This is a genomic window from Dyadobacter sp. HNCC25DJ187, from assembly GCF_056895255.1.
The window spans coordinates 519,043-634,385 of sequence record NZ_JBXHAT010000002.1; the positions used below are offsets into that span (position 1 = coordinate 519,043).

Consider the following 115,343-nt stretch of genomic DNA (forward strand, 5'->3'; position numbering starts at 1 on the left):
AAGCGCACCTTTTTTTAAAAGTTTTTCTCGCACATGCAGATCATGCTGCGCCATTCTTATCAATTCCTGCGCAATATGTGATTTCATATTCCGATGATTATCATCATTTAACTACCTTGGGCAACTGAAGAATCTGGATTGATCCTCCTGCGCTGTATCCTGATAACTGCACAAATAGATGATCTCCATCTTTCCTACGGATTGCGTAAACTTTCACCACATTGTTGTTATAATCAATCGAGCCCTCTTCGCCAAAATAGGTTGCTTCGTCTTTGATACGGTCAAGCTCTTTCTGGGGTACTTTCCCCTGAAAAATCAGCACCCCGCCAGCCTCTGTGATCAGGTCTTTATAACTCTTTTCAAAATACGGTAAAGACCATTCTTTACCAGTGACACTTGTTATAAATGCTTTGTAAACCTTTCCTTCGATGGGAATCATTCCTTCCCGTATGGGAAAAAATATCCGGTCGAAGTCGCGGGTAAGTGGCTTATTCAGAGGGACTAAATCTACCGGAGGATTAAAAACGGGAAACGCACCCAACTCCTTTTCACTGAAAGGGACTTTGCTCAGATCGATAGAATCCGGAAGGATTGCATTGCTAGCCTCAGCCGGGGTAAGGATGGTATCCTTGGCAAGTCCGGACTTTTCTTCCAGAGTACCGGCCTTGCCGGATTTATTGCAGGCAAAAAATAAACCGGTCAAAATTACGGACATTAAAACTGTTTTACTTTTCATTTCATGGGCCATGTTATGGTGGGTAATAGATTATTTATATGATTTAAAGAAATTTCAGACCAATGACCTTTCAAAGAAAAGCATATGTTCATTTTCTTCATGAACTGACACTAACCTTAGCTTGTTGGTTGCCTCTGCCCTTCATTTTAGGATATCACTCTTTCCTCTATCCAATTAGTGATTTGACATTTCCAGGATAAAAAACTGAACGTTTCATCCAAAAGTAAAAGCAGGTATAGCGGAACCTGAAAACAACAACATGCAACTTCAAAATGTCAGAATGTTGGGAGTTGCTGGTGACCTAGCTAATGATAATTTTGAGATATCAAAACGACTTCAAGCAGAAGAATAGAAGTAATTGAACATGGTTCAGTTATTTACCTGATAAAGTACTCTGAGATAAACACCCTGTTCCTGGATGTACTTTAACAGATTTCTGAGCTTGAAACGTTGTACATAAACGCAACCGTCGAAGACAAAAGGAGAATTAAATTCGATATTTCCCAAAAAATCGTTTTTGACGGCAAGAAACATCGAACTCCAAAAGGTCAACTCCGGCTTACTCTTATCAACCAGAAAAAGAGCGAGTTAGAGCCAATAAAAAACGAGACAAATCGTAAAAAAAACGACTTGTCTCGTATGGTGCACCCGAAGGGATTCGAACCCCTATCGATGGTACCGGAAACCACAATTCTATCCATTGAACTACGGGTGCAGGTATGTTAACGGGGTGCAAATATAGCCGCTATTTTGTTTTTTTGATAGTTTTCATAAAAAATTGTTTGCCAGGGTATTGATCTCCATCACCGTAATTTATAATCTCTTAAGTAACTCCCAATCCCCCACCGACTTAAGATACATATAATCCAGAAGAATACCGTTCACATTGGTGATTAACTTATGCCCCTCAGCAAAGGGAACTACAAACGTTTCTATGTATTCGTGATCTGATATCAGCCCCTGACTCTGATTGTGATAGCTATGTATCTGCTCATGGGTTAATTCCAGTTCACAATAAAACAGATACATGGCCTCGTCACTCGTTCCTGTCGATGGATAATAAGGTTCACTGTGCAAAGCAACAAGCTGTTCTTTACTTACCTTAATCCCCGTTTCTTCCCAAACCTCTCTGGCCGCAACCTCCGCAGCATCACTTTCGCTGTCAAGCATGCCCGCCGGATGCTCATATGTAAGAGACCCATCGCATATACGTCGTTGACGAACAAGCAATAAGTATTTTTCGCGTGTAGCTGCATCTATAAAACTGACCAGAACACATACGACTTCACCCTTCAAAAAGCATATAGGCGGAATTTTGTTCCCCTCCGGGGTAGTAGCATTTGTATATAAAAGGGAGAAAAGTATTTCACCTTTACCGTTTCTTCTGGAATACAGTTCATCCACTCTGTGTACATCCATTCCATTTTTTTCCAGTCTGCTCTTCCAAAGATTGAATTTATGTGAATCTGTCAGCTGCTCTGCCATCTGCGTATAGTAACAAATCTAGTTATAGAGTGGGAATGCGATGGCAACGTAAGGAATGCCGTAATTGGTTGAAAAACGACTCTGATCGTTGTATAATTTTTCAGAAGTTGAATAGGCTATTTTGCCATGAACATAACCTAATTTTAAACCAATCTGCTCTGTAATCCAGTAGCGGACATAAATTTCGGATTGGCCATTTTGATTATTAAGAATCAACGGCACAGCATTTATTGTTACGGGAGAACTCGAAACATAATCATTATAACGCGGATCTTCATCATCAGGCTGCAGACTGGGTACACTATATAATCCTCTACGTCTCAAGCCAAAAGTAAGTCCAAACAGATCTGTATTAGCACCGATATCAAACTTCCATACACGCACATTGGCTCCAATCAGAAAACTTAGATTGGTTGTAGTAACCTTACCAAATCTGAGCGTATCTCCTGACAGCGCCGTATTTTTGGGAGCCAGATTTGTGTGACCTGCAAAAACACTTGTACCGCGAAGCCCCCACCCTATCCGAAACCATGGGAAGTTATTCAGACTCAGTTCCTGATGATAGGTAATGGAGGGTACCCAAAGATCATTTTTGTTACCTACACCAACGTCGAGACCGGAACTTACCCGACCAAGTTGCTGCGCCATACTGTCAAAAGAAAAAATCAGAAAGAATAGAACTACTAGTCGTGTCAATTTCATTATGTCAAAAATAGTTGAACGGCAAAGTTAGAAAAATGTTGAAAAAATAAGGCAGAGATATCTCTCCGCCTCATAAAACTTACTACAATTTTGTACTCTTCCTGGTAGTACTCCTATTTAATACTAATCGTTTTGCCTTTATTAACGCTGCTCTTTTTCAATACGACTGCTCCCATTGGCGGTAGATCAATGATAACCGAATTCGCCCTTCCATGCCATTGATCCGAACTGGCTTCCAATAAGCCCGTATTCACCACACCACTTCCATAAAACTGTTCGGCATCAGAATTAAAGATTTCCTGCCAGTTTCCTTCGGATAGCACGCCCACCTTATAACCCGACCGGGTTGCAGGGGTCAAATTCAGAATGATAACCAGATTCAGATCAGGATCGATTGATTTTCTGGCATATATAAGAACAGAATTTTCTCTGTCCTGCGTATCAATCCATTCAAATCCTTCCTGTGAAAAGGAGTGTTCGAACATGGCTGGTTCCGTCTTATAAAGATGGTTAAGTGCCTTTACACATTCTTTTATCCCCTTGTGAGAATCCAACTCAAGTAAATGCCAATCCAGACTCTGCTGAAAATTCCACTCCGAGGTTTGCCCGAATTCCCCTCCCATAAAGATAAGCTTGGTTCCCGGGTGTGTGAACATATAAGTGAACATCACACGTAGATTAGCAAAACGCTGCCATTCGTCACCGGGCATTTTGTTGATCAGTGATTTCTTGCCGTACACCACCTCATCGTGAGAAAAAGGTAGCATAAAGTTTTCCGAGAAGGCATAGACAAGACTAAACGTAAGCTGATCCTGATGCCACTTTCTGAACGCAGAATCTTTCTCAAAATACTTAAGTGTGTCGTTCATCCAGCCCATCATCCATTTCATTCCAAAACCGAGGCCTCCTACAAATACAGGGCGTGACACACCTGGAAATGCAGTGGACTCTTCTGCAATTGTTTGAATATCAGGAAACTCCGCATAGGCAGCAATGTTCATTTCTCTAAGCAATGAAATGGCTTCCAGATTTTCGCGACCACCAAATTCATTCGGTATCCATTCTCCGTGATTGCGTGAATAATCCAGATATAACATGGATGCTACAGCGTCAACCCTCAATCCGTCCGTATGGTAGCGATCCAGCCAAAAGATAGCATTACTGATCAGAAAAGACCTTACTTCATTACGACCATAGTTAAATATGTAGCTTTTCCAGTCGGGATGGTAACCTTTTCTCGGATCTTCATGCTCATATAGCGACGTGCCATCAAACCTGAAAAGTCCGTGCGCGTCGCCGGGGAAATGGGATGGTACCCAATCCATATAAACACCAATCCCTTCCTGATGCAGCGCGTCAATCAGATACATCAGTTCCTGTGGGGTCCCCATACGTGACGCCACAGAAAAATAACCTGTGATCTGATATCCCCATGATGGCGGATAGGGATGCTCCATAATCGGCATGAGTTCCACATGCGTGAAACCCATTTCCTTCACGTAAGGAACAAGGCTGACTGCTATTTCTTTAAACGTAAGGAATCGCTCCGGATCAGATGGATCACGCTGCCATGAACCCAGATGTACTTCATATACAGAAATAGGAGCATTCAGCTTATTTTTCTCCTTTCTGCTTCTCATCCAGTCCTCGTCCTTCCACTCATACCACGTGTCCCATACGATAGAAGCTGTTCTTGGCGCTACTTCACACCACAACGCAAACGGATCCGCCTTCTCCATATGCTGGTCATCATTGGATATGATATAGTATTTGTAAACCTCTCCAACTCCTACATTCGGAATCCACCCCTCCCAAATTCCCGAACTGTCCCAGCGCGATGAAAGATGATGTGCATCGCAACTCCAACCGTTAAAGTTTCCGGTCACCACAATAGATTTGGCATTGGGGGCCCAAACAGCAAAGTAGGTTCCCACCACACCTTCATGTTCCATGACGTGTGAACCCAGCTTTTCATAAAGTTTATAATGCTTCCCCTGACGAAAGAGGTGAATATCAAAATCCGTAAAGCGGCTAACTGCTTCCACCGGCTTAAATTGTTTCACTTGCAGGTCAGCGCCGCTGCTCGCGGCAGGTTCGGTTGTTGAGACAGCTTTATTTTTACCAGTCGACTTAGCCATTAGATTCTGTGCTTTTAAAAAATCAAATATTGGTACGTAAGGTTTATAATTTTATTAAACTATTTCTCAAAATCAATATATTTTTTTGATTCGGACAGGTGAAACAGTTGACAAACAAGCTTGTCGGTTGTGCAAACTTGTTCAAAGATCATAACTCTTGGCAAAATATAAATCCGGTTACTAAAATTAATCATGCCAACATCGCTATTCTGTAAGGTATATCGGTATTACTTCTGCCTTTTACTGGCTGGTATATCCTATTGATTCGGTGAAAAAGTGGCAAAAACATTCCGACGAGGACCTCGTGCAACTGATCTGCACGCAGGATAATGAGCTGGCATTTGCCGAGCTCTACCAACGTCATGTACGCTTCCTTATCTACACTGCAATTCGTAAAACCGGCTCCAAATCTGTGGCTGAAGATATTGTCCAGGACACTTTCGTTAAATTCTGGTTGAAACGCCAAACCTTTGATATTGAAAAAAATGTTCAGGCATACCTGAGCGGAATACTTAAAAATAATATCATTGATCATTATCACAGAGAACAGAAAAAAGCACTTCTGCCACTTGATGATATAGAGGTTCCGGGGGTAAATAACACGCAGGAGTACCTGAACCTGAATGTACTGAGCAATCTGTACGAGCAGTCTCTCACTAAACTTCCACCTAAATGCAGAACTGCATTTGAACTCAGCAGGAAAGGCTTCAGTATGAAGGAAATTGCTCAATCCATGAATATTTCAGAAAAGACCGTGGAAGCCCACATTTCCAAAGCATTACGTCTGCTACGTATTGAAATGAAGGACTATATTGCCTTCGCACTGTTAGGTATATCCTGCTTTTAGACAAAAAAATTATCCTGTTTCCTGCAAAAAAATTCATATTCAAGTAAGGGATATCTTCCTCACCGCCCGACTGTATAGGTATATGTTACATTTTAACATAGAATACTTATACAACAATGAACAATCAAATCCCATCGTCCGAAGTTCTCAGAAGATTCCTCTCCAACCAATGCACCGAGGCTGAGAAAGCGTTGGTAGACTCCTGGTATCAATCTCTTGATCTGAAATCCGGAGAGACATTCACAGAATGGGATGAAGAATTGCTTTTCCGAAAAATTCAGCAACAAGCTCTCGTCGAGACCGATATCACCTTGGGCAAACAAAACGCACTGTCTGGATTGTGGACCTATGTCAGTGGCATTGCTGCCGTACTGTTGCTCTCTCTGGGTTATATATTCTACACTACACAAACAGAAAATATCAATTACACCTCGGGTGCCAGTGAAGTTATTCGTTTCAGCAATACTCAAAAGAAGACCGTACGTTACCAGCTACCGGACGGCAGTATTGCATGGCTGCAGCCTAATTCTTCTATAGCGCATCCCAGGGAATTTGCTTCAAGCTCCCGCGATGTTAATTTCACTGGTGAGGCATTTTTTGACGTTACCAAAAATCCAGACCAACCCTTTATCATTCTCACCGACAAGCTTAAAACCAAGGTACTAGGCACCAGTTTTAATATCCAGGCAAGAAAGAATGATCAAACCTACTTGGTATCGGTCGTAACGGGTAGCGTTGCAGTAAGCGCATCAAACAATACAAGAGAAGGTGAATCCGTACTTCTGCAACCTCAGCAGCAGGCTATCTTTAGCACGAGTACAAGCGGAATTACTTTAAATCATATCGAAGAGAAGAAAACAGATGCCGAACCATGGCAGCCTGTTTCACTTACATTCGACGATGCCAATCTGGCAGAGATCGTCAACCGATTGCAAAAAACTTTTCGTGTAAAGATTTCGCTCTCTAATCCGGTAATGAAGCATTGTGTACTGAAAGTAGACTTTGACCATCAAAACCTGCCCGAAATTCTTGAAATGCTCAACACCCTTTTGGGATCTACTTATGTGATGGAAGGCAATCATATCATCCTATCCGGTAGCGGGTGCGGCGAGAGCTAGACTATTCCTAAACCCCTGACAAAAACCTCTCAATCGCCGTATGCCTATGAATTAAACCAGCCAAATGAGCATCAAAAAAATCAGGAGTGGTTGCAACACCCCTGATATAAAACTGACTACACCGCTAAAAGCGGCCGATTTTTCCGATCAATAACCAGTCATTCGTAAAATTATGAAGAAACACCTGTATTCCAAGCATGGAGCACTACTGACAATTATGCGCGTAACTTTTTACCAACTGATGTGTATTTTCTTTTTGTCGGCCATGGCTTATGCCCACCACACGCCGGCGCAGGAACTACTCAACCGTGGAGTAAGTTTAAAACTATCTTCCGTAAGCCTTCAGCAAGCGCTCAGCTCTTTAGAAAATAATGCAAAGGTACGCTTTGCGTATAGCAAGGAGCTATTAAAAACCACCCAACCCATTTCCCTGGTTGCGAAAAACGAAACGCTGTCATCCGTTCTGGACCGGATGCTTACTCCCTATAACATTACCTATAAGGTCGTCAATAGCCAGATTCTGCTCTCACGAGACAAGAAAGAAAGTGCTGTACAGCAGCCGGAAGAACTACCACGGCTTTCTGCTCCTGTGATCATGGATCGCGTCATTAAAGGAACTGTCACCGGTAACGATGGTAAAGAGCCACTTCCTGGGGTGAGTGTTATCGTCAAAGGCTCAAACATCGGAACGACCACTGATATGGAAGGCCAATATGAGCTATCCGTTCCTGAAACTGCCGCTGTCTTGGTTTTCAGCTTTGTGGGTTATATATCCCGGGAGGCGGCCGTGAGCAATCTCAGTCAGATCAACGTTGTTTTACAGGCTGATATCAAGGCACTGAATGAGGTGGTCGTTGTTGGTTATGGCACTCAGAAAAGAGGAGATATCACCGGAGCAGTGGCATCAGTAAGTGCCAAAGACATTCAGGGACTACCCACACCCAGTCTGGATGGTGCTTTGACAGCTAAAATGCCTGGGGTGTATGTCGCGCAGTCAACAGGAACGCCTGGTGGAGGGCTTAGTGTACGCGTCAGAGGTACCGGATCCATAGGAGCCGGTAACGAACCTTTGTATGTGATTGACGGATTCCCGGTTACTGCCGATTACAGTCAAATGAGTAACCCTTTGAAGGCACTCAACCCAAACGATATCGAATCTATTGAAATCCTTAAAGATGCATCATCTACTGCGATCTACGGATCACGCGGATCAAACGGGGTAGTATTGGTCACTACCAAAGGGGGTAAAGCCGGAAAAATGCGTGTGGATATTGATACTTACACCGGCGTTCAGCGTGTGACAAAACACATGGACATGATGAATGCCAGTGAATTTGCCCAGTATATCAAAGACAGCCGCAACAATGCCTGGGTAGATGCAGGTGGTAACCCCAATGATCCGAATTCAGCCCGTTCAGCGATTTATCAGATATTACCGGCCCTTCAGAATCCTGAAGCACTGGGAGCAGGAACTGATTGGCAACGCGAAATTTTCCGGTCAGCAGCTACGCACAATATGCAGCTGACCCTGAGCGGTGGAAACGAAAACATCCGCTACATGACCTCCGCCGGATATTACAAGCAGGAAGGTATTATTCTGAATTCAGGTTTTGAACGCTACTCGTTTCGTGTGAATCTGGAAGCAAATGCTTCGAAGAAATTTAAAATAGGTCTCAACCTGACACCTGCCTACACCATCAGCAATCCGACAAATTCTGAAGGCCACTGGGCCGACGGAGGAATCGTTCTTTCCGCGCTGACCATGGCTCCTCACCTGCCAGTATATAAAGAAGACGGGACTTATTCTACCGGACTGGATCTTGGTAACGGTTTCAGTGCTATAGAAAATCCTGTTAAACTTGCCAAAGAGCGTGTAAACCGCATGAATGAGCTCAGATTGCTTGGTACGGTGTATGGCGAATACAAAATCCTTAACAATCTTACTTATAAACTTCTGCTGGGAACAGACCTGCAAAATTCTGCCACAAAAACTTTCAGACCTTCCACAGTCGGTGTAGGCGGAGCATTGCCGCCGGTCATTCCATCGGGAAGCAACGAAAATAGAAACTCATACAACTGGCTGATAGAGCATACGCTTGCCTATTCAAAAAATTGGAACAAGCATGATTTCAACGTACTTGGCGGATTTACAGCGCAAAAAGCATATTCAGATTATGCGCTGATCAACTCAACCAATTTCCCTAATGACCTGGTTGAAACTTTGAATGCAGGAATCGTGTCATCTGCTACTACCACCGCAACAGAATGGTCGCTACTATCCTTTCTTGCTCGGGCCAATTACAGCTATGCCAGCAAGTACCTGCTGACTGCAACGATTCGCCGTGATGGTTCGTCCCGTTTTGGAGAAAATAACAAATGGGGTACGTTCCCTTCTGTATCTGCAGGATGGAGACTGTCAGAGGAAGCCTTTATGAAAGACCTTCCTGTGGTCAATGAACTGAAACTCCGCGCGAGTTACGGACATACCGGTAACAATTTCATTGGCAACTATGATCATGTTGGATTGATAGGCAAAAGAAATTATGTTTTTGGAACCGGCAGCCAGACCGTGGTAAACGGACTCGGTCCTAACAGAATCAGCAACCCGAACCTGAGCTGGGAAAAGAACAAGCAAATGGATATAGGACTTGAACTCGGTTTGTTTCAAAACCGGATTTTTCTGGTCGCAGACTACTATAGAAAAATCACGTCTGATCTGCTGCTGAACGTACCTACACCGTCAATAACCGGCTATACCAGTGCAAGACAAAACATCGGTAAGATCGAAAACAAGGGTTGGGAACTCGGACTCACTACCCGTAACGTTGACAAGGCGGTAAAATGGACTACCGATTTTAATATTTCATTCAATAGAAATAAAGTCTTGTCGCTGGGGCCGAGCGGTGAACCGCTATATGGAAACTACCAGCTTACCAGCAGCCATATTACACAGATCGGCAAACCGATGGGCAATTTCTATGGATATCAGGCCATAGGTATTTTCATGAATCAGGAAGAGGTGGATAACAACCCCAAATTTGCAGATTCCAAGCCAGGTCAGCTTCGCTTTGCTGATGTCAATAACGATGGTCGGCTCAGTTCTGACGACCGTACCATACTGGGTAATCCTCAGCCGGATTTCATTTACGGTATGACCAATACTGTGTCTTATAAAGGATTTGATCTCAACGTACTTCTACAGGGAGTGCAAGGCAACGAAATTCTGCATTTGGGAAGACGTTTTTATGCCAATTACGCCGGAACTGCAAACGGCCTCAGGGAAATGACCAACAGCTGGAAATCAGAACAGGACCCCGGAGATGGCAGGACACCGCGTGCAAACCGCGACCTGAACCGCTATACCAATAGTAACGCCAGTGCCAACATATCGTCCATTTTTGTGGAAGACGGCTCATTCCTTCGTATCCGGAACATTGCACTGGGCTATGCAATTCCTGCGAACGTACTTGAAAAGGTAAAAATCAGGACCTTACGCGTTTATGTCAACCTGCAAAACCCCGTGACATGGAGCAAATACACGGGTTACAACCCTGAAGTGAGTGTACAAGGAGCGCAACCTCTGGAGCCGGGTGTTGACTACGGCGGCTACCCTATTGCCAAAGTATACACAGTGGGACTCAACATTGGTTTTTAATCTTTAAAATGATCAACATGAAATCATATCGTTATTTACTTTTCACAAGTCTGATTTTGCTGGGCTCATGCAAAGATGGTTTCCTGAACCTGGCACCAATTTCAGAAACAAATAATGTTAACTTTTATCGCAATGAAGCAGACATGCTTAATGCGGTGAATGCTGCCTATGCCAGTCTTCAATTTGCGGGCGTATACAACCAGGGTATGTACGCCATAGGTGAAGGCATGTCGGATAACACAGAAATTCTTGATGCTCAAAGCGGCATTGATATCTCACAGCTGGATGCTTTCACAACCCTGAGCAACAATGGTATTGTAAGCGAAACGTGGAATGACCATTACCGCGGAATTCTTGCTTCCAATACGGTTTTAGATCGTATAGGTACTGTTCCGATGAACGAGGCCACAAAGGCCCGGATTGCGGCAGAAGCTAAATTCCTGAGAGGTCTTTTGTACTTCAATCTGGTAAGAATGTACGGAGATGTGCCTCTGCTTTTAAAAGAAACGGCCGATGTTACAGAAGGATATACCTATACAAGAAATCCGTCTGCTGAGGTATATGCTCAAATTGAAAAAGATCTGACAGAAGCCGGGCAGGAACTACCAGCCTTGTACTCAGGTGCTAACGTGGGCCGCGCTACATCGGGTGCTGCGAAAGGATTACTGGCCAAAGTTTACCTCACTCAGAAAAAATGGCAGCAGTCGGCTGATAAGACAAAAGAGATTATAGATGCAGGAACTTACGACCTGCTGCCCTCCTACGCAGACATTTTCAGGATTAACAATAAAAATCATAAAGAATCACTGTTTGAAGTTCAGTACAAAAAGGGTGGATTTGGGCTGGGGAGTCCTTTTAATAATCGGTTTGCACCCCGTTTGGCAGGCGTAGCTGTTACCACAATCGGTGCCGGCACAGGTCACAACTTGCCTACAGCTGATATGAACAAAGCTTACGAGGCACAAGACCTGCGAAAAGACATATCCATTTCCCAGGGCTATATGAGCGGCGGAAATTTTGTCCAATCTCCTTATGTTAAAAAATACATAGATCCTGCCCCCTTTGCCGCCAGTGACGCTGACAACAACTGGCCTGTTCTTAGGTATGCCGATATTCTGTTAATGCGTGCAGAGGCGCTCAATGAACTCAGTTTTTCATCATCAGGTGAAGCTTTACAGATCCTGAACAGAATCCGCAAAAGAGCCGGGCTGCCGGAAAAAACAGGTCAGCAACTCAATAGCCAGGAAAACTTCCGGCTTGCTGTTGAACAGGAAAGACGAGTTGAACTGGCATTTGAGAATCACCGCTGGTTTGATCTGGTCCGTACCGGCAGAGCTGTTACGGTGATGAACAGCAAAGGTTTCAGTATCCAGCCCTATCAGCTGCTACTTCCTATTCCATTGACACAGATTGAAATCAATCCGTCAAAAATCAAACAGAATCCCGGCTATGACTGATAGCTGCAGGCTTTCAAATGAATTGCAACTATTCCTGATACCTTTTATTTACAATAATGAAATATCTGAAAACCACATTGCTATTCCTTGCGCTTTCTACAGCGCAGGCACAACAGGTACACCCGGATGCACAATATGCCAAGGCAGAATTAATCCAGCAAAAGGCCAATGGCTTTAAAGGGATTTGGTACATGAATCAACCCAGCAATGACGAGTATGTATACAAATACAGCGGAGGTCTGGCCGTGTATCCTGCAAATCACCGTCCGTTCGCCATCTACGCTAAAAAGGTAAACAAAACTTTTTTTTGTTTTGGAGGCACAGACGATCAGAACTCTACCCTGCTGCACAATGTATCTTACTACGATCATAAAACCGGTAAACTTGCAAACCCTGTTATACTGCTGGATAAGAAAACAACAGACGCACATGATAATCCTGTGATTTCTATTGACGACAAGGGATACATCTGGATATTCTCCACATCACATGGAGTAGCCCGTCCTTCGTACATTCATAAGAGCAAAAAACCCTATGATATTGAAGCGTTTGATACTATCAATGCCACAGAGATCGTAGACGGAAAGGAACAGCCATTTAACAACTTCTCCTATTTTCAGGTCTACCCCATCAAAGGAAAAGGTTTTATCGCGCTATTTACAAAGTACGACAAATCAAGTCATCGTGTGATAGGATTTAACACCAGCAGGGATGGTCAGCATTGGAACGAATGGAAAATATTAGCGCATATCGAAGATGGTCATTACCAGGTAAGCGCTGAGGCTGATGGTAAAGTCGGTGTAGCATTCGATTATCATCCGAAAGGTAAAGGACTCAATTACAGAACCAACCTTCACTATCTGGAAACCAGTGATTTTGGGGAAACATGGAAAACAATTGCAGGAGAAACCGTGCAGCTTCCTTTGACCGAAAGTAAAAACCCAGCTGTGGTACATGACTATGCAAGTGAAAAACTGAATTGTTATCTGCTGGATATGACGTTTGACAAAAACAAAAAGCCCGCTATTCTGGTCATATCAAGTAAAGGATTTCAGGCCGGACCGGGTAACAACCCAAGAAACTGGACACTATACCGCGGACTAGACAAAAAATGGCAGTCCGGTATTGTAACCACCTCCGACAGTAATTATGATATGGGATCGGTTTATGTAGAATCTGATCAAAAAATTAAAGTGATCGGCCCCACCGTCGACGGACCGCAGGCTTACAATCCGGGCGGAGAAGTAGCCATGTGGATCTCCGAAGACGGTGGCATAAACTGGAAAAAAGAAAGGCAGATGACAGAGAACAGTGAAATGAATCATTCGTATGTAAGGCGCCCTTCTCATGCAAAACCCGATTTTTACAGTATCTGGGCGGATGGACACGGGCGGAAACCTTCTGAATCCTTCCTGTATTTCTCCAATGACAAAGGGGATGTATTCAAACTTCCGAGACATGCTAAAGATGACATGATCAAACCTGAAAAGATAAACTAGTCAAGATTATCACATTTTGATGTATAAAAACGGGATGTCACCCTGAGCGGAATCAAAGAGCACGATCTACACGTCAGCTCTGCTCACTACGGCACATCAATCACGTCTCACATCGTGGTATTTGATCTGAAAGGATTTTTGTAAGTTTGAATTCCGGCACAGTATTCACCGGGATTCAAACTTATTTTTATTTACAATGACCGATATTCAGATAATCGCCTTTGATGCCGATGACACTCTCTGGGTAAACGAACCATTCTTCCTTGAAACTGAAAATGCGTTTTGTGATATGCTCGAAGACTTCCTTCCTCACCACAGTCTTTCCAGAGAACTTCTGACGATCGAAATAAAGAATTTAAAACACTATGGTTATGGTGTGAAGGGTTACATACTTTCTATGATCGAAGCCGCTATCACAATCACTGACCGTCGCATCGGTGTGGACACCATTGAAAGAATACTTGCACTTGGCAAGGAAATGCTCGACAAAGACATAGAACTGATTGAAGGCGTGGAAGATGTACTGCAGGCCTTGCATGGCAAGTATCGTCTGGTGATGGCAACAAAGGGTGATTTGCTGGATCAGGAACGGAAACTAAACAAATCCGGTCTGGCCAACTATTTCCATCACATCGAAATCGTGTCCGAAAAACAGGAGCCGGAATACCGGAAATTAGTCAAACACCTTGATATTCAGCCTGAGCAATTTCTGATGATCGGAAACTCCCTGAAATCTGACGTGCTTCCTGTTCTGAATATAGGCGGGCACGGTTTTCATGTCCCCTTTCACACAACATGGGAACACGAAAAAGTGGAAGCCCACATTGAACATAACAACTTCCGGCAACTTACCACTATCCGGGAGGTACTCGATTATATTAGTTAACATATGAAATTACTTGATTTAGACAACTGGCCGAGAAAGGAACATTATCACTTTTTCAGTCAGTTTGATGAGCCGTTTTTTGGTGTATGTGTTGACATAGATTGCAGCATGGCATACCAGATTGCAAAACAGCAAAACCACTCATTTTTCCTGCACTACCTCCATAAATCTTTGACGGCAGTCAACCTGACTGAACCGTTTCGTTATCGGATCAATACGGAAAAGCAGGTAGTTGTGCATGATGTAGTATCTGCTTCTGCCACCATCAACCGAGAGAACGGCACCTTTGCATTCAGTTACATGCCCTATGATTCTGATTTCAGTATTTTTCGACAAGCCTGCAATGATGAGATAGCCAGAATACAAAGCGCTCCGTCGATTTTTCCGGATCATATTGCGGATGATGTGATACATTATTCATCTCTGCCGTGGCTGAAATTCACATCGATGTCCCATGCCCGTAACTTTACATTTCCTGATAGTGTTCCCAAAATTTCATTTGGAAAAATGACGACTCTCGGTGATACCAGAACGATGCCGGTTTCCATACATGTGCATCACGCCCTGATGGATGGCGTTCATGTAGGGCAATACGTGGATACTTTTCAAAGACTGATGAATGAACAATAAAATTTAAATCCTAAGCTGTGAACCAGGATATCGATCTCAGGATGTTATACCGGCCGCTTCAACCTTTACTGCTGCCAGCGGCCCAGGTTTCATATCAGGAATTTATACCTGGCCCACAGGCTGACCGGTTTATCTATTGCTACTGGCGGTTGAGAACCGATAGCCCTTTGACACACGATTTCCAATATAGGGTCATTGCAGACGGGTGTATCGATATCTTTTTTGAAATGAGCAATCCATCAAAAAACTTCGTGATGGGCCTTTGCAATAAATATACAGAATTCAGCATCGGTCATACATTTGACTATGTAGGCATTCGTTTCTTTCCGTCAGCATTCCCTGCACTTTTCCGTACCGACGCATCCGCTCTTACCGGCCGTTTTGAAAATCTGGCAGATGTTATACCCGGTATATCACAATTCATCGCAGATCAGTTTTGCCCTGAAACTACAGCGTCTCAGATCTGCGAAAAACTGGACAACTATTTTACCAGACTTATATCCAATTCTGTTTTTAGCCAGGACCCTCGTTTCTATGCCGCGTTGGAAATGATCATGAAACGGAATGGAATGATTCATGTGGAAACGGATCTTGACACGGGTCTGAGCAGCAGACAACTTCGCCGGTTGTTTGATCGATACGTTGGGGATTCTCCTAAAACTTTCAGCAAAATTATCCGTTTTCAAAATGTACTTTCCCGTAAGCTTGATCCGCTAAGCGAGTTTAGTATTGACGAAGACTATTACGATCAGGCTCACTATATCAAAGAATTTAGACATTTCTCCGGCCTGACTCCATCAGTCATCCCGTATTAAAATGTCCGATTTTTACAATCATCGCCGGATTGTTCTTTTCAACTTTGCAAAGTCATCAATCAGTGATATTGCAAAATGAAGTACATACTTTCCATTTGTCTGCTGGCAGGCTTAGCTGCCACATCTCTTTGTCAATCATTGGATCAAAACAAAAACAGAATGAAACTAAACGCAGGAATTGTTACCCGGAAAATAGCCGAAACAAAGGCATTTTACACCTCTGTCCTTCACTTCGGTATCACCTTCGAAAACGACTTTTATCTTCTGATGCATACGCCAGATAAAAGCGCGGAGATCAGTTTTCTTTTGCCAGAGCATGAATCCCAACAACCCCTTTTCCATACGCCATTCAATGGTCGGGGTATGTATCTGACGATCGAAGTTGACGACGTAGACAGACTTTACAATGAGCTGAAAAATAAACAGGTAGAAATCAAAATTGAATTACGGGATGAGCCCTGGGGTGACAGGCATTTTGCAATCTCTGATCCCAACGGAATCGCGATTGATATTGTCAAATACGCCCCAAGCCCAAAATAGGATATAAGCTGATACAAAATACCTGGTGTTTTTAAAATTGATAATTTTTACGAGCTTTAAGGGAGATATGTTGTAAGCCTTTAATACAGACCTACACTAAATTCAAATTTTGTCCTGAGCTAAAAATGCCATTTACATACAATCCCGAATTACCTTACGCAAATCTTCCCTTCGAATGGGCAGGAACACCAATCGATGAAAAAGGCCGTTTTCGGAATGTAGAATTTCCCTTCAATGGTTCACTAAGTCTTTTGTTTAAATGGCAACTTCAAAGAAACCCTCAGAAGTTAGAAAAGCAAAATGATAAATGGAGACTCAATGTACCGGAACACTGCGATTTTCTGACGACTGATAAAGATGTTGTGGTCTGGCTTGGACATGCATCATTTTTCATACGGTTAGCCGGCATCACCATATTGATTGATCCTCTGTTCTTTGACAGCCGTTTCCTTCGCAGATTGAGTCCGTTGCCTGCCCCGCCTGATCAATTCCGGAAACTGGATTATATTCTGATTTCTCACGACCATCGTGATCACTGTGACGAAAAAACGATAAGATATCTGGCAGAACTCAATCCGGATGCGACCTGGCTTTCAGGACTGAATATGGAACAATTGCTAATGTCATTCACAAAATCGGCCAATATACAAACCGCAGGCTGGTATCAGCAATACCAGACAGAAACTGCACTTAAGATTACCTACATGCCTTCCAGACACTGGGGAAGACGCTTATTTGCAGATACCAATTTACGTCTTTGGGGTGGATTCGTTGTTCAGTGTGCGGGTCAAACCATATACTTTTGCGGTGATTCAGGTTATGGCAATCACTTCAAAACTGCAGGAGATATCTTTCCGGAGATTGATTACTGCCTTGTAGGAATTGGTGCTTATAAGCCTGAGTTCATTATGGCGCAAAGTCACACCTCTCCTTCCGATGCCTTCCGGGCTTTCCAGGATACGCGTGCCAAATATATGGTACCTATGCACTACGGCACTTTTGATCTGGCGGATGAGCCCATCGGCGATCCGCTCAGAGTTCTGAAAAATCTGGACCGAACAAAAGGCAAAATCAAATATCCTGATGTAGGTGTTTCTTTTCTATAATCCGTATTCGTCAGTTTTTTATTACTTTGAAGGATTATCATTCGATTCGATCCCAATTTCCTTTTTATTCCAATCTATGAAGAAATTATATGTTTTTTTTCTGTTAAGCGCACTGAGCTTATCTGCTTTAGCGCAGTCCAGGGATAAAATAAAAGCAAGTGATCTCACCAAAGTAAAGCAAGTAGGCAATGTGTTGATGGCGCCTGGAGAAAAAAGAGCAGTTTACACCTTGCTGACTACCGAACCACTGGCAGACGCCCAGTTTGAATACGAATATCGGACAAATCTTTATCTGGTGGATTTAGAAAGTAAAAACGAACCAGTTGCCCTGACCCGTGGAAGCGAAAGCGCGTCGCAACCGGATTGGTCTCCAGATGGCACTAAGATTGTTTTCGTCAGAAAGGTGAAAGAAAAAAACCAGCTTTTCGTCCTTCCTGTTCATGGAGGCGAAGCCTGGCAACTTACAAGCCTTGCTTACGGGGCGGGTAATCCGAAATGGTCTCCCGATGGCAACAGCATTCTCTTTTCAGCAGGCTTGTCCTTGCAGGAAATCATGAAAGACTCCATTTTAAATCCTGCAGGCAAAGTTCCGGCCTGGTCTTTGGAAAAACCAGGGTTTGCAGACAATACTTTTATCAGGCCGTCCAAAGATGTGAAGGCCAATCCTGATGGCTCACTGGCAGAAATAAGGGCCTATCTGAATAAGGATACAGAAGACAAGAAGGCCAAGGTAATCAACAGACTTAACTTTCAGGGTGAATCCAATACCCAGCCCGAGCTGACTTTTTCTCACTTGTATACCATTGAGCCTAAGGAAGGAGCCAAACCAAAGGCGGTTACACGGGGCTTCTACAGTTTCACACAGGCAAGCTGGACACCTGACGGAAAAATAATTATGGTAACCCAGGGCGACAGCCTTCAGCACCCAGATCGCAGCAGAGCCAGCCGAATTGTACGTGCCAGCGTGGACGGAAGCGCTGTGGTAACATTGCTGAGCGATCAGAACTTCAACTTCAGTCAACCAACGGTGTCGAAAGACAACCGATATCTCGCTTATATATCCTCAGCTGCTGCCCTTCGGCCGGGTACGCTTGATCAAGGTCATATCGGCATTCTCACTATGGGCTCAGAGGCACGTCCTTATGTTTCTGCTTTCGACCGTAGTGCAGGTAATCTGACCTGGTCGCCCGACAGCAGATCACTGTACTTTACGGCTGCCTCCAATGGCGGATTTCCTGTATACCGTATGAACGTAGTGAGCAAAAGAATTAATCAACTTACTGGCTACAACATCGGCATCAATAGCTTTGATGTGGCGTCCAATATGGTGATTTACGCTAAGACGGAAGTCGCTAATCCAAGCGAAATATACACGGCTGACCCTGCTTTTCAAACCGAAACAAAAAGGAGTAACCACAATACAGAATGGCTGAAAGGCAAACTGCTCAGCTATCCTGAAAAGAGGACTTTAACCAACAGCAAAGGGCAGACGATTGAGTATTGGGTGATGAAACCTGCACAAACGGAAGCTGGCAAAAAATATCCGTTACTGCTACAAATGCATGGCGGGCCTACAGCCATGTGGGGTCCCGGAGAAGTTTCTATGTGGCATGAATTCCAATTTTTCTGCTCACAGGGATATGGTGTGGTTTATGCCAACCCTCGTGGCTCCGGTGGTTACGGACTTGATTTTATGAAAGCCAATTTCCAGGATTGGGGAACCGGTCCGGCTACGGATGTACTTGCTGCTGCCTCAGACGCAGCCAAGGAATCCTGGGCCGATACCGCCCGTCAGGTGATTACCGGAGGATCCTATGCAGGCTATTTGACAGCATGGATCGTAGGCCACGACAACCGCTTTAAAGCAGCACATGCCCAGCGTGGCGTTTATGAGCTGACCACATTTATGGGAGAAGGAAATGCCTGGAATCTGGTTCCGAATTATTTCGGAGGCTATCCGTGGCAGAGTGAAATTAAAAAAATCATGGATGCCAATTCACCTCAGTCTTTTGTCGAAAATATCCACACCCCGCTGCTGATCAAACATGGGGAAAATGATTTAAGAACCGGAGTAATACAGAGCGAATTGTTATACAAGAGTCTTAAAATATTAGGCAGAGACGTAGAGTATGTAAGAATGCCTGGCGGGACACATGAGCTGAGCAGAACAGGGAATGCCCGTCAACGTATCGATAGGATACTTCGTATTTATGAGTTTTTTGAGCGGTATGTTGGGGAGAAATAGGTAAGCTTTGACAGACAGACGAGGCCGGCGATCACAACCGGCCTTGTCTGTTTCAAGACCAAAAACCCTGAACCCGCACACTAGCAGGTCCATCTTTACGCTTTTTTAACTCTTTTCTAAGTCGAATTCCTGTTGATATATGTCCGGCAACATATACTTCGGCACCGGTCAGATCCACTCCTTCTGTCCATTCCAGCAGAGATGCAAATCCCCCTTCATCACTTTGTTTTACTGGCTGCACATTCCATTTGAAGTTGTTGAAAAAATCTGCCATGTGGCCATCCTCAGCGATAGAGATAGCCCCTATGATACGCCTTCCTGCTGCCAGCTGCTGTAGAGCAAGATAATGACCAAGCGCACTCATATCACCCAGTACGACCAGTTTCCCGGGTAAAGCACGGTGAAACGTATTACCCACACCTACATAGGTGATGCTGTCGCCCTCAACGAGCGAACTGACCCAGCGGCTACCCGGCCCGTCATGCATGGCATCGACATACAACGTACACGTATGTGTTTCTGCATCCCAGCCCGCCGGGGTGTAATCGCGGTAGACGCCATCGGCTACTCTTATCTTAATATGTTGGACTTTCTCCCAGCCCGACATATCCATATCAGGAAAGTAAACATCCACTTCGTAAAAAGTTGCAGGTTCCCAGACTCGTATGGCCAGTACGGTACCAGTTTTGCCAAAGGCATTCTCAATAAGGCTCAGCGCTTTTTGTTTTATAAAGTTCATTCTCAAATTGTTTATCCAAATCACTCTGAATCAGCATACTTCACAAACAACAATCATCCGATTCCGGCCGGAAATGGCTTAACGATGCTGCTGATTCAATGATGGTACAAAACAAGGCCTGAAGCAGCGATTTGAAAATAGAGAAAGACAGGTAATCATTGGACTATTTACGGTATTCATTTTTAAACTGGCCCGGCGACAAGCCGATCACCTTTTTAAATAGTCTTGAAAAGTAAGCATGATCTTCGTAGCCAAGTGAAAAAGCAATTTCTTTTACGCTAAGGTCTGTGTAGTATAGAAGTCGTTTTGCTTCCAGTATAACTTCCTGATGTATCCAATATCCTGCCGGCAAACCTGTTTCAGTTGTTATTGCCTCGGTCAGATACGACGGTGTAATATTTAGTAAACGCGCATAAGCAGCAGGACTTTTAATGGATTTATATTCTTTTCGTAAGAGCTTCCTGAACTCCCGAGCGATCATCGACGGGCGTGAGTGGTTTGTATGACGATGCTTGTTGCTGCCTAGAATAATCGTAGCGAAAAGACCTATACAAACCTGAATCATATCAGCTATTATTTGCTGACGGAAGCCCGATTCATCCAGATTTGTTTTTAAGTGATCAAGCATAGTCAAACTACTGGTCAATTGGTCTGACTGATTAGCATTGATCTTAATCGGATCTCCATCCGTTACATATTCTTCGAATACTTCTCTGTAAACATTACCGACAAGCATCATATCGACTGCCAGCAGCCAGCCGCTTGCATTTGAAATGGAAACAGGCCAGTGAACCTGTCCGGGAAAAATGCAGAACACGCCACTACCATCCAGACTGAATTGACGGAAATCCACCATAAACGAACTTTGGCCCTGTACCTGAAAGAAAAAGTTACAATGGTCGTCGCGATGCGCTTCCATACCCACTAACTGGTCAGGCGCCGTCACCCCAATCTTGTGCAGATGAATACCATCGCGACTATCATCCGTTAGAAAATGCAGCGGTATCGACTGTTTCGGTTCCATTTGTCAGCTTTACCTTTTCAGTTTCACAGCTCTGTCAAGCATATCTGTAGCCTGCAGAATTTTGTTTCTCAGATAATAAGGATAATCCGGATTTTCCGCCAGAAAGGATTGGGCAATTTTTTGAGCTTCTATTCCCGAATGGCCTGAAAAAGTGGTGTTGGTCCAGCGGGTCGGGAAAAAGATATCACCCGTGAGCTGGATTTCCTGTAACATATCAAGCGAAGGACGCAGGTATTTTAAAGCGCTTTGCTGGCGTAATGGATGATGCAGGTAAGTGAGTCCTTCCAAAACCCAGGCCTCCTTCTCCCGGTTTTCCTCCCTTTTCAGCGATTCGAAAAACGCATCTCTTTCTGTTTCCTCATGGCTCACAGCAGGTATTATAAATTGTAATTTTGCCTTTCTGTCCGGATTTTTGGTATCTCTGATTTGCTGCTGCAATAAGTTGTCATGTCTATCACCACCCTTCAACACCAATTCGCATGCAAGACTAATTTTATCATCCTCTGACAGCACCAGATCTTTCACCTTCAGCTTACCGCTCCACAGTTTTTCCAGTTTGCCAAGGCCATCTGCTGTGATGGCTACATTTCTGAAGGATTTAAAATAAGATGTTTTTATGCCCTTGTCCGGTATCGTTGTCAGCCCGGTCCAAAGCAATTTTTCCATATATTCCTGCTGTCCCTGGCGGTTGGTATCCGAAATAAAAGACCACCAAAGAGCATGAAGATTGGCCAGCAGGTAGTCAGTTAGCAATGGATTATCTTCTTTTACGAGCATATCCGAAATACCAGCCATCATGACGCTCGGCTCAGGACCATCTCCACGCACAAATGCCTCCCATATATTGACAAGCATTGCGCCCCGGAATACAGGATCATCCATGCCCGCCTCCATTTTATCATAATAATGTTTTATAAAATAATTCCTACTCACAGTATCCATTCTGAAATAACCATAGCCCACGCCGCTTGAATTCGGAAACACCATGGTCTTCGCTTCACTTATGAGCAATGGTTTGTCATTGACAAGATTCAGACTGCTTTCACTGTACGTTTCCCCCCTCTTCCATTTGGCATGCAAAGACTGCTGCCATATGCGTGCGGATACCGAATCTGTAACCTGCTGAAGGGTCATCGAACCGCTTTCAGACAGCAGATTGTATTCCGGCATACCCGATGTTTTCACCCACACATTACTCCATTCTGAGATATTGAGTGGTGTTTTGCTATCGATAATAGTAATCAGATCATCCCAACGTGCATTGCCAAAGAAGAACTTCTTTAAATATTCGGAAAGACTCTCGCGCATCAGCTTTTCTCCTATTTTGCGTTCCAACTGACGCATGACAATGGGTGCTTTCTGGTAAATGATAGCGCCATACAGCGTCCCTGCATTACGCATATTGCCAAGATCCTGTAAGACAGGATTGGTTCCGGCGGTGCGGTCTACCTCATATGCAGCGGGATAGTGCGCCAGTAAAAAACGTAAATCATGATTGATTTCGGGAAAACTGGGATGCACAATCTTGGCGGCCATAAAATTGGCAAATACTTCTTTAAGCCATACATCATTAAACCAATCCATCGTCACCAGATCGCCGAACCACATATGTGCCGACTCATGAGCGATTACGCTTGCTCTGGCCATTTTTTTATTGACAGAAGCATTCTCGTCGAGCAACAACCCTGATTCATTATAAAATACCGCCCCGGGATGTTCCATACCGCCATATTGGAAGGACGGAAGCAGTACAAAATCAAATTTTCCAAAGGGGTATTTGATCGAGGTATACTCTTCAAGCCATGCCAGGGACTCTGCATGCAACCTGAATACTTCACTTCTGTTTCGTGCTACCTTTTCCGCATCTGTTTCACGGTAATACATCGTCATTTCCCTTCCTTTCAGAGTTTCGGTAGTTTTGAAAAACTTGCCCGCCGCAAATGCGAAGAGATACGAACTGATAGGTTGTGTTGCAGCAAATTGGTAAACGTTTGTTTTGCCTTTGGTAATTTTCTTAGATAAAGTGCCATTGGCAACCGCTTCCCATTCGGCAGGCGTTTTTAACGACAGCGTATAAACTGCTTTTAAATTAGGCTGATCAAAAAGCGGGAAACAGCTCGAAGCACGGTCGGGCACAAAAAGTGTATACAGATAATCATCGCTACGATTCAGAGACATATCACCGGCTACAAAGTTGATCTCAATCTCATTGCGTCCTCTCTGCAAATTGCTTGAGGCAATGACGATATGTCCGTTTTCAAAAAGATAGTCAGTATCTTCTCCCTTTATTTTCACTGATAACAGATGTGATGAATCTGCCGTGAAATCCAGGACAAGCGGATTGTACTCATCTTTGAGGGCAAAAGAGATAATCTCTTTCCCTTTAATAGCTTCGCTTCTTATCTTCGGTATCTCCAGCTCTAATGTATATTCAATTCCGGAGATGGTTTTTTGTCGCTGTTCATTTAGTTGGAACGATACCCCTTCTTCAGGAAGTTGTTCTTTTTTTGTATTACAACCCCAAAAAACGAAAACGAATAAAATGATAAATAGTAAAGAAGAAAAAAGAAGACGCATGGATAAAAAACTATTTAATTACTGCAATTCATTCGATCAGGGCAACCCAGGACCCGATGAATAGCAAGTTAAATCTTTTTTCCCTTAGAAAGGTCTGTAACCCGATTTTTGAATCATTCAAACCGGTTAAGGCCAGGTAGATGTTTTGATTTCTGATACGGTATAATCAGAATAATGTCGATTACATGTCTGACGGCATTTGAAAATATTGCTATTCTGTACCGTAGCCAATCGCGTAGCGATATAATATTGGTAGTGGTAACAAATGACCAAATCCAAACCTTAATCCCGTAGGGATGTAACGGTGACAAAAAAAGAGGTAGAGGCGATTAAAATCAATAACAGCATTTTTTACAAGCGTGTTGAAAGCTTATGGCTCTATATGAACCTATTTTTCCTGTAAAAGAATAAACTGTGTACGCTGATCATTCTTCAGGCCCGGATTGTCATCACTTACCAGAATCAGCTTTCGCTTCCCGCTCTCTGTAGGCCACCAGGACATCCCTTCCAGATTATCAGGAACAAAAGGCAAGCCTTTATTGAAATCAAACGCCGGTTCTTTATCTTTTAACAAATGACTGCCTTGGATTGTCACGTTCCAAAGTTTTGCTTTAACAATTTTGCTACCTCCCTGACCATTATCATAACACCGCTCCAACACCAGTAACTGATCTTCGTTTACTGATAAAATCTCAGATATTCCTCCCAAATATTCTGTTGGGCTATTGGGGCAACTTTTTCTGTCTATCACGTAACTGAATGGCTTAGGTTGCTGGTAACCGTTTGCTTCTTTATCAAATCGTAAAAAATGAACAGTATCCTTTTCAGCATTTGTCTCCCCTTCCCAGCCAGACTCCGGAGCCACCCAAACCGTCCCCTTTTCGGTTACTGCCATACTTTCAATGCCTTTATTGTCAGCAGGAAGACGCATAGGTGCAATCAGAAACTGAGGTTTACCCTTCGGAGGAAATTGATCAAAGTAAGCTACATACGTGGTCGTATCCAGATTTTCCCACGCCTGATCATATTCGTTTTCTACTGCGTAAAAAAAGCGTCCGGTATTGTTATCAAACCGGACAGATTCAAACCAGTTGTGTGTCGATTTGGCAAAAGTCAAATTAGCCCTGCTATCGAAATCCCTGATGTCCTTAATCTGATCCAGTACGAAGTAGGATCCACGATCAGCTGCAAGATGCCATTGTTTCGTAGCGGGTACATATTCAATAGCCGAAATGCCGTGCAACTGGCCTGCCGGTTTCATGGTGGTGAATGTACTATCCTGAAAGATAAACTGCAGAGGTTGTCCGTTTGCTATGATACCAAAAACAGATAACACAGCACTCAAAAGCATTTTTTTCATCAGATTTTATGTCACCATTGGTATTGTGACCTGGTAAAAATAACACTGAATTCTGTACATTTATGAAACAAATCATAAAAGACAGTAACAAGCCTAATGAACTATTCCACAAATCCATGAAATACTTCTATAAATCCATTTTAGTACTTTTTCTTCTGCATGCAGCCACTTCACAAGCACAAAAACTTGGCAAACTTACCGTAGAGAAAATTATGCGTGATCCGAAAATGTGGATGGGAACATCTCCATCCAATATTTCCTGGTCTGAAGATTCCCGAAATATTTATTTTGATTGGAATCCTGATAAGAATTTGTCGGATTCACTTTATTCTTACAATCTGTCTGATAAGAAAATCAGTAAATTAAGCACTGCGGAAAGAAAACAAATATCTGGTTCAGAAGGAACGTATAACAGGGCACGAACACTGAAAGTATTCGCTAAAAACGGAGATATTTTTCTCATTGATTGTAAGAATTTCACCACCCGGCCACTGACCAAAACCATAGACAGAGAAAGCAACCCTACCTTCAGCGGAGATGAGCAGAGCATTGTATTTGAAAAGAACAATAACCTTTACAGCGTAAATCTGCAAAGCGGTCTGCTAACTCAGCATACCGACTTTAAAACCGGAAATAAGAAGTCGGATACAAAACTGAGCGACGAAGAGAAATTTTTGAAAAGCGATCAGATCTCTATGTTCCAGGTCTTGAAAGAACGCAAAGAGAAAAAAGATGCAGGTAAAAAGATTGAGGAAGCTGAGAAAGCAGACTCGCCCAAAGAAATCTATATAGGTGAAAAAAGAGCCAGTTACGTAAAGTTAAGCCCCGACGGACGGTTTGTTACATACCGTTTATCCCAACCAGACAAGGCTGCCAAATCCACTATTGTCCCGAATTATGTTACAGAATCGGGTTTCACCGAAGATCTGCCGTCCAGAGCCAAAGTGGGCGCACCCGCTACCAGTCACGAGTTCTGGGTATATGACATGAAGAAGGATACGGCAAGAAAAGTGACTACTAAATCCATCCCCGGCATCCATGACAAACCAGACTATCTGAAGGATTATCCCAAACAAGATAGTGCATGGAAGAAAAAAGAACGAGAAGTATCCTTTGCCGGCCCTTTTTGGTCTGAGAACGGGGAACACGGCGTGTTAGTGGTTACTTCACAGGATAACAAGGATCGCTGGATTATGGCACTGAATCCCGATTCTCTTTCTCTAAGATTGCTGGACCGCCAACGTGATGAGGCATGGATCGGCGGACCCGGCATAGGAGGTTTTTCCGGTGGAAAGCTTGGATGGATAGACAACAATACACTCTATTTTCAAAGTGAGGCGACCGGCTATTCTCACCTGTATACTTTGAATGTCGCAACAGGAAAAAAATCACAATTAACGAGTGGCAATTTTGAAATTCAGGATGTTGAGCTTTCAAATGACAAGAAAACTTTTTATCTGATCACCAACGAGATTCATCCGGGTGAAAAGCACTTTTACAGTATGCCGGTAAATGGCGGCGCACGCACGCGTATCACCCATCTGACCGGAGCTTACGAAGTGAAAATATCGCCGGATGAAACTAAACTCGCGGTAAGATATTCCAACAGTACCAATCCATGGGAACTGTTTGTGATGGATAACAAACCAGCGGCAAAAGCAGAGCAAATTACTAAATCCGTTTCAGATGAATTCCTCTCTTACAAATGGAGAGAAGCAAAGGTGGTAACCATCAAAGCCACTGACGGAAAAAATATTTATGCAAGAGTTTATGAGCCAAAAAAATCAAATGGTAAGGCCGTCATATTTGTACACGGTGCAGGCTATCTGCAAAATGCGCATAAGTGGTGGAGCCAATATTTCCGGGAATATATGTTCCATAACCTGCTGACCGACCTTGGCTATACTGTACTGGATATGGACTACCGTGCAAGTGCAGGTTATGGCCGTGACTGGCGTACGGGGATCTACCGTTTCATGGGAGGAAAAGATTTAACTGACAATACCGACGGTGCTAAATGGCTGGTCAAACAGTACGGCATCGATTCTAAAAAAATTGGTATTTATGGTGGATCTTATGGCGGATTCATTACGCTGATGGGTCTGTTCACAACACCGGATGTATTTAAGGCCGGAGCAGCACTCCGTCCGGTTACCGACTGGGCAGCCTATAACCATGGTTACACGGCCAACATTCTGAACGAACCACAGGCCGACAGTTTAGCGTATCGCAAGAGTTCACCGATTTACCACGCTGCCGGATTAAAAAATCATCTGTTGATATGCCACGGTATGGTAGATGTAAATGTGCATTATCAGGATGTTATCCGCTTATCGCAACGACTGATCGAACTGGGAAAAGACAATTGGGAACTGGCCTCCTACCCAATGGAAGACCATGGTTTTGTGGAAGCATCTTCATGGACGGATGAGTACAAACGCATTTTGAAGTTATTTGAGGAGAAGCTTAAGTAAGAATTCAAGGTTAAAGGGAGAAAAGAGTAGCGGTCTTTTCTCCCTTTTTCGCTTTATTGGCATTTCTACTTTCTTTCCTTTTAACTTTGAAACATGGAAAATATTAAAGAGCTCAAGCTTGCAGTACTCATTGACGCAGACAATGTGCCATATTCCAATATTAAAGGAATGCTGGAAGAGGTAGCAATATACGGAACCCCAACTTTTAAGCGTATCTACGGTGACTGGACAAAACCTACCCTTTCAGGCTGGAAAACGGTATTGCTTGAAAATGCAATTACACCTGTTCAGCAGTATAGCTATACCTCAGGCAAGAATTCTTCTGATTCCGCTTTGATCATCGATGCGATGGATATCCTGTACACAGGCCGTGTCGATGGCTTTTGTATCGTTTCCAGTGACAGCGATTTTACAAGGCTGGCAACACGGCTTCGTGAGGCAGGGATGCTGGTCTTCGGCATTGGTGAAAAGAAAACTCCGGCGGCTTTCATTGCTGCATGCAACAAGTTCATTTATATTGAAATCCTTAAAAAAGAGGCAAAACCGGAAACCCAAATTCCGGAAGCGACGAAAACAGTAGCAAAGGAAGAAGCCAATCCTGTCGCCAAGGTAGACAAAGGACTGATCCGGCTCATTTCGGAAAGCATCAATGATATCGCCGACGAAGATGGATGGCTTTTCCTTGGGGTATTAGGGAATATGATTCTCAAAAAGAGACCCGATTTTGACCCTAGAAATTATGGACATAAAAAACTGTTAGATCTGATACGATCGATTAAGGTTTTGCAGGTTGAAGAGAGGCCCACCGGTAAAAACAACACATCTCATTTTTATGTGAAATCTAGATAATCAGCAGTTTTCAACGATCAGTCTATGAGAATCTCCCAAAAATCTATTCAGCTTCGGGCCAGAAAACGAGGCTTTCATCTGATTACCGATGACATCCTGAGAGAAGTTTCTGACATCAGTTTATTCAAAATGGGTATCTGTCAGGTTTTCATCCAACATACATCGGCTTCACTAACAATCAACGAAAACGCGGATCCGACTGTCCGCATGGATTTTGAGATGTATTTCAGCAAATCTGTGCCGGAAAACGATCCGGATTATCAGCACGATTATGAAGGTTCTGATGACATGCCTGCCCATCTTAAGTCATCTATACTGGGAAGTTCGGTAATGATCCCTATCAGAAATGGGAGACTGGCACTGGGAACATGGCAGGGCATTTATCTGTGTGAGCACAGGGATTATGGCGGTGCGCGAAACTTATTGGTGACGATTTGGGGTGAATAACTGAATATTTACCGCCTTAATGTAAAGACAGGAGCATAATCATTAAAAATTATACTGAACCCGGCAAGTGAAAACATCGTCTGGCACATCCGAAGTGAAACCCTCCAATCCCGACCTCTCGTTACGTACAACATCATAAAAGAAAAGAAACTTCAGGGACGGATTGGCATAATAAACGTATCCCATTGTAAATGTCTTATACAGCAAATCTGCTTTACTAAAGCCTGCTTCAGCCGTAATATCTTTACCTCCTACCTTTTTATTGGGATCGTACCAGTCATATTTCAGGACCATCTGGTGCTCTTCGCTTCCCAAATGTTGTAGAAAATAGAAATAGGCCCCATCAAAATTACGGATATACAGCGGGTCTTTTATGCCGTTGGTTGCGGGATAGGTTCCTGGTGTTTCACTGGTGCCAAATGTAGCGGTTTGCTTACCAAACATATATTCGGCTCTGAATTCTGTTTCTCCTTTTTTGTTTGGAAATACAAGCTGAAAATCAGCACCCGCATATTTACGGGGCGCAATCTTCCGGTTATTCGAATCAGACGAATCCCGTTGCATCGCAAACTTACTACCTGATCCGCGCGTTTCATACAGGACGCTGGACTGACTTGTAATTCCTCCTGTGTAGCCTGAAACGCCCGCCGATAATAAAGCTCCGGACAAAAATCTCATTTTGGTGGGTTTAAGACTCAACCTTCCGATCACATCCTTATGACTGTCATAATCCACAGGCCCTGCCATACCCTGCCCATTGAAAACACCAACATCCAGCTTCCATTTGGCCCACTTACTATCCGCATTTCTGTCATTTACCGTTAACATGGCGCCTATATCCCGCTCTGTTTTCATGAGCAACTGCGACATCCGTCCCCGTTCGGGAGTCTCTCTATTGGCAGACGACAGGTTTACTTCATATCCGAATGGCCTTGCAAACATCCCGGTGGTCACGGCTAATACCTTGAATTTATTCTCATAAAACCTACCCCAGAAATCCCTGATCACCACACCGCGCTCTGTGCCATCAAACTGAAACACAAAATAGGACGTTGCATTTCCTTGTTTATTAAGATGCGCATAGTCAACCCTCAGACGTCCCCTTCTTAACATGAACCGATTATTGGCAGCCGGAGAAAAATTCCCTCCATTGAATGATTCAGCTCCTTCACGGCTGATCACCTGAAATTGCGGCTGAATATATCCGCTCATTCTCACTCTGTCATAGCGCTCATAAATAGACAACATCCCCTTCCCCATCTGGTTGGTGGTATCCACCAAATCCATCAGAAACCGTTGCGCCCGTATTTGTCCGGAATTAAATAAAGAAATTGTAAAAAGGATTCCGAAGATCCAGTTCTTCATAGTTAGATGTATCAGTGTCAGTAATGACCTGCAAATGTCGCCATTTTTTTATATTTATCACTTTAACACAGGAATAATGAAAAGAGTGTTTCAAACTTTCATGATCGCTACAACACGAATTCATGTCCTGAATTCCCCCTTACATTGTCCTGAATTACATCACAGATTATGCTCATGTTCTATTTAGTTTGCATAGCCAAACAAATGCTACCTCACGACAAGCTGCTATTAGCCAACGCTCTGAAAATCTGGCAACCATGTGGCAGTAAAAGCGATATATTTCGAAAATTCTAAACCGGATAAACAATGGAGCAATACATATGGAAAAAGAACATTGAGCTCATATGCTTTCAGGCGAAAAACTTCCCCGAAGGCATCCAGCAAACCTTTGATACTTTGCAACAAAATGTAAAGGATTACGATCAAAGGGACTGGTACGGCATATCCTACCAGGATGCCAGTGGAGCAATCATTTATAAAGCCGCCATTAACAAACTTGATCCCGGCGAAGAGCATCAATTTGAAGACTTTACGGTAACCAAAGGCACATACTTATGCATAGAGATTCGGGAGTGGATGAAAAATCCGGCACAAATCGGCGAAGCGTTCATGAAGATGCTTGCCGAACCCGGATTAGACATCGGTTTCCCTTGTGTAGAATGGTACTATGACGACAACGTACTTTGCCTGGTTCGCCTGAAAGAAGATGCATCCCTACAACCGGATCAGACTCTTGACAAATAATAATATCTTATCTTTAAACTGAACATCTCGTGAAAATTGCCGTAATCATTATCCGCAGTCTTCTGGGCTTTATTTTTGTGGCCTCAGCCATTGCTGTTCTTTTCAATCTTGTACAGGCTCCTCCACTGAGTGGAGATGTCAAGAAGTTCAATGATGGTCTGATGGCGACCGGCTACTTCATTCCTCTGCTTAAAGTGGTAGAGCTGATCTGTGGATTGGCACTGCTTTCAGGCTTATTTGTTCCGCTGGCACTTGTCGTATTGTTCCCTGTAACAATACATATTTTTGCTTATCATCTGGCCATGATGCCTGACGGACTTCCTGTTGCCATTTTCCTGCTTGCAGCCAACCTTTTTCTTGCCTATTATTATCGTCAGAGTTATACACCATTACTGAAAGCAAAATAATGCAGAGCGAGGCTGCTTTGATTTGACAATTAAATTATTTCAAATGATCGAAGTATTTAAAACCGATATATCGGACTCACATGTGGCTGGCATTGTAATGGAAGTGATCTGCCTGCATTTCCACATGTTACGAGCCAGCTTTGATCTGGAAGATTGTGATAAAATTCTTCGCGTGCAGTCTGAATCCGGTATAATCCCAGCAGTCAACATCATTGGTCTACTGCATGCAATGGGCTGCCAGGCCGAAGTACTGCTGGATGAAAAACCCACAGCAGTAAAGATGATGCTGTACGAAACCAAATATTATCCCGTGTGCTAAGCATACGGGCTTCTGCATTTTTCTTTGTTCGAACAATATTGGCACCGCTCTACCCGCAAGAGTTACCAATAAATCTCCTCTTGTATTCCGGATGTTAATTTCGTTAATAAAGATTCGGTTCACCAATAACTTCTGTAAATTGGATCGTTTTTCGCAAATCACTTAAAATGGTTTAATCCTTTTATTTCTTGGTTTGTTGAAACGATAAAAATTTAAATGTATCTATCCCTTTGGAAACCTATTCTAACCATAAAATAACACGATGAACCGCAGAGAAGCGATTGAAAGAATAACCCTCATGATGGGCGGAGTGCTGGCAGCCCCATTGATGGCAGGTGCCATGGGTGAAAAACTGAATTATGGTCCGTCTCTGAATATATCAGCTGATCAGGAAGTATTACTTTCTGAAATTGCAGATGTGATCATTCCTACCACAGCCACTCCCGGCGCAAAAGCTGCGGGTGTAGAGAAATTCATAGTACGCGTTGTAAGAGACTGCTATCAGCTCGATGAGCAAAAGAAATTCTATGATGGCGTGGAAAGACTCAATAAAGATAGTCAGGAAGTATATCAAAAAGCGTTCGTGAATCTGGATGCTGGTCAGAAAAAAGAAATCGTAACCAGAGCTACAAAATCAGATAAGCCATTTTTCCTCCAAATGAAAGGACTCACCGTTACAGGCTATTTTACATCTGAAATCGGTGCTACTCAGGCATTGGATTATTTACCGATACCTGGTAGGTTCGATGGCTCCTGGCCGATGCCTAAAGGCCAAAAAAGCTGGGCAATCTGATTAGACAGGGTTGTGTCACAAACGACCTTATGATTTACATTTCTCAAATCCATCAAGCATTACAAGAAAATGGCGAATTTAAATATTGATGCAATTAAAGATATCACCTATGATGCCATCGTCATAGGATCAGGGGTATCGGGCGGGTGGGCAGCAAAAGAGCTCACAGCTAAAGGAATTTATGTTCCCCGTTATCGTAATGTAGGAAACGACAAACGGGATTATCTGCGTGGGTTCGGCTATCAGGGCGGTGGTGGTCGTCAGGGATGGCAACGCAACATCGCCGAACTCTCCTTCGGAGCAGATTTCAAAGAAGAATTAACGACTCCCGGCAACTGGTCTATGGGCTTCGGAGGTTTCGGTGAGACACTTCCCTACCATGAAAACCGTATGTACCTGAACAGGGAGAAAAAGGATAAATTCGGAATGCCAACGGTTGTTTTCGATGCAGATTTAAGAGAAAATGAAAAGAAAATGCGGGTTGACATGGCCAATGATGCGGCAGAGATGCTGGAAAAATCCGGCGTTAAAAATGTAAGAACTTACGACAACGGCTCCTACCTCGGAATGGCGATCCACGAAATGGGAACCGCCAGAATGGGCAGGGATCCAAAGACTTCGGTTCTTAACGGAAACAATCAGCTACACGCCGTAAAGAACGTTTTTGTAACAGATGGATCCGCAATGACTTCGGCCTCCTGTGTGAACCCGTCGTTAACTTATATGGCCTTTACAGCCAGAGCAGTGGATTTTGCAGTGAAGGAGTCCAAAAAGAAAAATCTCTGATTGCTGCTGATTATCAATTCACAGCGATTTACATGAATCGGTATTTTCCCCGATTAATATCAAACAATAAGCCGGTTGCAACGATGTGACCGGCTTACTGTTTTGTTAGGGTGCATTAAAACCTTATTTTGCAACAAACATGAAAGGAATGGATCAGTATACTCAGCACACGATTTCAGCCAGAAAGGCTTGCTTACTTATATTTTTGGTTTGTGGTATTGGTCTTTCAAGCTGGGCTCCGATGGTCCCGGTAGCCAAAATTAATCTCGGGCTCGATGACGCTGCCCTGGGTCTGGTCCTATTATCATTGGGAGCCGGCGCAATTATCACAATGCCTTTTACAGGGATGTTTATCAATAACTATGGAAGCCGGAAAGTGATGATGGCTGCCGCAACTGTCATCGCGATCATTCTGCCTGTACTCCTACTGACTACTACTGCCTGGCAACTGGCTGTAGCACTCTTCATATTTGGCTCGGCCATTGGCTCAATAGATGTATCCATGAACAGCCATGCTGTGGTAGTACAAAACCGTGCAGGAAAACATATTATGTCGTCCTTCCACGGAATGTTTAGTGTAGGGGGATTATTTGGATCTATTGGTCTGGGTTTTCTGATCAGGTTCGGGTTATCACCTATTATTGCCGCGGTATGTATTTCTGCACTATTATTTCTTATCGCCGCCAGCCAGTATAAAAATCTGCTACCCCATTCTCAGGAAGACAAAGTGGATTCATTCGCGTTTACTTTGCCACGCGGACCGGTTCTTATTTTAGGTTTAATGTGTTTCGTGTTTTTTCTTGCAGAAGGCTCTTTGCTCGATTGGAGTGCTGTATTTCTTCAATTTAACAGAGGATTTGAGCCTTCCATGGCAGGGCTGGGTTTCGCAGCATTTTCAGTGGCTATGGCAGTAATGCGACTGACAGGAGATAAGATCGTCCACAAAATCGGAGCAGCAAAAGTAGTATTGTACGGCGCGCTCATTTCATCCGCAGGTTTTCTGATTGCCTCATTTATTCCCACGCAGGAAGCTGCATTATTTGGTTTTGTACTAGTCGGACTGGGTGCTGCAAACGTGGTTCCTGTATTTTTCACTGCTGCCGGAAACATCCCCAATATACCACCATCTGTTTCGCTACCCGCAGTTACCACGTTAGGCTATGCCGGACAGCTGGCCGGTCCTGCATTGATCGGCTTTATCGCTGAAGGTTTTTCATTACCTATTGCATTGGCCTTTGTTGGCGTGCTACTGCTGATTGTGGCGGTTACGTACAGGCATAGAGAATAAGTAATCATGAGATCCTGCGTTAATTTAATACGATATCATTCTTGTAAAATCTCATAATGTTAAATGAATATAACCGCAGGACTAAAAACACTTTCAAGGCATCGTACAATTTAGAGATTCATATCAAAATGCCTCACCGGTAAACAAATAGAAACCCGGCCCTTCTTTGGTAAAACCTACATCCAGCCGCAAATAGATATCCTTTTTTGCAAATAATAGATAGCGTAAACCTACTCCACCGGAAGGGCGTATATGTTTCCATGAGAACTCGTTGACCTTCGGTGCAACCACAGCAGCTCCTCCAAAAACGGCTCCACCAAATCGCCGGCTGAACTTGAAAGGCAGCCATCGATGTTCGGCCTGGGCGGCGATCATGTTTTTATCTCTATACCTTCCCGTATAGAAGCCGCGCATAATCATTTCACCTCCCATCAGCGCCAGCTGGTTGAAAGGTACATCTCCGGACATGAAATTACCATACACCTGCCACGCAAAGACATTTCGGGCATTGGTCGGATGTGAAGATCTGAAATCCAGATTCACACCAACAAAATTGTGATCACTTGCCAACGATTTGCTATAGGACAGAAACGATAGTTCAGCAAACAATCCCTTGCGGACATTGAGCACATTATGTCGGTTATCGTAAACCATCGCGACACCAAGCCCAAGGTTTTTTCCACCACCGCTTCCTAACGGTAGCTCGTATGCATCATGCCCATCAGGTTGCTTAAAGTCCGTATTATATAATTGCTGATAGTCAAATTCAGGACCAATAAAAGCATTGCGAACCACCTTTCTTAAAATCCGCTGCCTGAGAAGTATGTAGTTGGCATCAATGAGTGCAGGTTCTTTCCCCGGCGTTTCCGGACCAATGCCGTAATACAATAGTGGAAAGCGCTGAAATTTGGTTTTTCCCAGAAAAAACCATGCATCCTTGTCTCCGTAAATGGCATTGTCCAGCCATATTCCATACTGCCCCTCTAGGGTGATAAACGTAAAAGCGTTTATTTCACTCAGCCTGTTCACGGTATCATTCTTAGCCTGAAACAGAAGTAATGATGAAAATCCAAATTCGAAACTGGTTTCAGGAGAATAGGCCAGGGTCGGGTAAATCCTGAAACTGGGCTTACCGGGAGCAGTGGTGTCGGAAATAGTTTTACTGACAAACCGTTTCAGCCAGTTTTTTCTCTCTTGCCCGAATACATCCCATTCAGGTGTGACAGCTAAAATAAACAGCAAAAAGTACTTATACTTCAAGTTGATAGAGATTAAGAAATCTGCGATGCACAGACCTTTATGTCCGATTACAAAAATCAAGCCATGCCTTATATCCTCTTTAACATGAATATAGACGAGTCAAAGATAGCTTAACCACCACTTTTTCTTACGTTTTGTCTTGTAGGTTCCAAACCATCGACACGGCATATAGAGCAATATAACGATTCCAATCCAGATCAGGTATACATATTCCAGCTGATAACCAAAATCGAATGGCCGGAACTGGAAAAACAGCTTCGAATCTGTGACCTGGCGCCATGTGTAACCGGACGCCAACACTGCCAGTGCACTCAATGCATGAATCAAATAAAAATGAAGTATATAATAGAAAAATGGTACTTTCCCGTACACTGTAAAAAACCTGCTAATGCGGTTATTGGTGTGTTCTGTAATGGCAAGTAACATCAGGACAGGTCCCTGAGTCATCAGCATATACATCAGCGACGGCGGATACTTGGACACATTCAGGAAAGATAAAAATGTACGCCATGAGTCTGCCTGGCTGGCCCACGGCGACGGATCTCCATACCAGTTAAGTCCCCGCAGCACCAGGAACAAAACGGTAGATACTGCCCCTAATGTCAGCAAAACCTTTTTCCGTCTAGCCGCGTCAGCATCTTTGTCATACAAGCTTCCAAGACCATAGCCTACCATCATTAACCCTGCCCAAGGTAGAATCACATAAAATACCCCAAGTGTGTGCCCTTCGCTCAAAGTATAGAACTTCCCGGTTGCAGTGAAAAATACATTCATTAATATGTCCTGCACAGAATTCTCGGGAAACTTAATGAAGGAAGTTAGGTTATGGGCAAATAGTAACAAGAGCCCGATAAACAAAATTACTCTTGACGATGTGAAGCGTACAAAAAGCGACAAAACAATCATGCTTGTTGCCAGAGACCAGATCACCTGTAAAAAAATGACTTTGTAGGTAACGTCAAATGATAATGCAAAAGTGATTAACGTAACCTCTACCAATACAAGCCATATACCTCTTTTCAACAAAAAGCTACTTGCCTGCTCAATACTTTTTTTTCTTCCCGATAAATAAGCGGAAATCCCTGAGAGCATCACAAATGAGGGTGCGCAAAAATGCGTGATCCATCTGGTAAAGAAAAGGATCGAGGTAGTTGTAGCTGGATCCGTAGGGTTTGCTGTGAATGCTGTGATATGGAAGTACTCACGTACATGATCAAGCGCCATGATTACCATGATCGCACCTCTCATAAAGTCAATAGAATTAACACGGGATGTGGATACCCTTTCTGGCATAATTACAATAGAATATTGATGGTTGAGTTTCTAAAATAGAAAAGCAGGCTGATCAAATTCTATAATGCAGTAAAATTTATTTTATGCATAAAAAAATGAGAGACTTGCATCAGCCTCTCATTTAAGAATTCATAATACTATACACTTACGACTCTGACCGCATCGGTTTTAGCGTTTTGCTCCATTTTAAAAGCTCGTCTAGCATACCTGTTGCCGCTTTTTTTGATTTGTCGTTGACAACCAACTCATTTTGTTCATTGATGCTTTCAGTAAAAAATGGCAAATTCACTCCTTCCGACAGAACCACCGTTTTGAAAACAGCCAGATCTGCTCTCAGGTTGGTCGCTGCCCGTGTTCCCGCGGAAATCCCGCCGTAGCTCACCACGCTTGCCGGTTTGTGTCCCCACTCCAGCACCAGGTATTCCAGTGCATTACGTAATGGAGCAGGATAGTTAGAATTGTATTCAGCAGTTACAAATATAAATGCATCTGCTTCGTCAATCACTGCACTCCATTTTTTGGTGTGTTCATGTTCGTACTGGCGCAATGCCGGATGCTTGGGCTCATTCATCAACGGCAAATCAATTTCCGCCAGATCCAATAATTCCACGTCGAAGTACCCATACTGACGGGCTACATCCAGAATCCACGCCGCTACAACCGGACCTTTTCTTCCAGGACGCACGGTCGAAGTAATTACTTTTAATTTATACATATTTCCGATTTTTGGTGGTGACAGGTTTGAGATATATTCCTGTTCTCGTCTTTGCAAATACAAATTGTGTGCCTTCCCCAGGATTTAATGCATTCAACCATTTTGATCAGACAAAGAGCCGCCCGAACAAATTGATATGCTCCTGGCAGCTCTTACCGGTATTTGATGCTCAGTAATTACTGTTTTACAAATCTGAATGTGCGACTGTCGGTATCACTGGAAATTTTGATCAGATACAAACCCGTTTTCAGATCAGGAAGGAAACTATTTGCCTGTTCACTGATTTTTTCCGGCGATCCTTTACCTGAAAACAAACCAACTCCTTCTTTGTTGTAAATGGTATAATTCAGATCGCGGTGACTGGCTCCCTCACCGGTAAATGTTAAATTGATTTGATCATACACAGGATTAGGATGGATCATGAGCTGCATCCCCGATTCCTCACCGAATTTCACCGTAATAATTCTGGAGTTGGTGAAGGTTCCATCCAAATCTGTTTGCTTTAATCTGTAATAAGACATGCCCTGCAATGGTGCTGTATCGATGGCGGAATAAGTTGCCAGACTCGTATTCCCTTTTGCATCCACCACGGAGATATCTTCAAACGAAACACCATCCGCAGAACGCTGAACTGTATAATGACTGTTATTTACTTCATCTGTTGTTTTCCACTCCAATTGTACCCCCGCCTTTACTGCCTTTGCCTGGAAGGATATCAATCTTACAGGCAGCGCACCGGAGAAGTCCAGGCTGATCAGAATAGGGTCGTGATCCGATGATCTGAACGGACTGTCTGCATCAGTGCGGGATGCGTTCGTGTATTGTAGAAAGGCCGGTTCTGTAGAGTTGATGTTCCATTTCTTCACACTTGTAAACGGAGCCATCGATGAGGACACCACTGCATGATCAAGAGAACCCAGTGCACCATCAAAATGGTAGGAGTAATCAGTAGCTGCACTAGGAACTTTCATTCCGCCTGCTCTCAAGATATCCATCGGATCTTCCTCGTAATAGGCATTGTAATCACCAACACTTATAGTCCGATTTGTACCGCCAGCTGTTTCCAATGCGTTGATAAAGCTCAAAAGTGCCACAGCCTGCGTTTTTCTTGTTGCATTAAATGGACTCTGACCGTCACCCTGATCCGCATCCGCCCCGGTTCCTGTTCCGCTTTTTGATTTAAAATGATTCACCACAAAGTTGAAGCGTTCCGCCGCAAATGCTCTGGCAACCGGAGTAGTCACAACAGTCTCAAAGGTTTGTCCCAGGAAAGGCCGCTGGCCTGACACAGCACTCAATGAGGCTGCGCCAGCAGGGGCTACCACTGCGGACTTGTAAATGATTGCACACTTAATTGCATCTGTATTGCCTGTTTGAATGTTTGTACCATCGTTGACAATTGCATAGGCATTAGGAGTTCCTAGTTCAGCATTCAACCCATTTACAAGATCCTGGACTGCCGAGAACTCGCCTACCCCATCGTTCTCAATTTCAATTAATCCTACCACATCCGCATTCATCTCAGCAAGTGCTTTGATAATTTTGCTTCTTTGGATAGCAAAGGCCGCAGCACTTGTAGCACCCCGTGATGTAGGAAAACCGCCTCCCTGGCCATTTCCATTGAAATAGTTTAACACGTTAAAACTGGCCAGTTTCACATCTGTTTTCGTAAACTTGGGCACAGTAGGACGCGTCACTGAAATCACCGGAGCATCAGCACCTTCAAGGGGTTGGATACGATATGCGTTGAATCCATAACCCATAATTCCTTTCAAAGAAGCAATTGTACTATTAACACGAACAGTTCCTAACGCCGGGTCCAGGTAGGGCGTCGTTGGAGGATTAGAAAGACCTGATCCATCATCCAAAAGAATTACTTTTGAAGCATTCGATGCAGCATAAGCAGTCACAGCAGCAGCATTGGATGTTCCGCTTGAACTGGTACCGGAAGCAGGATCATCATTCGGATCAATAATCTGTGTAGGAACATAAACGCTTCCGTTAGTTGAAAGACTGATCTCTCCGAATTGAGCCAGGCTCCTTACGTCGGAAACAATAAGTGGCGAAGCGAACTGTACACGCATACCTTCATATTTTTCTGCTCCTGCCGTTGAATAATCCGTATTATTAATGATTGCAAAAGAAGGCAATGGGTTATTTTGTGTCAGTACCGAGATATCCGGTGAAGTAATTACAGCCTGATTGAATGAAGGAGCTGCAGCGTTTTCCTGCACTTCGCCAATCACACGCACCTGATCTCCTACCTGAACAGTGGCATTCGTAGCCACCACAAATATTCCTTCAGAAGTATTGATATCATTATCTGCATCTGCATCTTCCTCCTGTATGTAGAAACCTGCCGGACTAAGGGTATTGTACACTCCGGTTACAATTGCTTCAACCATATATGCTCCCGGAGTCGCCTGTTGGCCTGATCCCTGGATCTGGCTGATTTTGGTAACAGTTGTTGGTGGTACAATTCCATTTACTGAAAGCGAAACATTTGCTGATGAAGCAAGATTCGCATGTGCCAGAGTAAGCGCACCCGATACGATACCTGCCGTGACTGGTTGTGCGATAACATAAATGGTAACGCCGGCAACGGCACGCTCCGATTCTGCTATTATAACAGAAGTAGTGTAGGGCCCACCTGCTGTTTTTGATATCTGAAAAGGTCCGTCGGCTGAAATTGTTGCATCGCTAGCATCCAGATTTGCAAATCTTATCAGAATTGTTTTTTCAGCTGAACTGGTATTTGCATTTACTCTTTCAAAATCCAAAGTAGCGGGTGTCGACGTAATCTTTGGCGCTGTGCTGGGTGCTGCGGGTTCTACCGGAGATGCTGAGTTTTGAGGAGATGGCAAACCTGCCTTGAAGTCCAGATTATTCCGGTCACTATCCCAACCGTTTCCTTCATGATCCACCCATAGCCCATCACCGGAAGCACGCTCGACAGAATTAATATTACTTGGCGCAGGCGTAGGACCAGAGCCTTCAAAAAAACTGGCTGTTGTTCCGAAGCCCACAAAATCAATCAGGGCAGGTGAACTTGGAGTGGTTGTGGACAAAGCAGTAGTGCTACTGCACAATGCTATCTTACCTGCAGCTCCTGCCATATTAGCAGAGCCGCTTGCATCATGAGCTGGTAACGCTGTTCCTACAGCAGCATTGTTTGTTGCGAGGCGAATCAGATAGTAACCCCTTGCCTTGATAGAACCGGATAGTGCAGTGACATTCCAATTTTCTCCGGTTGCCGAAGCATACTGAACGGAATGGTTAGCCAAGCTTATATCACCGTCTGTAGGATTATATAACTCAACAAAATCATAATTATAACTTGCATTGGCATTTCCCCCACCACCATATACTTCACTGATCACCACGTGATTTGCAATCTGCGCTTTGATCTGGAAGAAGCCGGTAAAGAGGATACTTAGGAGTAGAAGTTTTAGTCTCATTAGCGTTGATATATTTGAATTTATTCTAGATAAAAAATCAAATATATACTATACAAAACGCCCACATGTGACGGTTTTATTAAGATTTCAAAAGCACGGGAAAGTTGTTTGTATTGTCCAAGAAGTTAATCAAATCATATTAAAAACAGTAAGGGGAGGTAATGCCTGAACACCCTCCCCTGACCAATGACTTAGATAGCCTGTATTCTATTCCTTGGGGCCAAACTCGCCATCAGCAACAATGGTCACTTCTTCACTTAACATCGGTGGAGCAAACTTGCCACCCAAATCAAAATCAGCGCGTTTGATCTTTCCCGTGGCCCTGAAGCCGGCAACTGGTTTTTTAGACATCGGATTATCGATCGTTCCTCTGTACCAAAGCTCCAGCGTAACAGGTTTGGTCACTCCGTGCATGGTCAGATTACCAATTAAGGTGTATTTGTCTTTGCCAGCACTTTTCAGTGAAGTACTTTTAAAAGTAAGTTCAGGATTTTTCTCCGCATCGAAAAAATCTGCAGATCTGAGGTGATCGTCGCGCTTATCAATACCGGTATTGATTGATTTCGTTTTGGCAGTAAGCTGGAAAACAGCATCACTGAAATCAGCTTTGGAACCAGTAACCGTTGCGTCAAAATCACTGAATGCACCGCTGACAGTCGACACGCCAAGGTGCGTAATGTCAAACTTAAGCTGGGAATGTGCCTTATCATTTTGCCATACCGATTGGGCAAATGCACCTGCAGATATTAATGCCAGTTGCAAGATCATAAAAAGCTTTTTCATCATTTTTGTGTTTATTGATTCAATTAATAAAACTACTACAACGACAAGTTAGGCATTTTCTCAGCACAGAACCATATACGCATAGGCGGTATTGGAAATACTAATCATTTCATAACAGAAATGCCGGAAAACCCTTCGGCATTTCCGGCATTTCTATAGCACTTTCAATCAACAGGTTACAGTAAGGCGGCACCAAATACACCGGCACTGTCACCCAGACGAGGTTTTAAAATTGGCGTAGTGATCACACCTTTATTAAAAATGTATTTCTTAATACGTTCATAGCCTTCGGTATAAAGCAGGTCAATATTTCCTACTCCTCCACCGATCACGATCAAACCCGGATCAAGTACATTAACGAGTGTAGAAATAGCTCTTCCGTAATACTCCAGTAACCGTTCAATTGTAGCATTGGCAAACTCATTGTTTCCGCTCTGATATTCTTCCAAAATCGTTTTCAGTGATTTTTTCTCGCCGCTGATTCTCTCGTAGTGACGTTCCAGCGCCGGTCCTGCAATAACCTGCTCTACGCAGCCTTGCTTTCCACAGTAACAGGCCTCGCCATTTTCTTCCAGTATATTGTGTCCCCACTCTCCTCCGATACCGTGATGTCCGCCAATGATTTTATTATTTACGACCAATCCGCCTCCTACACCTGTGCCCATAATGACCCCGAATACAACTTCAGCTTTCGGGTAGTCCTTACCTGCTCCCATCAGCGCTTCGGCAAGTGCAAAACAGTTGGCATCATTAGCAAGCTGGCATGGAATCCCAAGTAATGATTCCAGATCCTTACCCATCGCTTTTCCGTTCAGGCAGGTTGTATTGGAATTTTTCATCAATTGCGTGTCAGGCTCTAATACACCCGGTGTGGCAAATCCAAGTCTGGAAGGACGCTCACCCACTTCATCGGCTACAAGATCAATCAGTTTTTTAATCTGAGATAAAATATGGTCATATCCATTTACTGACTCTGTAGGCAATCGCTTGCGTGTAATTACTTCCAGGTTATTATCTGAATCCAAAACGGCACATTCAATCTTCGTACCTCCTAAATCTATTCCCCAAAGTTTCATATTTGTTGGCTGTCGGCTATCAGCTGTCGGCTGTGGGCCATTTTATTAATTACTAAATAACTTTTAAGCTTTACTGCACCATTCTAGCGCACCTTATAAAATTTATATCCGAAAAAGAAAATGACTGTATAGCAAATGATAGGCAGATAGTATGCCATAGCAACATCATGCTCTGCAACCGCACCCATCGCAAACGGGAAAAATGCTCCTCCTACAACCCCCATCGAAATGAATGAAGATGCCTGTTGTGTATGTGCTCCCAGGTTTTTTAAACCCAAACTAAAAATCGTAGGGAACATGATACTAAAGAAGAAATTCAGCATCAGCAGCGCAATAAACGACGGCCAACCCCAACTTTGCGCAATCATCAAACACATCACAATGTTACAGGCCGCAAAAATAGCCAGCAGCGAATGAGGAGCGATATACTTCATCAGAAACGTTCCTACGAAACGTCCCGTGAGCATTAAAACAAAGAACAGGATCATGTAGTTACCTGCTACCTCATCGGTAAAACCCATTTTTTCATGGCCGTAATTGATGAAAAATGCCCAGGTACCGGCTTGCGCTGCTGTATTGAAAAACTGCGCTACTACAGCCCAAACAAAATGTTTATGTTCAAAAAGTGATTTCCCCGGAGCAGCATCTGTGTTTACTGCATCCAAATCGACAGCGACATGCGGATCGGTAAGGGTAGGAACTTTAACAAAAGAGAATAATACTGCAATTGTTGCGATAATGCTACCGATGACAATGTAAAGGGTTTTGACCGAAGTAAGATCACTGCTGCCTTCCACATTGTTTCTAAGCAGGAAATAAGAACCTACCGCAGGACCAATAATGGTGCCGAGGGCATTAAATGCCTGAGCAAAATTGATCCGCAAATCGCTCGTGCGCTGATCACCCAAAGATGCGACAAACGGATGAGCAACCGTCTCCAGGGTTGCCAGCCCGCAACCCAAAACAAACAAAGCCCCTCCAAAGAAGGGAAAGGAAGCCGCCGCAGCCGCCGGAACAAACAGGAATGCACCAACAGCAAAAAGCGTCAGGCCGAACAACACACCATTTTTATATCCGAACCGCTTCATAAACAATCCCGCCGGAATCCCCATGATACCATAGGCACCAAAAATCGCAAACTGTACGAAGGCAGACTGCGTTTTAGAAAGGCTTAATGTATGCTGAAAATGTTTGTTCAATACATCTCCCATGGTAATCGCAATTCCCCAGAACATGAACAGGGACGTGACGAAGATGAGTGTGACAAGGTATTTCTGATCTGTGAATTTGGCTGGCGCTGCGGAATCGACAGGCGATGTAAGGTTACTCATTTAGCTGAATAGTAAAAATAAATGTAAGGTAGGTTCTATTTCTGCAAATGTAATTGACAGAAACGTAAAAACTGCTTTGCGGCAAAAGTTTTGGATTGGTCCCAGTCTGAGGTCTGTCAGCAGTAGCAAATTACTCAGCCCTGAAACAAAAAATGCTGCAGGTTAGCAAACCCACAGCATCATACCATAAACAATTCTCCGACTGCTTAAAAGCGTGCCTTAAACTGCAACTCCCATTCCTATCAGCTGCCCTTCAATCGCGCTTAACTGTGCAAACATTTCATCCCTGTAAGCCTTGGTCTGATTGCCTAGCTGAGGCACTAGCTCCTTATAATATTCAATACCCACCAGCAGCTGATCTTTAAACTTCTGAAGGTATTTCTTCTTTTTATCATTCAGAGCAGCAGCATGCATCTCCAAATCTCTACGGTAATGCTCCACATATAGATTCAGCTCGTTGATGAACATATTTGGGCGACTCACATGGGTGAGCAGATCAACCTTCCCATAAATGTGTTTCACCATCTCGTCCAGTGAATATACCCTCGAAAACCAGGCAAGGTTCGGTCCCGGACAGATAGATACCGCGTGATTTTCTCTTGGGGATAACAGTTTATTTTTAAGCAAAGTGGATGTACTCAGCCCTTCACACAAACACAGTTTCTCCGTAATGGCATCAAACTGCTGTTGAAAATCTGCGGGCCGTGGCTCCAGGGCTTCGAGCTGTTTAATTTTCAACCTTTGATATTCTCTTGACGCCGTGCAGATCGGTTCTTGTGTAAATTCGGTATTGGATACGAGGTATTTCTTTTTGCATGGACTTCCCGGGCGCCCTTTGGCAATTCTTTCCAGACGCTGTTTTTCAGCACTGCTCTTTTTGAAATTATTAAAAAGTACACCCAGCGGAGAAGAATTACTGACGTAATAATCATCTTGATTGGCAGCAGTGAGATCCGATAAGGTTTGCTCGTCCACACTGGTAACTTCAGGGACAAGCAAAAACGGACTACCCCATCCTGTGGCATCTACCTGATAATGATCCAGCAGGAAGCTGTTTTCATCAGCGGTTCCGATTCCACCCTGAACAGTGATGCGTAGATCCGGAATTTTGCTGAGTTCAATTTCTTTGCTTTCCAGTGCAGTTTGATAAAGCTGAAAAAGATCTGTAAGCATTTCCTGGCGTTTTGCCTTAAATTCTTCCAAAATAGGTCCTAATAAATACCCTTCCGTAGCAAAAGCATGACCACCACAGTTCAGGCCGGATTCAATCCGAAATTCTGAAACCCAGATACCTTTTTTGGCAAGATACTTAGCCTGAATGAAGGCCGAACGAAAATCACTTACCTTCAGAATAATCTTCTTAGCCAGATTTCCCTGTGCATCAGGAAAAAACACATCAAACTGATCCAGGTAGTTGTACAGTCTTGGATTCATTCCGGCAGACAAAACCAGCGAGGATTGAAGTGTACTTTTTGCGAATCCGAGTAATGCCGCAGAAGCATCTGAAAAACGGTCATCAAGCTGCTGACCGAATACATCTTTGTTCAGCTTATCGACCTTTGACATAATGTTTACGTCAATGGCTCCTTTTGATATTTTCTTTCTCAATTGATTCTGAGCTGTATCCCGCTGCTCACCCTCCGGCATTCGCATCACCAGGTTGTATTCCGCTTTGAGCAGCGAACTTTCCGGTAGCAAATCAAAATAGCGGGTGATGTCGGTTCCGGGCTCAAAAGGTTCTTTGCGTAAGTTCTGGAATTTCCTGTCAATAATCCTGTCGATCAGATCCAGATAGCCGGTTATCCGTTTACTTCTGAAATCATCCTCTGATTTCGGTATATGAACATATTCTTCACCTGCCTGGAGTGCATGGTGCTTTCTCATACGTTCTATCATTTCGTCGTCAACGATAGAAGCAACGGATGAAATACCGAAGGGAGATACTTTAACAGGGGTATCAACAGAATATCCCAAGCCTAGAACGGGGATATGAAATGTATGCGTTTGGTTTGTCTGGATCATGATTTGCCGGAAGCAATAAATTTGAAGATCCAAAAATAAAGCAACTAAACGCGGTAAAAATTGACTTCTGTTAGCAGTTGTACTGATATAAGTCAGTCCTGAAATAGGGCTAAATACCCAGTTCCGGTCCCACATGCTCCAGCCATAGCCTTGCCATCAATTCGTGTCCGGCGGGCATGGGATGTATTCCATCCCATATCCAGTAATCCGCAGGCGCTTTATCCAATGCCTTTGTGAAAGCAGACTGATACGGTATCAGTATTGCTCCGAATTCATCGGCCAGTTTCCTGACAATTTCCTGTCTTTGACTCAATTCGTATTCGTACAATGATAAGCGTTCCCTAACCCTTCCAACAGGCAGAATAAAAGGCTCTCCGAGTACTAATTTTGTTTCGGGCAATTTCTCTCTTGTCTTTTGAAGCAGACTCCTGTAATTGGTTTCAAAGCTGTGGGTAGTCAACGTCTGATTCCCTTTTATATAAGCTTCCGCATCATTAATTCCGACCAGAATACTCAGCCACGCCGGATCAATATCTACGGTATCACTTTGCCAGCGGTTGGCCAGATCTGTCACCTGATTACCGCTAATACCCCGATTATAGAAGTAAAAGCCTTTTTCAGGGAAATCATACCAGAGCTTGCTTGCAATGGTGTAGGCATAACCATGGCCCATTACGTGGTTCCAGTCGTTGTTCCGGCTACGATTCCCATCTGTAACAGAATCGCCCTGAAATAAAATTTTCAAACGGGCAGGTATCTCAGGCTGGCTAACCGCTCCTATAGCCTTATCGGCATAAGCGGAAGCAAGTCCACAAGCAACGATACCTTTGATAAATTTCCTCCTACTCATGGCAAACTACTTGGTCTTATTAAAATAATTACTCATAAACAGCATTTGGTATTGCACTGCATTTTTCCAGTACGGCCAGTTATGTCCACCAGGACGGGTGATATAGTCATGAGGAATATTTCTGTAAATGAGTTCCTGATGCAGGTTTTCATTCACTTTGTAGAAGAAATCATCTGTACCGCAGTCAATGATCAGCGCAAGAGAATTAGGTGTGAGTAAGTGAAGCAAATTGATCACCGTATTTTTTTCCCATGCTTCGGGCTGATCCGCATATTTACCCAATCGCTTTGCCATATCCCAATTGTTTGGGAAAGGACGAATGTCCACTCCCCCACTCATACTACCTGCCGCCCCAAACACATCCTGATGCCTGATCCCCAGATATAGCCCACCATGACCACCCATGCTTAAACCCGTAATACCGCGTCCGCTCCTGTCTTTTATTGTTTTGTATTTGCTATCGATAAAATTAACCAGCTCCTTGGATACATAGGTTTCGTATTTAAACTTTTCATCAACCGGACTATCCCAGTACCAGCTGCTATATCCGCCATCCGGGCAAACGATCATGATGTTGTACAAGTCCGCGGCTTTCTGAAAACCGTCACCTTTCTTCAGCCATCCATCGTAGCCATCGCTATATCCATGAAGAAGGTATACTACCGGCATCTCTTTAAGGGTTTCGTATTGGTCTGGTCTTACAACCACAGCCTTAATTTTTTTCTTCATCACATCGCTGTAGGTTTCAACGGTATCAATGATGGATGCATTTGCTGAGAACATCGTAATAGTCAGCAGCACGGCAAGCAGGTATTTCTTTATCATGGAAATATGAAGGTAAATGGATTTAAAAGATCAAATATAGATAACGACGTGCTACTGTGAATACCTGGTTTGCTTCCAGGCGCAAACAATATTGGATGTCATGAGATAATTTCTCTACAACTTTCCGCTCTTTTTGTGCCCGGATTCCCTGTGAATGTAGAAATCAGCATAAAAAGCGGCACTTTTTATGCTGGCACTTAAATTGGAATAAGCTCACCAACATACACAACGTATAAAACTAAACATCACTACAATGGGAAATCTTCTGTATACAATAGCCGTGATTCTGGTTATTCTTTGGCTTATTGGCTATTTCGGTTTTGCTAGCTTCGGCATGGGCAACATTATTCACATTTTATTGGTTATTGCTGTAGTGGCGGTGATACTTCGTGTGATCAGAGGCGACAGGGTCGTTTAACGATATTGATAAAAAAACTCCGGGAATTTCTATTTCCGGAGTTTTTTTGGCTTCTGATGATAATACCATGACACACGAAAAAATTTTGAGAAGGAAAGACGGTAGCCAGGTTAAGATATCTGTATGGCTTTACGTTCATGAGAACAAGTCGAATTGGGGCTATCTTATATTTCTGCAAGAACCCAATTCGGACCGCTGGCTTGATCCATTCTCCGACAGAGGTTATATATCCAGAGTGATCAAACCGAAGTTTCCTGCCGGTCCATATTCTGACACCTTCGATAATTATGTGACAAGAGAGGAAATTCTGAAAGCGAAACTGGAGCTTTGGCAGAAAATAAAGCCATCCTGAATTTTTATTTGCTATCCAGTATATCTTTTATAACCACCCAAACATTCTCTGCCAGAATTCTGTGTCCTTCCGCAGTTGGATGAATCCCATCCGCCTGATTCAGCTTTGCTTCTCCTCCTACACCTTCCAGTAAAAACGGAATAAGGACAATATTGTTCTTATCTGCTATTTCCTTATATACCGCCTTGAACTCGTTGGCGTATGTTTTCCCCATATTGGGCGGGATTTGCATGCCTGCCAAAACAAGTTTAGCATCGGGATACTTTGCTTTTACCTTATCAAGTATTTCCTGAAGATTCTTTTTCGTCTCTGATACCGGAATACCCCGCAGTCCGTCATTTCCTCCCAATTCAAGTACAAACACATCAAGTGGCTGTTTCAAAAGCCATTCGATACGGCTATTACCTCCGGCGGTGGTTTCTCCGCTCACGCCCGCATTGACCACCTTGTAAGCTAGTCCAAGTGAATCAATTCTTTTTTGAATCAATCCGGTAAAGGCTTCAGCAGGATCTTCCAGTCCGTAGCCGGCTGTAAGACTATTACCAAAAAACACAATCGTCTTCCTGGTTGCAGCCGGAGCAGCAGCCTGCTTGCGGGCTTCCCCTTTTTCTTCGGATTGCTTTTCGTTGTTACAGGAAGATAAAAAGATAATCGCTGTAAACAGCCAGCAAATTGTTTGTACATGTTTTAATAAAATGCGCTTAAAAGCCATATCGGGCATATTAATTTGAGAACCTTATCTATTGATTGATATAAAAGTAAAAAAACAATCTTTACCGCAGCAACAACCGCTCATTTACCTTTTCAAACCACTTACAACATAAATCGGCGAAAGTATATGAACTTAAGAACCAAAACACAGTAAATGAAGTTGCCAAAACTTAGCGTCACCTTTAATCTTAAATACGTAATCAATTGATGAATACCATACTTCGCCTTCACAATGTTGGCAAAATATATCAAAGCGGCAGCAATTCTCTTACTGTGTTGCAGGATGTTAACTTTTCTATTGAAGCGGGCTCAACCGTTTCCATTGTAGGTCCTTCAGGAAGTGGTAAGACAACCTTGCTGGGCTTATGCGCAGGATTAGATCGTGCCAGCAATGGCATTGTAGAGCTGTACGGTACAGAGCTGAACCAGTTATCCGAAGACCAGCTGGCAGCAGTAAGGAATGAACACATAGGATTTATATTCCAGAATTTTCAGCTGTTGCCAACACTTACAGCGCTGGAAAATGTGATGGTCCCTCTGGAACTGAGAGGGGAAAAAAATATCAAACCCCGAGCGCTGGACTTACTGGATAAAGTGGGATTAGCTGAAAGAAGTCATCACTACCCTACCCAGCTGAGCGGAGGTGAACAGCAACGTGTCTCGTTAGCACGTGCATTTTCGAATAAACCTAAGATACTCTTTGCTGACGAACCAACAGGGAATCTGGATGCTGAAACAAGCGAGAAGGTGGTCAAATTGCTTTTTGATCTGAACAAGGAAGCCGGCACAACTCTGATCGTGGTGACGCACGATCTGGAACTGGCAGCAAAAACCCAGCGGATTATTCGTGTAAAAGGCGGACAGATCATTCAGGATGAACCATCTGGAATTCGCTTTAACTAACCCTCACTTCTTGCATCAGAATTAATGAAACAATATGATTTAAATTTCCCGTGGCTGCTGAAAATGGCATGGCGCGACAGCCGTAAGAATAAATCCCGGCTTTTGCTGTTCATTTCTTCAATTATTCTGGGCATTGCTGCACTTGTAGCTATCTATTCTTTGGGAGATAACCTCAGAGATAATATTGACAGCCAGGCCGCTACGCTTATCGGCGCAGACCTGGCACTTTACAGCGGAAAGCCACTTGAAGAAAAGACAGCAAAACTTGTCAATCAACTCGGTAAGGAACGCTCCGAAGAAAGAAGCTTTGCATCTATGGTGGTTTTCCCAAAAAATGGTGGTAACCGTCTGGCTCAGGTAAAGGCGCTGAAAGGCGACTATCCTTATTATGGCGAATTTGAAACAGTTCCTGCCGAAGCCGGAAAAAACTTCAGAGCGGAACGTCAGGCACTGGTTGATCAGACGCTGATGCTACAATACCATGTGCAGGTAGGCGACTCTATTAAAATCGGTGAGGTAACCTTTGCCATTGCCGGCATTTTGCAAAAAGCACCCGGACAAACAGGCATTACCAGTACTGTAGCGCCGAGCGTTTATATTCCTATGCAGTTTCTGGATCAAACCGGGCTGATGCAAAAGGGCAGCCGGGTTGCATACAGACATTATATCAAGTATGCGCCGGGCACGGACGTGGAAGCACTGGTAGAAAAATTAAAGCCCGATTTTGAAAAAGCAGACCTGGATTACAGAACCGTTGAAAGTCAGAAGGAAGATACCGGAAGATCTTTCCGCGACCTGACCCGCTTTCTGACATTGGTCGGATTTGTTGCGTTGCTTCTGGGGTGCATAGGTGTAGCCAGCTCTGTTTATATCTACATCCGTGAAAAATTAAAGTCAATTGCAGTACTGCGTTGTTTAGGTGTGAAGGCCTATCAGGCAGTGATCATCTTTATGATTCAGATTGTTGGAATAGGACTTCTCGGATCAGTCATAGGTGCGGTATTGGGAACCATTATCCAGCAATTCTTACCAATGGTAATTAAGGATTTTCTGCCATTTGAATTAACTACAGATATATCCTGGCTTTCTATCGCACAAGGTGTGCTGATTGGAACACTGATTTCTATACTCTTTTCCCTTCCGCCTCTTTTGTCGATTAGAAAAGTTTCACCTTTGAATGTGCTCCGATCTAACGCAGATGACGCAAAAACTGAAAAAGATCCCGTTACATGGCTATTGTACGCACTCATTGTGCTTTTCGTTTTTGGCTTTGCCTGGCTTCAGATGCAATCATGGAAGCAGGCGCTTATTTTCACAGGCAGTATTCTGGCAGCGTTTGCTGTTTTGTATTTGACAGCGTTACTGTTAATTAATCTGACCAGACGCTTTTTTCCTACCTCCTGGAGCTATCTGTGGCGGCAGGGGTTAGCCAATTTATTCCGTCCCAACAACCAAACCGCAATTCTGATTGTATCCATAGGTCTTGGCACATCACTGATATGCACATTGCTGTTCACACAGGACATACTCCTAACAAGAGTCAATCTATCCACTAGCGGCAATCAGCCTAATATTGTCTTGTTTGACATTCAACCGGGACAAAAGGAGGAAGTGCTGAAAATAGCAAAGTTGTATAAAGTGCCCGTTAACCAGAGTGTTCCGATCGTCAATATGAGACTGGATGAAGTAAACGGCAAAACGGCATCAGACTTCCAGAAAGATACTACGGACAAGCAGTCGGCAAGAATTTTTGGCAGGGAATACCGTGTTACATTCAGGGATTCGATTACTAAAGCTGAAAAAATTACGGAAGGAAAATGGCAGGGTACATATAAGAATGATGGCTCACCAGTGCCTATATCTGTGGAACAGAGCTTTGCAACACGGAGCAGAATAAAGTTAGGTGATACGCTTACTTTCAATGTTCAGGGGACGATGATGCAGACAGCAGTTGCCAGTCTTCGCGATGTGAACTGGGGAGAAGTGCAAACAAACTTCTTAGTTGTATTTCCCAAGGGTGTTTTAGAAGAAGCGCCGCAATTTCATGTGATGCTCACTCATGTGCCGGATGCAGTGTCCTCGGCCCGTTTCCAACAGGCAATAGTGCAGGCCTTCCCTAATATCTCTATCATCGATCTTGCTTTGGTACTGCGCGTGCTGGATGAGATCTTTAACAAAATTGGTTTTGTGATCCGGTTTATGGCAGGATTCAGTATCCTTACAGGTATTATCGTACTGATTGCTTCCGTATTGATCAGCAAATACCAGCGTCTTCAGGAAAGCGTTTTACTGCGCACGCTGGGAGCAAGCCGCAAACAGATTTTTGCCATTACGGCACTGGAATACTTTTTCTTAGGAGCTCTGGCGGCGCTGACAGGTATACTATTATCCCTGGGTGGAAGCTGGGCACTTGCCAAATACAGTTTTGAAGCTGAGTTTACACCCGATTTTCTTCCTGTAGTCGCACTGTTCTTTGCTGTATCTGCACTCACTGTGTTGATTGGGCTGATCAATAGTCGCGGCATCCTCTCTCAACCACCATTACAGATTCTGCGGCAGGAATCCTGATGTTGAAATAAGTATGATAAAAAGCTATCTGACTATAACAGCAGTCGGATAGCTTTTTTGCTGTTTACCTTTTGGTATATGAACAGAATGACATATGTAAATACCTCCCTTCCTGCAAACGTTTGCACTAATACGTTATATTTATTATTTGTTTTTTCATGATAAATAAAAAAGCTTAGAAAGTACAAATACATCAGAACTTACCCCTGCGTAACAAAATCATAAATATGGGTTAACATTCAGGTAACATGGAAAGAGTTACTTCGCTGCCCTAATCAACAAAGACATCTGCACACGCATGAAGCATTAATAATCATATAATGTGACTTCATTGTCCTAAAACGACTAAAATCTGGCTACGCAGTTAATACTTGTATCCGCTTTTCCATTTTTTTACACATTTGAAAAAATTACAAACGTTTGCATCCGCTGTTCGGTATTTTACATTATTTATTTACATAATACAATTTGTAAATTGTCGAACATTTGATCAGAATCTCAGTCTGACAGACTGAATTATCCACTTTAATGTATTTACTAATCAAAATCAGTTTATGAAAAAAACCTCGACCTTTTCTATCAAAAGGCGATTGCTTCGAAACGGCTTGTGCCAGATTACCGCAGTATGTGGACTCTACACAACCGCTTTTGCAGGCGTAATGCCTTTTGGAAATCCTTCAGGTGTGGTCATGCTTCAGGAAATAACACTTTCAGGAAAAGTGGTTACGAATGGCACCAGCGAAGGCCTTCCAGGTGTGACAGTTCTACTAAGCAATACGGATGGCTCAGGCCAGCAAGGTGCAACGACAGATGAAAATGGCAGGTTCTCCTTCCCACGGCTTCAGACCGGCACACGATATAATCTGCAGTTCAGCTACATTGGCTATGAAAAGCAATCTGTAAATGATTTACTGGTGACAGAATCCAACGCAGGTTCATTGGTGGTGAATTTGAAAGAGTCTGCATCCAATCTGGGTGAGGTTGTAGTTGTAGGTTACGGTAGCACCGCTAAAAAAGATATAACCGGATCGGTAAAATCGCTGAAAGCGGCAGAATTTAACCAGGGTATTATCAACTCTCCCGAGCAGTTGTTGCAAGGAAAAGTATCAGGCGTTAATATCACCTCTGCCACCGGTGAGCCCGGAGCCAAAACAAGCATTACCGTACGTGGACCAGGCGGTGTACGTACCGGCAGTACACCACTTTTTGTTGTGGATGGAATGGCATTGGATAACGGAGGTACAGGCGGAGACGCTAACCCACTCAACTTTCTGAACCCTCAGGATATTGAGTCCATGGACGTATTGAAAGATGCTTCGGCTACTGCGATTTACGGAGCACGTGGTGCGAACGGGGTTATTCTGATTACAACAAAAAAAGGAAAATCAGGCCAGGCGACTATCAACTACTCAGGAAGCCTTGGAATATCTAAAATGGCCCGTCCTTTGGATGTATTCTCAGGACCTGAATTCCTTGCTGAAGCGGCAAAGCTGGGTGCAACGGTAATCAACGGAGGTGCAGATACCGACTGGCAGAAAGAAATTTCACGCACAGCTTACACCCATAACCACAATATATCATTGGGTGGAGGTAACGACAAGTTGACTTACTATGCATCTTTCGGTGCTCAGAAACAGCAGGGTATTATCAAAAACAGTCAGCAGGATCGTTATACAGGAAGAATCAACATATCTCAGAAGATGCTTGAAGACCGGGTAACGCTCGATCTGAATCTGAATGCCAATAATACGCAAAACAACCGTCCAAACATTCCAAGTGTGATTGGTTCGGCGATCTCGGCAAATCCGACCTACGCTCCTTATAAAGAAGACGGGACCCCTTTTCAGTACGAAGATGGAACCAATCCGTTGGTAACGATGAACCTGTATAAGGAAAAACTGATCAATAACAGGATATTGGCGAATATATCTCCATCTGTAAACATCATCAAAGGACTGGTTTACAAGTTAAATTTTGGTATTGACTACTCCACTTCCAGTCAGAATAAACAAACGAAACCAAACACGGTTCCTTATGAAATCGGTAGACTTGAGGATTTCCGCCTTACCAACAGCAATCGTTTGATTGAAAACTACCTGACTTATACATTCAATAATAAGAATCATAGCTTCTCTGCATTGGCAGGCCATTCTTATCAGCGGATCTTCATTCAGGGCAGCAATTACAGCATCAACAAATTCCCGATCTCGGACATTGAACCTATCTACAACCCGGGCCTTGGCCAGGATTTGAGCCTGGTTTTGAACAAGCCTGGTGGCTATGCTACGATCAATGAACTCCAATCATTCTTCGGAAGGGTTACTTATGGTTTCAAAGATAAATACCTGGCAACAGCTACTATGCGCGTGGATGGTTCATCCAAATTCGGTGCTAACAACAAGTACGGATCTTTTCCGTCGTTTTCTTTGGGATGGAGATTATCGGAAGAAGAATTCCTGAAGTCTGGTCCGTTTTCGGATCTGAAACTGCGAGCGGGCTGGGGAAGAACGGGTAACCAGGAAATTCCTGCCAAAATTACCCAGGCACGTTTCACATCAAGTGTGTCTCCAACAACGAGCTATCCGCTTGACAACACCAGCAACTATCCTGGTGGAACCACCTATTCGCGTCTGGCCAATCCCAACATACAGTGGGAAGTTTCTTCTCAGACAGATATCGGTTTAGATTTTGGGTTCTTCAAAGGCGCTTTGACGGGGGAAATTGATTATTTCTCAAAAACATCAGAAAAGATTTTGCTTGAAGTAATTCCGGCAGATCCAGTTCAGCCGGCAGGTACTTTCTGGACCAACGTTCCCGACATGCGTATTGTCAATAAGGGTCTGGAGTTTGATCTGAATTTCAAAAAATCATTGGATAACGGGCTTAGATATAGTATTGGCGGTAACATGACCTTTATCAAAAACAGAGTAGAAAACTCTCCTTATTCGGTAATCGTATCAGGTTCGGCGCAAGGCTCAGGGCTTACCTCTGCTACCATCAACGGATATCTGAACAACTCATCGATCGGATCATTCTACCTGAAAGAGTTTACAGGATATGACGAAAACGGTATCAGCACTTTCAGAGACGTGGACGGAGACGGAATTGTGACTGATAAAGACAGAGTAGTTGCCGGATCTGCATTACCTACCAGAATGTATAACTTCAGTGGTAACATCAGCTACAAAGGTTTTGATCTTACCGCTAATTTTAACGGCGTAGCAGGAAACAAAATTTATGACAATACAGCCAACTCCAACTTCTATAAACTACGTTTATCAAAAGGATTGAACGTTACGCCCGAAGCTGTCGCCAACGAGCGCGAGTCAGTAAATAACTCTGCCCCTGTTTCGACCCAGTTCCTGAAAGACGCTGCTTTTCTCAGACTGAATAACCTTTCATTGGGATACAGTCTGAATACGAACAACCTGGGAATCCGCAGATGGATACAGACAGCACGTATTTCGGTAACCGGACAAAATCTGTTTGTATGGACCAAATACAATGGCTACGATCCTGAAGTGAACAACGACAGAGAAATCAATGGCATCACCTCTTATGGCGTTGATTACCTGAGTTATCCGAAGGCAAGAACTGTGATTATCGGGATAAACCTTGGTTTCTAAAAAATTAAAAAATGAAAAAGAATATAACAACCATAATGATTGCGGCAGGTATGTTACTCCTGTCGAATGCCTGTACAGATTTAAAAGAGCAGGTACTTGATGAAACACTGAGTGCAAACCTGACAGATCAGGAAGCTGCCAACGGGCTTATTGCACCGGTATATGCACTACTGCCGGACATGTTCCTGCATACGAGATACTTTGCATTACAGGAGATCTCCACGGATGAAGCGATTCTTCCATATCGTGGTGGAACCGACTGGGGTGATAATGGAATTTACCTGGCTCTGCACCGTCACAATACTACCAGTACGGATCCAAACGTAAATGCAACCTGGAATAACATCGTGCAATCCCTTTCAAGGAGTATTACAGCCATTACCAGTTTCAAAAATTCAACCTATCCCGCAGCAGCGCAATATTTAGCAGAAGCGCGTGGAATGCGTGCTTACTACAACATGGTGATGCTGGACCTGTTTGGAATTGCATTCATCAAAGAAGATCCCGGAACGACCTCAAAAATTGTGAGAGGTGAGGAAGCGATCAAATACATCGAAAGTGAATTGCTGGCTGTTGAGCCTCTCCTTCAACCTAAATCGTCAGTGGGGCCGGGGAGGATGAATCAGGCTGCTGTGTGGGGATTGCTATCGCGACTTTACCTGAATTCGGCTGTTTACCGTAATATTTACGGTACTTCTTTTACATTTGCTTCTGCAGATATGGACAAGGTGATTCAATATACGGATAAGATCATCGCCTCAGGGCAGGCCAAGTTGTCTGCTGATTACTTCTCTATTTTCAATGATAATAATCACGGTAATGATGAGCTCATTTTTGCTGTTGATCAGCGGGCAGATCTGAACGGACACAACCGTATGGCCTATTTCTCGATCTCAGGCGACCAGTTCCCTTTGCCGGAATTCCCGGCTGCCAACGGAACGGATGGTCCTGGTATCACCAGCGACTTTTACAAGACCTGGACAGACGCTTACGGGACCACAGATCCTAAAAGAGATCCGAGATTCTATCAGGAGAACATGTCCATTTACTCCAATAAAGCGGATACTTGTGTGAACGATGCAGATTACAAGATCAACCGTGGTATCCTTCGCGACCAGCAATATGGAGCAATCCGCGTGAACGGAGCGTTTTTAAGATGCCCTGACGGAAAATTGAAAGTAGGACGACTTACTTATCTGACCCGCAACAGGGCTGATCTGCCTGTAAGTTTCTCGCAGAACATTGATTTCACGACAGCCGGAAGTAACTATAACAGCGGTTATAGGGTTTCAAAATATGAATTTGGTAAAAAATCGAATACCGGTAGAAACAGAGGCGATGCGGATATTGTAATTCTGCGTCTGGCGGATGTGTACCTGATGCGTGCAGAAGCCAAACTTCGCAAAAGTAATGATGCTGCCGGAGCACTTGCTGATGTGAACACGGTACGTGCATCCCGCACAAAAACTACTCCCCCGCCTGCATTGACGAGCATGACGCTTGACCTGCTTTACCGCGAGCGTGGTTTTGAACTATACTGGGAAATGGTACGACGTACGGACATGATCCGTTTTGGAAAATATGAAGGGACCTGGACGGAAAAAACCAACAGTGACGTAAAGAAAAGAATCTTCCCGATCCCTCAAAATGCCATCGACGGAGCTTCGAACCTGCCAGGTTATATGCAACAAAATGACGGATATTGATTTTAACCTAAACTGAAAGAATGCAAATGGAGTCGGCTCGCAAGGGGCGACTCCTTTTTGTTAGGGTTCAGATGTTGGCCTGGGTGTTTTTATGAGATTCAGTCAATATTTTGTTCTAACTGCGATTCAACCCCTACAGGGTTGTCTGGAACTTCTGATGTATTCTTTCAACCACGGATTGGCATCCGTGGCTACTCATATTTAATCCCTACGGGATTTTGACGAAAAACAATTATTATATAATAATGACATGATTTAAACTATTAGGCATAAAAAAGCAGTTCTCAACCGAGAATCCCGGAGGGATTCAATATAAATAACTCCGGGTGAAACCCGGGCGGCAAATCAATCTGACATTCCGTAATAGCCACCCCTGATAAGGGTTGAATAGCTAATGAAGTATAACCCGAAATCCCGGAGGGATTCAACATGAATAACTCCGGGTGAAACCCTGTGGCAAATCAATTCCACATTCCGAATTGCCAACCCTGATAAGGGTTGAATCTTAATATACTCAACTCTCCTTTATCCTATCGTATTGACCGTGACTGAAGCTATCTAAATCCAACTAATAAATTTGCCCATCCACGTGACACTCAGACTGGCACCGTCAAAGCACAAAACATTGTGTATATAAAATTAAATTATACATTTACAACATCTTGAGAATCTAAACTTAGGTGTATGAAATTAACAGAAAGTGTAGTAGGTGTGATACTAATCCTACTTACGTGTATAACCCAGTGCCCGGCGCAACATAAGCCCCTGCGCATACCTGACACCGACCAATTCCCGAAACCGGGAACAGAACGAGCGCCTCTACCTACTTCGGGAAATCAGGAAAAAACAGCTTCTGAGGATTCGGCAGTCAACTGGGCTTTGGAGAGAGCTAAAGTGGCTGGTAAAATCAATTTATCAATATTACCGGGCTTGGAATCTATGCCTGTTAAACATTTCCGATCTGACACTGCTAATTTTAAACCCGAATACTTCCGATTTCCAGACATTGACAAAAAAAACTTATCAGATAGGCTTGAAAATGGTGTTCCTTTACAGACTGCCAGTTGCAAACCCTCGTGGGGAATTTTTGCTTTTCGTGTAAATACCAGTAAAAAAGTAGACAGTACTACCTACCGGGGAAATCTGCCCTTTGATGTTCAAACAAAAATCCTCGACAATATTTACTGTACAGACGGATTCTGGATTGTGAATCCTGCAGCCAAACCCACAAATGTTGCTTGGTATATCTATCTTTATTTCGACCTCCGGGATACACCTTTTCGTGAATCACGATGTACAGATGAAGAAAAAGAATTGTACTCGGCTGTATCACAATTAAGTAATCTATTTTACTTTTTATACTACAGAATTAACAAAAACGACGAACGAGCCACTTTTTTAATACCTTCAGTAATTGACGGGACAATCAAATTATAGAAACATCTCTTCTCTGCTAACAATATTCTCTATAATCTCACTTACATTCTATCACTCTTCCTTTTCATCATAGTCTCCTTACCGCAAAGGCATTCCATTTTCGTCATAACGGATGTAGTGCCCGGAACTCTCGTCATTTTTATTGTACGAAATTTCTGATATAAAACCATTTTCATGGTAATGTATGTTTGTTCTGGAATATTTCACCAGATCAATCAAGCTTTCACTTCGCAGACTTCCGCTGGAATTAAAAACTCTGGAGATGATGGGATTGCCAAGTGAATTAAAAACAGTTTCAAAATGTACCTGCGGGTTTCTTGCGGATCCGGACTTTTTCGAGTCATAATAAAACCGGGATACCTGTGCATACTTGCCGTTTAGATAAAAGTCATCTTTCTGAATTTGACCCGATGGATAAAACCATGATGACCTTCCATGCAGACTGTCCATGCTATAATGCTGTATTCCAAACAGGACGCCATCAGGATACCAGATTTTACGTACTCCATCCAGTTTCCCATCTACATAATTCTCCTCAATTTCGATCTGTTCGTTTGTGTAATATTCGATTCTTTTTTCAGTGCGATACTCTTTAACCGGATGCTTGTAAATTTTACGGAGCGCATGCAAGTCGGTATAGCCGTGGCTCCTCCATTCCCGAAACCCATTCAAATCTTTATACTTTGCATTTCTATCGCACGGAATTACAGTGAGCTTACCGTCAATCTTCTTTCCAAAAAACATCCACTCCTGCCCTTTCTCAATACCCATATCGCAGGAAGTTTGTATATCTCCTTCAAATATTTTATCAACAGACGCTCCCTTAAACAGTTCTATTATTTTAATCCCTAAAAGACCAATAGACCTGTAATCCGCTGTCGTTGACTCCTTATATAGCTTGTCATCCGTGACTTTTACTAATGCGACAAATTCATACGGATCCAGCTGAGAGGTACTCTGTAAATCCTTAATATTATTTACACAACTACAGGCACTTGAATGGTTTCCCAAAAGCGCTGTGAACGCCGCAATGAAGATTCCTTTGGCAAAATTCATAATTGAATCAGATTAAGAAATACTCAACGCTTCACCGCCACAATAATTCCTGTTGCCCAAACCTGCTTGGTCAGAAACAAGTCATCCCTCGAATCAAGGTAATCGATCAGACGAGCAGCCTTCTGCTCATGTCCTTCCGGCCAGTTGGGCTGAGGGAGCATATCATCAATGATGTACAGGCCACCGGGATTCAGCATATCCAACACCTCATCCAGCAACAGGTATTTTCCATGCCAAGTATCAGCAAATATGTAATCGTATTTCCTGTTCTTATTAGCTTCGACCCAATCTGCTCCGTCGGTTTCAATTAACGTTAAACGTTCATCCTCGCCCAAAAACCGTTCGGCTATTTCAATAAACTGACCTTCATTGTCAATAGACTCAAGTGTTGAACCTGCGTCCATCCCATCAAGAATCCATGAGGTGGAAAGTCCGGTACCGGTTCCCAATTCCAGAAATTTCCCGCCAGGCTTACTTACAGCCAGAGTCCGTAAAAGCGAGCATGTTAATGCGTCGGAAGCCATCGTAAAACCGGAGGCTTTTGTCGCCTCATCAATCGCGACATACTGTGCAGGGGCAGGCTGATTAATTTCCCAATTCATTGTGATAAATATTCATTAGAGATACATTGAAAACTTTTAGAACCGCAGCGACGATTCTCTGATGATCAACTCAGACGGTAAGACGATTCCTTCATGTGTAAAATCGTCAGAAGCATTGAGCTGACTCAAAAACAAACGCGACGCCTCCATACCGATTTTCCTGCCCGGACGGTTTACCGTGGTAAGCGACGGAAATGTGTAGGCCGATATGGGGGAGTTATCAAAACCCACCAGCCCTATATCCTGAGGAATACGCAGTCCCTTATCTTTGGCAACCCGCATCGCTCCGATCGCAACCTGGTCATTCACACCAAAAATAGCGTCCGGCGGACTGTCCATTTCAAGCAAACGTCTGGCTGGCAGAATTGCGCTTTCCACTTTAAAATTAGTATTGATGATCAGTTCCTCACGAACAGGCAACCCATATTTAAGCAGACAATCCCTGTAGCCCTTGAAACGCTGCTCGGAAACGGTAAGTCCGTTAGGCCCTTTCAGATGCGCTATCTGTTTGTAACCCATATTGACCAAATGCTCCACGGCTGCAAATGCTCCGTGATAGTCGTCAACGGTCGCACGGCTGGTCTCAAAATCCTCGAACTCACGGTCAATGAAAATCAAAGGTGTTTTACGCTGTATGACCTGTTCAAGATGTTCATAATAACCCGAATCATACGTTTCCTGTGAAACAGATAGAAAAATTCCTTCTGTCCTGTTTGATAGCAGTTTGGACAAATATTCCTTTTCCAGCAAATAACTTTCGTTCGTAACACAGATATTGAGCGTATAACCCATCGGTTGCAGAACGTTGTGAAGCCCTTCGATGACAGCCGTCTCGTAATAATTGCTGATCGTCGGCACTACCACACCCAGTGTGGCTGTCTTTTTATTCAGCAAACTGAGTGATACTTCATTACGCTGATATCCTACTGTACGAGCATATTCCTGTATGTTTTTTCGGGTGTCCTCATTGATAGCCGGGTGGTCGTTAAGAGCCCTGGAAACAGTCGATGGTGAGCAGCGGAAACGTTTGGCAATGTCCTTAATTGTTACCGGACGAGACGAATTCATGAGTAGGATTTTGACAATTAAAAATTATAAATTTTTTCAAACGTTTGCATTCAATATCGACATATTTACATTTTGTACTTCATTAATACAAAGCTAATATTGTGCAAATGTAATCGAAATATCTCAATGAGTGATTTACTGATCAAGCCATCTGCGGACATTAAAAACTATCATTCTCTTACGAGTGAACAGGCTGGCTGGACTTACCTGAACTTCGAAGCGAAAGTACTGGATACAGGCGAACAAATTAGCAGACACACCGGTGAATATGAATATTGCATTGTATTGCTGGGCGGAAATTTTAAAGTGGAGGCCGACGGGCAAGTTTGGGAAACAGGCAATGGGAGAAAAGACGTTTTCAGCGGTATTGGCCATGCAATGTATCTCTCCCGCAATACTGACTTTATACTGACAGCTCAATCACCTGATACCGACATTGCCATTTGTTGGGTAAAGAGCGATGAAGACCATCCTCCACATATGAAACGCCCGGAAGAAGCGGCGATAGAGTATCGTGGTGGAGACAACGCAAACCGGCAAATTAACAGCTTACTCGAACCGGGTTTTGACTGTCACAAAATTGTCTGTGTTGAAGTTTATACGCCTTCCGGCAATTGGAGTTCGTTCCCCGCCCACAAGCACGACGAACGGAAAGTAGCCGAAGACGGTACATTACTGGAAGCGAATCTGGAAGAGATTTATTTTTATAAAATTGACAAACCTCAGGGCTATGCCATACAGCAGGTCTATACCGACGACCGCTCTTTGGACGAAATCGTGAGGGTAAAGCACAATGAAGCTGTTCTAATCCCAAAAGGATATCATCCTGTGGTAGCAGGACATGGTTATAACGTATATTACCTGAATTTCCTGGCAGGAAGTGACCAGTCTCTGGCTAATACCTCTGATCCGGATCATGACTGGATCTACGGGTCATGGAAAGGGCGTGATCCAAGGTTGCCGATTGTAACTGCGGAGATGAATGGCCCCGCAGTCTGAACACCGACAGGTGGTCTGAATGTAAAGAGCACAATTGCTACGTTACGTTCAGCCCGATAAAAATCGTGCAGACCGTAACACAGTCTGAATGCTAAGTAACAGATAATTTTATAAACGTTCAGCCCGCTAAAGAAGCGTGCAGACCGTAAAATGCCTTAATATGTCCAACAAAAAACTTGACCTTCTTACCTTAGGGCGCTCGTCTATCGACTTGTATTCCGCTAACGTCGGAAGTCCTTTTGAACAGATATCATCCTTTAACGCCTTTGTTGGCGGTTGTCCTCTCAACATTGCAACCGGAGCAAAACGGTTGGGTTTGAACACGGCGATACTAACAGGTATAGGCCCTGATCAGGTCGGCAATTTTATCAAACATTTTCTCGACAAGGAAGGCGTAATTACTGAGTATGTACCCACTATCGATGGGACCAGAAGTTCTGCGGTAGTGCTGGGCATTGAGCCCCCCGATCGTTTTCCTCTGGTTTACTACCGTGAAAACTGCGCAGATATCAACCTGAATATTGATCACGTTGATGCCATTCCGTTCGCAGACTTCAAGGCTGCCGCCTTCTCGGGAACTGCATTCAGCAAAGACCCTAGCCGCACTGCCATGTTTTATGCATTGGAACTGGCAAAGAAAAACAATGTACAAACGCTTCTGGATATTGACTTCCGTGCCGATCAGTGGGATGATCCCCGTTCATTCGGAATTACGCTGCGTGCTGCTTTGAGCAAGTTCAACATCGTGGTTGGCACGGAAGAAGAAATTCTGGCTACCTATCTGACAGACAAAGAGCAACTTATGATCAAACATCAACAAATCTCCGCCCCGGAAATCAGAGGAAATATTGACAGTGCTATTCAAGAAATTATGAGCTCGGGTGTAGAAACTCTGGTGGTGAAAAGAGGTAAAGAGGGAGCTTCGATCTTCCAGCCCGACAAGGAAGAAATACGTGTTCCCGGTTTCCCTGTTGAAGTGTTAAACGTACTTGGAGCCGGTGATGCATTCTGTGCAGGTTTTTCTTACGGTCTGCTAAACGACTGGGATTTGTATCAATCGGTACGCATGGGTAATGCTTGCGGAGCCATTATTGTAACCCGCGAAGGTTGCGCTAATTTCATGCCTACAAACGAGGAAGTAATGGCATTTGTGGAGAACAGAGGAGGATTCTGAAGTCAGAAGTTAAGAAGGTAAAGTAGTTACTCTATCGACAATATAAACGCGGAGTTAACAGAGTTCGGCGTGGAGTTTAGCTGGGTTCTATCAAACAGTAAGAATTTATAAAATACGGCGCAACGCTGCGGATAACTTCCTGAACAGAGCGTTTCAAAACAAAACAAGAATGGAAAAATTAAAGAATTATATCAATGGGCAATGGGTGGATAGCCGCTCTGAACAATTCCTGAACGTAGTCAATCCTGCCAGCCAGGAAGTGCTCGCTCAGGTTCCTTCGGGCAATGCCCAGGATGTGGCAGATGCCGCGCAAGCAGCCCACGAAGGTTTCCAGGAATGGAGAAATACACCTGTTTCGAAACGTGTTCAGTATCTTTTCAAACTAAAAACATTGCTTGAAGATAACCTGGATGATATAGCGAAAACCATCGTTCTGGAATCAGGAAAGACTTTCCTTGAAGCCAAGGCGGAAATGGTGCGTGCGATTGAAAACGTAGAGAACGCCTGCGGAATGCCTGCCATGATGCAGGGTGAATTCTCGGAAGACATTGCCAAGGGAATTGATGAGTACATGATACGTCAGCCTTTGGGGGTATGTGCATGTATAGCACCCTTCAACTTCCCGGGTATGATTACATTCTGGTTTCTGCCCTATGCTCTGGCCTGCGGAAACAGCTATATCATTAAACCGTCTGAAAAGGTACCGCTTACCATGACCAAAATCGTTGGTCTTATGGACCAGCTGGATCTACCGAAAGGAGTACTCGGACTGGTACAGGGAGCTCGTGAAGTGGTGGATGCGATTCTGGAACATCCTGTCATTAAGGGTATTAGTTTCGTGGGTTCTTCAAATGTTGCAAAGTATGTATATTCCAAAGGTGCGGCGCATGGAAAACGCGTACAGGCACAGGGAGGCGCGAAAAATCCGGTAATTGTCTTACCGGACGCAGATATTGATATGACCACACAGATTGTAATTGACAGCGTATATGGCTGTGCTGGTCAGCGTTGCCTTGCAGCTTCAACAATCATTACCGTAGGTGAGCATAAAGACATTACAGAAAGCCTGGTCGAGTCAGCGAAAACCCGTAAAACCGGATTTGGTCTGGACAGTGAAGTTCAAATGGGTCCGGTCATTACGGCGGAAAGCAAAAACCGTGTGAACAACCTACTTGATAAAGGAATTAAGGAAGGCGGCCGTGTTATCGTTGACGGAAGAAACCCAAACATTCCTGGTTTTGAGAATGGTAACTTCATCGCCCCTACGATCATTGAAGACATCCCGTTGGACGGCGAACTGGCAGCTACCGAAATCTTCGGTCCGGTTTTGAGTCTCGTCCATATCAATACAATCGATGAAGCAATCCGGTTTATCAATTCCGGACGTTACGGCAACATGGCCTGTGTGTTTACGAGCAGTGGTCTGAACGCGCGTAAATTCCGTCATGAAGCCGAGGCCGGAAATATAGGAATCAATATAGGTGTTGCAGCTCCTGTTGCACAATTCCCGTTCTCAGGCTGGAAAGACAGCTTTTACGGTGACCTGCATGGACAAGGCAAACATGCCGTAGAGTTTTTCACACAAACAAAAGTCGTTATAGAACGCTGGCTGAAAGAATGGAACCGCAAGTTTTAGGGCACAGGGTTTCGGGCATGGGGAATAGGGTGAAAACACCCGCCCCATCTAACCCCATACCCTTTGCCCTTTCCCCCAAGCTCTTTGCCTCAATCCCTAAACTAACTTACCCCAATGTCACGAAAACTTAAAACCGGTGTGATTGGTCTGGGCCGTATTGGCCAGATACACCTGAGTAACCTGCTTCACCACATGCCTGATGCCGAGGTAATCATTGCATCGGATGTATCGGAAGCATCACACGAATTCGCCAAACGTCTTGGCGTAAAACAAGTAACAACAGACGCCTACGAGGTGATCAACCATCCGGATGTAGAAGCTGTAATCATCTGCTCTCCTACTCCGTACCATGTTCCTTATACCGTGGCAGCAGCAAAACAGGGGAAACATGTATTTTGCGAAAAACCGCTCGATGTTACCATTGAAGCCATTCTGGCAGCAGAAAAAGCCGTTGCTGAAAACGGCGTAAAACTGATGCTGGGTTTCAACCGCCGCTTCGACGCCAATTTTAGCAACGTGCGTAATCTGGTTGAGCATAATAAAATCGGAGATCCGCATATTCTGCGAATCACCAGTCGCGACCCGGCACCACCACCTGTTGAATACCTGAAAATTTCAGGAGGCATATTTCTGGATATGTCCATTCACGACTTCGACATGGCGCGCTATATCGTAGGTAGTGAAGTCAAGGATGTCTTTGTAAAAGGTGATGCGCTGATTCATCCTGAGATTAAAGCGTTCGGCGATATTGACACGGCTGTAATCGTATTGACTTTCGAAAATGGCGCTATCGGCGTGATCGACAACAGCAGAAAAGCAGTTTACGGTTACGACCAGCGTCTGGAGATCTTCGGATCAAAAGGAATGGCAAAAGCGGAAAACAATACCACTGATTCTCTGGTTCACTTCGACAGTACAGGCGGACACAGTGCTTTGCCGCTTCATTTCTTCCTTGAAAGGTACGAAATCGCTTATCGCGTGTGTCTGAAATCATTTATTGATTGTGTGTTGCACGATAAGCCTTCCCCGGTGGATGCTCATGACGGACTGATGGCAACTGCAATTGGTATCGCCGCGATGAAATCGCTGACGGAAGGACGTACTGTACAAATAAATGAGGTACTGGAACTAAGTCATGTCTGATCACTGACTATCCTTAGAATCTTATGTATTACATTGCATACTTTACGAATTGCAAACGTTTGCAATTCGTAAAGTACAATTAATATTCACTTTCATTATATAAAGCCCTGCATGTCAAACACTGGTTTACAAACGCTGGATTATGTTGTCTTTTTTACTTATCTGATTGGCGTATCGGTTTACGGTTACTGGATCTACAATCAGAAAAAATCCAAGGAGGTAAGTTCAACTGACTATTTTCTTGCAGAAGGCTCACTGACATTCTGGGCTATAGGAGCCTCCATTATCGCTTCCAACATATCAGCCGAGCACTTCATCGGTATGTCCGGTTCGGGTTTTGCCATAGGGCTTGCCATCTCATCCTACGAGTGGATGGCTGCTGCTTCCCTGATTGTGGTTGCACTTTTCATTCTTCCGGTCTACCTGAAAAACAACATTTATACCATGCCGCAATTTCTGCGGCAGCGTTACAATCCAACAGTTGCCACCATCATGGCCATATTCTGGTTGCTGTTGTATGTTTTTGTAAACCTGACATCTATACTCTACCTGGGTGCACTGGCGCTGGAAGTTACGGCAGGACTTGACTTTACCTACGGCATTATTGGGCTGGGAATTTTTGCCGTCATTATTACCGTAGGGGGTATGAAAGTAATTGGCTATACGGATGTGGTACAGGTAATTGTGCTCGTTCTTGGTGGACTTGCCACCACCTATCTGGCTCTGGACCTGGTGTCACAACATTTCAATGAGCCGGGTATTTTTAACGCCCTCGCCCTGCTGAAGGAAAAAGGTGACAATCACTTTCACATGATCCTGCCCAAGGAAAGCCCATTCTATAAGGATCTTCCCGGGTTATCAGTGATCATTGGTGCGATGTGGATCAACAACCTTGCTTATTTTGGTTGCAATCAGTATATCATTCAGCGTACGCTCGGCGCAAATCTATCAACGGCACGAAATGGCATTCTGTTTGCTGCAGTGCTAAAACTTCTGATTCCTATCATTGTCGTTATTCCTGGAATCGCTGCTTTCGTTCTGTATGAAAATGGTATGTTTCAGCAGGAAATGCTCGATACAGCCGGAGTGATAAAGCCTGATCATGCCTATCCCGTGCTATTGAACCTGCTTCCAACGGGACTGAAAGGAATGGCATTTGCAGCGCTTACCGCAGCCATTGTCGCCTCGCTCGCAGGAAAGGCCAACAGTATTTCCACCATTTTCACGCTCGACATTTACAAACAGTATATCAATCCGAAGGCTTCAGAAGTAACCCTTGTTAAAATCGGAAGGATCACTATTTGGGTAGCCATGGCTATCGGTGTGATCATTGCTCCACAGCTCCGCGTGCTCGAACAGGCTTATCAGTTTATACAGGAATACAGCAGTTTTATAACGCCCGGAGTTTTTGCCATTTTCATTTTTGGAATGTTTTGGAAAAGAACAACATCTGCTGCAGCCCTTACTGCCGCACTGCTGACCATTCCACTTTCGACAGCCGGAAAATTCCTTTGGCCAGATATTCCGTTCCTGGATAGAATGGGAATCATATTCCTGATTCTCAGCGCTGTGATTATCATCATGACCCTGGCAGATAAAAACAGCAGAAACAATCCGAAAGGCCTGGAAATCGAAAGTTCGATGTTCAATGCAGGAAGAAGTTTCGTAGTGGGGTCGATTGTGATCTGCGGTGTATTGGCAGCTTTGTATACGGTGTTCTGGTAGAATGGCTATTAGCTTTTAGCTGATAGCGCTTAGCTCTTGCCCAATAACAGACCTCGTTGATTTAATAAATTATAAAAGGTTAGTTTGTTCTCATCAAATGAAATTTTGAAGATTGCTAACAGCCTATAGCTAACAGCTAAATGCTACTAACAACCAAACAACTTTTTGAAAAATGCTATGGTCGCTATGCGATTGCTGCGGTCAATGTATTTTTCATGGAAGAGATACACGGTCTTTTTGCCGCTGCTCAGCAGACAGGTTCGCCTTTCATTGTTCAGACAACACCTTTCGCACGTGATTACGCTACTGCCGAAATGCTTCTGTCAATGATCAACGCTGCGGCTAAGATTTATCCTGATACGATTTATGCCATCCACATGGATCACGGCTATGAAGAGCATATTCATGATGCAATCCGCCAGGGTGGTTACACTTCTGTGATGATTGATGCTTCTCATGATCCTTTCGATCAGAATGTGAAAAGAACCAGGGCGATTGTAGATCTGGCACATGCAGCAGGTGTGAGTGTTGAAGCTGAGCTAGGCGTGCTTGCCGGAGTTGAGGATGATTTAACAGTCGACGCCGCTCATTCGTTTTACACCAATCCGCAGGAGGTGGAAGATTTCGTAGCGGCTACAGGCTGCGACAGTCTGGCCATTGCAGTGGGAACCAGCCACGGAGCCTATAAATTTTCAGGCGGGCAGGGACTTCAGCTTCCTATTCTGGATGAAATTCAGAAGCGACTTCCCGGATTCCCTCTAGTACTGCACGGCGGATCCAATGTCAGCAGTGAGGTTGTAGAGCGTATTAACGCAGCAGGCGGAAAAATAAAGACGGATGCTCGTGGTGTACAAGATGATGAAATCAGAAAAGCCATCCCGTTGGGTGTTTGTAAAATCAACATCGCTACCGATATGCGCCTGGTATGGACGATGGTAAACCGGGAGTTTTTCAGGGACAAACCTGAAGAATTTGCGCCCACCACACCGGGAAAGACCTTTATGGAAACTTATAAAAAATTTATGATCAGTAAGTTTGAACTGTTCGGAAGCACAGGTAAAGCTATTGAGTTTCAAAACTGAAATAGAGTATGAAAACCAGAAGACTGACCGTAGCTCAGGCTACTATAACCTTTCTTAAAAACCAGTACATTGAGCGTGACGGCGAGGAAGCACCTTACTTCGGCGGATGTTTCGGAATCTTCGGCCACGGGAATGTAGCTGGTCTCGGACAGGCACTGCACGAAAATCCTGACTTCCGCTACTACCAGTCTCGCAACGAGCAGTCGATGGTGCATGCAGCGGTCGCTTATGCCAAGGTAAAAAACCGTCTGGGTGCATTTGTTTGCACGACTTCAATCGGTCCGGGAGCTACAAATATGATTACAGGAGCTGCCCTGGCTACGATTAACCGTCTGCCGGTTTTACTTCTTCCGGGAGATATTTTCGCTACCCGCGAGCCCAATCCCGTTTTACAGCAGCTTGAAAGCGCCGGAACTCAGGATATATCTGTCAACGATTGTTTTAAACCCGTATCTAAATATTGGGACAGAATTAACCGTCCGGAGCAGCTTATTTATTCTCTTCCAGAAGTAATGCGCGTGCTCACCTCTCAGGCTGAAATGGGTGCTGTTACCCTATCCATGCCCCAGGATGTACAAACCCATGCTTACGATTACCCGGAAGAACTATTCAAAAAGAGAGTCTGGAAAGTGGGCCGACCCCGCCCGGATGCCGGCATCGTAACAGAAGCCGCAGAATGGATCCGATCTGCTAAAAAACCAGTAATTGTTGCCGGAGGAGGTGCCATCTATAGCGATGCTTCAGAAGTCCTTCATCAGTTTGCCATCAAAACAGGTATTCCTGTCGGCGAGACTTTTGCGGGAAAGGGAGCCGTGCGTTTCGACCAGCCTTACAGCGTTGGAGGTTTAGGGGCGACGGGTACTAAATATGCTATTGAAGTAGCGAATGAGGCTGATCTGGTAATCGGAATAGGCACACGTTACAGCGACTTCACCACTGCATCCAAGTCTATTTTCCAGAACCCGGATGTCAGGTTTGTTAATATTAATATCTCTGAATTCGATGCTTTCAAACACGCTGCTTTGCCCGTTGTCGGAGATGCAAAAGCGACAATTGAAGAGCTATCCGCATTGCTGGGAGATTTCGAAGTAAGTGCTGATTACCGTCAAAAAATTGCTGATATCAACAAGGCTTGGGACGATGAGGTAACCCGTATTTATGAGGAAGGAAATGGAACCATCTCCCCTATTGACCAGGCCGTGGTCATTGGTGCTCTGAACAGCTTTATGGGTGACAGAGATGTGATGATCAACGCTTCAGGAAGCGCTCCGGGCGATCTTCATAAATTATGGCGCGCCACGGATCCAAAGAATTTCCACCTGGAATATGGGTTCTCCTGCATGGGTTATGAAATCGCTGCCGGACTTGGTGCAAAAATGGCTGACCCGACCCGTGAAATATATGTACTCTGTGGCGACGGGGGCTATCTGATGAATAACAATGAAATCGTAACTGCTATTCAGGAAGGTATCAGGTTTACGATTCTTTTGCTTAACAATAATGGTTACGCAAGTATTGGAGGACTTTCCGAAAGTATAGGCGGAGAGCGGTTCGGCACAAGGTACCAATATAGAGAAGAAAATACAGGACAGCTCTCAGGAGAATTCCTTCCGGTAGATCTGGCAAAAAATGCCGAAAGTCTCGGTGCAATTGTAATTCGTGCTACAGACAAAAAATCACTGGATGAAGCACTCGCTCAATCCAAACAGAACGAACGCACGACGGTGATCTATATTGAAACAAACCTGTACCGTACTGTAAAAGGTTACCACGCCTGGTGGGAAGTTCCGGTAGCAGAAGTTTCTCAATCCCCATCCGTCCAAAAAGCTTTTGAAACTTATAAGGAGAACAAGAAAACACAAAGAATATTTTTATAGCACGAGGCGAAAAATTTAATTGTTAGTTGTTAATTATCAATTGTTAACTGCACCGCAAGCCATTCTTAACTTTTAACTCTCAATTCTTAACTCCTTTACCAATTAACTTCTTTCTAAAACAATGAATTTCGAAAATATAAAATTGGGTATTGCTCCTATCAACTGGACCAATGATGATATGCCGGAGCTTGGCGGCGAGAATACTTTTGAGCAATGTATCAGCGAAATGGCGCTTGCGGGCTTTACCGGATGCGAAGTAGGTAACAAATTTCCTCGCGATACGGATGTTTTGAAAAAAGCCCTTGATCTGAGAGGATTACAAATTTGCAACCAATGGAACAGCTATGAGCTCACGACCAAATCTCTTGACGAAAACATCAAAAATTTTACCCAGCTACTTGATTTCCTCCAAACGATGGGCGCGAAAGTGATCGGCGGTGGAGAAACCGGAAACAGCTGCCAGGGACAGAATGTACCGGTATTTGAAGGGAAAGGGATGCTGAATACCAACGAAGATTGGAAACGCTTTACGACTGGACTTGATGCTTTGGGAAAAATAGCGGCTGAGCGCGGCATGAAACTGGCTTTCCACCATCATATGGGAACCTGTATACAGACCATCGAAGAAACAGACCGTCTGCTGAACGAGACAAATCCTGACTACGTGTACCTGAATTACGACTGCGGGCACTTTCATTTTGCAGGTGAAAATCCGGTAACTGCTCTGAAGAAATATATCGGACGTACTGCGCATATCCACCTTAAAGACGTTCGCCCGAATATACTGGAACGGGTACATCAGGAGAAACTAAGCTTCCTGACAGCTGTTAAACAAGGTGTTTTCACGGTACCGGGTGATCAGGAGGGTTGTATTGATTTTCCTGCGCTTTTTGAGGTGATCAAAGCAAGTGACTATCAGGGTTGGATCGTACTGGAAGCAGAACAGGATCCTGCCAAGGCAAATCCATTGGAATACGCGATCATTGCCAGAAAATTTTTCAATAGTCTGACCGGTATATAACATTTATTCAGCCGGTGAAATACTATCCATCGCCGACTGAATAAACAAAACAGTTAATTGCAAGGACTGGCCAGAAATTCGTCAAGTTCTTGTTTGTACTGACCGGTGTAATAGTTTGCGCAGCTTTTGTACAAATCTCTCACAGCATTTTTATAGGCTTCACAATTAGCTGTGTTGGGATTGTTCGCCCAAGTCGTTCCCGCAGTACTAACTTTTTCCGCATTGTTACTGCAATTTACAGGATTGGGAGAGCTGTCTTTGCCGCCACAGGATAAAAAAAGAACAGTGGCGAAGGTCGCAAAAACTGTAATAGTTGATTTAAATAACTTTTTCATAGCGCTTGCTTTTTTTGACATAAAAGTAGGCAGTTGGCAAAAGTCATAACAGCGTAAAACTACGTCTTTGAGTAAACGGAATCATGTCAGGCAAGTGGATAGTTATAAGGATGTTATTTGAATAAAAAGACCTGGGTATCCCGGGTCTTTTTTTGGCAAACAGCTCAAATCTGCCACATATCGTACGTTCAATACGTAATAGCCATTACAATACGTTACTATTCAGGATTTACAGATTCCATTCAATCATTGTTATATGTTCAGATTAAACCAAATCAACAAGCTACTGTTTCTTTTCGCACTTGCCTCATTTTCAGCCTGCAAGAATGATGAGGTAGAGCCCGATCAGAATACAGTTTCCAACGCAGATGATCAGGCGGTAAATACATGGATTTACGAGGTCATGAACGATGCCTATTTCTGGTATAAACAAATGCCGGCCAGTACTACACTTGACGCAAGATCCAAACCTGCTGATTATTTCGAGAAACTCGTCTACCAGCGGACTTCTGTTGACCGCTTCTCAATGGTTACCGATGACGCTGAAGCACTTCAGAACAGTTTCGATGGCATCAGCAAAATCTTCGGTATCAGTTATTCTATTTCATACATCGACGAGTCGAATACCAGTATTGGCTTGTTTCTTAATCACGTAGTTAACGGGAGCCCTGCTGCCAATGCAGGACTTAAACGAGGTGATATGATATTGAAGGCGAATGGAACGCAGCTTACAAGAGATAATTACAGCACGCTTCTTTCCGGTGCTGAGACTATATCATTTACATTAGGCACTGTCGACGGTTCAACGATTTCAGCCAGCACAAACACAGTGAGCGTTACCAAAACTATGGTTACCGAAGATCCGGTTGCCTTTTCAACTGTTATAGATAAATCTGTTTCCGGAAAGAAAATCGGATACATCGTCTATACGCAGTTTGTGCCTGGCAATGCTTCGAAATATGACAACGAGCTTCGTCAGATCTTTGCGGATTTTAAAAGCAAGGGTGTAAACGAGCTCGTGCTCGATCTTCGACTGAATTCGGGTGGATATATCAGCTCGGCAAACACGTTAGCATCGCTGATTGGTAAAGGCGTGTCGGGCACAAAGGTATTTTACAAAGAGCAATGGAATGATAAATATATTGCTTATTGGCAAAAACTAAAAGGCAATTCGGCGCTGGATTACAACTTTCAAAATGAAGTCAATAATATAGGGGGTAATCTCAACAGAGTCTTTGTACTGACTTCTCAGGGGACGGCATCGGCAAGTGAGCTGGTCATAAACGGACTGAAGCCCTATATGGAAGTAATTACGATTGGAGATCATACTGCCGGAAAGAATCTCTTTGGCTCATTGATTAGTGATGACCAGGAAAGATGGAAATGGGGCATATATGTAATGCTTGGACAAACTGCCAATGCGAATGGTGAATCCGACTACGGAACCGTGAATGGGATGACGCCAACTTATCAGATTGAGGATAATATTCTTCCCTACAAACCCTTTGGAGATGATAACGAACCGCTTTTCAAAAAAGCACTTGAACTAATGGGCGTACCGGTCAGTACCAATGCACGGGTAGTTTCAGGAAGAAGGGCTGCAGCCGTTGTTGCGGGCTCATTCAGAGATAACCTTCAGGTAGCTGAATCCAGAATGATCAGGACGTCTCTCAAATAAATATAGAAATCACAACCATTGATATGACAGTAGCTACCTCACGGTGGCTACTGTTGTTTACACTCATCTTGTCCGCCTTTCATATTATAAATGCCGGTTACTGATGTGATTCCAAGTTCTATGCTTTAATTTGCAGCATAATAGCCATCTACCGCCTCTACTAATTTACTTTTCAAGTTATAAAACAAGTATATGTGTGCTCAGTATCACCTGACCACACCCGGCAATATCATGAAACCTGCTTTATGGCTGTTATTATTTATCAGTTTACTTTTGACCCCATCTGCGAAAGGTCAAACCATTGAACATGCCTACCGCTTCTACGAGAATCTGGAAGTCAGCGCTCCTGAATGTGCTCCTGATCTGATTCCGCTACGGAACGGTGGAAGCTGTGAGGCCAATCCGGTACATGGCACTTATCGTAACGATACCCCGCCATGCCGTGTGAACAGAAAAGTGTATCACAATAATCCCAACTGGGGACTTAGCTATACCAACCAGCAAGGTGTGATCGGAAACAGCTATACCATTAGTATGTACATCAAAGTAACTAATTGGGTTGGTGATAAAGTGCCACTACTTCATTTCTTCACAGGCTCCGGAGATGAAGGAATTTACTTCGTGAAAGCTGCAACCGGCAATGAATATTGTCTGTCAATCTCAGGACAGAACACGATAGGGCAATGCCCGTTTTTTAACACAAATAATTATTATTTGCTCACCTTCACCCGTGATGGGCAAACAGGCATTTTATCTGTATATGTCAACAACAGTCTGTTTGCGACCTACAACGACAGTGCCGGTAGATACATCGGCAACTCGGGTAGTGCTGTACACTTATTGCGTGGCAACGATGTAAATTCCTGCGAATCTGCAGAGGTCAATTTCGCGTATCTCTCTTTCAGCAATACACCGATTACGGGCACTAAAGTTGCAGAAAACTTCGGCAACATTTGCTTTACTGCAAATATCAATTCAGCAGCAGACTTTCTGATTAACCCGAATCCAAGCTGTGGATTTCCGGAAAACATTACGATCAATTATTCAGGCAGCATTCCTGCAGGTAGCACGGCGTATAGATTTGAATGGGATTGGGACGGCGGTACCGTTGTAGCAGGGAGTGATCGGGGACCATTCACAGTTAATTGGGATAAAACCGGCCCTAAAAATGTTTCTTTAACTATAACCAGACTGGAATGCGGAAAGAAGATTCAGAATACGAAAACGGCCGAGATCAGTTCACTGAACCTATCTACAGAAGTTGTACCACCATCCTGTGCCGACCCGCTGGCAACAGTAACTGTAACACCTGTAGAAGGTAAAGCTCCGTTCCAGTATTCCATTGACTCCGTTCATTTTCAGACATCGGCCAGCTTTCGTTTACCAGCTGATACTTACAGAATTTTCATCAAAGATGCCAGCAATTGTATTACAGGCAGCGACCTTATTATTGATGCGAAAGAGTCAGTTCAAGTTCGGACCATTGCAGATACAACAATTTGTGAAGGTCAGGCAGTTTCCCTTTTTACAGGCAGTAACACGGATATACATGCATGGCTACCAGCAGAGGGATTAGACGATCCTGCGGTCCAAGAACCATTGGCAACGCCTGCTGTCACCACTACCTATATTGTCGCTGCAGGAAGTGAAGGATGCATTAACAGGGACACGGTGACTATCCGTGTCATTCCAAGAATTGAAATCAACGTGACGCCCGACTCTCAAATTGAAGAAAACATTCCTTTTCAGTTGGAGGCCTCATCAGCGCAGCTTGACAATATTGCCGGAAGTACGTATCAGTGGTTTCCTCCCACCGGACTCAATAACACCCACATCCCGACACCTATCGCCACGCTGCTGTCAGGAAATACTTACACCGTAAGGGGCACTACGCCGGAAGGATGTTATGCAGAAGCGTCAGTGACACTTTCGGTAATTCAACCCGACTGGATATACATTCCTACTGCTTTCTCTCCGAACGGTGACGGAAAAAATGATATACTTTACCTGAATACCAAAGGCATCCAGACTTTTAATTATTTACGGATTTACAACCGCTGGGGACAATTGGTATTCTACACCAATGATATCACTGCTGGCTGGGACGGGCGCTTTCAAGGAGCCGAACCTGTGAGCGGCGTTTACACGTATCAGTTTTCCGCGATAAGTAATCGTGGTAAAGTAATTCAAAAAGAAGGCAGCATTTTATTGCTCAGGTAAGCTGTTCAAACAGACGATCCTGCAAAAACACAATAAGATATAACTTGTCTCGTATGATTTTTATCATAAATTTGGGATTAATACGATGTCTTCGAAAAGACATTATACTAACTAAATTCTGATATGGATATTAACAGCGTATTTAAGAACAACGAAGAGTGGATAAAAACTAAACTATCCACTGATGACAAGTATTTCGAAACTTTGGCTTCAGGACAACAACCTGAATTTTTGTATATCGGATGTTCAGATAGTCGTGTGACTGCAGAAGATCTGATGGGCATTAAACCAGGCGAAGCATTCGTACACAGAAACATTGCCAATCTTGTTAACAACGTGGATCTGAGCGTAATGTCGGTATTAAACTATTCAGTGCGTCACCTGAAAGTGAACCACATCGTGGTTTGCGGGCATTATAACTGCGGTGGTGTGAAAGCAGCTATGCAGCCAGTTGATATGGGATTGCTGAATCCATGGTTGCGCAACATCCGTGATGTGTACCGCATTCATAAAGATGAATTGAATGCCATCCAGGACGAAGGCAAAAGATATGACAGACTCGTGGAGCTGAATGTTCAGGAGCAGTGTTTTAACCTGATCAAAACGGCCGCAGTACAGCAGGCTGCTATTGAAAGAGGTTTGACAGTTCACGGATGGGTTTTTGATATCCGCACCGGTAAACTGATCGACCTTAAAATTGATTTTGATAAGGTTCTTGAGAATGTAAGGGAAATCTACAACCTGTATCCTGAGCAGCCTGTATCCTGAAAAGTGGCATTCGCCCTAATAAGTCTAATACAAAAAGACCCCGGCAAGTGCAATACTTACCGGGGTCTTTTTACAATCAGTCTCTTATTTTATCCAGCTGAATTCATACGCCAGTTCTGGAACCTTAGTACGTTCAGCAATCCTTTTCAGACGGGCCGGTAAAGCCATCAGATAGTCTCTTGCCTTTTCTGCTCTTTCGTTGATATCACGTACCGAGCCTACCTCCCACTCTATCAGTAGCGATTCAAGAATTTCGATATAATCGTTTGTCGTATATACACCCAGGCGTTGCGCTGCATCTGAGAAGTGTGCAAAAGTATCACCCATTTTCACACCCGTTTCACGAAGGAAATGCGCTGGCATCACAATCTTTTTGCGCATCATATCTTCCAGTGCCAGGATCAGTTCTGAAGGATCCACCGCCAGAATTCGTCTGACAAACTCTTTGTATGCTTTGGCATGTCTCATTTCATCAGACGCAATCACACCGCATATCTTAGATAAATGTGGATTACCAAATTTCTTGGCGAGTGTTGCCGTTCTTCTGTGTGAGACATTCGTGGCCAGTTCCTGAAAAGAAGTATATATAAAGTTTCTGTAAGGATCGCGGTCTGTACCGATATCAAAACCGTCAGCGATCAGATACTGGGTAGAAACTTCCATAGCACGCATGTTCACGCGGCCTGATAAGTATAAATATTTGTTTAAAAGATCACCGTGACGGTTTTCTTCAGCAGTCCACGCACGAACCCATCTTGACCAGCCCGAAGGATTATCTACCTGATCCACACCAATCACGTCCATCAACCATGATTCGTAAGTAGGCAAAGCCTCTTCTGTGATCGTATCTCCGATCAGAACTGCTATGTAATCGTATGGCAAATCGTGGCAACTTTCCTGCAGGAGTTTCACTTCGGCAGCAAAATTCTCCTTGCTGAAATCCGGCAAGAAATCGGTTGGTTGCCAGTTCTCATCGATTGGCTTCAGGTACTCGGCGATCAGGCCATCCAAGTCCTTACCTACATGCTGCATCACTTCTAATCTTTCTGCTGAAAGTGCGATATCCATTATAAATACTATTTTAATCTCAAATTGACAGTTTTACAAAGTACGGGAATTTAATGTAAGTTTTAAATGATATTTCTCATTTAGTCGGCGACAATTTTTATCAAACAATGCAGTTTTCAACTATTTTTGCAGAAAAATATCAGGAATGAAAAAAATCTTTGACTATTTACTGAGTACCCTATATCTGCTCCATTTTAGCCTGACATTGCTTGTATTCCATGTAATTCAGGTAATTGCATTTCATATATTTGGAAAGAAGGTACACAAGCTAAGTGTCGATTATCTCAATTTCTTCCTTACATTCGGTTTGCATCTCACCGGCTCCCGTGTTATCCTTCACAGTAAAACATCCTTGCCAGATAACCGACCGATTATTTTTGTTGCCAACCACCAGAGCATGTTTGACATATCCGCGCTCATCTGGTACCTTAGAAAACACCATCCAAGATTTGTTTCAAAAATTGAGCTGGCACATGGTATCCCGAGTATCTCTTACAATCTTAGAAAAAGTGAAGCAGCTATTATAGATCGTAAAGATGGGAAGCAGGCTATTCTGGAAATTGCAAGGCTTGGAAAACTGATCAATGATGAAAAAAGTGCTGCTGTAATTTTTCCCGAAGGAACACGTACTGCAAGTGGTATTATGAAGCCTTTCGTAGCCGGCGGAGTGGCTACACTGCTGAAAAGAGCACCTGGTGCACTGATAGTGCCGGTAGCCATTAATGGTACGGGCACCTTTAACCCCAAGGGCGTTTTCCCTCTTAAATCTTTTTCGAGACTTTCCTGGACCGTGCTGCCCGGAATAGAACCGGCAGGTAAAAAAGTAGAAGATATCCTGGCCGAAGCACAGGCTGCTATTCAGGCTGAGATACAGGGATGAAGAGTTAACAACTCATTAACAATCTTTCGAAAGAGAATTCAATTTATTGAAAATGAATACAATAACTTATTTTCAAACAGTCGTATATAGCCTACCATCTGCACCTTAACACTCGTTAACAATCCCCCTTTTAAACTACTATCAACTCTTTTTCTCTAACCGTTGAACTTTAAAACAACAGGTCATGAAAAAGATACTTTTGGTTGCAACGCTTTTTGTATTTGGCTTTACAGCAGTACATGCACAACATGGTCCACGGGATGACCGCTATCGCTACGATAACCGCGATGATTACAGAAGGCCTGACAACCGCGACGATCGTGGACGCTACAGTACCAATTCTGAAATTAACTACCTGCAGAGAGAAGCCAGAGAAAAAATAGCATTCGGGATTCGCTCCCGGCAACTATCCCGCCGTGAAGCAGGTATGCTCACCAACCGGTATGAACGTATTGAAATGAAAGAAAGAGAATTCAGCCACAGAGGTCGTTTATCCAACCGTGAAACAAAGATTCTGCGGAACGATCTAAGACAACTTATTTCTGAAACACACCGACTCACCCACAAAAACGAGGGTTGGGCCCGTGGTAGCCGATATTAAAGATTGAAGGTTTAGGGTAATTTTGGAAAGCATCCTGTTTGTAACGGGATGCTTTTTTATATACTATCCAAATATCTGACCAGCTTAACATGCGATTTCAAAAAGTCTTCTCTTTCGTAAAACCGGTGCGCCGCTACTCTGGTGGCTCTTGAAGTCACTTCCAGTTGAATGGCTCCTTTCAGCACAGCGTGCTGCACAATTCTGGTCATCAATATTTCACCAATTCCCTGAGAACGGTAGTCAGCATATACAAACATTTCCTGGATCTCAGCTACCAAAGCAGCATGATGCAAAAGCCCCTGTATATGACAGCTTATCATACCCACCGACTTTTCCTCTATATCGGCCAGAAAATAATCGATATCAGGATTGCGAAGATTGCGCAGATATACTTTGGAAAAAGCAATCTTATCAAGCTGCTGATTCTCAAGTTGACAAACCATATCATAGATGACATCCAGATCTTCTTCCATGGCATGGCGAATTACAAGACGACTCTGCATTTAGAATGATTGTAGTGCGGCTGAATCGTGAACGAAAATGCCCTTTTCCGTTTTTCTGGCAAGGGCAAGCATGGCATTGGCAACCTTTCCTGAGTCGATGGCGCGGTACTTTTTCAATGGTCCTAGCATAATCGGCTTAAAAATAGCGGCCAGCACTTCACCTGCTTTTTCACCTAAACGTGTCTCCTGACGATTTCCCAATAACAGTGATGGACGGAAAATGTGTAAAATGGGATAGTTTAGAAGTGACAGTTCTTTTTCGACTTCACCTTTGACCTGATTATAAAAAATGCCTGAGTCAGCATCTGATCCCATGGCCGTAACAATCAGGAATTTCTCAGCCCCGTTCTTTAATGCAAGCTTCGCTATACGTAGCGGATATATCAGATCTACTTTTTTAAATGCTTCTTTTGATCCTGCCTTTTTAATGGTTGTACCTAGGCAACAAAATACATCATCCGCTTTTACCAAAGAAACATCGGGGTTGTTAAAATCGAAAATTACTTCTTCCAGTTTGGTGTGAACCATACCTAAGGAACGTCTGGTCAATACCACAACTTTATCGTAATAGGGTACATGCAAGAGTTTGGTGAGCAATTGCTTGCCTATTAATCCGGTTGCACCCACCAGTAAGGCAGTTCTTGAATTTGAATTCATTTCATCTCGGGGTTGATCCATAGCAAAAGATACGCAATCTGATACTATTTTCAGATGTGCCAATTGATAAACTAAGTAAACGGTCTAGCTTTAAAATATCATTCCTGTGATTACAATGCTATTTATCAAATTCCTGACAATGCTTGTTTGCAAAATTCCAGGCACACATTTTTAGATCTATCAGTATCAATAACAAAAAAAACTATGAGCGCGAAAAAAGGAAGTGTAGAAGGTGGATCTCCATCCCCTGCAGGAGCAGAAGATGAAGATCGCCATGATGATGATAGCAAAAAACCTACTCAAAAAGTGGAGAAGGATGCAGAAGAAAAAAGTGAGAGTAACAATATGAATGACCAAAAAGGCTATAATGAAACTCCTCCCGATGTACCGGTGGAGTCGTCTAAGAAAAAGGCGTAATTTATCTCATGCTTAGGGCATCCAGGGCAGCAGCCAGATACACCAATGGCGCGTTCCAGTTAATCGCAATTTCATTGGAAGCATAGGAACAGTCATGATCTGTGAAGGATTCATCTGCGAATTGATTAGGATAAGTGGTGCATTTGTCCTGTTGCCCTGGGTTAGGTCCTCCTGAAAGCAGTCCCGGAAGCGGATCCACTATTCCATCGGCCATTGAAAGCCGGTGATGAGGATGCATTACCCGCTTCATTCCAACGCCGGTCAAAAAACAATAATCTGTGGCATTTCTTCCCAACAGGTAGTCGAAATTGCCCTGGGCCGCTTTTATAAATTTTACTTCTTTGGATATACGATAGGCATACAGCAGTGCAATTCCCTGGTTAGCTGCTACAGAACTACTACCCCAAGCATAGTCAGTAGCTTTTTTTCCCATTACTGTATGATATGGCTGCTTATCCATATTTGCAATCAAGTCATTGGCGTAGGTCAATACCGATTTTTTGATACCAGATAATAATGCTTCTGTCCGCTTCGATTTTTCCTGCGTTCTCAGGATCGTATAATAACCTAACGTTTTCACCTGATTCCACCCCGGTAAGCTCAGTGGCTTATCCAATTGAAAATTAACACCCTGTAGGTAATCAGCTTTACCTGTGAGTGCATACATTTCGGCTGCGGCCCAAATCCATTCATCTGTAACATTACGGTCTCCATAAGCTCCTGTTTGAATCCCCGGGTTGAATTTTTTATTCATTTCATCCTGCTCATACAAAAGTGCAGGATTTGCCTTTGCCCATTTCCAGCCCTGCACGGCTGCTGTGATGCAGGAATCAGCCAGTCCTGGCAACTGAGCCTCGAAATTTTTAAAGATCCTGGCCGACTGCGCCATCACCGCCACGAAATCCAGAGTCGCAGCTGTACTTTTCTGTACCACATACCGCGGTTTATCGCAGGCTATCGGCATTACAATACCATCGAACCTGGCATTGGTCAATTTGTGGTATACACCTCCATCGGCTGGATCCTGCATGGTAAGCATCCATCGAAGGTTATAAAGTACTTCATCCAGCAGATCCGGAACAGCGTCATTACTTTCAGGAATACCGGTGTTCAGGTGCTCAAAATATTCAGGATGATCCTCATACAATGAAAGTAGCGTACCCATTGTAATCCCTGAATTAACGATATATTTATTATAGTCCCCGGCATCATACCAGCCACCGGGAGATTTGATTACGAAATTCTCCGGCCTATCCGCAGATACAGCTGATGCGTGTATTAAAATGCGGTCGTCTGCATGAGCTGCCGGCCTTTGCCACTGGCCTGCGTACTTTTCAGGCAAAGCAGTAGATGCCCGCTGAAAATAAAATCCTTTCAAAGAAGCTACCGCAATTTCTTTATATACATCTGCTTTTACTTCAAAGACCGCGTTCTGTTTTTTATCAGCCAGTTGCAGAAGGTATTTGCCGGGTTTTGTCACTGCTGAAAAATCAGCAACTCTGGTACTTTTACCTGAATGCTGACTTTTTCTGAGTTCGCCTAATTCACCTTTTAACACCACCTTTTTTGTCTTGAGATCACTAATGGTAAATACACGTTGATCTGTAGTCGTTACCACGGCAATTTTTTCAGCCCCGGGACTGAAACCAACCTGATTTAATCTAATTTGCTCGGACTTTTGAGCAAGGCCATTTACACCCAGCGTTGTAAAAAAAGCAGATATCAGCCATCTATATTTCATGGTTCAGGAATTTACGAATATTATTAACTATTTGATAATCAAAATTTTAATATAAAAAAATATCTATAAAAAGATAAAAATAAGAGTATATAAAACCCCGTCCACCAAAATCCACTTTGGTGATTTATTGAATAAAAAATCCTGATAGTTTAGCTTATTTTCTTGGGCCCCAGTGAATCATATATGACCACCCGCTCCCATAAATGAGCATAATTTTCAATGAATTCCAGATGAATAGGATGTGTCTGGTAAATCTCCTCTTCAATGAAATTTTTAAAGAAGCACATCCAGGAGATAGCATAATCTTTCACAATCACATCTCTGCTGGTAGCAGCCGGAATGCCTATATGTGCAAATTGGATTGTGGGTACTTTTGAAAGTTTTTTAAGCCCTTCGACAAGCTTCGCTTCATCCCGTGCGTTGTTCTTATCTTTGAGATAAAAGAAAACATGGTGAATGAATAGCTCTTTGGTTCTTTCGGGTTCGGCTCCGAGTGGAGAGACAGAGGCCAATGTTGCGATGCCCGCCTGATGTAAAAATTTTCTTCTGGAGTTATCTTCCGTCATGGTCTTTTCATTTTTTTCATCAAAATACCTGCTTTGAACCCTAATCATGGTTCATCGGCACAAAGTTTATATAGCTACGGTCAGCTCCGCGAGTTTACAAACCGTATTCCAGTTCCGTGTGATTGCAGTCTGTTTCAGCTTATTTTCAAAAAAATTATTGGTCAGTTTCGTCTTTCCATATCCCGTCGGGCAATACAGATAGATTATTTCTGACTCCACCAGAAATTCATCTGGCAGATACTTTTCTTTGTTTATACTATTCACCAGTGCTATATCCGGTTTTTTTTCCAGAAACGTAATATGCAGTTTGGTTTGGTCTTGCTCAGAGAAAGGATTATTGTCCTTCGCATCTTTCAGCTGCTTGCCAGTTAAAACCAGCACCGGCACATCCAGATCAAAATCTTTCTTAATTGTTTCCTGTATCAGTGCTGCAATTTCCTGCTGCCGCTCCAAATCACTTGTAAAAATTAAATTACCACTTTGCAGATAGGTTTGTACGTCACTAAAGCCTGCTTCCATTAAAGCCACAGATAGTAACGGCATTTTGATCATATTTTTACCACTCACATTAATTCCCCTCAAAAATGCAATATACTTTTCGCTCATGACCTTCAGATTCAAATATAGGTAAGTTGCAATTTACATATCTCGTCGCATTATGCGGGACATAACAGATCAATTTACCTTGCATGCTCACAGTATATTCCAATCATTTCAATCTTTAATTTATTATAAAACAAACATTTAACGCATGATAATGATTACCAAACGTGATCTGTGCATTGCTATTGGCTCGATGTGTCTTACTTTTTCGACTATGGCTCTAAGTTCTCAGGACAGCATGATGGATTCGGCTATCTTTAACTGGGATGATGTTCCGTCTAAAAATACCAAGACCGGTTCTGTCAAATCTTTCTTCCGCTCGAAAACTGCTACTCTTGAAGAACTGGAATGCCACGTAACTACGCTCAACCCCGGTGAATCCTCGCATGCCCCGCACCGTCATGTGAATGAAGAGATTATCATCATCAAAGAAGGCAATCTCGAAGCACTTGTAAACGGACAGATCAAACCTGCAGGCCCCGGCGCAGTTATTTTTCAGGCATCTAACCAGCTACATGGTATTAAAAACGTGGGCGAGACACCTGCGACTTACCACGTTCTCAACTGGCATTCGGCCGGTACTAAAAAATAATCTTTATCGAAAGCTCCATTTGATTTTTCCGGCAAAAGGATCCTTGCTCACTGCCAGTTTGCCACCTTTCTTAATCAATGACACTTCTTTTACCTCCTGCTGATCCGGTAAGTAAAGTTTTAAAACTGCCTTTTCCGGTGTATTAGCAAAGCTCTGTAATTCAATATGATTCCAGTCAATATCTCCCGTTGACTGAGCCACTTTTACATGTGGCAATACAGCACCTTCCCGTACCATCATTACCACATCAAGCTCACCTGTTTCGATATGGTGCCAGCCGCCCTTGTATACTTTGCGGGTCTGGTAATCTACCCATTGCCCTTTTGGAAGATATACCTGGCGTGTTTTCCCGTTCTCAAAAAGTGGCGCAACCAGCAAATCAGAACCAAACATATACTGATTATCTACCAGCCATGCACCCGGATCATGGGGAAATTCTACCAGCAAAGCGCGCACCATCGGCAAGCCCATCTCTGATGCCAGCTTGGATTGGGTAAAAATATAAGGCATCAGTTTATACTTCATTTCAACAGCTTTTCTGAAATAATTCTGGAATGCTTCTCCATACTCCCAAGGCTCTTTCGGCGCCTGGCCGTGCGTACGTGTATGGGAGCTGAGCAATCCCATGGGCAGCCAGCGGCGGTACAAATCTTCCGGTGTTTTCATCGTAAATCCTCCGATATCATGACTCCAGAAAGTAAATCCTGACATTCCCAATGAAAGGCCACCTCTAAGCTGAGCCTGCATTCCCTTATTGGTTGTTTCAGCATCTCCACCCCAATGAATCGGATAACGCTGACTTCCTGCCCAGGTACTTCGGGCCCAGATGATGTTCTCGCCATTTAGCTTTTTTGTCAGTTCCGAGACTATTTTGTTGTATCTGAGCGGGTATAGATTATGTTCATAAAAACCGGTTCTTCCTGACACATACACACCAGATAGCGGAGCTGCTTCACCGAAATCAACTTTGATAGCCGCTACACCCAATTTTAACAGTCCTGCAATTTTATCCTCATACCATTTGATCGTATTCTGATTTGAAAAGTCAAGTATTGCGTCCTCATAAGGAAGGGTCCCTTTCGCATTTTTCACTGCCAGTCCCTTAGCAACGATCTCAGGATAAAGCTCATTTTTGGGCACAAAATACGGTAGCTGCCAAAGAGAAGTTCTGAATCCTTGTTTTCTCAGGTCTGAAATCATTTTTTGAGGATCCTGAAAACGACTTGGAGCAAACCGGTAATCGCAGCGCCAATCCGTTTCAAACCAGCCGGTATCAAAATGGATTACATCTGACGGGATACGGTTCTTGCGGAGCTTTTCGGCTACATCGCGTCCATCCTGCTCAGAAAAATAAGTAATGCGGCTCATCCATAACCCGAATGACCAAAGTGGTGGCATTGGTGCCTTGCCAGTCAGATCTGTGTATGCATCGAGAATGTCTTTGGGTTCTCCCAGAAACAAGAAAAGATCCAGGTCTTCATCCCCTATCTGCATGGCATTGGATTCACCATATGTAGCACCAAAATCACATGTGATGGGCGATGTTGTATGCATAAACATACCATAGCCGCGGGAACTCAGATAAAATGGAATAGGCTTGTACATCGTCTGCGTTTCCACTCCGTTCGGATCATGTGTCCACAGCACGATCTTTTGGCCATTTTTATCTAACTGCGTAAAAGACTCACCACAGCCAAATATTTTTTCATCCGGCGACATAGAAAATACCGCCGCTATACTGCGCGAATAATCCGAAGCCCGCCGTACAAACGAAAAAGGCAGCGTAGGTGTATAAGAAGCTCTCCCATCCTGATTACTTCGTGTTTGAGTCAGTATCTTTCCTTGTGTATCCCTTACAATAATTTTCCAGGGATTTTCATATATGGTTACCGAACCATAAGTTCCCGTATACTGGTGCCCACCACTAACTGCTTTGTACTTCCAGGATTGATCCTTTGCCGGCTCCCCTACCAGCATCAGGGATGCTTCGCGGGATGACTGCTGTGTGCTTGTATTGGCGCGGATGCGGATGGTTCTCGGAGAAGTAAATTCGATTAAAAAAGGAAGAACAGGATCCTGTGCATATTCGATTGCGGGGAACTCGTTGCTGAAAGAACGCTTATAGCTCAGCATCGAATTATCAAAATTATGCGCAGAGAAAGCTTCGTGCCTTTTCCATTTGATATGCCCCTCTCCCGATTGCGGATTAAATGAAGCCAGGCTATCCGCGAAAAAAATAGTGTTGGAAAAATCCCGGAAGTCGCCACTAATATCTAATGATTCATTGATCAGCTTGCTATGCTGTCCATTTGCTGAGAAACAGATCGCAGCAAGCATTAAAGGCAATACAAGCCTACGGGTAGAAAATATATATTTGTACATCATAAAATAATTCAGCAATGAAAGCCCTTGTGGTCACTGGGCGATAATTTTCCTGACCGATGATTCACCGTTTTTCGAAGTGAGCTTGATCAGATAAGTGCCTGCTTGCAGGTGAGGTGTCAGCAAGATTTCCCGCTGCGCTTTTTGCAGTGGTCTAGTGACTATTTCATTTCCGTTTTTATCAAGAATTGAAATTTTATCGAACGGACGGTTTCTCCATTTCACTGTTAAGCTGTCCCAGGTAGGATTCGGAAAAACTTTTATTTCAGAATCACTGACATTTTCAGCGCCCAGAATTTGTCCGCCACTTTGTAGCCGGAGGGCAGTAACCGACATCGCCGGTAGCGTAATACCTATTGTATTGCCGGCAATGGTATATTCAGATTGCTTCAATGCGTTCTGGGTATGTGACCTAAAAGTTTCTGTGGCCGGAAGCGCAGAGAGGGTTAGAATATTGGTTTTACCCCGTAAGGGATTAAAGTTTTTAAAACTTACAGTAACCGGTTCTGATTTATCTACAGAACGATTGATCAGTACAACAGTCATAGAGTCCTTTGAAACATTCATACTCGGATACACAGACACCATGCTTTCATTAGACGAACTGCCTCTTACAGATGTACTCTGGTTATAGCGGCTCATCAAATGAAGCACTTCCCACATTCCTGTTTTCCAGGTCCAGGGTGTAAAGATTTCCACCCCATTTTTCATGAATTCACCTAGCGTAGAGGCATACCAGACTGCAGTCACGGAGGGTGCTATACTATCGTCAATTCCGGTTTCTGTAACACCTAGTGTTACGCCATGTCCACTACCCATATACTGCGTAAGCCAATCATTGCAACGCGCGAAAATATATTCTCTCGTTATACTGTTATCATAGCCTCCGTTGATGGTTTTCACCCCGTTCGCCTCGGGGAAATTATAAGTTTTGTCAAAGTAGACCCGGTGCATCTGTGCAATCTCCTCCGGTTTTTTGGAAGCAGGATAAAAATGAATATCGAGTACATCAAGTAGTCTTATTCCACTTTTCTGCTGCTCATCAGCAACTGCTTTGATGAAGTACTCCAGCCAGGGGTAATTTTTCCCGTTTTCATTTACCGTTTTACCATCCCAGTTATACCATTGCCATTCATTGGCTGTAACAGGCCCTACAAGTTTAATTTCGGGATCTTTAGCTCTTGCTTTCTTGGCCAGGGTAATGTATCGCTTCATAAATTCCTGAGCTGAAATCTGTTTTGGCATCACATCATCGTGGGTGCCTGACCATATTTCCGGTTCATTGTCCATGTTCCAGTACCTGATCCCTTCTTTTTTCAGGCCGATACCCTTTTCGCCAAACCAATGATCCAAAATAGCCACCGAAGAATCTGCATTCCATTCTTCCAGATAGAGACTTGTGTTGCCTTCTTGTTTTGCCTTTGTACCCGTTGTATTGGGTACGCCGTTACCTGCCAGGTTCTGATTTACCCCTTCCCACCATTGCGAGCGGTTGTACTCCCAGTCAGCGAAATTGGCAGTGGCAGTTTTAGCTGCATAACCCAGTAAAGGAAAGGCCCACATGCCCTGCGCATTGGGAAAATTCTTTTGCAAAGTTTGCGCCGATTGATCCCAGTTGTTGGTATACACGTTATTGTACCAGTCGGGATGGCTGCTTAGCTTTTTTCTCCAGTTGTACTTTGAAGAATTATTGCCACCACTTTCTCTGAATAACGTAACACCTGCATCACGCAGTCTTGTCAGATCTTCGTCGGGCAATGTCCAGTTAGGATTGGTAGATGAAAAAGAATTATTTCTGCCATACAAGTAAGGAGAGATCTTTTTGACTTCAGCATCTGCATCAATTTCGACAGCAGTTTGCGCAAGCAGAACTCCCTGAAATAAGCATAGCGCTACTGTTGCGAAGATAAAATCTGTCGCAGATCTAATGATATCAGGCATACTCAGGTGAGGTAAACCTGCCCCCCCAGGATCGGGAAGGCAGGATGATCCGTTTTATTTCTTTACAATACGGAAGTTATCAACGCTGCCGTTGAACGATGCGATCACTACATCCGGTGTGTTGAACAGAACCTTAAGATCTGTAATTTTCGAAATATCAAGAATGGTATTTCCAGCTGCATTTTTGAATTCGCTTAACTCAATCACTGCTGTGCTCCAACCAGTGGTCTGATAGCCCGTAGCAGCATACTGCGTTGTATTCCATGGCTGATACGAATACATGTAATCGCTACCTCCAGCAGTAATTGTAATATCATATTTACCTGCTTTCCAAGGCTCTGCAATGTTGTGCTCAAACTTGAACTGGTTGTTGGCTGCCGCACCCACAGGCAGTTTAAAATCAAATCCGCAGGTAGCAAAAATCCATCCGTCGTTGTATCCCGTAGCAGGAAGCTTGGTATCCTTTATACGGGAATACTTTCCTGAAATCGCGCCGGCATCTGTAGCTGCAATAACCGGAGCGCCACCATAACAAACATCTGCACCCCAGCTTGTAGCAGGAACATCGAAATTAATCATATTGCCTGTCACCACATCATTCAGTTTATAACTGGTTTTCACCGTTCCGAATTCACCTTCAACCGTAAGTACATCCACGATGGCGGTAGCTGGCATACGTGCTGTGATTTGCTTCACATTACTGGTCAATACCTGTAAAGAGGTAGCTCCGACTTTCACCGATTTGATATTATAGAAGTAATCTCCGTTGATGATCACAGTTCCGTTAGCTTTCACAAATTCTGAATACAATCCGGATATTACTGGTTTTGGAGCAGAAAGCACAAAATCATAAATGGCTTCTCCGCCTTTGGTCTGTACCCTGATTTTACTTGACACATTTGCGTCAACCGCTTTTGTCGGGGCATCTGCCGGAATGGCGATTACGATATTGGAGTTGCTGCCCAAAGCAGAATTAAAAGTGGCTTCAACATCATTGAAATACACCTTCAGCACACTGGCCAGATTCTGTCCCTGGATCACGATCAGACTTCCCGGCTCAGCTGCTGTAATAGAGCTATCGGCTGTTGCAGGATCAAGCAGGCGCACATTAGAAATCACAGGTGCGCCGTCCATATCATCATTTTCGCAGCTCTGGAAGCTGAGCAGCATACCAGCTGCAGCCATTAAACCAAGACCTGTTTTTAATATATTCTTAAAATTCATGTCGTTTCGAATTAGAGGTTAGTCTTTTAATTTGCTGAAATCGAAGGCAACCGGCTCATTTTTCAAAGAAGGTGCATTGATGATTTCCGCTTCAGGGAAGGGCAGATACAGTGTGTTGGCTGACAAAGGATAATATTCAGCAGGTGAATAAGTTACAGTATATCTTCTTGGATTAGTGGTTCCTGGCACATAAGACATTGTATAGTTCTCCTTACGCTGCGCAGCCGTGTAAGCGATCGCTTTTGCAGGTGCAAAATAATACCAGCGAACTACCTCGTTCCATGAATTACCTTCAAATACTGTTTCTATCCTTCTTTCTTTGAAAATGTCTTCGAAAGTCAGTGACGTCTTATTCGGCATGCCCGCTCTTTTACGTACTGCATTGAAATATTCCAGGGCCTTTGCATCAGAGGTAGTCGCGGCATTTCCAAGTACTGCATCAGCATAAATCAAATAAACCTCTGCCAGACGTAGCATATAGGAATTGATATTCGCGGACATAAAGCCACCCAAGCCTCCGTTATCTGCAGGTGAGCCCACAATGTATTTCTTAATTGCTGCAAGCTGCTCCGGTCTGGCATAACGCAAACCGCCATTGGCTTTGTTGATAGTAGGATACACATCTCCATCAAACATCCCGATTGCCTTTCTGCGTAATGAATCTGCAGGATTTTCAGTGAAATATTTGACAAGATCAGCCGAAACACCTTGTGCAGCGCCCCATCCGTCGCCTGTTCCTGTGATATTCGCATCATATGCAAAATAAGCCTGGAAAGAGTTGTTGATACCCCAAGGGTTACTGATCGGCATCCACTGCAGAGAGAACAAGCTTTCAGGATTGTTTTTAGTGCTGTTGTGATTAGCACTTTCAAACAGCTCAGCATATGTCGGAGCCAGTGAAAGTCCGCTCTTGGTGATCACACTTTCTGCATAATATTTCGCACTGTCCAAATCCGATTGTACACGTGTTCCGTTCTGATTCAAACCAGCACGCATCAGATACATACGGGCCAGCATTCCCTCTGCGGAGTATTTTGTCAGTCGCCCCTGAACCGCAGTCGCAGGCAGATTTTCAGCGGCAAAACGATAATCCTGAATAAGCAGCTTCCAGATATCTTCAATCTTGTTACGTGTAGGCGGCTCGTTGATCTGCGCCACGTTATCATACACAATCGGAACAGCTCCCCAGTTGGTTACCAGGTAGTAGTAAGCAGTGGCACGCATAAAACGGCATTCACCCAATCCTTGTCCCTTTACTGCCGCCGAAGCTGTGCTCCCTGTTGCTTCTTTGATCGCCTTGTAAGCATTGTTGCTTTGTGCAATGATCTTGTAAAACGACTTGTACCCGGGCAGTAGTGTACCAACATCCGTGGAAGCAATGGCGTGCTTCACATACGCTGTACGGTCATTGGAATTCAGGTTACCTGCACGTGCTTCCTGAAATGCCATATTGGCTTTGTCATTGAAGTCGAACCAAACGATGTTATACAGCGGAGCAGTTCCGGCCATAATCTCATCATTGGTTTTGTAGAAGTTACCGGAAGTAAGCGCATCCAGTGGCGGACGGTCCAGAAAGTCCTCGCTGCATCCCTGCATAAGCCCTAAAGCTCCAATCGCCGCTATGAGTTTTAATTTGAATTGCATACAGAATATTATTATAATTTGATGTTATATCAGCTTGTTTTTGCGGCTTAGAAGTCAGCCAGCAGACCAAAAGAATACATACGTACAGAAGGATAACGACCAGTATCGATTCCTGCCATCACAGTACCGCCATAATTGACCATTCCGATCTCAGGATCATATCCTTTGTATTTGGTGATGGTAAACAAGTTCTGAGCTCCAACAGATGCTTTCAATCCTTTGATGAAGAAATCCTTCAGAATTGTTTTTGGGAAGTTATAGCTGATCGTGATGTTTTTAAGACGTACGTAGCTTCCATCTTCGATGAAATTGGTGTTCATACGGTTGTTACCATTAGGATCACCCGGAGCAATACGCGGGATGTTATATCCTGGATTTGTCAGCGTAACTGATTCTGCATCTCCAGGCTCGTAGCTGCTCGGACGCGCATAATTCGCTACCGATGACCATTGGTTTCCAAAAACACCACCATTGCCCGGTACTTCGGCACGGTAACGCGGGTAATTCAGGATATCATTTTTAAAACTACCTGTCAGGAATGCATTCAGCTCAAAGTTTCTGTAACTCACGTTGTTGTTCAGACCCAGTGTGAATTTCGGCCATGGATTACCAATGACGGTACGGTCCTCTGCGTCAATTACACCATCACCGTTCAGATCACGGAATTTGGTATCACCCACCCATGTACCTGTTGCAGGATTGATTGTCAGCTCATTGTTGGATGTCTGGATCGCATGACCTGTGATGTCTTCCGCATTCTGGAAAAGACCGTCAGCTATGTATCCGGTGATCATACTTGCAGGCTGACCTACCTCAGTTCTGAAGCCTACCGAAGTGGCGTTCCATACCGGGGTGATCGGGTTAAGCAAAGAAGTTACCTTGTTGCGGTCAAATGATAAGTTCAGACCCGTTTTCCAGTAGAAACCTCCTTTGTCGATGTTGACTGTATTCAATGTAAACCCGATACCTCTGTTTTTCATTGAACCTGCATTTACAGCCGGCCAGCTCAGATAACCAGGAGAGTAAGCAATATCACCACCATAAGTGAATGGGTATGAATTGATCGTAATCAAACTTGTAATGTTCTTAATGTAAGCATCCACGATCAATTCCACGCGGTTTCCGAACATATGCAGATCCATACCTGCATTGATTACGTCATCTTTTTCCCATGTAAGGAATTCATTGGCAAAATTGGAAGCCAGAAATCCTGTTCCCCATCCTGTCGGTACAGATTGCAGTGTAGAGAAGATCGCATTACCACCACTACCCTGGTTTCCCGAGCGGCCGATTTCAAATCTCAATTTAAGATCGTTGATCTGATTAACGCCCTTCATGAAATTTTCTTCTGATACACGCCATGCTGCAGATACAGCCGGGAAATTACCCCAGCGGCGTCCCTGACGGAAAGCAGATGAACCATCCATACGATAGGTTCCCTGAAGGAAGTAACGCTCGTTGAAGCTATAGTTAACACGTGCAAAATACGATTCACGTGATCCTGCTCCCTTACCACTGTTATTGCTTACATTCGATATCACAGATCCATCTCCACCCGAAAGCTCTTCAATTGTATTGGTGATAAACTTCTTTCTTGAAGCGGTCAGTGACTCATAAGTGAATTCCTGCGCCTCATGACCCGCCATGATGTTGGCTGCATGCTTGTTGAGTTTCAAATCATAGGTAAGACGTGTATGAAAGCTCCACCAGTTGTTGGTATTGACAGATCTTGTCGATGTGGCTGCATCCTGCGATACTACAAATCCACCGATGGTATAGGAAGGATGGAAAGAATAGTATTTCAGAAACTCAGAGCTTCCGTTCGCTTCTGTGTGCCAGGTTAGGTTTTTAGTCAGTTTTACATCAGCAAACAAACTTCCAAGAATAGATGTTCTGCGGTTGTAATCATTGTAGATCTTGGAGATCATCACAGGGTTTGTAAACTGGAACTGCGTAGAGGTAGGACCTCCCCAGCTTCCATCGGGATTCGTTACCGGTATGCTTGGATTCTGATCCAAAGCCAACTGGATAATACCTCCGTTGTTGGTATTCACCTTTTCCTCTGTAATACCTACGCTCATGTTCGCACCGATTTTCAACCAGCTGCGTGTCTGATTCTCCAAATTCAAACGTCCATTATAGCGTTTGAAACCTGATCCTTCTACAATTCCTTTCTGGTTGAAATATTCTCCCGACAGATAGTACGTTGTTTTCTCGGTACCACCACTCAAACCCAGTGAATACTTCTGTAGCGTTGTAGGACGGTACAGTGCTGCCTGCCAGTTTGTTCCTTCTCCCAATACAGACGGATCAGCAAACTGAGGATCTGTCGCCGTGCCTCCCACTGCTTCCGCCTCATTTCTGAACTGCGCGTATTCTCTCAGGTTCATCACATCAATATGCCGTGGCTCTGACTGCAATGTTAACAGGGAGTTGAAAGTGATTTTAGTTTCACCTGCTTTACCGCGTTTTGTAGTAATCATCACCACACCGTTGGCTCCCACCGCTCCGTAGATGGCCGTTGCAGATGGTCCCTGCAATACGTTAATCGTTTCAATATCGTCCGGGTTGATACTCGAAAGAATGTTCGAGAAACCTGTAGGACGGTTATTGGGGTCATCCCGCATGTTGTCAGGTTTGATCTGCACACCATCGATGACATATAAAGGCTGTGTTGTTCCTGTAAGAGAGCTCAGACCGCGGATCAATACAGAAGGAGCCGCACCTGGCTGCCCTGAGTTCTGCTGTACCATTACGTTCGCAGCACGTCCCTGCAACCCTTGTTCAAGCGAAGTATTGATCGTTTTGCTCAGATCCTTACCTGACACAGTTACCTGTGAGCTGGATACATCGGTCTTTTTCATTTCACCGTACCCTACTACAACCACCTCTGTAAGATTGGCTATGCTTTCTTTGAGCTTGATGTCGATTTTTGTTTTGTTTCCGACGTTTATTTCGGTGGACTCATATCCAATGAAAGAAAACACCAATGTACTGCCTGGTGCTACATCCAATGTAAAGAATCCCTGTGTATTGGTGGTAGTACCATTGGATGTTCCCTTCACTACTACACTCGCCCCTGGAATCCCGCTGTCATCCGCATCTGATACGACAGAACCGGTTACTGTTCTTCTGGAATCCTGTGCCAGTGCACCGCTTTGTGGCAAGGCCAGAGCGAGTACCAGAAAGGGAATCCAAAGCAACTTCATCATGGTTAACAGGTCTGTTTTTACCTGTTGATTTAAGTACATGTTTTTTTGCATGTTGTTGTGGTTTTTAAAAATATGTCAGTTAGGAATAAACACGATTATACAATTCCAATATTGAGCACCCACTCAAAGGGTTTTTAGTATAAATCGTATTTATTCTTGGACAAATGTGACTCATTAACTGTGACTGCAGGGGTATCAAATGTTTACAAATAGGGAATCAGATGTAAACTAATGGCAGAAAATGCGTGTATTTTCTGCTTTTATTCATGTTTTGAGTACTTCCTATTGATTTAAGGGTAAAGAAGTGTGGATTTTGCAGGTTGAAACGCAGGTGTTACTTAATGACATAAATGTTGTATTATTCCAATATAACATATGTAACCATTATTGCTCATTCGGTTCTCTTTTCCGGTACTCTGTGGGCAGCACCTTGAATTCCTCCCGGAAAAGCCTGGCAAAATACTTGGGGTTATTAAAGCCTACCTGGTAGGCAATCTCGGATACAGTTAGCTGACTTTTTTCCAGCAGAGAGGCAGCTCTTCTCATCCGGATAATACGGATAAATTCAACCGGTGTTTTACCTGTCAGTGAAAGCAGCTTTTTGTAAAGATACATGCGGCTCATAGCCATTTCAGAACTCAACTCCTCAACGGTGAAATCAGCATTACTTAAATTGGCCTCGACCACTTTCACAGCTTTTGCAATAAACTGCTCATCTACCGAACGGATTTGAATTTCACTAGGCTGTATTTTCACATGTTGCTGAAACTGCTTTTGGACCCGTTCTCTTCTGTGAATCAGATTTTTGATCCGTACCAACAGGATATCCATTCGGAATGGTTTTGTAACATAAGCATCCGCCCCTGTTTCATATCCCTGCAGTTGCTGCTCATCCTCAGCTCTGGCTGTTAAAAGTATAACCGGGATATGAGAAATACGGCTATCGGTTTTAATCAACCGGCAAAGCTCCATGCCATCCATTTCAGGCATCATAACATCACTGACGATCAGATCAGGAATCAAATCCAGCGTCATTTTATGCCCGACTTTGCCATTGGGAGCTTCATACACCTGGTAATCTTTACCTAGTGTTTCCCGCATATAGTCACGGAACTCATCATTATCTTCTACAATAAGCAGCACAGGTTTGGCTGCATTGACCCCATTTTCCGGTTCTTCTATAATTTCCGGATTCGTTACAAACTGCTCATCTGCAATGCTGCTTAGCGCCCCTTCGGTTATATCCGATGGTTCCAAGGGCAGACTGATCATAAATGTGCTACCCATACCTTCTTTGCTTTCAACCGTGATCGTGCCGGCATGCAACTTCACAAACTCCTTGGTGATCGAAAGCCCTATTCCACTTCCCTGATTCACCACGTGGCTTGGCAACTGATGCTGAAAAAAGCGCTCAAAAACTTTGGGTTGATCTGCTTCCGGAATGCCTATCCCTGAATCTGCCACGCGTATTTCCAGCTGTTTTCCAGTTTCGTGATCGACCGTGGCAAGCGTCACGACTACCCTTCCCTGCTCGGGTGTGAATTTAAATGCATTAGACAAAAGGTTATACATGATCCTGGACATCTTCTCGGGATCAAACATAGTATAAAGCGATTCAGTGTCGGATCGAAATGAATAGGCAATGTGCTTTCGTTCAGATAAGTCAGAAAAAGTGTGTGTAATCTCCCTGACAAACTGGACAATATCCCCTCTTTCAGGATTATAGGCTGTATCCTCAACTTCCATTTTCTTGAAGTCCAGCAGTTGGGTGACTAGGTTCAGAAGCCGGGTGGCATTTCGATGAACAAGTGATAGCTGAACTTTCACTTCTGTGTTGGCCTGCATCGTTTTCAGTAAACCTTCCAGCGGTGTAAGCATCAATGTGAGCGGCGTACGGAATTCATGGCTTACATTGGTGAAAAACTTAATTTTCATCAGATCCAGTTCATGTAGCTGCTGGGCTTCACGACGCTCCTGTACCAATCGGAAACTCATTCTTTCCCGTTCCAGAAGGATCCATCTGGCGATGGCCAGTGCCACAGCTATAGCCAGTGCGTAAAGCATATATGCGAGCGGCGTTTTCCAGAAAGGAGGTAGTATATGGATTTTCAGTTCCCGCTCTTGCGTGGCCTGATTACCGTTCTGCATCTTCACCCGGAATGTGTATTCTCCCGGATCCAGGTTGGTATAGGTGACTTTTCTGGTGTTATTATCCGCTTCAAACCACTGATCATTGAAGCCTTCAAGTGTATACAAATAATGATTCTTATCGGCATGGAGAAAATTCAGTGCGGCAAACTCAATCGTAAATACGTTTTGACTGTGTTTCAGCTCTACTTCGGTCGTTTGTGCGATTGATCTGGCAAGAATCAGATTACCATCAAGTTGCTCGCCCGGTTTCACACTTTTGTTAAAGATCTGAAAATCGGTCAACATCACACCTTCATGCACTACGTCATCGTCTACGCTCTGGGGTGAAAATACCGTAAACCCGCTGGCTCCGCCAAACACAAGTTCACCGGTGTGCAACCGCAATGCTGCATTCTCATTAAAACTTCTCCCCTGCAGGCCATCGACCTCGTTGTATATACGTACCTTGATCGCTTCCGGAACCGCTCCGCTACGCTTGCTGATGTTTATGTTTACCAGTCCCTTGGGAGTGCCCAGCCAAAGATTTTCCTTTGCATCAATGACAACAGATACGATAGAATTATCCGGTAGGCCATCCCGCATGTCGTACACTTTGAAGCGGCCGGTTTTCTTGTCAAACAAATTGAGCCCCTGAACCGTCCCGACCCATATATTACCCAATCCGTCCTGCGTGATAGCTGTTACGCCGTCGTTGCTCAGGCTGGTAGGATCGCCATTTCGATGCCCGTAATGTACAAATTTCCCTGTTTCTCGCATCAGCACATCAATCCCGGCTGCCGTACCAATCCACAGATCCCCATCCTTATCTTCCATCATGGCAGCGATGTAATCAGAGTTGATCGAATTGGGGGCATTGGGCCTGAAGTGTACAAATACATTTTTCCCTCTGTCAAAAAGCTCAAGTCCGTCACCGAGCGTACCGACCCAGAGCCTGTGTTGAGAATCTTCGTAAATCTCCCATACCCTGTCATCGATAAGACTTGTCGGGTCCGCAGGATCATGCTGATAGCGCTTAAAAGTTTTGCCGTCAAAGCTGTTCAAACCGCCGAAATACGTTCCGATCCATAGTATTCCTGACGAATCCATAAACAGACTCACGATTACATTATTGCTCAGACTGGCAGCATTCCCCGGAATGTTACGATATTGCCTGAAAGTGTTGTTGGTCCTGTCAAAATAAATAAGGCCACCTCCATTTGATCCCACCCATATATTGCCCTTTTTATCTTCAACAAAAACACTCACATCATCAAATGGCAGACTGCCGGGAACAGAAGATAAATGCCTGATATTGGTGAACTTGAACAGGTTACGGTGGTAATTGCAAAAACCCTTTTTAAACGTTCCTGCCCATATCATACCAGACGAGTCCCTATACAAGGTCATCACACTGTTCTGGCTAATTGTTTTCGGATCATTAGGATTGTAGCTCAGCACTGAAACCTGAAGCGATTTTTTCTCAATGATATTTATCCCGCCATGATCGGTACCTACCCAAATCCGGCCATCAGGTCCTGAGATCACAGCGCTCACGATATTATTGGTCAGCCGGATATTCGCCGACGAGGTACTTCCCTCTATCAAACGGTTATTTTTTACATCAAAATAGAAGATACCTCTTACTGCCTTCACTATGTACACCCATGGCTCCCCGTCCTGATCTACAAATACACGGTGGTTAACAGAATTACCGATGGTGCGGCGGCTGAGCAAATTGCTGCGGTAGTCGGCCTGGAATGTTTTCCCATTGATTTTGGCCAGATAACCATTGCTGTAAACCACCCAAAGATTCCCTTTTGCATCTTCATTAAAATCAGAAATTACGGCTCCTGTCTGCAGCTCTTCCCTGGGTCTGAATTTCACATGGATCAGCACCTTTGTAGCCGGAGAATACCGGAGCAGTCCCAATCTGTTATGATTGATCCAGTAGTCTCCGGATGCGGTCCTGATCACCCTGCTGAAATTAGCATCGGGCAATCCCAACCGTTTTGCTGCATGGCCTGCATTGGAACTGATGCGCTCTGTAGCAGGATCATAGATCCTGTATCCTTTATGCGTACTGATCCAGATATAACCCTGCGGGTCTTCGAACAGATCGTTAATGTAATGATCGTCAATGGTCGTGGAATCAGCAGGATCATGTTTGAAGATCTTGAACGAATAACCATCAAAACGATTCAGACCATCGGCTGTGCCAATCCAAACGAATCCTTGCCTGTCTTTCAAAAAACAATTGACCTGATTGTGGGAAAGGCCTCTTTCGGTACCGTATCGGGCAAATTGGTAGTCATTCGTTTGGGCCATAGCCACATGTATCTGCAGCCAAATGCAAATGAACCAACCACAAAAACACACCAGCCGCTTTCCCATTGAAATAATAACTCTTCCTGATTTTATTGAATTTACGCAATACACTTGGGGGCTGCAAAAATAGTTTCAGAAGTGAAATAAACTACTATTTTTAATGGCACAGATTTTCACGGATTTTACTGCAACAAGTAGTGATATCGCTCTGTATACAAATGCAAAAAACCACGGACGATTCCGTGGCTTTTCAACTTATTATCACTCAAAAATTACTTCACTTTCGCATATTCAGCCGCGATAGTATTCAGAGCAGCATCCTTCAGGTGCTCCGAAGCAATCACCATCCTGTAACGGAATGTTGTGGATTCACCATTTTTAATCTTGAAATCAAGCACGTCCTTTCCATTGCTCAACTGCTTTTGCCCTAACGGGTTTACAGCAAACAGCCCATAACCTCTTGCGTGCCAGTATGCAGGATAACCTACATTTTTAGGATGATCTATAATGGCCACTGAGATGTCTTCATCTTTGATTTTACCAGTAAGATTACACCAGATTGCCCGCTTACCCCAAACGGCTTCTCCCTCGACACCATTGCTGTTGCGGTAGTTTCCGGTAATTCCCTGATTATTCATTACAGGTACTTTGGTAGCAATACCAGCTGCATCCGTAAAAATTTCAGGCTTGTTGGATGGAATTTCCAGCTCGCGGGCTACACGTATTGCGTACATACCATCCTTGATATCGGGCATAGCAACATCTCCATTCACTGCCGTGAGTTTCGTACTGCGATCAATCACACGCATATCCCCTTTACCACTGAATGTATACGTGGTTACTTCCTTCAATGTCAGCTTTCCGTCTTTATCTACCCAGTCGGCAGTTACAATAAGCTCACCTTTGTTTTTACCACTTTTCATGGAAGTAATACCTGTGTGCTTAATCGTTCCGTATGCACGTTTTTCGTGATTCACTGCGTCAGAATTGTTCCAGTAATCATTTCCGTTAACATCCTCATAATTAAGCCAGACTCCCACATGATGCGGATGATCTACCCGTTCATTAGCCCGTGGATCCATCGGCCAGCCACGGGTGATGACAGTACCCTTACCCGTCATCACAGGATACAGCACTGCCTTTTTCAAAACATCCTCACCTGGATAGTAGTAAGCAGTGAAAGGCTTACCATCCACAGAAACCTCCACCTTTTTTTCCTTTTCGTTATTGACCAGATCTACCTTTTGTGCCTGTGCAAGGCTAGTCATTGCTGCAAGTGATAAGGTAGCCAAAGCCACTTTCGTATTGAATAAATTCACCGGATTACAGTTTTAAAATAAACATTGATCATCAAAAAAACGCAGAGCTATGCAGTGCTTTGTTTCAGGCAAATAGCATTGACTCTGCGTTCTATATTATTATTCAGTGCTAATTAGCTAAGCACGATATCTTTTTTCTTCGGATCCCAGCTTACACGTTTGCCGGTATGCAAAGCCTGCGTTGCCATGATATTTGCCACGGAGTGGTTGAATCCTACACGCGCAGGAGCATTTGTTTCCTTACGGCTGCGGATACATTCCATCCAGTTCCGCATGTGAAGTGATGTCATTGGATCACCTCCGGTATTTGCATCCGTTTCAATTTTACCGGATGATTTCAGAGTGGAAGCTTCAAGCAGGTTGGCTTTCATGCCCATTCCTTTTGCATCTTTTTCTTTCAATCCGCCTTCAGGTGTAATCTGGTTGGTATCCAGGTTGATCATCCCTCCGTTCGAGAAGTAATATTCCTTCACTCCACCTGCTTCATTGTTGAAACGGGAAGAATAGATGACCTGGAAGCCTTTCGATTTATCGTCAGCCGGGCCGTATTCAAATGTGGCACTGAAAGTATCCGCATTGGTTCGGCCGTCTTTCCAGGTATAAACACCTCCATTGGCCACTACGTTACGTGGTGCATCCAATCCCGAGAACCAGTGAACGGTATCGATCTGGTGCGCCATCCATTGGCCGGGAATACCGGACGAATAAGGGTAGAACAAACGGTATTCAAGATAAAAACGAGGGTTCCAGGCTACCTTAGGACGGTTCATCAGGAAGCGTGTCCAGTCTGTATCCTGCTCTCTGATCTGTTCCACAAGTTCTTTTCTTCTCCAGCGACCTGGCTGATTCACGTTCCATGTCATTTCCACGGTGGTGATATCGCCAAATTTTCCGGATTTGATATAGTCGTAAGCAGCATGGTAGTTAGGGGCACTGCGGCGCTGCGATCCTACCTGCACAATTTGTTTCGATGCATCCACTGCTTTCATGACAGCTCTTGCATCTTCCAGAGATTCAGCAAAAGGTTTTTCAACATACACATCTCTTCCCGACTTTACCGCCTCTGCACAGTGCAAAGCGTGCTGAAAATCTGCTGTGCTGATAATTACAGCATCAACATCTTTACGACCCAGCAATTCTTCATTGTTACGTGCCTTTACAAACTGACTGGCTGCCCAGCCTTTATCAGTAATAAATTTCTCGGCTTCGTCACGGCGTCTGTTCCAAAGATCAGAAACACCCATAAATTCAAAGTTCAGTTCTTTGGAGTGCTGTGCGAACGCAGGAGCCAGTGAGCTGCGGAAACGATCAGAGAAACCAATAATTCCTACACGTACACGGTCATTGGCTCCCAGGATACGACGATAGCTTGACGCACTGAATGCGCTTGTTCCGATGGCAACTCCGGCAGATGCCAATGCTGCACTTTTTATAAAATCCCTTCTGGTTGTCATTGTGATTGATATAAAAGGTTATGCTGGTTATACTGTTATTGAACTGATGATGACCAATTATTTGGTCTCTTTAATTTTCAGGCTGCGGAAGGACACATTGTCGCCGTGATCCTGCAATAGCAGATGACCTTTCTCCGACATACCGAATCCGTCAAAATCCTTGAACTTCGATTCCGCTACCAAGTCTTTAAAAGCCTGAGATCCGCGAACATACTCAACCACCTTATAATTATTTAAAAAATGCTGAACCTTACCGTCTTTGGTGACCACGATACGTCCCTGGTTCCACTCTCCGATCTTCTTGATAGAGTTGGCCGGTTTTTGAGATGTGATCACATCGTATAGCGATCCGATCGTACGGTTGCCATCCTTACCTTTTTTGGCATCAGGGTGAACTGCATCATCCAGCACCTGGAATTCACAACCTATACCTGATTTTCCTCCTGAATTGAATTTCTGATCCACGAAGTACTTTACACCACTGTTCGCTCCTTCCGTCAATTTAAACTCAAATTGAAATTCGAAAGCAGGACCATACAGTTGTTTGGTGATGATATCATTACCTGTTTCAGAACCGTCTGATTTTGCGATGGTAATTGTTCCGTCATTGTAGCTCCATCTTTTGGAAGGGAAGTCTGTACCGCCATATGCTCTCCACTGATCCACCGTTTTACCATCATAGAGCTGCTTCCAGCCTTCTTTTTTCTCCGCATCCGTGATCGAGTTCGGGATCATGTTCACGATGCGGATATTGGTTGCCGGGCTTGGTTTCAGGTTTGTGGTTTTGATACGTATGTTCTTCCAGCTCACCTGCGTTCCCTGACGGCTCTGGTCTTTACCGATAGAATGCACCTGCAGACAGATAAATCCGCTTGGCGTAACATCATCAACCAGGTAAGCTACCGGTAGATCGTTTACGAAAGTACGGATGGTATTACCAATCGCCTCAATACGGTATTTATTCCACTGATCTTTCTTGAAAGCTTTTTTGCCTTCCGGGTTGATGTCGAGCGGATACAACCAGCCGCGGCGTGCTTCGTCATAGATTCCACCTGAATAGGCGCGGTCACTCGGGTCAATCTCCACCTGGTATCCATGCACGCGACCATTCATATAATCCGGTTTCGAAAGGCTGCGGATCTGAATGCCTGAGTTAAGTTTATTATCAACTTTCAGTTCGCATTCGAAAATAAAATCTCCATAATCTTTCTCTGTAGTAAGAAATGAATTGGGTGTCTCCATCACGGATGTACCTACAATGGCACCATCTTTGACCTCATAAGTAGCTTTACCATTCAGCTGTTTCCAGCCTGTCAGATCCTTACCATTGAAAAGGCTTTCCCATCCGTCCTTCGACTTTTGGGCGTAGGTTGTTGAAACAGTTAAAATTGTGAGCAGCAATACGGTGCAGATCTTTGATCTTTTCATTTGAAAACGCAAGCGGGGTTATTGATAAATAATATATTTCCTGGTATTTGTGCAAGTTTCCGTTCTACATAACTATAAACGAAAATAACGCTTGCCTACCCTTACAAAGTACTGCATAAGGTATTTAAGAAAGGAAAAATAATATCAAAAAAATGATGTGATTACAACCAATTTATAAAATCAAATGTCCCGATAGCACTTATCTGATTCACATCTAACTGTATGGTCATGAAAATATGGACTGTAATACTGCTGCTGCTTATACCTCTCTTATTAATCACCATAGTCGCTTGTAACAAATCAGAAAATGCGGCAGATATGCTTGCATCCATCAACAGGGTTACATCTGATATTGAAAATTTGGTTGTACCCAAACAATGTGCTACGCAAGCACAGGATTGTCGCCTCAGCACTATTCTTGCTCCTGGTACATGCGGATTGACATATATCTACAATATCAAAGATGTAGATTCTGTAAAACTTGGCAATAAGTTCGCTGAGCTGGAAAGGCTTAAAAGAGAATACGCGACCAACAATCCAATCGGACCCATATGTGATTATTCCATTCCGGATAGCCTCTATATTAAAGATTGCAAATGTGTAGGTGGATATTGATTTGACAATAATTAAAGATATTCAAACCTCACAGGGTTGTTGACTTTATGTGCCGATCAGCTGCGGGTTTCACCCGGAGTTAATCATATTAAAGCCCTCCAGGCTTTACAGTTAGCGTGTAACAAGTAGGGAATACTCTACCCGACTAAATCAAAAAAATACTCATGCTGTTTAGGTTACGATCACTCGTTCAGGGACATTCGCACAACAATGATCCCAGCGAGACCAAAGACGAATAACCCCGGGATCTCACCCGGGGTATCGGAAAACTTTCAGATAATCAGAATCTGCCGAAAGGGTGTGATTCTTAATAAACATCTATGTCGAATCTAACAGTTAACCAAGCGGATACTTCAAAGTTTCAATGATATATTTTTTATTGATCTCGGCGCAAACCAATGGCGATTTATCCGGATCGGGCACACCGTCCAGCTCCACTACGGCCCAGCCTTTGAACTTTACTTTATTTAAAGCGGTAAATACAGCCGGCACGTCTACTCGTCCTTGTCCGAGCTCTACAAACTTATAGCCGCTTTTGGACTCAACGGGTTTGGTATCCTTCAGATGCAGAGAATGCAGCACGTCCTTATATTGTACCACTGCCTCGTGCGGTTCTCCTCCCCCTTGCTTGTAATGCGCAATATCAAGCAGCAGTTTGACGTATTTTGGATTCATCGCCTGCACAATCGTATCTACTTCCTCCGGTGTTTCGCCCCACTGGTTCATGTGGTTGTGGTAAACAGTTTGCACACCCAGGTCAGCCGTTTGTTTTCCAATCTCATTCATCACTTCTGCCAGCTTTTTAAGTTCTGCGGCTGTAGGTGCCTGGCCATTTTTCCGAAGACTATTAGTTACCTGCAGCGCATTACCTCCCAGGGCCTTTACAAAACTGGCATGTGCTACATGTGTATCAATCGTACTCTGGAGTTTGGCCGGATCAACTTCCACATTGCCGCTGGAAAACATGACCAGCTTCAGGTCATTTTTCATAAGTGCATCTTTCAGCTCCGAAACCTTTGTACGGTACGGCGCGAAGGTGTTGGCCCTCAACTGAATGCCCTTATAACCAAGCGATGAAAGTTCTTCAATGGCTATCAAATCTTTCCCTCCCCAGGTGATTGAAGAGTAACCAATCTTGAAGTTCCCTTTTTTAAACAGCTCTTCTGCGAAGGCTGACGAAGTCGTCAGAGCTCCTGCAGCCAGAGCGAACGTTTGCAGGAACGACCTGCGGCTTATAGAATCTGCATTATCCATTTTGTTTGTGTTAAGGTAGGAATAAGATACTGATCACAAGACGAGTAAAACGCAAAAAGCCCCCTGTATGGAGGCTCTTGTATTATAATAATATTGATAATATTTTTACCGATTCCCCGATTTACTTTTTAGCTGGCGCCGGATTCATCGCAGCAATATCAGCACGGTAAGTAACAGTATTGGCTGTGGGGAAATTGGCTGGCACTTTTTGGGTTACTTTGCCGGTCGCTGCCCATTCTGTTCCTCTTTGCAATAGCACACCAAAATCAACCGAGCTCATGCCGACAGGATCGTGACCCGCCGTTTGATGAAAGATGCGTCCTTTTCCATACGTAAGCACCATCAGCTGTGGTTCGTCATAGCCGGTTCCATGATTTTCTTTCAAAGATTTGGATGTTGCCAGTACGGTCATATTCTCACCCGGTCCGCGCAGATTTGCATACAGCTCATCGTTATGGTGCATCCACACCGGCGGCAGACCTTTTGTAATCGGGTGATTAGTATTTACCACGTTCATAGCAAAAGGCAATCTGGCCCCATGGCTACCAGCGCTTCCAGGTTTTGTATCTTCAACCAATTTGCCATCCTTATAATACCAATAGGGTCCGCTCTTTTCGTTCCGGTCGCGCCATCCGCCCACACCTATCATCTTATTGAATTCCACCCAACCCGGAAAAGAATTATTGGCCGCGTGCACAATTACCAAACCTCCACCATTGGACATATATTGTTCGAATGATCTCTTCAGTGCATCCGGCCAACGTTCTGTAGGCACATCATAATTCAATACGATGGCATTATAATCTGTAAACCTCGGATTAAACTGGCTAAAATCGCCATCTTTCCCCGGAGCTGAAACCACCTCTACCTGAAACGCCTTGTATTCTTCCAGCAGCTTTTTCATGATTTGCGTACCAATATCAATCCGGTGATACGGATTCGACTCTCCATCCAAAATCATGATTTTCAGCGACTTTTGGGCACTTGTCGGGATGACCGTTAAAAAAAAGAGAATACCTACAACGAAACATAATTTTTTCATCAGCGCGAATAGAATTAGATTATGGAATTATTACCAGAAAGTCTGTAAATGATGCAATGAAGACTTGTCAGCAAAGATGCTTTACTTAAGGCAATATCACAAATTCCACCGGCTACTTTGATTAAAGTAATTCACTTCAAGTCCTGATGTCAATGTTTTGCAAACATCACTTTCACTGAGCGCACTTCCCGAATCCAGCGGGCGGGCTTTTTATCATTCGGAGCAATAATTCTTAACGGACCTTCACCGGCCCCTAGTGGTTTGCCATCTTTTTGTATAGCCAGCAAAATTACCTGATCTGTGAATTCAGGATCAATCTCGGCCAGCGCATATATCACTTCATAGCCATCTGCTGCTGTAATCAGTACATATTTTACCAAATTTTCGCCCCGCAATTTAGCTCCCAGCGTCACTCCCGCCCTTGCAAGAATATCCGCGAGGGCCACGCCACCAAACTCGTGCTCCCTGCCGTCACGGTCTTTCACTTTTCGGGTAAACTGCTTAAAAACGGTCAAATCTTCCATTTTCAATTCCAGAGCAGATTCCACCTCACCGGTCACGGTCAAAGCGGTGCTTTGTGCAATAGCGGGATTTTCAAGCAATAGAGTTAACAGAATGCAACCAACAAAGCAGAATTTCCTAAGCAGGGATCGGGTAAAACTGTTCATGAGGATCGATATGTATTTAAAGTTATATCGCAAATATAGAGGTTGCCTGGTTCGGAATGATCCTACAAGCAACTTATTTTTCTTGTCTTGTAATTAGAGATAAAAAACAATCAGGCTGCCCTTCCGAAAAAGAGCAGCCTGATCAGCTTACTAAAATCTATATCATTACGACTCGCAGGACTGGCAGCTTACCAGACTCGTTACCAGTTCTTTGGAAACACTTTGACTTCGTTGGTAGTAAAGCGTTTTCACTCCCAGCTTCCACGCTTCGATCAACAACTTATTTACTTCTTTCACCGGTAAATTGGAAGGAATATTAAGATTCAGACTCTGTGACTGATCCACATATTTCTGACGGATAGAAGCCTGCTGAATAATTTCAAGCTGACTGATCTCCTTGAATGTTTTGAACACATCTTTTTCTTCCTGCGTAAGTGCGTCCAGGTGCTGTACGCTTCCGTGGTTCAACATGATCGTACGCCAGGTTTCTTCATTGTCGATGCCCTTCTCTTCCAGCAATTCTTTCAGGTATTTGTTCTTGCGCATGAAGTTACCTTTGGCAAGTCCCGCCTTGTAATAATTACTGCTGAAAGGCTCAATACCCGGAGAAGTTTGTCCTAAAATGGCAGATGAAGATGTTGTAGGCGCAATAGCCAGCAATGTAGTATTACGACGACCGTATCCTTTCAACAATTCCGGCTCGCCGTATATCAAAGCAAGTTCCTGGGTAGCTTTTTCGGATTTTGCCTGAATTTCCTGAAAAATTTTCACCGTAAGCTGCTTGGCCTGCAATCCTTCAAAAGGGATCATATTGCGTTGCAGATACGAATGCCATCCCAGCACACCAAGACCCAGAGCACGGTGACGTTTTGCAAAACGGTTTGCGTTTGCCAGAAAGTGATTACCTTCCGTCTTTTCAATAAACTCCTGCAATACAGCATCCAGGAAGAAGATCGCAAGACGAACTGCGTCGGTATCTTTCCATTCGTCGTACAACTCCAGATTCATTGAAGACAGGCAGCATATAAATGATTCGTCTTCTGACGATGGCAACATAATCTCCGAGCACAGATTACTGGCATTGATCCTCAGATTTTTGTCTTTGTAAACTTGTGGTTTGTTGATATTGACGTTATCTGAGAAGAAAATATAAGGCAAACCTTTTTGCTGGCGGCTTTGCAGAATTTTAGCCCATACCTCACGTTTCTCCATATCGCCGTCAATCATTTCCTGCATCCAGTAGTCAGGTACACACACACCTGAAAACAGATTCTGGATCGGGTGACCAATATCCTTGATCTGCAAAAACTCTTCAATGTCTTCATGATCGATATCCATATAGGCAGCAAATGCACCACGACGAACACCGCCCTGAGAGATCGTATCCATCGCCGTATCGAAAAGACGCATAAAGCTTACTGCTCCGCTGCTCTTACCATTATCGGTTACCGCGCTACCTCTTCCGCGCAAGGCGCCAAAGTAAGCTGACGTTCCTCCACCGATCTTTGTCTGCATGATCACCTCACCCAATTTGTGGGTAATACCTTCTATATTGTCCGGCACGTGTACGTTGAAGCATGAAATAGGCAAACCACGCTCGGTTCCCATGTTCGCCCAGATCGGCGAGCTAAGACTCATCCAGCCACGCTCTACCATTTCCTGAAACGCCTCTTTCAATTCCGGACGGTACAAACGCCTGGCAGCAGCAGCACATACACGTTCAATCGCTCCTTCTACAGTTTCGCCTTTCAGTAGATAACCTCTGTTAAGAACCTGTTCACTTTCAGTGTTTTTCCACCAAAGTTTTTCCATGTCATAGCGTACACCTACGCCATCCAACAAATCAAGTTCGGGACTATTCATTAGCTTGTTCTGTTTTTAAATTCTTGTTAATAAAATAATATTATGGCCCGATCAGAACAGATCGAAGGCGGATATACTCTTGTCGTGTTTGGTATAGTCTACCGGACGTTTGGCAAAGAAATCATCAAGGCTATTTGCAAAAACCTCTTCTTCAAACCATTGCAGCAACTTGATGTCCGACAGAGCCAGATTGAACTGACGCGGCAAACCGATTTTCTGCAGACTGTCGTCGGCACGGTACTTCATGAAATTGATCAGATCCTCTTTGCTGATACTGTCAATCTCACCTTCGCTGAAAATCCAGTCTACAATACGAGTCTCCACATCAATAGAGGAACGAACGAGTCTGACAATCTCTGCAACGGTTGCATCATCAAACATATCGGGGAATTCTTCACGAATTTTGTTGACCAGGTAAATACCGGCGTTGGCGTGGATCTGCTCGTCCACAGATGTCCAGGCGATGATGTTGCTCACGTTTTTCATCAACCCTTTAAAGCGGGTAAAGGAAAGGATAATAGCGAACTGACTGAACAAACTTACGTTTTCGATCAGAATCGAGAAAAGGATCAGAGAAAACGCATATTCTTTTCTGTCAGTAGATTTAGCGTTACCCAAAGCCTCAGAAAGATAATCGATGCGCTCACGGATCACCGGAATTTCTACCAATGATTCAAACTGATTGGTATAGCCCAAAACTTCCAGAAGACGCGAGTATGCTTCCGAATGACGGAATTCGCATTCAGCGAATGTACTTCCCAAACCGTTGAATTCCGGCTTAGGCAAATGGTGAAACAGATTACCCCAAAACGACTTTACAGCCACCTCAATCTGAGCAATCGCCAGAAGACTATTTTTGACCGCATTTCTTTCGGCATGGTTCAGATGCGAATGAAAGTCCTGCGTATCGGCAGTAAAATCCACCTCGGAGTGTACCCAGTAGGCCTTATTAATTGCCTCGGTAAATTGTAAAATTTCAGGGTATTCGAAGGGTTTGTATTGCAGACGTTTATCAAAAATGCTCATTGTATATGGCGGTATGTGTTAACTTTTATATCGTTTTCTTTTATCAAAAATGGAGCTTTGTAGCCACCGGAACGCTTACAAAATGATAGGATGAAGCTTAAATCCTCACAACCAGCACAGTATCATTTCCCGATACAATTATTGCTATTTCCTGTCTGTTTGGCTGAGACAAATCTACAAAGGATATTAATAATTTGTAAACTTTTTTATTATACAAGAAATATAAATAACTCATTATCAAATATTTAAATAAAAAAATTTGTAAACTTTTTTTCTATGTTAAAAAACATAAAATTTTTATTTGATAATCAACGGCTTTGACTTAAGAGATGAAATTTACCAAATAAAAATCCGCAGAATGCTCAGGATATCTCCTGTTGCTTCTGCGGATTGCTTTAATTCCTATTGGATTAAAAAATTTCTGAATTCCTACTAAATAGTCGAAATCATTTCAGTTTTTCTCAGCTGCTTTCTGGTTGATGCCGTCAGCTCACGGCGTGCCAGTGCGTGACATTCATAGATCGCATCGCTGAACATCATTTGCTGCGGTGGCGTCTTCTGCGTAGAAGCCGATGGTCCGCGTAGTGCGCCTACCAGTCCGAGCTCCCGGGCTACATATACATAACGAATCGCATCGATCACCACACCGGCTGAATTCGGGGAATCCTGAACCGACAACTGCGCGTCCAGAATCACAGGTGCTCCCATGAAACCTTCCAACTCCAGTCTGAAATTGGCTACCTTATTATCGCCATAGTAAGCAATGTATTCAGATGGTCCGGCATGCAGGAAACTGTCCTCGGACGAAATCCCCCGGATATCGTTCTGCGCGCGGATTACGTTTTCCTTGGAGATCTTCTTTGACTTCAGCCTGTTTTTGTCTTCCATATTCAGAAAATCCGTGTTGCCACCTACATTACGCTGTATATGCGCTTTCACATGATGCCCGCGCTCGAAAGCGAGTTCCTGAAGCATTTGAGAAACAATACTCGCCCCAAACTGGCTGCGCATATCATCGCCAATAATAGGTATGCCCGCATCAATGAAGCGCTGTTCCCAGGTTTGGTCAGAAGCGATAAACACAGGAATACAGTTCACCAAGGAAATACCCAGCTCCAGACAGATTTCCGCATAAAACTCCGTCGCCAGCTGTGAGCCTACCGGCAGGTAATTGATCAGCACCTCAGCCTGGTGGTGTTGTAATTGAGCGATGATCTCCTCCCGGAGCGAAGCTACCAGCTCCGGGTTATATTCGGCCTGGTTGGCTAACAGATCAGTGGCAGCCAGTTCGTCTTGAATGACAAACCGGTTCTCTGCCGGATAAGCCGACATCTGAGGAGAAACACCGTCTATCACGGGGGAACGGTAAACCGGTGCTTGCGATGTAATATGTGTGTATAGTGCAATCGTGCAGTTGGGTCTGGCCCAGATCGCTTCTTTCAACGGTAAACCGATTTTACGTTCATCTACTTCGAAACCACATACAAACTCGATGTGCTCTGCGCTGTAACCGCCAATGGTATCGGCCATCAGGCCAGACGATTTTTCGGAATGGGCCGTGTAATACTCAACCCCCTGAACCAACGAACTGGCGCAGTTACCTACGCCTACGATGGCAACCTTTATTTTTTTTTCTTGATCGGACATGGATAACTGCTAAATATTTTAATTGATGTCTTACTTTCAAACCACGTACAGCTGTCGATTTTTCAGTGAAAAATACTAGCTTCATGCTTTTCTAAAATTGAACGACAAATTTAATGCAAACGTTTGCATAAACTACTTTTTACAGATTAATCCTTAAATAATTATTAAATAAGTTTTTATATTTATAATTGTTATTACACATAATATGCCAGGATTATATAAATCTTACACGTTATAAAAACGAAAACCACCAGCAGTGACCAGTGGTTTTCGTTTTAGGAAGATTGTGACTTACATCAGAATATTATTCACAGGTGTGAGCGGAGCAGGAAGATCTTTTTCGCCAAGCATATCTCTCAGATCAATTTCGATATTACGGCTGATCTGGGTAACGGGCACATCGTTGGCGTTTCCCTCAAAAGGGTTTTCGGTACTTTGTCCTATTTGTTGAAGAACCAGAAAAACCCAGCCAGTCAATACACTAAAAGGGATAGTATACCAGATACAGTCTTCGCCAAGTCGGGAAAATTCATTCAGGAATCCCATGGGCAAAAGCATGCAAAAAGCATTGGTAAAAAACAGATTGATCGTTGAGAACTGCCGTGGGTATGGAAAGTTTTTAATTCTTTCACATTTGCCTTGCTGATCATAGAGCTCCTTTAACTGATTCTCCAGCGTAATATAATTGAAATCTGAAATCGCTCCCTGCTCATGAAGCTTGCGCAGCTGTGCGGACTGCTGCGCGATCAGTTGCGTAGCCCTGTTCTTCCTATCCAGTATAAACGTTCTGTCGGATTCCGACAAATAGGGCTTTAGCTCATCCTCCAGCGTACTTTCCCATTCCGGAACCTGGTAGTATTTCAGGTATTCCCGATTGTAAATTTTGGTCTTTACATGCTCCCAGCTTTTGGTTTCCCTTAACTGAAACCGCAGCGCCGTTAGCCAGGCAATATGCCGGTACACCATTTCCCTGTGAAGTAACTCTTCCTCAGCCTTTTGTTCTTTACGGATGAAATCTTTAATCATCATTCCCAGTGCCCGGCTGTTATTGATGATCGCTCCGTATATCTGACGTGCTTCCCACAAACGATTGTAAGTTTGAGTATTGTTAAAACCTGATATAAAGGCAGTTGCTGTACCCATCAATGCAACCGGCACCCAGGGAATTGCCAGCCATTTCCATCCGAACAGATAGAACAGCCCTGTCGGGACCATGCTCATGACCAGCATTTTATAAATCTTAGTCCTGGTCCAGGGAATAAAATGGACCAATCTATAATGACTTCCGGTATACATTACCTCTTATTTTTGATTTATTAATTAATCCCGTCTCATCATTCACACCAGCCAATTAACCGACAAAGTAATCAATTTTCAATACCAAATACTGCGTGCAGGTGTAAAAACAAGACACCAATTTACTTACACTTGCCAGCAAGTAAGACGGTGAAATCCCCATAGTGTACATGATACACCGGTACGGATGAAGTTGTCACATTTGCCCCTGCTGATTGTCGCTTTATCACCGTATGCAAATGACCGGATTGGCAGACATTTGTACTGTCGGCATCAGCAAAGTTGATGCTAACATGTATCAAACAACTTAAATTCTATCATCATGAGTGTCAAACAAGCATGGCTTAATTTACCAGTTAAAGATCTGGAAGTATCCCGCAGATTTTTCTCAGATATAGGCTTCAGAAGCAACCCTATGCATGACAACAACCGGCATGCTGCCAGTTTTTTCATAGGAGAACAAAACTTTGTATTGATGCTTTTTCCCGCAAAGGCA

The 115,343-nt window shown here is 43.8% G+C and carries 90 protein-coding genes, 1 tRNA gene and 1 pseudogene (2 of these 92 only partly in view); 44 read left to right on the forward strand and 48 right to left on the reverse strand.

The features are described from left to right. The 6 genes from AC1XUE_RS13205 to glgB form a co-directional block, all read right to left on the reverse strand. Positions 1 to 87 carry the beginning of a DUF6624 domain-containing protein gene (locus AC1XUE_RS13205; protein ID WP_483356448.1) on the reverse strand. It extends 465 nt beyond the left edge of the window, so the window shows 87 of its 552 coding nt (coding positions 1–87); it begins with the start codon at positions 85 to 87; its stop codon lies off the left edge, out of view. A 16-nt stretch (positions 88 to 103) separates the two neighbouring features. Beyond that, complete coding sequence (locus tag AC1XUE_RS13210) at positions 104 to 736, reverse strand: hypothetical protein (RefSeq protein ID WP_483356449.1); 633 nt, start codon at positions 734 to 736, stop codon at positions 104 to 106. A gap of 640 nt (positions 737 to 1,376) precedes the next feature. Then, positions 1,377 to 1,451: transfer RNA gene (locus AC1XUE_RS13215), tRNA-Arg, on the reverse strand. 98 nt (positions 1,452 to 1,549) lie between these two features. Beyond that, positions 1,550 to 2,221, reverse strand: coding sequence for an NUDIX hydrolase (locus AC1XUE_RS13220; RefSeq protein WP_483356450.1), 672 nt, complete (start codon positions 2,219 to 2,221; stop codon positions 1,550 to 1,552). Positions 2,222 to 2,239: 18 nt separating this feature from the next. Continuing rightward, positions 2,240 to 2,923, reverse strand: coding sequence for a hypothetical protein (locus tag AC1XUE_RS13225; protein ID WP_483356451.1), 684 nt, complete (start codon positions 2,921 to 2,923; stop codon positions 2,240 to 2,242). Positions 2,924 to 3,036: 113 nt separating this feature from the next. After that, on the reverse strand, positions 3,037 to 5,061 hold the full coding sequence (gene glgB / locus AC1XUE_RS13230) for a 1,4-alpha-glucan branching protein GlgB (RefSeq protein ID WP_483356452.1): 2,025 nt from the start codon (positions 5,059 to 5,061) through the stop codon (positions 3,037 to 3,039). A 268-nt stretch (positions 5,062 to 5,329) separates the two neighbouring features. Here glgB and AC1XUE_RS13235 point away from each other — a divergent pair, with 268 nt between their 5' ends. The 11 genes from AC1XUE_RS13235 to AC1XUE_RS13285 all read left to right on the forward strand — a co-directional run bounded on the left by AC1XUE_RS13235 (position 5,330) and on the right by AC1XUE_RS13285 (position 19,859). Continuing rightward, complete coding sequence (locus tag AC1XUE_RS13235) at positions 5,330 to 5,908, forward strand: RNA polymerase sigma factor (protein WP_483356453.1); 579 nt, start codon at positions 5,330 to 5,332, stop codon at positions 5,906 to 5,908. 116 nt (positions 5,909 to 6,024) lie between these two features. Next, positions 6,025 to 7,026, forward strand: coding sequence for a FecR family protein (locus AC1XUE_RS13240; RefSeq protein ID WP_483356454.1), 1,002 nt, complete (start codon positions 6,025 to 6,027; stop codon positions 7,024 to 7,026). A gap of 172 nt (positions 7,027 to 7,198) precedes the next feature. Continuing rightward, a complete protein-coding gene (locus AC1XUE_RS13245; RefSeq protein ID WP_483356455.1) occupies positions 7,199 to 10,681 on the forward strand; it encodes a TonB-dependent receptor in 3,483 nt (1,160 codons plus the stop codon). Between the two features lie 17 nt (positions 10,682 to 10,698). Continuing rightward, a complete protein-coding gene (locus AC1XUE_RS13250; RefSeq protein ID WP_483356456.1) occupies positions 10,699 to 12,138 on the forward strand; it encodes a RagB/SusD family nutrient uptake outer membrane protein in 1,440 nt (479 codons plus the stop codon). Between the two features lie 56 nt (positions 12,139 to 12,194). Beyond that, positions 12,195 to 13,637, forward strand: coding sequence for a BNR-4 repeat-containing protein (locus AC1XUE_RS13255; protein ID WP_483356457.1), 1,443 nt, complete (start codon positions 12,195 to 12,197; stop codon positions 13,635 to 13,637). Between the two features lie 196 nt (positions 13,638 to 13,833). Continuing rightward, positions 13,834 to 14,523, forward strand: a complete 690-nt coding sequence (locus AC1XUE_RS13260) for an HAD family hydrolase (protein WP_483356458.1) — start codon at positions 13,834 to 13,836, stop codon at positions 14,521 to 14,523. 3 nt (positions 14,524 to 14,526) lie between these two features. Then, on the forward strand, positions 14,527 to 15,153 hold the full coding sequence (locus AC1XUE_RS13265; RefSeq protein WP_483356459.1) for a CatA-like O-acetyltransferase: 627 nt from the start codon (positions 14,527 to 14,529) through the stop codon (positions 15,151 to 15,153). Positions 15,154 to 15,170: 17 nt separating this feature from the next. Beyond that, positions 15,171 to 15,968: an AraC family transcriptional regulator gene (locus tag AC1XUE_RS13270; RefSeq protein WP_483356460.1), complete on the forward strand. Its 798-nt coding sequence runs from the start codon at positions 15,171 to 15,173 to the stop codon at positions 15,966 to 15,968. A 75-nt stretch (positions 15,969 to 16,043) separates the two neighbouring features. Continuing rightward, complete coding sequence (locus tag AC1XUE_RS13275) at positions 16,044 to 16,508, forward strand: VOC family protein (RefSeq protein ID WP_483356461.1); 465 nt, start codon at positions 16,044 to 16,046, stop codon at positions 16,506 to 16,508. Between the two features lie 125 nt (positions 16,509 to 16,633). After that, positions 16,634 to 17,614, forward strand: coding sequence for an MBL fold metallo-hydrolase (locus AC1XUE_RS13280; RefSeq protein WP_483356462.1), 981 nt, complete (start codon positions 16,634 to 16,636; stop codon positions 17,612 to 17,614). A 76-nt stretch (positions 17,615 to 17,690) separates the two neighbouring features. Continuing rightward, entirely contained in the window at positions 17,691 to 19,859 is a 2,169-nt protein-coding gene (locus tag AC1XUE_RS13285) for a S9 family peptidase (protein ID WP_483356463.1), read from the forward strand. Positions 19,860 to 19,911: 52 nt separating this feature from the next. Here the strand turns inward: AC1XUE_RS13285 and AC1XUE_RS13290 are convergent, their stop codons facing one another. From AC1XUE_RS13290 to AC1XUE_RS13305, 4 genes are all read right to left on the reverse strand, one after another. Then, positions 19,912 to 20,598 carry an SIP domain-containing protein gene (locus tag AC1XUE_RS13290; RefSeq protein ID WP_483356464.1) on the reverse strand — a complete coding sequence of 229 codons (687 nt, stop codon included), beginning with the start codon at positions 20,596 to 20,598 and terminating at the stop codon, positions 19,912 to 19,914. A 163-nt stretch (positions 20,599 to 20,761) separates the two neighbouring features. Next, entirely contained in the window at positions 20,762 to 21,622 is an 861-nt protein-coding gene (locus tag AC1XUE_RS13295) for an AraC family transcriptional regulator (RefSeq protein WP_483356465.1), read from the reverse strand. Between the two features lie 9 nt (positions 21,623 to 21,631). Continuing rightward, entirely contained in the window at positions 21,632 to 24,199 is a 2,568-nt protein-coding gene (locus tag AC1XUE_RS13300) for a M1 family aminopeptidase (protein WP_483356466.1), read from the reverse strand. 388 nt (positions 24,200 to 24,587) lie between these two features. After that, positions 24,588 to 25,559, reverse strand: coding sequence for an esterase-like activity of phytase family protein (locus tag AC1XUE_RS13305; RefSeq protein WP_483356467.1), 972 nt, complete (start codon positions 25,557 to 25,559; stop codon positions 24,588 to 24,590). Positions 25,560 to 25,675: 116 nt separating this feature from the next. Here AC1XUE_RS13305 and AC1XUE_RS13310 point away from each other — a divergent pair, with 116 nt between their 5' ends. The 3 genes from AC1XUE_RS13310 (at position 25,676) to AC1XUE_RS13320 (ending at position 29,329) form a co-directional block, all read left to right on the forward strand. Then, positions 25,676 to 28,033 carry a prolyl oligopeptidase family serine peptidase gene (locus AC1XUE_RS13310; protein WP_483357992.1) on the forward strand — a complete coding sequence of 786 codons (2,358 nt, stop codon included), beginning with the start codon at positions 25,676 to 25,678 and terminating at the stop codon, positions 28,031 to 28,033. 93 nt (positions 28,034 to 28,126) lie between these two features. Further along, positions 28,127 to 28,882 (forward strand): NYN domain-containing protein, encoded by a 756-nt coding sequence (locus AC1XUE_RS13315; protein ID WP_483356468.1) that lies wholly within the window; start codon positions 28,127 to 28,129, stop codon positions 28,880 to 28,882. Positions 28,883 to 28,906: 24 nt separating this feature from the next. Next, on the forward strand, positions 28,907 to 29,329 hold the full coding sequence (locus tag AC1XUE_RS13320) for a secondary thiamine-phosphate synthase enzyme YjbQ (protein ID WP_483356469.1): 423 nt from the start codon (positions 28,907 to 28,909) through the stop codon (positions 29,327 to 29,329). A 42-nt stretch (positions 29,330 to 29,371) separates the two neighbouring features. Here AC1XUE_RS13320 and AC1XUE_RS13325 read toward each other — a convergent pair whose 3' ends face one another. After that, positions 29,372 to 30,694 carry a porin gene (locus tag AC1XUE_RS13325; RefSeq protein ID WP_483356470.1) on the reverse strand — a complete coding sequence of 441 codons (1,323 nt, stop codon included), beginning with the start codon at positions 30,692 to 30,694 and terminating at the stop codon, positions 29,372 to 29,374. A gap of 306 nt (positions 30,695 to 31,000) precedes the next feature. Here AC1XUE_RS13325 and AC1XUE_RS13330 point away from each other — a divergent pair, with 306 nt between their 5' ends. From AC1XUE_RS13330 to AC1XUE_RS13355, 6 genes and pseudogenes are all read left to right on the forward strand, one after another. Then, positions 31,001 to 31,438, forward strand: a complete 438-nt coding sequence (locus tag AC1XUE_RS13330; RefSeq protein WP_483356471.1) for a hypothetical protein — start codon at positions 31,001 to 31,003, stop codon at positions 31,436 to 31,438. 29 nt (positions 31,439 to 31,467) lie between these two features. Beyond that, positions 31,468 to 31,845: a DoxX family membrane protein gene (locus AC1XUE_RS13335; protein WP_483356472.1), complete on the forward strand. Its 378-nt coding sequence runs from the start codon at positions 31,468 to 31,470 to the stop codon at positions 31,843 to 31,845. A 43-nt stretch (positions 31,846 to 31,888) separates the two neighbouring features. After that, a complete protein-coding gene (locus tag AC1XUE_RS13340; RefSeq protein WP_483356473.1) occupies positions 31,889 to 32,164 on the forward strand; it encodes a hypothetical protein in 276 nt (91 codons plus the stop codon). Positions 32,165 to 32,426: 262 nt separating this feature from the next. Next, positions 32,427 to 32,957, forward strand: coding sequence for a gluconate 2-dehydrogenase subunit 3 family protein (locus AC1XUE_RS13345; RefSeq protein ID WP_483356474.1), 531 nt, complete (start codon positions 32,427 to 32,429; stop codon positions 32,955 to 32,957). A gap of 168 nt (positions 32,958 to 33,125) precedes the next feature. Continuing rightward, positions 33,126 to 33,743 (forward strand): annotated as a pseudogene (locus AC1XUE_RS13350) (GMC family oxidoreductase); the annotation flags it as partial. Positions 33,744 to 33,891: 148 nt separating this feature from the next. Next, the gene (locus AC1XUE_RS13355) at positions 33,892 to 35,031 is read left to right on the forward strand and encodes an MFS transporter (protein ID WP_483356475.1); all 1,140 of its coding nucleotides are present in this window, start codon (positions 33,892 to 33,894) and stop codon (positions 35,029 to 35,031) included. A 123-nt stretch (positions 35,032 to 35,154) separates the two neighbouring features. On the opposite strand, the gene AC1XUE_RS13360 is transcribed toward AC1XUE_RS13355, so the two are convergent. The 10 genes from AC1XUE_RS13360 to AC1XUE_RS13405 all read right to left on the reverse strand — a co-directional run bounded on the left by AC1XUE_RS13360 (position 35,155) and on the right by AC1XUE_RS13405 (position 48,644). Beyond that, entirely contained in the window at positions 35,155 to 36,291 is a 1,137-nt protein-coding gene (locus AC1XUE_RS13360) for a BamA/TamA family outer membrane protein (protein ID WP_483356476.1), read from the reverse strand. 99 nt (positions 36,292 to 36,390) lie between these two features. Next, positions 36,391 to 37,584 carry an acetyltransferase domain-containing protein gene (locus AC1XUE_RS13365; protein ID WP_483356477.1) on the reverse strand — a complete coding sequence of 398 codons (1,194 nt, stop codon included), beginning with the start codon at positions 37,582 to 37,584 and terminating at the stop codon, positions 36,391 to 36,393. Positions 37,585 to 37,729: 145 nt separating this feature from the next. Then, a complete protein-coding gene (locus AC1XUE_RS13370) occupies positions 37,730 to 38,299 on the reverse strand; it encodes an NADPH-dependent FMN reductase (protein WP_483356478.1) in 570 nt (189 codons plus the stop codon). A gap of 176 nt (positions 38,300 to 38,475) precedes the next feature. Further along, the gene (locus tag AC1XUE_RS13375; protein WP_483356479.1) at positions 38,476 to 41,757 is read right to left on the reverse strand and encodes an ExeM/NucH family extracellular endonuclease; all 3,282 of its coding nucleotides are present in this window, start codon (positions 41,755 to 41,757) and stop codon (positions 38,476 to 38,478) included. 207 nt (positions 41,758 to 41,964) lie between these two features. Continuing rightward, the gene (locus AC1XUE_RS13380; protein WP_483356480.1) at positions 41,965 to 42,543 is read right to left on the reverse strand and encodes a YceI family protein; all 579 of its coding nucleotides are present in this window, start codon (positions 42,541 to 42,543) and stop codon (positions 41,965 to 41,967) included. A gap of 173 nt (positions 42,544 to 42,716) precedes the next feature. Further along, entirely contained in the window at positions 42,717 to 43,616 is a 900-nt protein-coding gene (locus AC1XUE_RS13385) for an ROK family protein (RefSeq protein ID WP_483356481.1), read from the reverse strand. 83 nt (positions 43,617 to 43,699) lie between these two features. Beyond that, a complete protein-coding gene (gene fucP / locus AC1XUE_RS13390; RefSeq protein ID WP_483356482.1) occupies positions 43,700 to 44,947 on the reverse strand; it encodes an L-fucose:H+ symporter permease in 1,248 nt (415 codons plus the stop codon). Between the two features lie 219 nt (positions 44,948 to 45,166). Next, the gene (locus tag AC1XUE_RS13395; RefSeq protein WP_483356483.1) at positions 45,167 to 46,969 is read right to left on the reverse strand and encodes a hypothetical protein; all 1,803 of its coding nucleotides are present in this window, start codon (positions 46,967 to 46,969) and stop codon (positions 45,167 to 45,169) included. Positions 46,970 to 47,078: 109 nt separating this feature from the next. Continuing rightward, positions 47,079 to 47,819 (reverse strand): SGNH/GDSL hydrolase family protein, encoded by a 741-nt coding sequence (locus AC1XUE_RS13400; protein ID WP_483356484.1) that lies wholly within the window; start codon positions 47,817 to 47,819, stop codon positions 47,079 to 47,081. Between the two features lie 6 nt (positions 47,820 to 47,825). Then, a complete protein-coding gene (locus AC1XUE_RS13405) occupies positions 47,826 to 48,644 on the reverse strand; it encodes an alpha/beta hydrolase (RefSeq protein ID WP_483356485.1) in 819 nt (272 codons plus the stop codon). 253 nt (positions 48,645 to 48,897) lie between these two features. Between AC1XUE_RS13405 and AC1XUE_RS13410 the strand changes: the two genes are divergently transcribed. Beyond that, entirely contained in the window at positions 48,898 to 49,062 is a 165-nt protein-coding gene (locus AC1XUE_RS13410) for a lmo0937 family membrane protein (protein ID WP_115829497.1), read from the forward strand. A gap of 67 nt (positions 49,063 to 49,129) precedes the next feature. Next, positions 49,130 to 49,414: a hypothetical protein gene (locus tag AC1XUE_RS13415; RefSeq protein ID WP_483356486.1), complete on the forward strand. Its 285-nt coding sequence runs from the start codon at positions 49,130 to 49,132 to the stop codon at positions 49,412 to 49,414. Positions 49,415 to 49,418: 4 nt separating this feature from the next. On the opposite strand, the gene AC1XUE_RS13420 is transcribed toward AC1XUE_RS13415, so the two are convergent. Beyond that, positions 49,419 to 50,126, reverse strand: coding sequence for an arylesterase (locus tag AC1XUE_RS13420; protein WP_483356487.1), 708 nt, complete (start codon positions 50,124 to 50,126; stop codon positions 49,419 to 49,421). Positions 50,127 to 50,332: 206 nt separating this feature from the next. Here AC1XUE_RS13420 and AC1XUE_RS13425 point away from each other — a divergent pair, with 206 nt between their 5' ends. The 5 genes from AC1XUE_RS13425 (at position 50,333) to AC1XUE_RS13445 (ending at position 60,365) form a co-directional block, all read left to right on the forward strand. Beyond that, complete coding sequence (locus AC1XUE_RS13425) at positions 50,333 to 51,028, forward strand: ABC transporter ATP-binding protein (protein WP_483356488.1); 696 nt, start codon at positions 50,333 to 50,335, stop codon at positions 51,026 to 51,028. 24 nt (positions 51,029 to 51,052) lie between these two features. Then, positions 51,053 to 53,596, forward strand: a complete 2,544-nt coding sequence (locus AC1XUE_RS13430; protein ID WP_483356489.1) for an ABC transporter permease — start codon at positions 51,053 to 51,055, stop codon at positions 53,594 to 53,596. Between the two features lie 659 nt (positions 53,597 to 54,255). Continuing rightward, positions 54,256 to 57,222, forward strand: coding sequence for a SusC/RagA family TonB-linked outer membrane protein (locus tag AC1XUE_RS13435; RefSeq protein ID WP_483357993.1), 2,967 nt, complete (start codon positions 54,256 to 54,258; stop codon positions 57,220 to 57,222). A gap of 11 nt (positions 57,223 to 57,233) precedes the next feature. Next, positions 57,234 to 58,928, forward strand: coding sequence for a RagB/SusD family nutrient uptake outer membrane protein (locus AC1XUE_RS13440; RefSeq protein WP_483356490.1), 1,695 nt, complete (start codon positions 57,234 to 57,236; stop codon positions 58,926 to 58,928). A 684-nt stretch (positions 58,929 to 59,612) separates the two neighbouring features. Further along, on the forward strand, positions 59,613 to 60,365 hold the full coding sequence (locus AC1XUE_RS13445; protein ID WP_483356491.1) for a hypothetical protein: 753 nt from the start codon (positions 59,613 to 59,615) through the stop codon (positions 60,363 to 60,365). A 78-nt stretch (positions 60,366 to 60,443) separates the two neighbouring features. Here AC1XUE_RS13445 and AC1XUE_RS13450 read toward each other — a convergent pair whose 3' ends face one another. The 3 genes from AC1XUE_RS13450 to AC1XUE_RS13460 are packed head-to-tail and all read right to left on the reverse strand — an operon-like array spanning position 60,444 to position 63,091. Continuing rightward, positions 60,444 to 61,421 (reverse strand): hypothetical protein, encoded by a 978-nt coding sequence (locus AC1XUE_RS13450; protein ID WP_483356492.1) that lies wholly within the window; start codon positions 61,419 to 61,421, stop codon positions 60,444 to 60,446. A 23-nt stretch (positions 61,422 to 61,444) separates the two neighbouring features. Beyond that, positions 61,445 to 62,023, reverse strand: coding sequence for an O-methyltransferase (locus tag AC1XUE_RS13455; RefSeq protein ID WP_483356493.1), 579 nt, complete (start codon positions 62,021 to 62,023; stop codon positions 61,445 to 61,447). Positions 62,024 to 62,059: 36 nt separating this feature from the next. Then, on the reverse strand, positions 62,060 to 63,091 hold the full coding sequence (locus AC1XUE_RS13460) for a LacI family DNA-binding transcriptional regulator (protein WP_483356494.1): 1,032 nt from the start codon (positions 63,089 to 63,091) through the stop codon (positions 62,060 to 62,062). Positions 63,092 to 63,217: 126 nt separating this feature from the next. Here AC1XUE_RS13460 and iolB point away from each other — a divergent pair, with 126 nt between their 5' ends. The 8 genes from iolB (at position 63,218) to iolE (ending at position 73,748) form a co-directional block, all read left to right on the forward strand. Continuing rightward, positions 63,218 to 64,090 (forward strand): 5-deoxy-glucuronate isomerase, encoded by an 873-nt coding sequence (gene iolB / locus AC1XUE_RS13465; protein ID WP_483356495.1) that lies wholly within the window; start codon positions 63,218 to 63,220, stop codon positions 64,088 to 64,090. A gap of 160 nt (positions 64,091 to 64,250) precedes the next feature. After that, positions 64,251 to 65,264, forward strand: coding sequence for a 5-dehydro-2-deoxygluconokinase (gene iolC / locus AC1XUE_RS13470; RefSeq protein ID WP_483356496.1), 1,014 nt, complete (start codon positions 64,251 to 64,253; stop codon positions 65,262 to 65,264). Between the two features lie 169 nt (positions 65,265 to 65,433). Further along, positions 65,434 to 66,900: a CoA-acylating methylmalonate-semialdehyde dehydrogenase gene (locus AC1XUE_RS13475; protein WP_483356497.1), complete on the forward strand. Its 1,467-nt coding sequence runs from the start codon at positions 65,434 to 65,436 to the stop codon at positions 66,898 to 66,900. A gap of 114 nt (positions 66,901 to 67,014) precedes the next feature. Further along, on the forward strand, positions 67,015 to 68,043 hold the full coding sequence (gene iolG / locus AC1XUE_RS13480; RefSeq protein WP_483356498.1) for an inositol 2-dehydrogenase: 1,029 nt from the start codon (positions 67,015 to 67,017) through the stop codon (positions 68,041 to 68,043). Positions 68,044 to 68,154: 111 nt separating this feature from the next. Next, on the forward strand, positions 68,155 to 69,768 hold the full coding sequence (locus tag AC1XUE_RS13485) for a sodium/sugar symporter (protein WP_483356499.1): 1,614 nt from the start codon (positions 68,155 to 68,157) through the stop codon (positions 69,766 to 69,768). 140 nt (positions 69,769 to 69,908) lie between these two features. Next, positions 69,909 to 70,850 (forward strand): class II fructose-bisphosphate aldolase, encoded by a 942-nt coding sequence (locus AC1XUE_RS13490; RefSeq protein ID WP_483356500.1) that lies wholly within the window; start codon positions 69,909 to 69,911, stop codon positions 70,848 to 70,850. A gap of 8 nt (positions 70,851 to 70,858) precedes the next feature. After that, the gene (gene iolD, locus AC1XUE_RS13495) at positions 70,859 to 72,727 is read left to right on the forward strand and encodes a 3D-(3,5/4)-trihydroxycyclohexane-1,2-dione acylhydrolase (decyclizing) (RefSeq protein ID WP_483356501.1); all 1,869 of its coding nucleotides are present in this window, start codon (positions 70,859 to 70,861) and stop codon (positions 72,725 to 72,727) included. 121 nt (positions 72,728 to 72,848) lie between these two features. Further along, positions 72,849 to 73,748: a myo-inosose-2 dehydratase gene (gene iolE / locus AC1XUE_RS13500; protein ID WP_483356502.1), complete on the forward strand. Its 900-nt coding sequence runs from the start codon at positions 72,849 to 72,851 to the stop codon at positions 73,746 to 73,748. Positions 73,749 to 73,801: 53 nt separating this feature from the next. On the opposite strand, the gene AC1XUE_RS13505 is transcribed toward iolE, so the two are convergent. Further along, a complete protein-coding gene (locus tag AC1XUE_RS13505; RefSeq protein WP_483356503.1) occupies positions 73,802 to 74,083 on the reverse strand; it encodes a hypothetical protein in 282 nt (93 codons plus the stop codon). 256 nt (positions 74,084 to 74,339) lie between these two features. Here AC1XUE_RS13505 and AC1XUE_RS13510 point away from each other — a divergent pair, with 256 nt between their 5' ends. The 3 genes from AC1XUE_RS13510 (at position 74,340) to AC1XUE_RS13520 (ending at position 78,749) form a co-directional block, all read left to right on the forward strand. Next, positions 74,340 to 75,761, forward strand: coding sequence for a S41 family peptidase (locus AC1XUE_RS13510; RefSeq protein ID WP_483356504.1), 1,422 nt, complete (start codon positions 74,340 to 74,342; stop codon positions 75,759 to 75,761). 192 nt (positions 75,762 to 75,953) lie between these two features. Then, the gene (locus AC1XUE_RS13515) at positions 75,954 to 77,981 is read left to right on the forward strand and encodes a T9SS type B sorting domain-containing protein (RefSeq protein WP_483356505.1); all 2,028 of its coding nucleotides are present in this window, start codon (positions 75,954 to 75,956) and stop codon (positions 77,979 to 77,981) included. A 123-nt stretch (positions 77,982 to 78,104) separates the two neighbouring features. Then, the gene (locus AC1XUE_RS13520; protein WP_483356506.1) at positions 78,105 to 78,749 is read left to right on the forward strand and encodes a carbonic anhydrase; all 645 of its coding nucleotides are present in this window, start codon (positions 78,105 to 78,107) and stop codon (positions 78,747 to 78,749) included. Between the two features lie 84 nt (positions 78,750 to 78,833). On the opposite strand, the gene AC1XUE_RS13525 is transcribed toward AC1XUE_RS13520, so the two are convergent. Further along, entirely contained in the window at positions 78,834 to 79,817 is a 984-nt protein-coding gene (locus AC1XUE_RS13525) for an acyl-ACP desaturase (RefSeq protein ID WP_483356507.1), read from the reverse strand. A 145-nt stretch (positions 79,818 to 79,962) separates the two neighbouring features. Here AC1XUE_RS13525 and AC1XUE_RS13530 point away from each other — a divergent pair, with 145 nt between their 5' ends. Both AC1XUE_RS13530 and AC1XUE_RS13535 read left to right on the forward strand, forming a co-directional pair. Beyond that, a complete protein-coding gene (locus AC1XUE_RS13530) occupies positions 79,963 to 80,697 on the forward strand; it encodes a lysophospholipid acyltransferase family protein (RefSeq protein WP_483356508.1) in 735 nt (244 codons plus the stop codon). Positions 80,698 to 80,881: 184 nt separating this feature from the next. Further along, positions 80,882 to 81,298, forward strand: coding sequence for a hypothetical protein (locus AC1XUE_RS13535; RefSeq protein WP_483356509.1), 417 nt, complete (start codon positions 80,882 to 80,884; stop codon positions 81,296 to 81,298). Between the two features lie 56 nt (positions 81,299 to 81,354). Here AC1XUE_RS13535 and AC1XUE_RS13540 read toward each other — a convergent pair whose 3' ends face one another. Together AC1XUE_RS13540 and AC1XUE_RS13545 are read right to left on the reverse strand one after the other, a co-directional pair. Next, on the reverse strand, positions 81,355 to 81,801 hold the full coding sequence (locus tag AC1XUE_RS13540) for a GNAT family N-acetyltransferase (RefSeq protein WP_483356510.1): 447 nt from the start codon (positions 81,799 to 81,801) through the stop codon (positions 81,355 to 81,357). Beyond that, positions 81,802 to 82,458 (reverse strand): NAD-dependent epimerase/dehydratase family protein, encoded by a 657-nt coding sequence (locus AC1XUE_RS13545; protein WP_483356511.1) that lies wholly within the window; start codon positions 82,456 to 82,458, stop codon positions 81,802 to 81,804. A 204-nt stretch (positions 82,459 to 82,662) separates the two neighbouring features. Between AC1XUE_RS13545 and AC1XUE_RS13550 the strand changes: the two genes are divergently transcribed. Then, positions 82,663 to 82,875 (forward strand): hypothetical protein, encoded by a 213-nt coding sequence (locus AC1XUE_RS13550; RefSeq protein ID WP_483356512.1) that lies wholly within the window; start codon positions 82,663 to 82,665, stop codon positions 82,873 to 82,875. Between the two features lies 1 nt (position 82,876). Here AC1XUE_RS13550 and AC1XUE_RS13555 read toward each other — a convergent pair whose 3' ends face one another. The 3 genes from AC1XUE_RS13555 to AC1XUE_RS13565 all read right to left on the reverse strand — a co-directional run bounded on the left by AC1XUE_RS13555 (position 82,877) and on the right by AC1XUE_RS13565 (position 85,788). Then, positions 82,877 to 84,616 carry a glycoside hydrolase family 9 protein gene (locus AC1XUE_RS13555; RefSeq protein ID WP_483356513.1) on the reverse strand — a complete coding sequence of 580 codons (1,740 nt, stop codon included), beginning with the start codon at positions 84,614 to 84,616 and terminating at the stop codon, positions 82,877 to 82,879. 149 nt (positions 84,617 to 84,765) lie between these two features. Further along, positions 84,766 to 85,230, reverse strand: coding sequence for a Dabb family protein (locus tag AC1XUE_RS13560; protein ID WP_483356514.1), 465 nt, complete (start codon positions 85,228 to 85,230; stop codon positions 84,766 to 84,768). An 18-nt stretch (positions 85,231 to 85,248) separates the two neighbouring features. Beyond that, positions 85,249 to 85,788 carry a DUF1697 domain-containing protein gene (locus tag AC1XUE_RS13565; protein WP_483356515.1) on the reverse strand — a complete coding sequence of 180 codons (540 nt, stop codon included), beginning with the start codon at positions 85,786 to 85,788 and terminating at the stop codon, positions 85,249 to 85,251. 151 nt (positions 85,789 to 85,939) lie between these two features. Here AC1XUE_RS13565 and AC1XUE_RS13570 point away from each other — a divergent pair, with 151 nt between their 5' ends. Beyond that, entirely contained in the window at positions 85,940 to 86,377 is a 438-nt protein-coding gene (locus tag AC1XUE_RS13570) for a cupin domain-containing protein (RefSeq protein WP_483356516.1), read from the forward strand. Positions 86,378 to 86,380: 3 nt separating this feature from the next. On the opposite strand, the gene AC1XUE_RS13575 is transcribed toward AC1XUE_RS13570, so the two are convergent. The 9 genes from AC1XUE_RS13575 to AC1XUE_RS13615 form a co-directional block, all read right to left on the reverse strand. After that, entirely contained in the window at positions 86,381 to 88,762 is a 2,382-nt protein-coding gene (locus AC1XUE_RS13575) for a glycoside hydrolase family 31 protein (protein ID WP_483356517.1), read from the reverse strand. 30 nt (positions 88,763 to 88,792) lie between these two features. Beyond that, positions 88,793 to 90,700: a glycoside hydrolase family 44 protein gene (locus AC1XUE_RS13580; protein ID WP_483356518.1), complete on the reverse strand. Its 1,908-nt coding sequence runs from the start codon at positions 90,698 to 90,700 to the stop codon at positions 88,793 to 88,795. 54 nt (positions 90,701 to 90,754) lie between these two features. Next, positions 90,755 to 91,924: a glycan-binding surface protein gene (locus AC1XUE_RS13585; protein ID WP_483356519.1), complete on the reverse strand. Its 1,170-nt coding sequence runs from the start codon at positions 91,922 to 91,924 to the stop codon at positions 90,755 to 90,757. A gap of 18 nt (positions 91,925 to 91,942) precedes the next feature. Next, complete coding sequence (locus AC1XUE_RS13590; RefSeq protein ID WP_483356520.1) at positions 91,943 to 93,568, reverse strand: RagB/SusD family nutrient uptake outer membrane protein; 1,626 nt, start codon at positions 93,566 to 93,568, stop codon at positions 91,943 to 91,945. A 47-nt stretch (positions 93,569 to 93,615) separates the two neighbouring features. Next, positions 93,616 to 96,819 (reverse strand): SusC/RagA family TonB-linked outer membrane protein, encoded by a 3,204-nt coding sequence (locus AC1XUE_RS13595; protein ID WP_483356521.1) that lies wholly within the window; start codon positions 96,817 to 96,819, stop codon positions 93,616 to 93,618. A 345-nt stretch (positions 96,820 to 97,164) separates the two neighbouring features. Then, the gene (locus AC1XUE_RS13600) at positions 97,165 to 101,235 is read right to left on the reverse strand and encodes a hybrid sensor histidine kinase/response regulator transcription factor (RefSeq protein WP_483356522.1); all 4,071 of its coding nucleotides are present in this window, start codon (positions 101,233 to 101,235) and stop codon (positions 97,165 to 97,167) included. A 272-nt stretch (positions 101,236 to 101,507) separates the two neighbouring features. Continuing rightward, entirely contained in the window at positions 101,508 to 102,503 is a 996-nt protein-coding gene (locus AC1XUE_RS13605) for a DUF6807 domain-containing protein (protein ID WP_483357994.1), read from the reverse strand. Between the two features lie 164 nt (positions 102,504 to 102,667). Beyond that, positions 102,668 to 104,008 (reverse strand): Gfo/Idh/MocA family protein, encoded by a 1,341-nt coding sequence (locus tag AC1XUE_RS13610; RefSeq protein ID WP_483356523.1) that lies wholly within the window; start codon positions 104,006 to 104,008, stop codon positions 102,668 to 102,670. A 57-nt stretch (positions 104,009 to 104,065) separates the two neighbouring features. Then, positions 104,066 to 105,436 (reverse strand): 3-keto-disaccharide hydrolase, encoded by a 1,371-nt coding sequence (locus tag AC1XUE_RS13615; protein ID WP_483356524.1) that lies wholly within the window; start codon positions 105,434 to 105,436, stop codon positions 104,066 to 104,068. A gap of 228 nt (positions 105,437 to 105,664) precedes the next feature. On the opposite strand from AC1XUE_RS13615, the gene AC1XUE_RS13620 reads away from it, so the two are divergent. Then, a complete protein-coding gene (locus AC1XUE_RS13620; protein WP_483356525.1) occupies positions 105,665 to 106,051 on the forward strand; it encodes a hypothetical protein in 387 nt (128 codons plus the stop codon). A 336-nt stretch (positions 106,052 to 106,387) separates the two neighbouring features. Here the strand turns inward: AC1XUE_RS13620 and AC1XUE_RS13625 are convergent, their stop codons facing one another. The 7 genes from AC1XUE_RS13625 to AC1XUE_RS13655 all read right to left on the reverse strand — a co-directional run bounded on the left by AC1XUE_RS13625 (position 106,388) and on the right by AC1XUE_RS13655 (position 114,847). Then, positions 106,388 to 107,305, reverse strand: a complete 918-nt coding sequence (locus tag AC1XUE_RS13625; protein WP_483356526.1) for a sugar phosphate isomerase/epimerase family protein — start codon at positions 107,303 to 107,305, stop codon at positions 106,388 to 106,390. Positions 107,306 to 107,426: 121 nt separating this feature from the next. After that, positions 107,427 to 108,347, reverse strand: a complete 921-nt coding sequence (locus AC1XUE_RS13630; RefSeq protein WP_483356527.1) for a ThuA domain-containing protein — start codon at positions 108,345 to 108,347, stop codon at positions 107,427 to 107,429. 149 nt (positions 108,348 to 108,496) lie between these two features. Then, positions 108,497 to 109,015, reverse strand: a complete 519-nt coding sequence (locus tag AC1XUE_RS13635) for a molybdopterin-dependent oxidoreductase (protein ID WP_483356528.1) — start codon at positions 109,013 to 109,015, stop codon at positions 108,497 to 108,499. A 165-nt stretch (positions 109,016 to 109,180) separates the two neighbouring features. Further along, complete coding sequence (locus tag AC1XUE_RS13640) at positions 109,181 to 110,878, reverse strand: ribonucleoside-diphosphate reductase subunit alpha (protein WP_483356529.1); 1,698 nt, start codon at positions 110,876 to 110,878, stop codon at positions 109,181 to 109,183. Between the two features lie 51 nt (positions 110,879 to 110,929). Further along, complete coding sequence (locus tag AC1XUE_RS13645; protein ID WP_483356530.1) at positions 110,930 to 111,904, reverse strand: ribonucleotide-diphosphate reductase subunit beta; 975 nt, start codon at positions 111,902 to 111,904, stop codon at positions 110,930 to 110,932. A 432-nt stretch (positions 111,905 to 112,336) separates the two neighbouring features. After that, positions 112,337 to 113,551: an inositol-3-phosphate synthase gene (locus AC1XUE_RS13650; protein WP_483356531.1), complete on the reverse strand. Its 1,215-nt coding sequence runs from the start codon at positions 113,549 to 113,551 to the stop codon at positions 112,337 to 112,339. Positions 113,552 to 113,842: 291 nt separating this feature from the next. Then, positions 113,843 to 114,847, reverse strand: a complete 1,005-nt coding sequence (locus AC1XUE_RS13655) for a bestrophin family protein (protein ID WP_483356532.1) — start codon at positions 114,845 to 114,847, stop codon at positions 113,843 to 113,845. Between the two features lie 322 nt (positions 114,848 to 115,169). On the opposite strand from AC1XUE_RS13655, the gene AC1XUE_RS13660 reads away from it, so the two are divergent. Then, positions 115,170 to 115,343, forward strand: partial view of a VOC family protein gene (locus AC1XUE_RS13660; RefSeq protein WP_483356533.1) — the 5' portion only. The gene runs 246 nt beyond the window's last position; only the first 174 of its 420 coding nucleotides appear in the window; the start codon lies at positions 115,170 to 115,172; its stop codon lies off the right edge, out of view.

Bases quoted from the DNA above. Each gene is read 5' to 3' on its own strand.
- AC1XUE_RS13210 (WP_483356449.1), bottom strand. From the start codon at position 736: ATGAAAAGTAAAACAGTTTTAATGTCCGTAATTTTGACCGGTTTATTT.
- AC1XUE_RS13220 (WP_483356450.1), bottom strand. From the start codon at position 2,221: ATGGCAGAGCAGCTGACAGATTCACATAAATTCAATCTTTGGAAGAGC.
- AC1XUE_RS13225 (WP_483356451.1), bottom strand. From the start codon at position 2,923: ATGAAATTGACACGACTAGTAGTTCTATTCTTTCTGATTTTTTCTTTT.
- glgB (WP_483356452.1), bottom strand. From the start codon at position 5,061: ATGGCTAAGTCGACTGGTAAAAATAAAGCTGTCTCAACAACCGAACCT.
- AC1XUE_RS13240 (WP_483356454.1), top strand. From the start codon at position 6,025: ATGAACAATCAAATCCCATCGTCCGAAGTTCTCAGAAGATTCCTCTCC.
- AC1XUE_RS13245 (WP_483356455.1), top strand. From the start codon at position 7,199: ATGAAGAAACACCTGTATTCCAAGCATGGAGCACTACTGACAATTATG.
- AC1XUE_RS13250 (WP_483356456.1), top strand. From the start codon at position 10,699: ATGAAATCATATCGTTATTTACTTTTCACAAGTCTGATTTTGCTGGGC.
- AC1XUE_RS13255 (WP_483356457.1), top strand. From the start codon at position 12,195: ATGAAATATCTGAAAACCACATTGCTATTCCTTGCGCTTTCTACAGCG.
- AC1XUE_RS13260 (WP_483356458.1), top strand. From the start codon at position 13,834: ATGACCGATATTCAGATAATCGCCTTTGATGCCGATGACACTCTCTGG.
- AC1XUE_RS13265 (WP_483356459.1), top strand. From the start codon at position 14,527: ATGAAATTACTTGATTTAGACAACTGGCCGAGAAAGGAACATTATCAC.
- AC1XUE_RS13275 (WP_483356461.1), top strand. From the start codon at position 16,044: ATGAAGTACATACTTTCCATTTGTCTGCTGGCAGGCTTAGCTGCCACA.
- AC1XUE_RS13280 (WP_483356462.1), top strand. From the start codon at position 16,634: ATGCCATTTACATACAATCCCGAATTACCTTACGCAAATCTTCCCTTC.
- AC1XUE_RS13285 (WP_483356463.1), top strand. From the start codon at position 17,691: ATGAAGAAATTATATGTTTTTTTTCTGTTAAGCGCACTGAGCTTATCT.
- AC1XUE_RS13290 (WP_483356464.1), bottom strand. From the start codon at position 20,598: ATGAACTTTATAAAACAAAAAGCGCTGAGCCTTATTGAGAATGCCTTT.
- AC1XUE_RS13295 (WP_483356465.1), bottom strand. From the start codon at position 21,622: ATGGAACCGAAACAGTCGATACCGCTGCATTTTCTAACGGATGATAGT.
- AC1XUE_RS13300 (WP_483356466.1), bottom strand. From the start codon at position 24,199: ATGCGTCTTCTTTTTTCTTCTTTACTATTTATCATTTTATTCGTTTTC.
- AC1XUE_RS13305 (WP_483356467.1), bottom strand. From the start codon at position 25,559: ATGAAAAAAATGCTTTTGAGTGCTGTGTTATCTGTTTTTGGTATCATA.
- AC1XUE_RS13310 (WP_483357992.1), top strand. From the start codon at position 25,676: ATGAAATACTTCTATAAATCCATTTTAGTACTTTTTCTTCTGCATGCA.
- AC1XUE_RS13315 (WP_483356468.1), top strand. From the start codon at position 28,127: ATGGAAAATATTAAAGAGCTCAAGCTTGCAGTACTCATTGACGCAGAC.
- AC1XUE_RS13320 (WP_483356469.1), top strand. From the start codon at position 28,907: ATGAGAATCTCCCAAAAATCTATTCAGCTTCGGGCCAGAAAACGAGGC.
- AC1XUE_RS13325 (WP_483356470.1), bottom strand. From the start codon at position 30,694: ATGAAGAACTGGATCTTCGGAATCCTTTTTACAATTTCTTTATTTAAT.
- AC1XUE_RS13330 (WP_483356471.1), top strand. From the start codon at position 31,001: ATGGAGCAATACATATGGAAAAAGAACATTGAGCTCATATGCTTTCAG.
- AC1XUE_RS13340 (WP_483356473.1), top strand. From the start codon at position 31,889: ATGATCGAAGTATTTAAAACCGATATATCGGACTCACATGTGGCTGGC.
- AC1XUE_RS13345 (WP_483356474.1), top strand. From the start codon at position 32,427: ATGAACCGCAGAGAAGCGATTGAAAGAATAACCCTCATGATGGGCGGA.
- AC1XUE_RS13355 (WP_483356475.1), top strand. From the start codon at position 33,892: ATGGATCAGTATACTCAGCACACGATTTCAGCCAGAAAGGCTTGCTTA.
- AC1XUE_RS13365 (WP_483356477.1), bottom strand. From the start codon at position 37,584: ATGCCAGAAAGGGTATCCACATCCCGTGTTAATTCTATTGACTTTATG.
- AC1XUE_RS13370 (WP_483356478.1), bottom strand. From the start codon at position 38,299: ATGTATAAATTAAAAGTAATTACTTCGACCGTGCGTCCTGGAAGAAAA.
- AC1XUE_RS13375 (WP_483356479.1), bottom strand. From the start codon at position 41,757: ATGAGACTAAAACTTCTACTCCTAAGTATCCTCTTTACCGGCTTCTTC.
- AC1XUE_RS13380 (WP_483356480.1), bottom strand. From the start codon at position 42,543: ATGATGAAAAAGCTTTTTATGATCTTGCAACTGGCATTAATATCTGCA.
- AC1XUE_RS13385 (WP_483356481.1), bottom strand. From the start codon at position 43,616: ATGAAACTTTGGGGAATAGATTTAGGAGGTACGAAGATTGAATGTGCC.
- fucP (WP_483356482.1), bottom strand. From the start codon at position 44,947: ATGAGTAACCTTACATCGCCTGTCGATTCCGCAGCGCCAGCCAAATTC.
- AC1XUE_RS13395 (WP_483356483.1), bottom strand. From the start codon at position 46,969: ATGATCCAGACAAACCAAACGCATACATTTCATATCCCCGTTCTAGGC.
- AC1XUE_RS13400 (WP_483356484.1), bottom strand. From the start codon at position 47,819: ATGAGTAGGAGGAAATTTATCAAAGGTATCGTTGCTTGTGGACTTGCT.
- AC1XUE_RS13405 (WP_483356485.1), bottom strand. From the start codon at position 48,644: ATGATAAAGAAATACCTGCTTGCCGTGCTGCTGACTATTACGATGTTC.
- AC1XUE_RS13410 (WP_115829497.1), top strand. From the start codon at position 48,898: ATGGGAAATCTTCTGTATACAATAGCCGTGATTCTGGTTATTCTTTGG.
- AC1XUE_RS13415 (WP_483356486.1), top strand. From the start codon at position 49,130: ATGACACACGAAAAAATTTTGAGAAGGAAAGACGGTAGCCAGGTTAAG.
- AC1XUE_RS13420 (WP_483356487.1), bottom strand. From the start codon at position 50,126: ATGGCTTTTAAGCGCATTTTATTAAAACATGTACAAACAATTTGCTGG.
- AC1XUE_RS13425 (WP_483356488.1), top strand. From the start codon at position 50,333: ATGAATACCATACTTCGCCTTCACAATGTTGGCAAAATATATCAAAGC.
- AC1XUE_RS13430 (WP_483356489.1), top strand. From the start codon at position 51,053: ATGAAACAATATGATTTAAATTTCCCGTGGCTGCTGAAAATGGCATGG.
- AC1XUE_RS13435 (WP_483357993.1), top strand. From the start codon at position 54,256: ATGCCTTTTGGAAATCCTTCAGGTGTGGTCATGCTTCAGGAAATAACA.
- AC1XUE_RS13440 (WP_483356490.1), top strand. From the start codon at position 57,234: ATGAAAAAGAATATAACAACCATAATGATTGCGGCAGGTATGTTACTC.
- AC1XUE_RS13445 (WP_483356491.1), top strand. From the start codon at position 59,613: ATGAAATTAACAGAAAGTGTAGTAGGTGTGATACTAATCCTACTTACG.
- AC1XUE_RS13450 (WP_483356492.1), bottom strand. From the start codon at position 61,421: ATGAATTTTGCCAAAGGAATCTTCATTGCGGCGTTCACAGCGCTTTTG.
- AC1XUE_RS13455 (WP_483356493.1), bottom strand. From the start codon at position 62,023: ATGAATTGGGAAATTAATCAGCCTGCCCCTGCACAGTATGTCGCGATT.
- AC1XUE_RS13460 (WP_483356494.1), bottom strand. From the start codon at position 63,091: ATGAATTCGTCTCGTCCGGTAACAATTAAGGACATTGCCAAACGTTTC.
- iolB (WP_483356495.1), top strand. From the start codon at position 63,218: ATGAGTGATTTACTGATCAAGCCATCTGCGGACATTAAAAACTATCAT.
- iolC (WP_483356496.1), top strand. From the start codon at position 64,251: ATGTCCAACAAAAAACTTGACCTTCTTACCTTAGGGCGCTCGTCTATC.
- AC1XUE_RS13475 (WP_483356497.1), top strand. From the start codon at position 65,434: ATGGAAAAATTAAAGAATTATATCAATGGGCAATGGGTGGATAGCCGC.
- iolG (WP_483356498.1), top strand. From the start codon at position 67,015: ATGTCACGAAAACTTAAAACCGGTGTGATTGGTCTGGGCCGTATTGGC.
- AC1XUE_RS13485 (WP_483356499.1), top strand. From the start codon at position 68,155: ATGTCAAACACTGGTTTACAAACGCTGGATTATGTTGTCTTTTTTACT.
- AC1XUE_RS13490 (WP_483356500.1), top strand. From the start codon at position 69,909: ATGCTACTAACAACCAAACAACTTTTTGAAAAATGCTATGGTCGCTAT.
- iolD (WP_483356501.1), top strand. From the start codon at position 70,859: ATGAAAACCAGAAGACTGACCGTAGCTCAGGCTACTATAACCTTTCTT.
- iolE (WP_483356502.1), top strand. From the start codon at position 72,849: ATGAATTTCGAAAATATAAAATTGGGTATTGCTCCTATCAACTGGACC.
- AC1XUE_RS13505 (WP_483356503.1), bottom strand. From the start codon at position 74,083: ATGAAAAAGTTATTTAAATCAACTATTACAGTTTTTGCGACCTTCGCC.
- AC1XUE_RS13510 (WP_483356504.1), top strand. From the start codon at position 74,340: ATGTTCAGATTAAACCAAATCAACAAGCTACTGTTTCTTTTCGCACTT.
- AC1XUE_RS13515 (WP_483356505.1), top strand. From the start codon at position 75,954: ATGTGTGCTCAGTATCACCTGACCACACCCGGCAATATCATGAAACCT.
- AC1XUE_RS13520 (WP_483356506.1), top strand. From the start codon at position 78,105: ATGGATATTAACAGCGTATTTAAGAACAACGAAGAGTGGATAAAAACT.
- AC1XUE_RS13525 (WP_483356507.1), bottom strand. From the start codon at position 79,817: ATGGATATCGCACTTTCAGCAGAAAGATTAGAAGTGATGCAGCATGTA.
- AC1XUE_RS13530 (WP_483356508.1), top strand. From the start codon at position 79,963: ATGAAAAAAATCTTTGACTATTTACTGAGTACCCTATATCTGCTCCAT.
- AC1XUE_RS13535 (WP_483356509.1), top strand. From the start codon at position 80,882: ATGAAAAAGATACTTTTGGTTGCAACGCTTTTTGTATTTGGCTTTACA.
- AC1XUE_RS13540 (WP_483356510.1), bottom strand. From the start codon at position 81,801: ATGCAGAGTCGTCTTGTAATTCGCCATGCCATGGAAGAAGATCTGGAT.
- AC1XUE_RS13545 (WP_483356511.1), bottom strand. From the start codon at position 82,458: ATGAATTCAAATTCAAGAACTGCCTTACTGGTGGGTGCAACCGGATTA.
- AC1XUE_RS13550 (WP_483356512.1), top strand. From the start codon at position 82,663: ATGAGCGCGAAAAAAGGAAGTGTAGAAGGTGGATCTCCATCCCCTGCA.
- AC1XUE_RS13555 (WP_483356513.1), bottom strand. From the start codon at position 84,616: ATGAAATATAGATGGCTGATATCTGCTTTTTTTACAACGCTGGGTGTA.
- AC1XUE_RS13560 (WP_483356514.1), bottom strand. From the start codon at position 85,230: ATGATTAGGGTTCAAAGCAGGTATTTTGATGAAAAAAATGAAAAGACC.
- AC1XUE_RS13565 (WP_483356515.1), bottom strand. From the start codon at position 85,788: ATGAGCGAAAAGTATATTGCATTTTTGAGGGGAATTAATGTGAGTGGT.
- AC1XUE_RS13570 (WP_483356516.1), top strand. From the start codon at position 85,940: ATGATTACCAAACGTGATCTGTGCATTGCTATTGGCTCGATGTGTCTT.
- AC1XUE_RS13575 (WP_483356517.1), bottom strand. From the start codon at position 88,762: ATGATGTACAAATATATATTTTCTACCCGTAGGCTTGTATTGCCTTTA.
- AC1XUE_RS13580 (WP_483356518.1), bottom strand. From the start codon at position 90,700: ATGCCTGATATCATTAGATCTGCGACAGATTTTATCTTCGCAACAGTA.
- AC1XUE_RS13585 (WP_483356519.1), bottom strand. From the start codon at position 91,924: ATGAATTTTAAGAATATATTAAAAACAGGTCTTGGTTTAATGGCTGCA.
- AC1XUE_RS13590 (WP_483356520.1), bottom strand. From the start codon at position 93,568: ATGCAATTCAAATTAAAACTCATAGCGGCGATTGGAGCTTTAGGGCTT.
- AC1XUE_RS13595 (WP_483356521.1), bottom strand. From the start codon at position 96,819: ATGTACTTAAATCAACAGGTAAAAACAGACCTGTTAACCATGATGAAG.
- AC1XUE_RS13600 (WP_483356522.1), bottom strand. From the start codon at position 101,235: ATGGCCCAAACGAATGACTACCAATTTGCCCGATACGGTACCGAAAGA.
- AC1XUE_RS13605 (WP_483357994.1), bottom strand. From the start codon at position 102,503: ATGACTAGCCTTGCACAGGCACAAAAGGTAGATCTGGTCAATAACGAA.
- AC1XUE_RS13610 (WP_483356523.1), bottom strand. From the start codon at position 104,008: ATGACAACCAGAAGGGATTTTATAAAAAGTGCAGCATTGGCATCTGCC.
- AC1XUE_RS13615 (WP_483356524.1), bottom strand. From the start codon at position 105,436: ATGAAAAGATCAAAGATCTGCACCGTATTGCTGCTCACAATTTTAACT.
- AC1XUE_RS13620 (WP_483356525.1), top strand. From the start codon at position 105,665: ATGAAAATATGGACTGTAATACTGCTGCTGCTTATACCTCTCTTATTA.
- AC1XUE_RS13625 (WP_483356526.1), bottom strand. From the start codon at position 107,305: ATGGATAATGCAGATTCTATAAGCCGCAGGTCGTTCCTGCAAACGTTC.
- AC1XUE_RS13630 (WP_483356527.1), bottom strand. From the start codon at position 108,347: ATGAAAAAATTATGTTTCGTTGTAGGTATTCTCTTTTTTTTAACGGTC.
- AC1XUE_RS13635 (WP_483356528.1), bottom strand. From the start codon at position 109,015: ATGAACAGTTTTACCCGATCCCTGCTTAGGAAATTCTGCTTTGTTGGT.
- AC1XUE_RS13640 (WP_483356529.1), bottom strand. From the start codon at position 110,878: ATGAATAGTCCCGAACTTGATTTGTTGGATGGCGTAGGTGTACGCTAT.
- AC1XUE_RS13645 (WP_483356530.1), bottom strand. From the start codon at position 111,904: ATGAGCATTTTTGATAAACGTCTGCAATACAAACCCTTCGAATACCCT.
- AC1XUE_RS13650 (WP_483356531.1), bottom strand. From the start codon at position 113,551: ATGTCCGATCAAGAAAAAAAAATAAAGGTTGCCATCGTAGGCGTAGGT.
- AC1XUE_RS13655 (WP_483356532.1), bottom strand. From the start codon at position 114,847: ATGTATACCGGAAGTCATTATAGATTGGTCCATTTTATTCCCTGGACC.